The sequence below is a fragment of the Henriciella algicola genome (assembly GCF_003576245.1).
Classification (GTDB): Bacteria; Pseudomonadota; Alphaproteobacteria; order Caulobacterales; family Hyphomonadaceae; genus Henriciella; species Henriciella algicola.
In genome coordinates, this window is record NZ_QWGA01000006.1 from 109700 (window position 1) to 225042 (window position 115343).

At 60.6% G+C, this 115343-nt stretch carries 90 protein-coding genes and 2 tRNA genes (1 of these 92 cut by a window edge); 40 read left to right on the plus strand and 52 right to left on the minus strand.

What is annotated here, in order from left to right:
• Window positions 1-79: 79 nt before the first annotated feature.
• The 14 genes from D1222_RS09015 to D1222_RS09080 form a co-directional block, all read right to left on the minus strand.
• Complete coding sequence (locus D1222_RS09015) at window positions 80-580, minus strand: PAS domain-containing protein (RefSeq protein ID WP_147371844.1); 501 nt, start codon at window positions 578-580, stop codon at window positions 80-82.
• Window positions 581-746: 166 nt separating this feature from the next.
• A complete protein-coding gene (locus D1222_RS09020) occupies window positions 747-1160 on the minus strand; it encodes a MucR family transcriptional regulator (RefSeq protein WP_119453935.1) in 414 nt (137 codons plus the stop codon).
• Window positions 1161-1326: 166 nt separating this feature from the next.
• The gene (locus tag D1222_RS09025; RefSeq protein WP_119453936.1) at window positions 1327-3075 is read right to left on the minus strand and encodes a Na(+)/H(+) antiporter subunit D; all 1749 of its coding nucleotides are present in this window, start codon (window positions 3073-3075) and stop codon (window positions 1327-1329) included.
• Window positions 3072-3455 (minus strand): hypothetical protein, encoded by a 384-nt coding sequence (locus D1222_RS09030; RefSeq protein ID WP_119453937.1) that lies wholly within the window; start codon window positions 3453-3455, stop codon window positions 3072-3074. The genes D1222_RS09025 and D1222_RS09030 overlap by 4 nt, the downstream gene beginning before the upstream one ends.
• Window positions 3452-4933: a proton-conducting transporter transmembrane domain-containing protein gene (locus D1222_RS09035; protein WP_119453938.1), complete on the minus strand. Its 1482-nt coding sequence runs from the start codon at window positions 4931-4933 to the stop codon at window positions 3452-3454. Before D1222_RS09035 ends, D1222_RS09030 begins: the two co-directional genes overlap by 4 nt.
• Window positions 4930-6462, minus strand: coding sequence for a monovalent cation/H+ antiporter subunit D family protein (locus D1222_RS09040; RefSeq protein WP_119454053.1), 1533 nt, complete (start codon window positions 6460-6462; stop codon window positions 4930-4932). Before D1222_RS09040 ends, D1222_RS09035 begins: the two co-directional genes overlap by 4 nt.
• Window positions 6462-7025 carry a cation:proton antiporter subunit C gene (locus tag D1222_RS09045; RefSeq protein ID WP_119453939.1) on the minus strand — a complete coding sequence of 188 codons (564 nt, stop codon included), beginning with the start codon at window positions 7023-7025 and terminating at the stop codon, window positions 6462-6464. Before D1222_RS09045 ends, D1222_RS09040 begins: the two co-directional genes overlap by 1 nt.
• Window positions 7025-7486, minus strand: coding sequence for a Na(+)/H(+) antiporter subunit B (locus tag D1222_RS09050; RefSeq protein ID WP_119453940.1), 462 nt, complete (start codon window positions 7484-7486; stop codon window positions 7025-7027). Before D1222_RS09050 ends, D1222_RS09045 begins: the two co-directional genes overlap by 1 nt.
• Window positions 7486-8082, minus strand: coding sequence for a DUF4040 domain-containing protein (locus D1222_RS09055; RefSeq protein WP_119453941.1), 597 nt, complete (start codon window positions 8080-8082; stop codon window positions 7486-7488). Before D1222_RS09055 ends, D1222_RS09050 begins: the two co-directional genes overlap by 1 nt.
• Entirely contained in the window at window positions 8079-8441 is a 363-nt protein-coding gene (gene mnhG, locus D1222_RS09060) for a monovalent cation/H(+) antiporter subunit G (protein WP_119453942.1), read from the minus strand. The genes D1222_RS09055 and mnhG overlap by 4 nt, the downstream gene beginning before the upstream one ends.
• Entirely contained in the window at window positions 8434-8748 is a 315-nt protein-coding gene (locus D1222_RS09065; RefSeq protein WP_119453943.1) for a monovalent cation/H+ antiporter complex subunit F, read from the minus strand. Before D1222_RS09065 ends, mnhG begins: the two co-directional genes overlap by 8 nt.
• On the minus strand, window positions 8745-9242 hold the full coding sequence (locus D1222_RS09070; RefSeq protein ID WP_119453944.1) for a Na+/H+ antiporter subunit E: 498 nt from the start codon (window positions 9240-9242) through the stop codon (window positions 8745-8747). Before D1222_RS09070 ends, D1222_RS09065 begins: the two co-directional genes overlap by 4 nt.
• Before the next feature lie 85 nt (window positions 9243-9327).
• The gene (locus D1222_RS09075) at window positions 9328-10548 is read right to left on the minus strand and encodes a DUF2336 domain-containing protein (RefSeq protein WP_119454054.1); all 1221 of its coding nucleotides are present in this window, start codon (window positions 10546-10548) and stop codon (window positions 9328-9330) included.
• Window positions 10549-10619: 71 nt separating this feature from the next.
• The gene (locus tag D1222_RS09080; RefSeq protein ID WP_119453945.1) at window positions 10620-11096 is read right to left on the minus strand and encodes a hypothetical protein; all 477 of its coding nucleotides are present in this window, start codon (window positions 11094-11096) and stop codon (window positions 10620-10622) included.
• 183 nt (window positions 11097-11279) lie between these two features.
• Between D1222_RS09080 and D1222_RS09085 the strand changes: the two genes are divergently transcribed.
• Window positions 11280-12707: an MFS transporter gene (locus D1222_RS09085; protein ID WP_119453946.1), complete on the plus strand. Its 1428-nt coding sequence runs from the start codon at window positions 11280-11282 to the stop codon at window positions 12705-12707.
• 119 nt (window positions 12708-12826) lie between these two features.
• On the plus strand, window positions 12827-13621 hold the full coding sequence (locus tag D1222_RS09090; protein WP_147371845.1) for a hypothetical protein: 795 nt from the start codon (window positions 12827-12829) through the stop codon (window positions 13619-13621).
• Between the two features lie 59 nt (window positions 13622-13680).
• On the opposite strand, the gene D1222_RS09095 is transcribed toward D1222_RS09090, so the two are convergent.
• Window positions 13681-14601 (minus strand): crotonase/enoyl-CoA hydratase family protein, encoded by a 921-nt coding sequence (locus tag D1222_RS09095; RefSeq protein WP_119453948.1) that lies wholly within the window; start codon window positions 14599-14601, stop codon window positions 13681-13683.
• Between the two features lie 186 nt (window positions 14602-14787).
• On the opposite strand from D1222_RS09095, the gene D1222_RS09100 reads away from it, so the two are divergent.
• Complete coding sequence (locus D1222_RS09100) at window positions 14788-15507, plus strand: SH3 domain-containing protein (RefSeq protein ID WP_147371846.1); 720 nt, start codon at window positions 14788-14790, stop codon at window positions 15505-15507.
• Window positions 15508-15663: 156 nt separating this feature from the next.
• Window positions 15664-16581 carry a sterol desaturase family protein gene (locus D1222_RS09105; RefSeq protein WP_119453950.1) on the plus strand — a complete coding sequence of 306 codons (918 nt, stop codon included), beginning with the start codon at window positions 15664-15666 and terminating at the stop codon, window positions 16579-16581.
• 35 nt (window positions 16582-16616) lie between these two features.
• Here the strand turns inward: D1222_RS09105 and D1222_RS09110 are convergent, their stop codons facing one another.
• Window positions 16617-16985 carry a hypothetical protein gene (locus D1222_RS09110; protein WP_119453951.1) on the minus strand — a complete coding sequence of 123 codons (369 nt, stop codon included), beginning with the start codon at window positions 16983-16985 and terminating at the stop codon, window positions 16617-16619.
• Between the two features lie 195 nt (window positions 16986-17180).
• Between D1222_RS09110 and D1222_RS09115 the strand changes: the two genes are divergently transcribed.
• The gene (locus tag D1222_RS09115) at window positions 17181-18731 is read left to right on the plus strand and encodes an acyl-CoA synthetase (RefSeq protein ID WP_119453952.1); all 1551 of its coding nucleotides are present in this window, start codon (window positions 17181-17183) and stop codon (window positions 18729-18731) included.
• Between the two features lie 21 nt (window positions 18732-18752).
• Here the strand turns inward: D1222_RS09115 and D1222_RS09120 are convergent, their stop codons facing one another.
• Window positions 18753-19106, minus strand: coding sequence for a DUF4870 family protein (locus D1222_RS09120; RefSeq protein ID WP_119453953.1), 354 nt, complete (start codon window positions 19104-19106; stop codon window positions 18753-18755).
• A 199-nt stretch (window positions 19107-19305) separates the two neighbouring features.
• Here D1222_RS09120 and D1222_RS09125 point away from each other — a divergent pair, with 199 nt between their 5' ends.
• The 4 genes from D1222_RS09125 to D1222_RS09140 all read left to right on the plus strand — a co-directional run bounded on the left by D1222_RS09125 (window position 19306) and on the right by D1222_RS09140 (window position 24851).
• Window positions 19306-19761 (plus strand): MaoC family dehydratase, encoded by a 456-nt coding sequence (locus tag D1222_RS09125; RefSeq protein WP_119453954.1) that lies wholly within the window; start codon window positions 19306-19308, stop codon window positions 19759-19761.
• Between the two features lie 225 nt (window positions 19762-19986).
• Complete coding sequence (locus D1222_RS09130) at window positions 19987-21990, plus strand: hypothetical protein (protein WP_119453955.1); 2004 nt, start codon at window positions 19987-19989, stop codon at window positions 21988-21990.
• A 92-nt stretch (window positions 21991-22082) separates the two neighbouring features.
• The gene (gene msrB, locus D1222_RS09135; RefSeq protein ID WP_119453956.1) at window positions 22083-22505 is read left to right on the plus strand and encodes a peptide-methionine (R)-S-oxide reductase MsrB; all 423 of its coding nucleotides are present in this window, start codon (window positions 22083-22085) and stop codon (window positions 22503-22505) included.
• Between the two features lie 174 nt (window positions 22506-22679).
• Window positions 22680-24851, plus strand: a complete 2172-nt coding sequence (locus tag D1222_RS09140) for a S9 family peptidase (RefSeq protein WP_119453957.1) — start codon at window positions 22680-22682, stop codon at window positions 24849-24851.
• A 185-nt stretch (window positions 24852-25036) separates the two neighbouring features.
• On the opposite strand, the gene D1222_RS09145 is transcribed toward D1222_RS09140, so the two are convergent.
• The 6 genes from D1222_RS09145 to D1222_RS09170 all read right to left on the minus strand — a co-directional run bounded on the left by D1222_RS09145 (window position 25037) and on the right by D1222_RS09170 (window position 34057).
• Window positions 25037-26248, minus strand: a complete 1212-nt coding sequence (locus tag D1222_RS09145) for an OmpA family protein (protein WP_233348631.1) — start codon at window positions 26246-26248, stop codon at window positions 25037-25039.
• Between the two features lie 267 nt (window positions 26249-26515).
• A tRNA-His gene (locus tag D1222_RS09150) sits at window positions 26516-26592 on the minus strand.
• Window positions 26593-26666: 74 nt separating this feature from the next.
• Window positions 26667-28178, minus strand: a complete 1512-nt coding sequence (locus tag D1222_RS09155; protein ID WP_119453959.1) for a flavin-containing monooxygenase — start codon at window positions 28176-28178, stop codon at window positions 26667-26669.
• Between the two features lie 39 nt (window positions 28179-28217).
• Window positions 28218-29648 (minus strand): efflux transporter outer membrane subunit, encoded by a 1431-nt coding sequence (locus tag D1222_RS09160; RefSeq protein WP_119453960.1) that lies wholly within the window; start codon window positions 29646-29648, stop codon window positions 28218-28220.
• A complete protein-coding gene (locus tag D1222_RS09165; RefSeq protein ID WP_119453961.1) occupies window positions 29645-32785 on the minus strand; it encodes an efflux RND transporter permease subunit in 3141 nt (1046 codons plus the stop codon). The genes D1222_RS09160 and D1222_RS09165 overlap by 4 nt, the downstream gene beginning before the upstream one ends.
• 12 nt (window positions 32786-32797) lie before the next feature.
• A complete protein-coding gene (locus D1222_RS09170; RefSeq protein WP_119453962.1) occupies window positions 32798-34057 on the minus strand; it encodes an efflux RND transporter periplasmic adaptor subunit in 1260 nt (419 codons plus the stop codon).
• A gap of 114 nt (window positions 34058-34171) precedes the next feature.
• Between D1222_RS09170 and D1222_RS09175 the strand changes: the two genes are divergently transcribed.
• Both D1222_RS09175 and D1222_RS09180 read left to right on the plus strand, forming a co-directional pair.
• Window positions 34172-34792: a TetR/AcrR family transcriptional regulator gene (locus D1222_RS09175; RefSeq protein WP_147371847.1), complete on the plus strand. Its 621-nt coding sequence runs from the start codon at window positions 34172-34174 to the stop codon at window positions 34790-34792.
• Window positions 34793-34850: 58 nt separating this feature from the next.
• On the plus strand, window positions 34851-35471 hold the full coding sequence (locus D1222_RS09180; protein WP_119453964.1) for an exopolysaccharide biosynthesis protein: 621 nt from the start codon (window positions 34851-34853) through the stop codon (window positions 35469-35471).
• 3 nt (window positions 35472-35474) lie between these two features.
• Here D1222_RS09180 and D1222_RS09185 read toward each other — a convergent pair whose 3' ends face one another.
• Both D1222_RS09185 and D1222_RS09190 read right to left on the minus strand, forming a co-directional pair.
• Window positions 35475-36932, minus strand: a complete 1458-nt coding sequence (locus D1222_RS09185) for a UdgX family uracil-DNA binding protein (RefSeq protein WP_119453965.1) — start codon at window positions 36930-36932, stop codon at window positions 35475-35477.
• Window positions 36932-38173, minus strand: coding sequence for a putative DNA modification/repair radical SAM protein (locus tag D1222_RS09190; protein WP_119454055.1), 1242 nt, complete (start codon window positions 38171-38173; stop codon window positions 36932-36934). Before D1222_RS09190 ends, D1222_RS09185 begins: the two co-directional genes overlap by 1 nt.
• Window positions 38174-38388: 215 nt before the next feature.
• On the opposite strand from D1222_RS09190, the gene D1222_RS09195 reads away from it, so the two are divergent.
• The 10 genes from D1222_RS09195 to D1222_RS09240 all read left to right on the plus strand — a co-directional run bounded on the left by D1222_RS09195 (window position 38389) and on the right by D1222_RS09240 (window position 49950).
• Window positions 38389-38577, plus strand: a complete 189-nt coding sequence (locus D1222_RS09195) for a NepR family anti-sigma factor (protein WP_119453966.1) — start codon at window positions 38389-38391, stop codon at window positions 38575-38577.
• A gap of 122 nt (window positions 38578-38699) precedes the next feature.
• Window positions 38700-39881 (plus strand): N(2)-acetyl-L-2,4-diaminobutanoate deacetylase DoeB2, encoded by a 1182-nt coding sequence (gene doeB2 / locus D1222_RS09200; protein ID WP_233348648.1) that lies wholly within the window; start codon window positions 38700-38702, stop codon window positions 39879-39881.
• Window positions 39882-39911: 30 nt separating this feature from the next.
• On the plus strand, window positions 39912-41135 hold the full coding sequence (locus D1222_RS09205) for an aspartate aminotransferase family protein (protein WP_119453968.1): 1224 nt from the start codon (window positions 39912-39914) through the stop codon (window positions 41133-41135).
• The gene (doeA, locus tag D1222_RS09210; protein ID WP_119453969.1) at window positions 41132-42364 is read left to right on the plus strand and encodes an ectoine hydrolase; all 1233 of its coding nucleotides are present in this window, start codon (window positions 41132-41134) and stop codon (window positions 42362-42364) included. Before D1222_RS09205 ends, doeA begins: the two co-directional genes overlap by 4 nt.
• A 33-nt stretch (window positions 42365-42397) precedes the next feature.
• Entirely contained in the window at window positions 42398-43771 is a 1374-nt protein-coding gene (locus D1222_RS09215) for an NAD-dependent succinate-semialdehyde dehydrogenase (protein ID WP_119453970.1), read from the plus strand.
• A 164-nt stretch (window positions 43772-43935) separates the two neighbouring features.
• On the plus strand, window positions 43936-45384 hold the full coding sequence (locus D1222_RS09220; RefSeq protein WP_119453971.1) for a type II and III secretion system protein family protein: 1449 nt from the start codon (window positions 43936-43938) through the stop codon (window positions 45382-45384).
• Between the two features lie 2 nt (window positions 45385-45386).
• On the plus strand, window positions 45387-46571 hold the full coding sequence (locus tag D1222_RS09225) for an AAA family ATPase (protein WP_119453972.1): 1185 nt from the start codon (window positions 45387-45389) through the stop codon (window positions 46569-46571).
• Entirely contained in the window at window positions 46572-48035 is a 1464-nt protein-coding gene (locus D1222_RS09230) for a CpaF family protein (protein WP_119453973.1), read from the plus strand.
• Window positions 48036-48989 (plus strand): type II secretion system F family protein, encoded by a 954-nt coding sequence (locus D1222_RS09235; RefSeq protein ID WP_119453974.1) that lies wholly within the window; start codon window positions 48036-48038, stop codon window positions 48987-48989.
• Between the two features lie 4 nt (window positions 48990-48993).
• Complete coding sequence (locus tag D1222_RS09240) at window positions 48994-49950, plus strand: type II secretion system F family protein (protein WP_233348635.1); 957 nt, start codon at window positions 48994-48996, stop codon at window positions 49948-49950.
• Between the two features lie 395 nt (window positions 49951-50345).
• On the opposite strand, the gene cpaB is transcribed toward D1222_RS09240, so the two are convergent.
• The 6 genes from cpaB to D1222_RS15755 all read right to left on the minus strand — a co-directional run bounded on the left by cpaB (window position 50346) and on the right by D1222_RS15755 (window position 60616).
• Window positions 50346-51221 carry a Flp pilus assembly protein CpaB gene (gene cpaB, locus D1222_RS09245; RefSeq protein ID WP_119453975.1) on the minus strand — a complete coding sequence of 292 codons (876 nt, stop codon included), beginning with the start codon at window positions 51219-51221 and terminating at the stop codon, window positions 50346-50348.
• A 100-nt stretch (window positions 51222-51321) separates the two neighbouring features.
• Window positions 51322-52227, minus strand: coding sequence for a transglutaminase family protein (locus D1222_RS09250; protein WP_119453976.1), 906 nt, complete (start codon window positions 52225-52227; stop codon window positions 51322-51324).
• A 10-nt stretch (window positions 52228-52237) separates the two neighbouring features.
• The gene (locus D1222_RS09255) at window positions 52238-54643 is read right to left on the minus strand and encodes a circularly permuted type 2 ATP-grasp protein (protein ID WP_119453977.1); all 2406 of its coding nucleotides are present in this window, start codon (window positions 54641-54643) and stop codon (window positions 52238-52240) included.
• 3 nt (window positions 54644-54646) lie between these two features.
• Window positions 54647-58000 carry a transglutaminase family protein gene (locus tag D1222_RS09260; protein WP_119453978.1) on the minus strand — a complete coding sequence of 1118 codons (3354 nt, stop codon included), beginning with the start codon at window positions 57998-58000 and terminating at the stop codon, window positions 54647-54649.
• 136 nt (window positions 58001-58136) lie between these two features.
• Window positions 58137-59309, minus strand: coding sequence for an alanine racemase (locus tag D1222_RS09265; protein ID WP_119453979.1), 1173 nt, complete (start codon window positions 59307-59309; stop codon window positions 58137-58139).
• Window positions 59309-60616 carry a D-arabinono-1,4-lactone oxidase gene (locus tag D1222_RS15755; protein ID WP_182481931.1) on the minus strand — a complete coding sequence of 436 codons (1308 nt, stop codon included), beginning with the start codon at window positions 60614-60616 and terminating at the stop codon, window positions 59309-59311. Before D1222_RS15755 ends, D1222_RS09265 begins: the two co-directional genes overlap by 1 nt.
• Before the next feature lie 160 nt (window positions 60617-60776).
• Between D1222_RS15755 and D1222_RS15760 the strand changes: the two genes are divergently transcribed.
• From D1222_RS15760 to D1222_RS09290, 5 genes are all read left to right on the plus strand, one after another.
• On the plus strand, window positions 60777-61520 hold the full coding sequence (locus tag D1222_RS15760; protein ID WP_182481932.1) for an ImuA family protein: 744 nt from the start codon (window positions 60777-60779) through the stop codon (window positions 61518-61520).
• Window positions 61405-63129, plus strand: a complete 1725-nt coding sequence (locus tag D1222_RS09275; protein WP_233348636.1) for a Y-family DNA polymerase — start codon at window positions 61405-61407, stop codon at window positions 63127-63129. Before D1222_RS15760 ends, D1222_RS09275 begins: the two co-directional genes overlap by 116 nt.
• Window positions 63126-66710 (plus strand): error-prone DNA polymerase, encoded by a 3585-nt coding sequence (locus tag D1222_RS09280; protein ID WP_119453981.1) that lies wholly within the window; start codon window positions 63126-63128, stop codon window positions 66708-66710. The genes D1222_RS09275 and D1222_RS09280 overlap by 4 nt, the downstream gene beginning before the upstream one ends.
• 197 nt (window positions 66711-66907) lie before the next feature.
• Window positions 66908-67981: an efflux RND transporter periplasmic adaptor subunit gene (locus D1222_RS09285; protein ID WP_233348637.1), complete on the plus strand. Its 1074-nt coding sequence runs from the start codon at window positions 66908-66910 to the stop codon at window positions 67979-67981.
• Entirely contained in the window at window positions 67978-71097 is a 3120-nt protein-coding gene (locus D1222_RS09290) for an efflux RND transporter permease subunit (RefSeq protein WP_119453983.1), read from the plus strand. Before D1222_RS09285 ends, D1222_RS09290 begins: the two co-directional genes overlap by 4 nt.
• 1 nt (window position 71098) lies before the next feature.
• On the opposite strand, the gene D1222_RS09295 is transcribed toward D1222_RS09290, so the two are convergent.
• Window positions 71099-72715, minus strand: a complete 1617-nt coding sequence (locus D1222_RS09295) for an alpha-glucosidase family protein (RefSeq protein ID WP_119453984.1) — start codon at window positions 72713-72715, stop codon at window positions 71099-71101.
• 182 nt (window positions 72716-72897) lie between these two features.
• Here D1222_RS09295 and D1222_RS09300 point away from each other — a divergent pair, with 182 nt between their 5' ends.
• The 3 genes from D1222_RS09300 (at window position 72898) to D1222_RS09310 (ending at window position 76460) form a co-directional block, all read left to right on the plus strand.
• Window positions 72898-74232 carry a cytochrome P450 gene (locus tag D1222_RS09300; RefSeq protein ID WP_119453985.1) on the plus strand — a complete coding sequence of 445 codons (1335 nt, stop codon included), beginning with the start codon at window positions 72898-72900 and terminating at the stop codon, window positions 74230-74232.
• A gap of 104 nt (window positions 74233-74336) precedes the next feature.
• Window positions 74337-75566 (plus strand): GGDEF domain-containing protein, encoded by a 1230-nt coding sequence (locus D1222_RS09305; protein WP_119453986.1) that lies wholly within the window; start codon window positions 74337-74339, stop codon window positions 75564-75566.
• 99 nt (window positions 75567-75665) lie between these two features.
• Complete coding sequence (locus D1222_RS09310; RefSeq protein WP_119453987.1) at window positions 75666-76460, plus strand: crotonase/enoyl-CoA hydratase family protein; 795 nt, start codon at window positions 75666-75668, stop codon at window positions 76458-76460.
• Between the two features lie 101 nt (window positions 76461-76561).
• Here the strand turns inward: D1222_RS09310 and D1222_RS09315 are convergent, their stop codons facing one another.
• Window positions 76562-78295 carry a YadA-like family protein gene (locus D1222_RS09315; RefSeq protein ID WP_233348638.1) on the minus strand — a complete coding sequence of 578 codons (1734 nt, stop codon included), beginning with the start codon at window positions 78293-78295 and terminating at the stop codon, window positions 76562-76564.
• 286 nt (window positions 78296-78581) lie between these two features.
• Between D1222_RS09315 and D1222_RS09320 the strand changes: the two genes are divergently transcribed.
• Complete coding sequence (locus D1222_RS09320) at window positions 78582-79163, plus strand: RNA polymerase sigma factor (RefSeq protein WP_119453988.1); 582 nt, start codon at window positions 78582-78584, stop codon at window positions 79161-79163.
• A gap of 20 nt (window positions 79164-79183) precedes the next feature.
• Here D1222_RS09320 and D1222_RS09325 read toward each other — a convergent pair whose 3' ends face one another.
• The 6 genes from D1222_RS09325 to D1222_RS09350 form a co-directional block, all read right to left on the minus strand.
• On the minus strand, window positions 79184-79972 hold the full coding sequence (locus D1222_RS09325) for an anti-sigma factor (RefSeq protein WP_119453989.1): 789 nt from the start codon (window positions 79970-79972) through the stop codon (window positions 79184-79186).
• Window positions 79969-80481: an RNA polymerase sigma factor gene (locus tag D1222_RS09330; RefSeq protein ID WP_119453990.1), complete on the minus strand. Its 513-nt coding sequence runs from the start codon at window positions 80479-80481 to the stop codon at window positions 79969-79971. The genes D1222_RS09325 and D1222_RS09330 overlap by 4 nt, the downstream gene beginning before the upstream one ends.
• A gap of 184 nt (window positions 80482-80665) precedes the next feature.
• The gene (locus tag D1222_RS09335; protein WP_119453991.1) at window positions 80666-82399 is read right to left on the minus strand and encodes a sodium:solute symporter family protein; all 1734 of its coding nucleotides are present in this window, start codon (window positions 82397-82399) and stop codon (window positions 80666-80668) included.
• Window position 82400: 1 nt separating this feature from the next.
• Entirely contained in the window at window positions 82401-82667 is a 267-nt protein-coding gene (locus D1222_RS09340; RefSeq protein WP_119453992.1) for a DUF4212 domain-containing protein, read from the minus strand.
• Between the two features lie 159 nt (window positions 82668-82826).
• On the minus strand, window positions 82827-83159 hold the full coding sequence (locus tag D1222_RS15765) for a hypothetical protein (RefSeq protein WP_182481933.1): 333 nt from the start codon (window positions 83157-83159) through the stop codon (window positions 82827-82829).
• Window positions 83160-83171: 12 nt separating this feature from the next.
• The gene (locus D1222_RS09350) at window positions 83172-84728 is read right to left on the minus strand and encodes a DUF4331 domain-containing protein (RefSeq protein ID WP_119453993.1); all 1557 of its coding nucleotides are present in this window, start codon (window positions 84726-84728) and stop codon (window positions 83172-83174) included.
• 196 nt (window positions 84729-84924) lie between these two features.
• On the opposite strand from D1222_RS09350, the gene D1222_RS09355 reads away from it, so the two are divergent.
• Entirely contained in the window at window positions 84925-85746 is an 822-nt protein-coding gene (locus D1222_RS09355) for a DUF4198 domain-containing protein (RefSeq protein ID WP_182481934.1), read from the plus strand.
• 16 nt (window positions 85747-85762) lie between these two features.
• Here the strand turns inward: D1222_RS09355 and D1222_RS09360 are convergent, their stop codons facing one another.
• Window positions 85763-87358, minus strand: coding sequence for a BCCT family transporter (locus tag D1222_RS09360; RefSeq protein WP_119453994.1), 1596 nt, complete (start codon window positions 87356-87358; stop codon window positions 85763-85765).
• A 341-nt stretch (window positions 87359-87699) separates the two neighbouring features.
• On the opposite strand from D1222_RS09360, the gene D1222_RS09365 reads away from it, so the two are divergent.
• Together D1222_RS09365 and D1222_RS09370 are read left to right on the plus strand one after the other, a co-directional pair.
• Window positions 87700-90279: a TonB-dependent receptor gene (locus D1222_RS09365; protein WP_119453995.1), complete on the plus strand. Its 2580-nt coding sequence runs from the start codon at window positions 87700-87702 to the stop codon at window positions 90277-90279.
• A 77-nt stretch (window positions 90280-90356) separates the two neighbouring features.
• Complete coding sequence (locus D1222_RS09370) at window positions 90357-92348, plus strand: tetratricopeptide repeat-containing sulfotransferase family protein (RefSeq protein WP_233348640.1); 1992 nt, start codon at window positions 90357-90359, stop codon at window positions 92346-92348.
• A gap of 3 nt (window positions 92349-92351) precedes the next feature.
• On the opposite strand, the gene D1222_RS09375 is transcribed toward D1222_RS09370, so the two are convergent.
• Entirely contained in the window at window positions 92352-93569 is a 1218-nt protein-coding gene (locus tag D1222_RS09375; RefSeq protein ID WP_119453997.1) for an alpha/beta fold hydrolase, read from the minus strand.
• Between the two features lie 222 nt (window positions 93570-93791).
• Between D1222_RS09375 and D1222_RS09380 the strand changes: the two genes are divergently transcribed.
• Complete coding sequence (locus tag D1222_RS09380; RefSeq protein ID WP_147371849.1) at window positions 93792-94286, plus strand: hypothetical protein; 495 nt, start codon at window positions 93792-93794, stop codon at window positions 94284-94286.
• Between the two features lie 15 nt (window positions 94287-94301).
• Here D1222_RS09380 and D1222_RS09385 read toward each other — a convergent pair whose 3' ends face one another.
• Together D1222_RS09385 and D1222_RS09390 are read right to left on the minus strand one after the other, a co-directional pair.
• A complete protein-coding gene (locus tag D1222_RS09385; protein WP_233348650.1) occupies window positions 94302-97469 on the minus strand; it encodes an efflux RND transporter permease subunit in 3168 nt (1055 codons plus the stop codon).
• A gap of 5 nt (window positions 97470-97474) precedes the next feature.
• A complete protein-coding gene (locus D1222_RS09390) occupies window positions 97475-98665 on the minus strand; it encodes an efflux RND transporter periplasmic adaptor subunit (RefSeq protein ID WP_119453999.1) in 1191 nt (396 codons plus the stop codon).
• A 98-nt stretch (window positions 98666-98763) separates the two neighbouring features.
• Here D1222_RS09390 and D1222_RS09395 point away from each other — a divergent pair, with 98 nt between their 5' ends.
• Entirely contained in the window at window positions 98764-100194 is a 1431-nt protein-coding gene (locus tag D1222_RS09395) for an efflux transporter outer membrane subunit (RefSeq protein ID WP_182481935.1), read from the plus strand.
• A 71-nt stretch (window positions 100195-100265) separates the two neighbouring features.
• Window positions 100266-101957, plus strand: coding sequence for a class I adenylate-forming enzyme family protein (locus tag D1222_RS09400; RefSeq protein WP_119454001.1), 1692 nt, complete (start codon window positions 100266-100268; stop codon window positions 101955-101957).
• A gap of 38 nt (window positions 101958-101995) precedes the next feature.
• On the opposite strand, the gene D1222_RS09405 is transcribed toward D1222_RS09400, so the two are convergent.
• Window positions 101996-102742 carry a helix-turn-helix transcriptional regulator gene (locus D1222_RS09405; protein ID WP_119454002.1) on the minus strand — a complete coding sequence of 249 codons (747 nt, stop codon included), beginning with the start codon at window positions 102740-102742 and terminating at the stop codon, window positions 101996-101998.
• Between the two features lie 103 nt (window positions 102743-102845).
• Between D1222_RS09405 and D1222_RS09410 the strand changes: the two genes are divergently transcribed.
• Window positions 102846-104048: an acyl-CoA dehydrogenase family protein gene (locus D1222_RS09410; RefSeq protein ID WP_119454003.1), complete on the plus strand. Its 1203-nt coding sequence runs from the start codon at window positions 102846-102848 to the stop codon at window positions 104046-104048.
• A 117-nt stretch (window positions 104049-104165) separates the two neighbouring features.
• Complete coding sequence (locus tag D1222_RS09415; protein ID WP_119454004.1) at window positions 104166-106805, plus strand: TonB-dependent receptor; 2640 nt, start codon at window positions 104166-104168, stop codon at window positions 106803-106805.
• Window positions 106806-106913: 108 nt separating this feature from the next.
• On the opposite strand, the gene D1222_RS09420 is transcribed toward D1222_RS09415, so the two are convergent.
• The 6 genes from D1222_RS09420 to D1222_RS09445 all read right to left on the minus strand — a co-directional run bounded on the left by D1222_RS09420 (window position 106914) and on the right by D1222_RS09445 (window position 113201).
• On the minus strand, window positions 106914-107162 hold the full coding sequence (locus D1222_RS09420) for a hypothetical protein (RefSeq protein ID WP_147371850.1): 249 nt from the start codon (window positions 107160-107162) through the stop codon (window positions 106914-106916).
• A gap of 97 nt (window positions 107163-107259) precedes the next feature.
• The gene (locus tag D1222_RS09425) at window positions 107260-108561 is read right to left on the minus strand and encodes a spinster family MFS transporter (RefSeq protein WP_119454006.1); all 1302 of its coding nucleotides are present in this window, start codon (window positions 108559-108561) and stop codon (window positions 107260-107262) included.
• On the minus strand, window positions 108561-109421 hold the full coding sequence (locus tag D1222_RS09430; RefSeq protein WP_119454007.1) for an alpha/beta fold hydrolase: 861 nt from the start codon (window positions 109419-109421) through the stop codon (window positions 108561-108563). Before D1222_RS09430 ends, D1222_RS09425 begins: the two co-directional genes overlap by 1 nt.
• 79 nt (window positions 109422-109500) lie before the next feature.
• The gene (locus D1222_RS09435) at window positions 109501-111855 is read right to left on the minus strand and encodes a TonB-dependent receptor (RefSeq protein ID WP_119454008.1); all 2355 of its coding nucleotides are present in this window, start codon (window positions 111853-111855) and stop codon (window positions 109501-109503) included.
• A 115-nt stretch (window positions 111856-111970) separates the two neighbouring features.
• A complete protein-coding gene (locus D1222_RS09440; RefSeq protein ID WP_119454009.1) occupies window positions 111971-112984 on the minus strand; it encodes a helix-turn-helix domain-containing protein in 1014 nt (337 codons plus the stop codon).
• Between the two features lie 132 nt (window positions 112985-113116).
• Window positions 113117-113201: transfer RNA gene (locus D1222_RS09445), tRNA-Leu, on the minus strand.
• A 194-nt stretch (window positions 113202-113395) separates the two neighbouring features.
• Here D1222_RS09445 and D1222_RS09450 point away from each other — a divergent pair.
• On the plus strand, window positions 113396-114202 hold the full coding sequence (locus D1222_RS09450; protein WP_119454010.1) for an enoyl-CoA hydratase/isomerase family protein: 807 nt from the start codon (window positions 113396-113398) through the stop codon (window positions 114200-114202).
• Here D1222_RS09450 and D1222_RS09455 read toward each other — a convergent pair.
• The gene (locus D1222_RS09455) at window positions 114199-114627 is read right to left on the minus strand and encodes a DUF6691 family protein (RefSeq protein WP_119454060.1); all 429 of its coding nucleotides are present in this window, start codon (window positions 114625-114627) and stop codon (window positions 114199-114201) included. The genes D1222_RS09450 and D1222_RS09455 overlap by 4 nt on opposite strands.
• A 5-nt stretch (window positions 114628-114632) precedes the next feature.
• A complete protein-coding gene (locus D1222_RS09460; protein ID WP_119454011.1) occupies window positions 114633-115058 on the minus strand; it encodes a YeeE/YedE family protein in 426 nt (141 codons plus the stop codon).
• Window positions 115059-115135: 77 nt separating this feature from the next.
• On the opposite strand from D1222_RS09460, the gene D1222_RS09465 reads away from it, so the two are divergent.
• Window positions 115136-115343, plus strand: partial view of an ArsR/SmtB family transcription factor gene (locus D1222_RS09465; protein WP_119454012.1) — the 5' portion only. It continues 143 nt past the right edge of the window; only the first 208 of its 351 coding nucleotides appear in the window; its start codon is at window positions 115136-115138; its stop codon lies beyond the right edge, outside the window.

Consider the following 115343-nt stretch of genomic DNA (forward strand, 5'->3'; position numbering starts at 1 on the left):
GTCTCGTGCGTCCCACCTTAAGGCGAGCAAGACAGGTGTAGGATATTTTTCCTATATCAGGAAATCAATCTTTTGTGGATCAGGCGGCTACGGCGCGCGGCGCTGAGGGATGAAGAGAGAAAACAGGCCGGGACATACGGGTCTTTTTCCGGCGCAGGACATCATGGCAGAGCACCATCGTTGGCGCGTCGTCGGCGGCTAAATGGCGAAGCGGCAAGCGGAGCCAGGCGTGATGGGTCTCGCCAAGGTCGACGACGCCTTGCTGCGGCTGGCAGCCTTCAAGCAGGGAAAGCCCGCCCATCCGCCAGATGGAGGCGTGTTCCTCGGGCAGGTCATCGATCCGGCAGCCGCGCATGTCGGCGCCAATCAGGTTGCGAAGCTGGGTACCGATCAGGCGGAAGGTTGCGCCGCCCTGCCCGTCAAGCTCGAGGATCGAAATGCAGTGGAGATGAGCGCGCAGCGCGCCCGGGTCTATGTCGGCGCGAAGGGGCGCCGAGCCAACTTCCCTTCTGGAATTCCAGTAATCGACAATCTCGTTCTGAGCATCGATCAGGCTAAAAATATCTGATTGACTCTTCATCGTCAGCCACCCCAAGCGATTCGACAGAATCAGGTGTGTCTGAATTCGATTCGCGCCGCAAGAGTCAATCTAAGAAAAAATTAACCTAGATTGCCAAAGTATTTCATTTCGCAAGCGTAACGATCTTGATTGTCAGTATTCGGGCGGCACACCGAAGATGACCGACCTATTTCTTGCCGGTGCCAAGGCCCATCTTCTTGGCAAGCTGCGAGCGCTTGCGGGCATAGCTTGGCGCGACCATCGGATAGTCGAATGGCAGGCCCCACTTCTCGCGGTACTCGTCCGGGGTCATGTCATACTTGGCGCGCAGGTGGCGCTTCAGCGACTTGAACTTCTTCCCGTCTTCGAGACAGATCAGGTAGTCATCGGTGACGGATTTCTTGACCGGGATAGCAGGCTTCGCCTCAGGCGCCTGGACTTCCTCAGTTGAGAGGTTGGTCAGCGCATCGTGGACGTTGCGAATAAGATTGGCGAGGTCGCTGCTCTGCACAGGATTATTGCTCACATAGGCCGCCACAATCTCAGTGGTCAGCTCAAGCGTGTCCACGCCAGGGGCTTTTTTTTCTGTGCCGGTATCCACGTTTCTCTCCTATACGCTCAAGTCAGATCAATTCATCTGATCAGGCTTGGTTCCAAGTACATCGAAATAAGTACAGCGCATTCCAGTAGAATACACAGCCTGCAAATGCACTGATTTATATCAACATCATTGGAATGAACTTTGGCTGGCTACAGTCTGGCTGCATTCAGCGGATAAAGAACGCGATCAACAGCGCAAGACCAAGCAGCACGGCCGTCCAGATCGCCATGCCATTATAGAGCCCGCCTGACGCCAGCGTCCCACGCGGACTGAAGGCAGCCTCCAGCCGCGAGAAGGTCCGCGCACCAAGACTGCCGAACACGCCGCTCATCGCCGGGCCGACCTTGTTCCAGACAAGGCCCGCCCAGTTCGCAAGGCCATAGCCCGCCTTGCGATAGATGATGTCGGTATCGATGATGATACCGCGCTTTTCTGGCGGATAGGCACCGAGGCGCTGCAGCAGCGCGAAGGCGAAGATCGCCAGCACAAGAAGCTGCATCTGCGTCAGGATATGGTCGCCAGTATAAGGCTCATAGCGGACCGTATACGGGTCGTTGGCGAATGGCAGGATCGAGTAGAGCCAGTTGAAGCCAAAGCCGGGGAAGAAGGCTGGCAGGCCAACAGCGATACAGATGAAGGCAGCAAGGCCCATCGCGACCAGCATGTTGAACGGCGCTTCCTTGGGACGCTTGCCGCTATCATGGCCGAAGAAGGCAAAGTACGGGATCTTGATGCCAGAATGCTCAAGCACACCAGCCGACGCGAACAGAAGCATCAGCCAAGGGATCAGGAAAGCCCCGCCTGCGACCGCGCTCATGGTGAGCGACTTCGACACAAAGCCGGAGAAGAGCGGGAAGGCCGAGATAGATGCCGCGCCGATCAGACAGAAGACCGTCGTCCACGGCATTGTGCGGAACAGGCCGCCAAGCTCGGTCGCCTTGGCCGTACCCGTCCGGTAGAGGACAGCGCCCATGCTCATGAAGAGCAGCGACTTGTACATGATGTGGCAGAAGGCGTGTGCCGCCGCGCCATTAAGCGCCAGCGGCGTACCGACACCGATCGCACAGACCATGAAGCCGAGCTGGTTGTTCAGCGAGAAGGACAGAACCTTGCGGAGGTCATTCTCCACGACGGCGAAGAAGACCGGATAGACGGTCATGATCGCGCCGATCCAGATAAGGCTCTGCTCACCCGCAAAAGTCCGCGCGAGCGCATAGATGGCGAGCTTCGTCGTGAAGGCAGACAGGATGACCGTGCCGACCACGGTTGCCTTTGGATAGGCATCCGCGATCCAGGTGTGGAGGAAGGGGAAGCCTGCCTTGATACCGAAAGCGAGGAAGACCAGCAGCACGCCCGGATTGCCAAGCTCCAGCGCGCGGATGCTCATGTCGCCGGTGTCGAAATAGATCTGCATCGCGCCGAACAACAGCAGCACGCCCGACAGGATGTGCAGGCCGAGATAGCGCATACCCGCCTTGTAGGCGGCCCGCGTGCCTGAGCGGAAAATCAGGAAGACCGACGTAATGGCGGTCAGTTCCCAGAACACGAACAGGCTGATGAAGTCGCCGCAGAAGGCCGCAGCCACAGCCGCGCCCATGTAGGTCAGCCCCATCGTGTCTTCGAACTGGCTGTCCTGATGCAGCGCGTAGACCGCATTGATGAAGGCCGCGATCAGGAAGGCGAGGCCAAAGATGAAGGACAGCGAGTCGACACGGTACAGCACCATGTCAAAGCCCATCATGGACAGGCTTGCGAGGTCAGTTTCACGCGGGGCAGCGAGCAGCAGCGCTGTCGCGATAACTGGCGCGAGCAGCGCCAGGATCTGACGGATGCGCTGGACCGGAATGACAGCGGCCAGCATCCCCGCAAGGATGAGCACCAGGCCCGGATTGATGGTTGCAAGCAGGCCGTTCATGGATGCGGCTCCGTTCCGGCAGGTTCCTGCTCGTCCTCGTAATAGTCTTCAGAGCGGCGCAGCAGGCGGCCGAGTGGCCAGCCAGCCAGCACAACGAGCGCGAAGGCGCCAAAGCCCCAGATGGCGTTGAAGCCTGTCGTGCCGTCGATGCTGAAATATGGATGGCGGAAATGCTCACCCTCAGGCGCCAGCATTTCCAGCACAGGCTCAATGGCGATCAGCAGGATCGAGACGACCAGCAGTCCCCAGAACAGGGCCTTGCCGATCCACGGTTTGGTCGTCCAGCCGAACAGTGCGCGGGCTGCTGGAACCGTCTGGCTCTCATCGGGCGCATGTTCTCCATGATCGCTCAGATGAGGCGGGGTTGCATGATCGCTCATGGCTGGCCTCCAATCGCTGGAAGAAGGAAATCGTAGAGCTCGCCCATGAAGAAGAACAACACGAGCGTACCGATCGCCGTGAAAACAGGCGCAGCAACAGCAAGTGCCGGGGCCCCTTCCGGGCGTTTGTAAGGTGCAGGCTCTGGCGTGCCGCGCGGTGGCATCAGGCCAAGGAAAGCGATCGGCAGCAGGTAGGCGATGTTCAGGAGCGACGAGATGATCAGCACCCAGGCGACATACGCGTCACCGCTTTCAGACGCGCCGAGCATCAGCAGGACCTTCGGCCAGCCCCCTGCAAGCGGCGGCAGACCGATGATCGACAGCGAGCCTATCAGGAAAGCCGTGAACACCCATGGCATACGCCGGCCAAGCCCGCGCATTTCCGAGATCGCCTTCTTGCCGGTCGCGACATAGATCGCACCCGCGCACATGAAGAGCGTCATCTTGCCAAAGGCGTGCGCCGGGATCTGTAGCGCGCCGCCCATCATGCCCGCCTCATTGGCCAGCATCACACCGGCCGTCACATAGGCAAGCTGGCCAACCGTCGAATAGGCAAGCCGTGCCTTGAGGTCGTCCTTGGTGAGAGCGATCAGCGAGGCAACGACGATCGTGAAACACGCCACAAACAGGACGAAGTCGCGCGCAGGCGTGTCCGCCAGAAGGTCTATGCCGAAGACATAGATGCCGACCTTGGCCATGGTGAAGACGCCAGCCTTCACAACTGCCACAGCGTGCAGGAGCGCGGACACCGGCGTCGGCGCAACCATGGCGTTTGGTAGCCAAAAATGGACCGGCATCAGCGCCGCCTTACCGATACCGAAGGCAAAGAGGATGAGAAGCGCACTGGCGATCGCGGGCGTGACACCCTCTACCCCGGCGAGCAGGCCGCCCGGCACAAAGTCCATGCTGCCGGCCAGCGTCGCCGTCCAGATGATGGCGACGAGCAGCAGACCGATGGAAGTCGCGAGCAGCGTCATCAGATAGATGCGGCCACCGCGGAGTGCATTGGCGTCGCCCTTGTGCGCCACCAGCGGGAAGGTCGACAGCGTCAGCACTTCGTAGAACACGAACAGCGTGAAGAGGTTCGAGGCCATGGCAACGCCCATGGCGCCCATCAGCGCGATTGCGAAGCACATATAGAAGCGCGTCTGATGGCGCTCCTTGTTCCCGCGCATGTAGCCGATGGAATAGAAGCTGTTCACGATCCAGAGGCCGCTTGCCACAAGCGCGAACATGGCGCCGAGCGGCTCCAGCTTGAACGCCAGATCAAGGCCAGGAACCACCGTACCAAGGACGAACTCGGCAGGCTCACCGCCCATGACGGTTCCGGTCAGAAGGCAGGCCACTGCAAAGAGCGCAGCTGCACCAACCAGCGTGACGCCTTCGCGCACATCCGGGAAGCGACCGGTAAGGTAGATACCAGCCATGGTAATCAGCGGCAGAATGAGCGCCGCGAGGATCAGGATTTCACCGCTCATGACGCGCCTCCGATAAAGAGCGCCTCAGCCGCATCGGTCGCAAGGCCGTAGACAAAACCGCCATCGATGCCGACCCAGATATTCGCAATGGCGAGAATCCAGAGCGGGACGAGGATGAGAAGCGGCGCTTCACCATGCTCCTTGTGCGGGTTGGTCGGCGCGCGGAAGAAGACGGCCTCCAGGATGCGGCCCATATAGATGACCGCGAGCACGCTGGAGAACACCACGATAAGCGCAGCCCACCACCAGCCGCTTTCGAGCAGCGCGGAGACGAGTGCGAACTTGGACTGGAAGCCTGCCGTAAGCGGCACGCCGATCAGCGACAGACCGGCAATGGCAAAGGCCGTCATCGTCCAAGGGGCGCGGCGACCAAGGCCTGCAAAGTCATGGATGCGCGCGCCCTGATAGGTCAGCACAGCGCCTGCGACAGCCATGAACAATGCGCCCTTCATCAGGGCGTGGTTGATAAGGTGGAACATGCCTGCAGACACACCAGCCGCGGTACCCAGAGAGATACCGAGCAGCATGTAGCCGACCTGCGCTACCGAGGAATAGGCAAGCGTGCGCCGGATATCGGCCTGGAAGATCGCCTGGAAGGAACAGGCGAGCATCGCCGCAATCCCCATCGGCGCAAGGATCAGCGCGAGGCTCATGCCCTCGAAAGCGAAGTCGAGCGAGAAGACGCTGAACAGGAAGCGGACCAGGGCGTAGATCGCAACCTTGGTCGCGGTCGCCGCAAGGAAGGCCGTCACGAAGCTCGGGCTGTAGGAATAGGCGTTCGGCAGCCACTGATGCAGCGGGAACATCGCCGCCTTGAGGCCGAGGCCAACAAGGATGAAGGCAAAGCCGACCTGAACGGCGCGGTTGCCGCCAACATCCTGAAGCTGGACGGCAAGGTCCGCCATGTTGAGCGTACCGGTCGCGGCATAGAGGAAGCCGACGCCAACGACGTAGAAGCTTGCCCCGATCGTCCCCATAAGCAGGTAGTTGATCGCCGCCGGGAGCGCGCGCCGGTCACGGCCAGAGCCGAGCGCGACGAGCACATAGGTCGCGATGGAAGACAGTTCGAGGAACACGAAGAGGTTGAAGGCGTCGCCTGTCGCAGCCACACCAAGCAGGCCCATGAAGCAGACTTGGAAGGCGCCAAAGAACATGGCGCGCTTGCCGTCGGCAATCTCTGCTTTGATCGTCGGCCAGCCAAAGATGCTGGTCAGGAATGCAATCACGCTGACGAGCAGCAGCACCAGCACGTTGAGCGCGTCGATGCGGAATTCGATACCATGCGGAGGCGCCCAGCCGCCCATGGCGTAGGAAATGATCGCGCCGCCCTCAATCGAGCGGACCTGCGCAAGCAAGATCAGCGAGAGCAGCGTACAGAGGCCCGTGACGATGACCGTCATGCCCCATGCGACGCGGCCACCGCCCGGCAGGAATGCCGCGATCGGCCCAGCCAGCATTGGCAGCAGGATGAGCAGCGCGGGTGCGTGCGCTTCAGCGAATGCTGGCGCGATTTGAAGGATCCAGTCCATCATGCCGGGTTAGCCTCATCAGCCTGATCCACGGCGTACTCAGCGCGCGCGACTTCAAGGTCGGTTTCGCGGATCTCATCGCTTTCGATCGTGCCGTATGCTTCCCTGATACGCACGACAATGGCGAGGCCGACGGCAAGCGTCGCGACGCCTACCACGATGGCCGTCAGCATCAGAACGTGTGGAAGCGGGTTGGAATAGACGTGCTCCAGCCCGTGGCTGGCAGCGCCGTGCGCAGCATCTGCCGCCCCGTGCGCAGCGTCCGCGGCGCCATGAGCCGCATCAGATGCACCATGGGCCGCATCGCTTGCCGCGCCATAGGCACCGGCTGCTTCATCATGACCGCCGCCATGACCCTTTGCATCCTTGCCATAGAGGATCGGCGCCGTACCGCCATCAATGCGGCTGAGCGAAATGTAGAAGAGAATGATCGAGGTCTGGAAGATAGACAGACCAACGAGCTTCTTGATCAGGTTTGTGGCGGCAAACAGCGTATAGAGGCCGAGCATCATCAGGCCGATGATTGCCCAGTAGTTGCCGCGCTCCAGAACGAAATCCAGCATTACCAGTCCTCGTCCTTGATCTCGGTGACGCGGCCGGCGAACGCATAGAAGATCGAAAGCATGGAGCCTGCGACCGCGAACAGCACGCCGACCTCAACCGCGATGATGCCATAGTGCTGGCCCATATGGCCGCCCGGCTCTTCATTGAAGAGAACATCATAGTCGAGGAAATTGCCGCCCATGATGAGCGCCCAGACGCCTACCCCGGCAAAGATGATGAAGCCAAGCGCCGCAAGCGATCTTGCAAAGACAGGCGGCACAGCGCGCATAGCCGGCGTGATGCCAAAGATCAGCGCGTAGAGCACGACGGCAACGACGATGATCACGCCGGCCTGGAAACCGCCGCCCGGGCTATAGTCACCATGGAAGTGAACATAGAGCGCGAACAGCGCAATGATCGGGATCAGAGGCTTTGCGACAACGCGCAGGATGACGTGATGGTCTGTACGCGGGCCGGCCATTATTTCTTGTCCTTCTTGCGGTTGAAGGTCGCCGAGAGCGAGCGCTCACCAAAACCAAGCAGGAGGATCACAGCGAGGGCTGCGGTAAACACAACGCCCGTCTCACCCAGCGTATCAAAGCCACGATAGCTCGCGAGAACGGCAGTCACGATGTTCGGGACGGCGATCTCCTGCGGCGTGCGCTCAAGATAGTCGGTGCCAACATAAGTGTTGGCCGGGCTATCCGGGTCGCCAAAGGCTGGCAGGTCGATCGTCGCATAAACGAGCATGGCGCCCGTCGCGATCACGACGAGGATCGGCACGATGCTCCGTGCGAACGGTTCAGGTTTCGCGGTGCGCGCGGTCAGCAACATCGCCCCGAGAAGGAGCGCGGTGGAGATGCCTGCACCAACGGCCGCCTCGGTAAACGCCACATCGACGGCGTCCAGCGCGACGAACCAGGTCGCAGAGATCAGGGAATAGATGCCCGACAGCATGACGATGGCGAACAGGCTGCGCATACGCGCAATCGCCACGCCGATCACAAAGAGCAGGCCGAGCAAAAGGACGTTGATGAGAGCGATGGCGAGATCTGCGCCAGAATAGCCAGCGATCATGCCTCCTCCTCTCTATTGTCTGGGCGCTTCAGGTCGCGGCCAAGAACAGGCTGGAGGCCAGCCGTGTGAGCGGCGTTCGCAAGCGCGTGTGAACCGGTCGGGCTGGTCAGGAAAATGAACAGCCAGATGGCCGCCAGCTTGAACACGACGAGCCAGTTCGGGGCAAGAATCGCCATGCCGAGCAGGCCGAGCGTGACGGCGCTGGTATCAGTGATACTGGCCGCATGCAGGCGGGTGAAGAAATCAGGAAAGCGTAGCACGCCGATAGAGCCGATAAGCGCAAGCAGCGCGCCGATCACGCATAGGATGCCGCCAACCCATGGCTTTATGAGCAGAAGGATGTCGAGAAGCTCAGACATTGTCTCTCCCCTGCACTGTCGGCGCCTTCGGGACGGGCCTGCGGTGCAGCGGCACCTGGAAGGAGCGGTAGCGGAAGAACTTCAGGATCGCGATCGTCGAGACGAAGTTGATGAGCGCATAAAGCACTGCAATATCAAGCCAGTCCGGGCGGCCCAGCACGAAGCCGAGGAAGCCGATGAAGAGTACGATCTTGGTCCCGAGCGAGTTGACGGCCAGCACGCGGTCATAGAGCGTTGGCCCCATCAGCGCGCGAATGAGCGTCAGCCCGATCGCGATGATAATAGCGACGGCAGCGATCTCGGTCATGCAGCCAGCTCCTCCTTACGCTTGCCATCGGCAGCGCGATAGGAACGGTGATCCATCTCGTCAAACGAGGCAGGCGTTGCGGCCTCCTCGAACAGGGCGTGGATCAGAAGTTTGTCGCCTTCGACCTCCACGGTCACCGTGCCCGGCGTCAGCGTGATCGAATTGGCAAAGATGGTCTTGGCGAGATCGCTTTCGCAGCGCGTCTTCACCCGCACAAAGGCCGGATTGATGTTCAGATTGGCGCTGACACACGCCTTGATGACCGGCCAGTTCGCCTTGAAGATCTCAACCAGCAGCCATGCCCAGTAGGACAGGATCGGGATGGTGCGGCCATAAGGAGAGCCTTCCCGGTCAACAGTCTCAAGGCGCGAAGCCAGAACAACGGAGATGAGAATCGAAATGCCGGCAAGAATGAGTAGTAACGGCTTGTAGATCCCCGAAAGGCCAAGCCAAAGTGCGGCGAGCACAAAGATCAGGCCTGCAAAATAACCCACGAGTTAGCCGCTCCCATTTCGCCACAAGACAAGTATGGGTCGCTGTTACTCGCTCGACAGGGGTTTGGCCAGACCCTCTTCCAGTCTATGCACCAAAAACGAGCTGGGCCGTCCGCCGCGACGTTGAGAAACGGGTTTCGCTGGGCGATTCTGTCGCATCTTCTGCAGCATGGCCCGCCCGCGGTGAGTAGGATGATGACAGCGACCAGTTCCAGTAACGCAGCGTTGTCTGCGCCTTGGCGACCGCAAGAAGCTCATAGGTTTCTGACAGATAGGCGAATTGTGGATGCAGCTTGCCGTCATCTAGCTTCAGGGGGCGGCGCAGGGCGTGCCAGAGGCGCGCGAGGTAAGGCCGTTTCAGTCCTGTCGCCTTGCAGAGAACGGCAAGCCCCTCCCCGCCCGTATCGCTGAGGATCTTTGCGATCGTCACCGGTTTGACCCCGGCCAGAAATCCGATTTCCTGGGCAAGTTCTGGATTCAGCCCCTTTTCTGCGGCGACTTCAACCGCGTGTTCAAGGCTGTCATAGGGGCTCTTCTCAATAGCGGCGCGGTTTCTCTGCCGCCGTTCGATCAGCTGCAGCGTCTTTCGCGCAACCGGGTCGGACCAATTCTCCTGCGCCGCGACCGCAAAGACATCCGAGCAAAGATCGACAAGTTCCAGCCGGTCGGCTGCCTGCCTTTGCAGGATGACCCGGCGGGTCGCGCCGTCCGCCCACCAGAACATCGCCATTGCCTGACTCGGGATCAGCTCAAGCCGTTTGATCAACAGCGTTGTCAGACCTTCAACCGTGCGCGAATGCTGGACCAAAAGATCCATGCCGCGCTCTGATATCTCGGCGCCATTATTCTGCAGAAGCGCCTTCAGGACGGCCGGTTCCTCACGCTGGCAGAGCGCTTCGGCGACGCACGGATCGATACGCTTGCGCTGCGCAATCAAAAGTCTGTGATCGAGGGTCGTTTCATCCGCGATCGTGGCGAGGTCGGCCGCGTCAAAGCCCTCATTCACCTCGAGAATCGGTTTGGCGACTTCGAGGTCCGACATGGCGAGGTAGCGCATCAGTCGCCGCGGCGCTTCCTTGTTTACCTGTAGGCGCTGGGCACAGAATCGCCTGTCATCCGGCGCGGCGTGAAACAGCATTTCCAGAAGAATGTCGCCGCCCATAGAGCGGTCCTGCGGCGCAACAGCCGTCGCCGGCAGCGCAACAAAGTCGATAAGGCGGCGCAGGAGAAGCCGCCGAGCGCGCCCGCCCACGGCACCTTCAGACTGGGGCGATTCCCCCTCTGACATCTGTTCCAATGCTGACATTGCGGCCTGTTCGCTCTGCATCAATCGAACGGGCAGATTGCCAGCACCAGGTTAACAGCGCGTTTGACGCGTCAGACCTCGTCCATGTCGGGCTTCTTGCGCAAGGGATGAGAGAAGAAAAGCAGGATCGACGCAGCCAGCATCGCGACCGACAGCATGAAGACGCGGCCAAAGTCCGTCCCGCTTTCAAAAACCGCTGTGGATGCAGGCAGCTCGCGGCCAAGCACGTCCGGCATCATGTGCGCCGTGACAGCCCCCATCATGAGGAGCGCCGAAAGCGCCGCGCCGAAACGCCGGGACCCGGGAATCAACAGAAGGGCGCAGAGCAGAAGCTCGAACACGGCAACGACAACGCGGCCGGTCGGCTCCAGCAGCTCGATGCCCGTCTTGTCGGCCATGGTTTGGAAAAAAACATTATCCCCGGGGCGGTCGAACAGCTTTACAAAGCCTTCGGGCGGATCCGGAAGCGGATGAAGGGTCGCGTTGACGTAGACGAAGATCAGGAACACCGCGAACAGCCAGCTCAAGAGCAGGCGCAAGGCAAACATCACGGTTCCTCCCGGAGGGCGACGACAGGGACAAAGCATAGTCCGCCCAATCTGAACCTCAATGAGAGGTGTGACGTGAGGCGACTTTCGAGCTGCGAATGCAGCCAGTAGGGGAAAAACGCTTTTCTGAGAGGCCGCAGACAGTAAGGTCGCGCCTTCGCCGAGAGGGAGACGGTATCGCGAATGGATGAAGACGAGCGCCAGCTGGAGAACCGCGGCGAAGACCGCACCGGTCAGGTGAAATCGCCGGTCAGCGGTCTCGACAGCGCCACAACCGCCGGCGCTTCGGTTGAGTTTACAGCGCGCAGCCTGTTCACGCGGCGCACGCACCGGCGCGTGAAATCGGAGCTTCCTGCCTATCTGATGATCCAGTGCAGCTGGTTCACGGCTTTCGGCCTTCAGATGGTGCTGTTTCCCTACCTCATCACCAATCGTCTCGGCCTCGATGGCACTGAGCTCGGCCTTGCCAACATGGCCCTGTCCGGCCCGTCGGTCATCTTCCTGCTTCTGGGCGGCGTCATTGCTGAGCGCGCCTCCGGCAAATCGCTTCTCATGCTGCTTCATCTGATGGCGGCCGTTCCGGCAGCGATTCTCGCCTTCGTCCTTGCGACTGGCAACCTCGCCTATGGCTATATGATCATCTATGGGGTCGCGATGGGCACAGTGGGCGCATTCATGATGCCAGCGCGCGATTCCATCATCAACGAAGTGGTCGACCGACGCGCCCGCGTCGGCTCCGATGTCACGCTTCAACAGGGCGTCGCCTTTGCGACCATCGCCCAGTTCGCAGCCCAGATCTGCGGCCTGATTGTGGGCGGGTATGCTGATAAGCTGACCCGGATGCCGGACTGGCTCGGTGGTTTTTCGATCGGCCCGATCCCGAGCTGGGAACTTCTGGCCTTTCAGGCCATCATCGTCGGGCTTGGCGCAGGCTTCGCCCTCTTCCTCGCTCATGGCCGCCGGGTAAAGACCGGCCGGTCTGGTCTCGGCGCCGCGTTTGGCGACATCAAGGAAGGCTTTCAGGTGGTAAGTGCCGACGGCAAGCTGTGGGCGATGACGGTGCTGATGTTCGGGGTTGGCATCTTCGTGATCGGCTCCTTCCTGGTCGTACTCCCGATCATCAACCGGGACATTTATGGTCTCTCCTCAGACGGCATTCGCGACATGTTCGTCACCTTCTGGCTTGGCGCATTCGTGTCATCGGTCACGCTGTCCCTCTTCCGCGCCATCAAGCGACAGGGACGCCTGCTTCTGACGGCGCAGCTCCTCGGCTCCCTCGCCATTCTCATCATGCTGGCGAAGCCGCCGCATTATGTCTTCCTCGGCATCGTCTTCGCCTGGGGCCTCGCAGCCGGTGTCTCCATCGCGATGAGCCGCTCCATCGTTCAGGACGCCGCTCCAAAAAATCATCTCTCGCGCGTTCTTTCGATCTATCAGCTTGGCTTCATGGCCGGGGCGCCGTTCGGTGCCGCCCTCATGGGCTGGCTGATCGACTTCTTCCCCGACCAGCCCCAGCGCGTCGCCGTTGTCCCTGCCCTCGGCATGACGCTCCTCATCGCCTGGATGGTGATCCGCACACCCATCTGGAACATGAAGCACCAGCCTGCCTGAAACCGGGTTGTCGCCGCGAAGGCAGCGACAAAATGGTGCAATGTTTCATTAATTATTATTCTGGGAGCGGCTCATCGTGACATAGACGCGAACATCGGTGGTGTGAGGAGGGCTTCACTGTGCGGGACCGATTCACATCTTCTCAAACGGTGCTTCTTGGCATTGTGCTGGGCATTTCAATCACCTGCCTCATGGGGTCGGTTCTGGGCATCGATGCCCTCAAGACTTTTGGCCGCTCAAACAGCGCGATGGTTCCGACGACGGCTTGCGCGCTGATCTCACTCTGCGCCGCATTCGTGATCTCCACGCGTAGGGACGAACGGCGCCGCGCCCTCGCGCTCACCCTGTTCGCGCTCTTCGTAATGCTTCTGGGCCTGATACTCGGAACGAGGGTCGATGAAGAGAGCGCCCTGGCGAACCAAGCGCCGCCTGCGCGCATGTCGATCGGCACATTTGTCTGTCTTTGTTACGCCGCAAGCGTGATCTGGCTCCGCCTCGGCCGGCGGGCGCATTACCACGCACTGGCCGTCATCCTATGCGGTTCGGGCTTCTTCTCTTCGCTTTACGGCCTTTTCAGCCATACGCTGCCCGCCAACACGTCCCACCTGCTTCCTCTCTTTGGCGCAATGTCAGTGCCGACAGCGATTGTTCTGTCGGTTTTCTTTTTCACTCTGATGAGATCACTTCAGCAGGACGCAGACCTTTATGCAGACTCGTCGGTGACCAACTATCTGGAGCCCTTAGCCCTATCCGCGCCGCTGCTCTTCTCACCTGTCGTATTTGCCTATGCGATGGCGACGTCTGACCCGGTCGGTTTTGGCTCGAGCGCAGATGATGCGCTTACTCTGTGCATTGTCTTAGCGGCATTTGCGTTCATCGCCGCATTTCTCGTGACCCGTCCACGGACCAAGTAAAAAGGCTGCGGCACCTGAAGCACCGCAGCCTTTCGAAGTTCAACGCGTAGGCTGAGCTATCAGCCGCCTTTTTTGGAGATCCATTTGAAGGATGGGTCCTTCCACCATGGGAAGAAGGTCGGCATGTCCTTGGAGACAGAGCCTTCATACTTCGCAGGGCGCTTTTCGAGGAAGCTCATCACGCCTTCCTTGGCGTCTGGCGACTGGCCGCGCTCATAGATGGAGGCCGAATCGACGATGTGGGCATCCATCGGATGCTCTGCACCAAGCATGCGCCACATCATGTGGCGGGTCACGGCGTTCGAAACCGGCGCGGTGTTGTCAGCGATCTCACGGGCCAGTTCCTTGGCGCGGGACATGAGGTCGGCTTGCGGGACAACCTCAGAGACGAGACCGCCAGCAAGGGCTTCGGACGCCGGGAAGACGCGGCCGGTATAGCACCACTCAAGCGCCTTCGAGATACCGACGAGGCGCGGGAGGAACCAGCTGGAGGCGGCTTCCGGATTGATGCCGCGCTTGTTGAAGACAAAGCCGAAGCGCGCATTGTCTGACGCGATACGGATGTCCATCGGCAGCTGCATCGTGACGCCGATGCCCACCGCTGCGCCGTTGATGGCGCCGATGACCGGCTTCAGGCTTTCGAAGATGCGGAGCGTCACACGACCGCCGCCATCGCGCTGGACATCTTCGCGGCTGGTGCGGCCAGCTTCGCCGTCGCCAGAGCGGGCGTCATAGTCGAAGGTCTTCGCGCCCGATGAAAGGTCAGCGCCTGCACAGAAGGCGCGATCGCCCGAACCGGTGACGATGACAGCCTTGATGTCGTCATCCTTGTCGGTCTCATCGAAGGCGGCGATCATTTCCTGCATCATCTTGCCGGTGAAGGCGTTCATCTTGTCAGGGCGGTAGAGGGTGAGCACGGCGATGCCGTCTTCCTTCTCCAGTTTGATCTCTTCGAATTCCTTGATTGTTGTCGCGGCCATATGGCGGTCTCCCTGGTTAGCTTTTGTTTCGCAGGTCACTGAGGAGAGGTTCCCCCGCGTTCGTCAAGCGCGTTTTCGAGGACGCGTCGTCGCAAAACCCGGGGCGCTCCACTTGTGCCGCCAGGATCAATATGCTCTTCAAGAGGGCACAAAACTGTACGTTAACAGAGCAATGGGGGGGCATTGATGACGCGGTTTTTAATCATGTTCATGACACTGGCAGGCCTGTCGGCCACCGGGGCGGCGCAGACAGTCTGGGGGATCGAAGCCTATAGCGATGTCTGCCGGGTCGTTTTTGTGGAAGACGAAAACCGGATCGGACAAGGCACGATCGATCATCTCGATGAAGGCTGCCGGGTGGGACCATTTGAGCGATATGCGGTCGGTAATATGGGCGAGGTGCGTTTCCTTGGTGCGAGCGGTGATATCCTGATGTCGGTCATGCCAGACGGCGCTGGCTATGACGGTTATGTCGGCGATGGCGATCCAGTGACGATGAGCGTCATGAGGAGCGAACCCGCAAGGCGTTACTCTTCGCAGGACAGAGCGCGCCCACCCGCCAGACCGAGCTACGCTGCCGGAGGCGTCGGCAAAGCGACAGCTCCAGAGTGCGTGCGCTACTATGACAGCCGCCAATGTGCGCAGGACCATGACCTCGGCATGCCGGGAAGCCGATTCGACCTTCTGCCCATCGAAACCCGGGCGCGCATGAACAAGCGCTTCATGGCGAACCTCAATTCCTCGGTCGAAGGGCAAATCGAAGCTGGGGTGTGCGTCGAGGTTCGCAACTGCACCGAGCGGATGATCGATGAGGAGATCTGGTGCGAGGTCGATCATGACGGCGACTGGTCGTGGATACTCAAACAGGATGCGCAGTATGTATATGCCGGTGCTGGCTGTGGCTGAGGACTGGGGACGAACTGTCTGAACTGGCCGACGGGACTGATCTGACGCTGCTGAGTGATCTGGACTTCAATGGGAATGCAGGAGAGGTTTTCGGACTGAACCTCATTTTGTGGGTTTTGACCTCGTCGCCGTCTTTGTCGCCTTTAGCATTGAGCCATGCCTGAATTTGCCTCCCCCACTACGATTGCTGCGCCTGCCTTTGTTCTGGCGGTGATCTGGGAATGGTGGGCGGTGAAGACGGGCCGCGCAGGCGGGCGGTATGAGACGAAAGACGCCATCGCCTCCATGTCGATGGGGATCGGCAATCTGGTCGTGAACACGATTACCGGCGCCATCGCCCTCTGGATGATGATGCTGGCCTGGCCCTACCGGATTGTTGAAAACCCGGTCACCTTGTGGAGCTTTCTGATCCTCTTCGTGGCCTATGACCTGGTCTATTACTGGAAGCACCGCCTGGCTCATCGCATGCGCTGGTTCTGGATGGAGCATGTCACGCACCATTCCTCGACCCACTACAATCTGACCACAGCGCTGCGCCAACCTTGGTTCGGGCCATTCACCGGCCTCATCCTGCTTGGCCTGCCGTTAGTGCTGATTGGCTTCCACCCGCTTTTCATCTTCTTCGCGGGCGGGCTGAACCTTCTCTACCAGTTCTGGATCCATACCGAGGCGATCGGAAAGATGCCGCGCTGGTTCGAGGCCGTGATGAACACGCCCTCCCACCACCGGGTCCATCACGCAACCAATCCACGATACCTCGACGCAAATTATGCGGGCGTCTTTATTGTCTGGGACAAGTTGTTCGGCAGCTTTGTCGAAGAGCGCGAAGACGACCGCCCCAATTATGGCATCGTGAAACCGCTGGGCAGCTATAACCCCGTCCGCATTGCCTTCCATGAGTTTGGCGGGCTGATGAGTGACTGTCGGCGCGACGGGCTGCGGCCTGACCGCTGGATACGCCGGGCCTTCAATCCGCCGGGCTGGAGCCCCGATGGCCAGCACAATCGAAGCGAAGACATTCGCGCGGCCTGGGCGGAGGCGCAGCAGGCGCGGCCGCAGACCCAGCAGGACTGACGGCATTTTCAGCTGATTATCGAGAAAGCGCGCAGCTATCCGCTGTCGAAAGCGAATGGTGGCCGCGGCACGGGTTTCAGACCCGCCAAGGCCACGCCAAACATATCTGAAAGCGCAGCCCGAAAGCCGGTTTGGCGCACGTCCGCACCAAGGGCGATCGATCTGGAAAGCCAGGGCTGGCGCGGGACATGATCTTCACCATGCACACAGCCCCCCACATCATCCTCGTAATAGCCAGTGACAAGGAGCCGCCCCTGACGCGACACCGCAAGCGCAACATGCCCGCGCATGTCGCCCGGCAAGTCCGCGCGCCAGCGAAAATAGACGGCGACATCGCGCAGCAAGACCGGCCAGAGCCAGACCGGAAGCAGTCTCAAGGCACGAAGGATGAAGGCGCGGTTCATGGCGATGATTGGATCACGGGCTGGCCGGTGTCGGACGAATTTATTCTGTCCATGAATTCAGTGCGCTGTGCCTGCGGGTTTCCGCTACGTTGGGCATGGACGCATGAGGCCCGCTTGATAGAAACCTCTGCAACGACACGACGCCCGACAGGCATGGCCCGAGGCGCGCCCATACGCACGAGGAGAGGACCCCGCATGCACCCTTTTCATTTCGCCAAGTCCAAGCCGAACCACCCCGCCTATATCATGGGGAATTCCGGCGAGACGGTCACGTTCAAACAGCTGGAAGACCGGTCTAACCAGATCGCCCACCTGTTTCGCGAACACGACATCAATCCGGGCGACACGATTGCCATCTTTGCGGAAAACAGCGCGCGCTATTTCGAGATTGCGTGGGCCGCGCAGCGTTCCGGTCTCTATTATGTCTGCATCTCCTCTCGCCTGACGGCGCCGGAAGTCCAGTACATCGTCGAGGATTCCGGCTCCAAGGTGCTGATTGCGTCGGCGAGCCTCAGCAGTGTTGCGGTCGAAGTGAATGCGATCACCGAGCTGGAAGCCTATTGGTCCATCGACGGAGAGATCGCGACCTATCAGAAGCTCGAGGAGCTTGCCGCCAAGAAGCCGACCACGCCGATCTCTGATGAGATGATGGGGACGGACATGCTCTATTCGTCCGGCACGACAGGGCGGCCGAAGGGCATTCGTCCGGCGCTGGAACTTGGCATGCCGATCGATGAGCCGAGCGTTCTGGTCCAGCTGGCCCAGCTTCTGGCCAAGGCGCAGGGCGACGACATGGTCTATCTCTCGCCTGCCCCGCTTTACCATGCAGCGCCGCTTCGCTGGTGCATGTCCTTCACGCGCATGGGCGCGACGCTGGTCATCATGGAGAAGTTCGACCCGGAAAAGTATCTGCAGCTGGTCGAGAAGTACAAGGTGACCCACACCCAGCTTGTGCCGACCATGTTCGTCAAAATGCTGAAGCTGCCTGAAGAGGTGCGCACCAAATACGACGTATCAAGCCTGCGTGCAGCCATCCATGCGGCAGCCCCCTGCCCTATCCCGGTCAAGGAACAGATGATCGAATGGTGGGGACCTGTTATCGAGGAATATTATGCCGGGTCCGAGGGCAATGGCATGACCTGGATCAATTCAGAGCAATGGCTGCACCATAAGGGCTCTGTCGGCCTGCCTGTCATGGGTGAGCTTCACATCTGCGACGAGGAAGGCAATGAGCTGCCCGTCGGTGAAGCAGGCACCATTTATTATAGCGGCACGACCCCGCCGAATTATCACAACGACCCTGAGAAGACGAAGGGCGCGCTGAACCCCAAGCATGCCGACTGGTCAACGCTGGGTGATGTGGGCCGTGTCGACAAGGACGGCTTCCTCTACCTCACTGACCGCAAGGCCTTCATGATCATTTCCGGCGGCGTGAACATCTATCCGCAGGAAGCCGAGAACGTGCTGATCACGCACCCGAAAGTGGCCGACGTTGCCGTCATCGGCGTGCCAAATGATGAGTTTGGTGAAGAGGTGAAAGCGGTCGTTCAGCCCGCAGAGGGAATCCCGACCGATGAGGCGCTGAAGGAAGAGCTGCTGGAGTTCTGCCGCTCCAAGCTCGCCAAGATCAAATGCCCGAAAACCGTCGATTTCGACCCGGCCCTGCCGCGTCACCCGACGGGCAAGCTCTACAAGCGTCTCGTCCGCGACCGCTATTGGGGCAAGAGCGATTCGACGATCGTCTAGGAAGGCGCAAGCTGGAGTATCCTAGATTCCCCAGCTTGCCGGATCCTCGATCGGCTGGTCAGCCAGAAGCGCCTGCATCCCTTTGACGATGCGGATCACGTACCAGACGATGGCGGCCAGAATGATCAGCACGCCGACGATGATGAGCGTCAGCACGGCGCCCACCACCATGAAGAGCAGCATCTTCCAGAAGATGTTGATCTGGTTCCGATAGTGAGAGCGCACCAGCGGCGAGGCACTATCCTTGCCGACATAGGCCATGATGACGCCGACCAGCGCCGAAACACCGATCAGGAAGCTGCAGAGATAGAGAATATAGACCAGGTTGGCATTGCCCTTCTGGCCCGGATCAACGGTGACGACGGGATCGGACATGGCAGAACCTCAAGCGGTTTGATCTGAAGATAGGGCCAAGCTGTCGCGCCCGCGCCGCGTTGGCAAGGGGCCATGCCGAACGAGGCCCGCCCGGCCATGAAACTGCTTCCCCTTGCGCCAAGGCTTGCGAATGGCGTCCAGTTTTCGCAAAAGTACCGGCCAACACGAATTCCAATATCTGAGGAAGGAAACAGACCAGATGGCTGACCCGAAAAAAGTCCACTATAACGACCTTGAATCCATTGCTGGCCAGGAGGTTGGCGTCTCTGACTGGGTGACGATCGATCAGGACCGCGTGAACAAGTTTGCTGACGCGACCGGCGACCACCAGTGGATCCACGTCGATGTGGAACGCGCCACGAAGGAGATGGGCGGCCCGATCGCGCACGGCTTCCTGACCCTGTCCCTGCTGCCGATGCTGGGTGCGCAAGTTCTTCGCATCGAAGGCACGACGCGAGGCATCAATTATGGCTCTGACAAGGTCCGCTTCACGAACATGGTGCCTGTCGGCTCCAAGGTGCGCCTGCGCCAGAAGTGCCTTGCAGTCGAATCGAAAGCCGGCGGCAAGCAGACCCGTATGGAAGCCACGATTGAAGTTGAAGGCCAGGAGCGCCCGGCGCTCGTCGCTGAGACGCTGACCGTCGTCTACGGCTAGGCCTTGAAAAACAGGTGAAATCACAAGGGGCTGGCGGAATGATCTGCCAGCCCTTTTTTCGTATTCATTGCCGGTTAAGGCACGAGTCTTGCAGACTCTGACGTTGAATTGCTGCACAGTTTTCGTGGCACAGGGTTTCGCATGGGCAAAAAGGAAATTGCCTCGCGGTGCCCGACTGATGTTGAATAGCTTTTCGGCTGCTTCTTTCAAAAAGGGTTCCAAGCCATGCTCGTGAAACCAAAGTCCCTTTTCCTGTCGACCTCGGCGCTCGCCCTGCTCGCCCTGCCCGTCATCGCGCAAGGGTCGATGCCACGATTTGGCAGCATCGATGCAGCCTTTGCCGGAGACGGCGTCTGTAGCGACCCGCGCTTTGAAGGCCCCGGCATGGCCGAGACGCCGTCGGAAGACGCGATCATGAGCGATGCGGGCGACTGCGTCGTTGCGTGGGAAGCCGGTGAGGTGACGCTGATCGAGGTGGCAGAAGCGGAAGCGGCGGATGATGTGGCGGAGGCGGTTGAAGCCGATGCTGCGATTGAGGCGGAAGCGGAAGTCGCGGAAGACTTGGAAGTCGACGCTGCAGAGGTGGACGCGGACGCTGAGGTGGACTTGGACACGGCCACTGACGAGGTCGAGGCGGATGAGACTGAGGCGGAAGCCGAAGTGGACGCAGCAGATGTTGAGGTGGACCTGGACACGGCCGCTGACGACGTCGTGGCCGAAGTAGATTCCGACGCGGTCGAAGCCGAAGACATCGATGCTGAAGGCGCAGAGGCCGAAGCGGGCGACGTTGAAGCAGAACCAGCACCAGAAGCGGAAGATGAAACAGAAACTGTCGAGGTAGATGTTGAGGCTGCGGCAGAAGCTGACGCCGCTTCTGATGAGAGTGATGCTGAGACGGCAGACGACGCCGAGGCCGACGTCGCCGTGGACGATGCGGCCGATGTTGCGCCAGAAGCTGAAGACGCACCCGTGGACGCGGACCCTGTCGACGAAGTGGCGGAGGACGCTGCCGAAGCCGAAACTGTAGAGACCGAGGCTGAAGTTGACGCTGCGGCGGACGAAGGCGCCCCGGCTGAAGACGAAACGGATCTGGACACCGAGGCAGACATTGACGCAGAGGCTGAGGCCGAAGCGGATATGGCGCCCGCTGATGGCGACGTAGAGGTCGCCATGGACGCGACCGAAGAGACAGAGGCTGAGACCGAAATTCCAGCCGAAACAGACGCTGAAGCCGAAGAGGCTGATCTTCCCGTGACGCTGGATGAGGCGGCAACCGAAGACGCTGGCGATGTCGAACCGGTCGAGGCCGATGAGGCAGCCGCCGATGACACCGAAATGGCGGACGATGCTTTAGAAGCTGACGCCGCGCCGGTTGAGCAGGAAGCTGACCTCTCCGAAGCCTCGCCTGCGGAAGATGCGACGGACACCGTGGTTGAAGCTGCCGACGAGGCTGACGCCGTTGAAGCCGAGGCTGAGGCAGAACTGGACGCTGATCTTGTCGAAGACACACCAGTCGAGGCCGAGACTGAGGTCGCGGACGAAGCCGAAGAAACCGCTTCAACTGACGAGGCTGATGTGGCCGCTGACGCAGAGGCTACGCCTGTTGATGAGGTGGTCGAAGAGGATGCGGCCGCGCCTGCAGAGACAGACGCTGAAGCAGCAGTGCCCGACGAAATGCCTGCAGAAGCCGCGATGCCTCTGCCGGTCACCCCGACCGATAGCGGAATCGATTTCGGCGACGACACGAGCGAGTTCGCCCTCGACGGTGAGTGCGATGATGCGCGCTTTACCGGCGAAGGCATGACCTCCACTTCGCTGATCGAGGAAGACATTGGCCGCGACGCGAGCGACTGCCGCGCCGCTTTCGAGGCGGGCCGTCTTGAGCTTCGCGATGCAGCGGTCACGGCTCTCCCGGCAGCGACTGAGACGCCTGTCGTCCCGGCAGCGGAAGAGACTGTGCCTGCCGTCGAAGCAGAGGTTGAGACCGCTGCTGAAGTGGACACCGCCCCGCCTTCAGAGGCTGAAGCCACGGGCGAAAGCATCTCGTTCAACGGGATCAATTTTGGCGACAATTCCAGCCAGTGGGCCAATGATGGCGAGTGTGATGATCCGCGCTTTGAGGGCACAGGCATGACGCAGACGCCGCTTATGGAAGAGGATGCCTATCGCGACGCCAATGACTGCCTCGCCGCCTGGCGCACCGGCGGCCTGCGGATCGCGGACGAATAGCGCCCAGGCTGGGCGACATGTCGCCTAAGGCTGTTTAAAGCCGCTTTTGACCCCATATCTCGACTAGGAGTTATCGAGACAGGAGCTACGACATGCTGCCCCCAAAGCCTGCTGACAATTTCAAGCGCGTCAGCCGTTCCGACAAGGAATGGCGCGAGCTCCTGACGGAAGACCAGTACCGCGTTGGCGTGAAGGACGGCACCGAGCGCGCCTTCTCGCCGGGCAATCACAATGATGAAAAGCGTGACGGCCTGTATCATTGCGTTGGCTGTGACACGCCGCTCTGGTCCTCGGAGCACAAGTTCGACTCCGGGACGGGCTGGCCGAGCTTTTATCAGCCGGTGCGCGAAACGGCCGTCGATACCAAGACTGACTTCAAGCTGATCATGCCGCGCAAGGAGTGCCATTGCGCGACCTGCGGGCTGCATATGGGCCATGTCTTCAAGGATGGACCGCCGCCAACTGGCGAGCGCTGGTGCATCAATGGTGTCGTCTTGAACTTCAAGCCGGCCTGATATCCGAGGCTTCTGGACAGCACAGCTTTAGCCGCTAGGGTTTTGCGTTTCTCGATATGAAACGGAGACCTTTTTCCCATGCGATTGAGCTATCTGCTGGCCAGCGCCGCAAGTGCTGCCCTCCTGACAGGGTGCACGTCTCCTTCCGGACAGACCGAACAGAGCGATAATACAATGACCGAATCTGCAGCTGACACGCAGACCGCAACCGATGCACGCGCCGAGACCCCGCCAATGGCAAAGCGCGTCCCTGTAGAGATCGAACAGGTCGGGCGTACGCGGACCGACAATTATCAATGGATGAAGGACGAGAACTGGCAGCAGGTCATGCGAGACCCGTCAGTTCTGCGCGAAGACATCCGTGAGTATCTCGAGGCCGAAAACGCCTACACGAAAGCCTCGCTGGAAGACCCAACCGAAGCGCTGCGTGAGACGCTGCTGGCGGAAATGCGCGGGCGTATCAAGGAGGATGACAGCTCCGTCCCCTCCAAAGACGGGCCATATGCCTATTATGTGCGCTACCGCGAAGGCGGTGAGTATCCGATCTTTGCGCGCAAGCCTGCCGAACAGGCCTTCGAGGATGATGCACCGGAAACCGTGCTGTTCGACGGCGACAAGGAAGCAGAGGGCAAGTCCTACTTTTCGATCCGCGGGCTGGAGCAGTCGCCTGACCACAAGCTGCTGGCCTCGGCGATCGATACGCAGGGCAGCGAATATTACACGATTGCCGTGCGCAATATCGAAACCGGCGAAGCCGTGGGCGCGCCGATCGAAGGCACCTATGGCAGCTTTGAGTGGGGCGCTGATTCCAACCTGCTCTACTGGGTGGAGCGCGATGACAATGGCCGCCCGACGGCCGTCTTCCAGCGCGATCTCACCACCGGCGAGGACGTCGAGATCTACCGCGAAGAAGACCCTGGCTTCTTTGTCGGAGTGAGCAAGTCCGAGTCGGAAGAGTTCATCTTCATCGAGACCGGCGGCCACACCTCTGGCGAGGTCTGGTTCTTCCCGGCCGATGCGGCGAGCCCGGAGCCAAAACTCGTCGCGCCTCGCAAGGAAGACGAGGAATATGACGTAACGCACTGGAATGGCGCATTTTATATCCTCACCAATGCTGATGGCGCCGTCGACTTCAAGGTCGTCAAAGCGCCGATCGAAAATCCGGGACGCGAGAACTGGCAAGACGTGATCGCGCACCGCCCAGGCACGCTGGTGCTCGGCCTTGATCCTTACAAGGATCATCTTGTGCGGCTGGAGCGGGCAAACGCCCTGCCCCGCATTGTAGTGCGTGAGCGCGAGAGTGGCGACGAGCATACGATCGCGATGGATGAGAGCGCTTATGATCTTGGACTTGGGTCGGGTGAGTATGACTCGACCGTGATGCGGTACGACTATGCCTCACCGGCCAGCCCAAGTCAGGTCTTCGACTATGACATGGCGACGCGCGAGCGCACCTTGCGCAAGACGCGCGAAGTGCCGTCTGGCCACAATGCAGAGGATTACGCGGTCGAGCGCCTCATGGTCCCGGCCTGGGATGGCGAAGAAATTCCTGTCACCATCCTTCGCCGCGCCGACACGCCAGTCGATGGGACCGCGCCGCTGCTGCTCTATGGCTATGGCTCCTACGGGATCACCATTCCGGCGAGCTTCTCGACCTCTCGCCTGTCGCTGGTCGATCGCGGCTTCATCTATGCCATCGCCCATATCCGCGGCTCTCAGGCCAAGGGGTATCAGTGGTATCTGGACGGCAAGCTGGAAAAGAAGACCAATACGTTCAAGGACTATGTCTCTGCCGGGCGTTACCTGGTTGAAAACGGCTATGGCGCGGAAGGCCGCGTTGTCGGTCATGGTGGGTCCGCTGGCGGACTTCTGATGGGCGCAGCCGCAAACATGGATCCGGAGCTATTCGGCGGCATTATCGCGGCGGTGCCATTCGTCGATGTCATCAACACGATGTCGGACGACACCCTGCCCCTGACACCGCCTGAATGGCCCGAATGGGGCAACCCGATCACGGATGCCGAGGCGTATGACACGATCCTGGCCTACAGCCCGTACGACAATGTCGGCGACAAGGATTATCCGGCGATGCTGATCACCGGCGGCCTTTCGGATCCGCGCGTCACCTATTGGGAGCCTTCGAAATGGGCGGCACAGCTTCGCTACGAAGCGCCGAATGCAGGGCCTTACTATCTGCGCATCAACATGGATGCAGGACATGGCGGCTCAACGGGCCGGTTCGAGGGGCTGAAAGAGACAGCCATCGAGTACGCTTTTGCACTCGCCAGCGTCGGACTTGTCGACGGTTACGACATTTCCCGCGACGAGACGTCCGCAAACGAATAGCCCACCGCTAAACCGAAAAAGAAAACGCCGGCCCCTTCGCGGGAGCCGGCGTTTTTTTATGCCTGTTGCGAACGGAGCCGCGCGGTCCCACTGGTCGAGAGCGCAATGCTTTATAGCCGCCAACGAAAATGGCCCGGCATCGCTGCCGGGCCATCATCGATTTCTGAGGTCAGATCAGACCGTTCTTAGCGAACGATGATCGTGACTTCCGAACGACGGTTCAGAGGCTCACGCACACCGTCAGCGGTCTGCTTGGCCAGGTCGTTCTCACCGCGGCCTTCCGTGGCGATCATGCTGGACGGGATGCCACGCTCGTTAAGAGCAGTTGCAACCGCTGCAGCGCGACGCTCGGAGAGACGTGCGTTGTAGGACTGTGCACCGGACGTGTCGGTGTGGCCGACGATCGTCACAGAGTTCGCAGCACACTCTTGGCGGCTACGGATGTTCGCCACAGCCTGGTCGATCACAGCCGAAGCCTGGCTGGTGATGTTCGACTTGTCCCACTCGAAGTAGACCACGAACGCCTGGTTCAGCGTCGAGCACGACGGTGGTGGTGGCGGTGGTGGTGGTGGTGGAGGCGGTGGTGGTGGCGGAGGTGGCGGTGGTGGTGGTGGCGGTGGTGGTGGCGGCGGTGGCGGTGGAGCCGCTGGTGCCGCAAACTGATACCGCAGACCAACCGTCACGGAGTGATCTTCGTATTCGCCGCTGTAAGGAACTGGCTGACCGAGCGGTGCGCGGCCATCGAAGTTCAGGTCATCGACGAAGAAGTACTTGTAGCCGAGGTCAAGCGTGAGCTGCTCGGTGAGGCCGTAGCCGATACCGCCGAGGAGTTGGTACGCCATGCCGGTGTCGTCGTCGTTGAAGCCGTTGGCGTCGAACGTCTGAACGCCGCCTGCGGTGACAACGCCAGCGCGCAGGTTGGTTGCGCGAGCGTCAACCTTTGCGAGACCGATACCAGCACCGAGGTATGGCTGGACAGCGCCTGCTGGGTTGAAGTCGTACAGAGCGTTGAACATCAGGTCATAGACCGCGACGTCGCCGTCACCACCAACAGCATAACCACCATTGGTCAGCGGCGGGAGGTTCAGGATGCTTGCACCGGTGATCGTGGTGGAAGGCTCAAGCTGGCCACCGCGGTAACCGAAGGTCGATTCCAGACGGAAGCCGTTGCCGAAGCCGTAACCCAGACCGATCTGGGCGCCGAGCAGGCCGTCGCCGTCGAGTTCCTGATCGCCACCGAGCGCGAAAGGCGCGTTGGTCGGCGGATCAGAGTCAAGCTCACCGTCGAAGCTGTAGCCCAGATCGGCACGGCCGTACCAGCCGTCCTGAGCGTTAGCGACAGACATTGCAGACGCCAAGGCGGCCGCGGCTGTCGCGCACATAAGAGTTCTTTTCATACTCATCCCCTATTGTGAGCCGTATGGGCACTATTACCCACCGACCGCAGAGACTAAACGGACCATTCCGTGTGCATACTCACCTAGAGCAAGTTCGTTCCGTAGACGAGTGTACAAAGATGGAAAATAGTTGAAACTTCGCGTTTTTTCTAGCAGGCGCGGCGTAAATGCAACATTTTTTCTTGTCTGACAGCTACCTGCCAGAAGTTTGCCAGATTACGGTCACATTTGAGCAACCGAGCGCGAGATTATCGAATCAGGGGGGAATGGTACCGCCTCTCCGGCTTGAACGGAGGACCTCTGGTTCCACAAACCAGCGCTCTAACCAACTGAGCTAAGGCGGCACGTCGGACGCACATACGCTCAAGCGGCCTTGCGTTCAAGCCGCTTTCCCGACTCTGATGCAGTCGCCTCTTTCCTATTCCGCCGCAAGTGGCTGAGGCGCGACCTCCATCGGTGTTTTGAATGCCGCATCCCCCGGTTTTCGATAGCGCAGGATGCCATCGTCGAGCCGTGCGCGGCCGATCTCGAATATATCCTGCACATAGTTCTGGTTGAGCCGCCACGGCGCTTCCTGGCCCTGCTTCGGAAGACGGTGGAGCGCGCGGGTCACATAGCCGGACGAGAAATCGAGCCACGGCGCATCGCCGGGGTGCTGGTCGGCGATCGGGCGCACTTCAACGGCACCGGTCCTGTCCATATGCCGGATGAGACGCGAGACGAACTTGGCAATGAGATCGGCCTTCAGCGTCCATGATGCATTCGTGTAGCCGAAGGTCACGACGAGGTTGGGGATATTGTTGAACATGATCCCGCGATAGCCGTGAAGGCTGGATGGTTCGACGGGTTTGCCATCAACGAACACATCCGCGCCGCCCATGAACTCTAGCTGCAGGCCGGTTGCAGACACGACAATATCTGCGTCGAGCGCCTCGCCTGAGGCAAGCTTGATCCCGCTCTCTGTGAAGGTCTCGATATTGTCGGTGACCACGCTCGCCTCTCCATCCTTTATGGATTTGAAGAGGTCGCCATCGGGCACGAGACAGAGGCGCTGGTCCCACGGGTTATAGCTGGGCGTGAAATGCGTTTCGACATCGAAATCGGCGCCAAGCTCTTCCTGGGCCATGCCGACGATGCGCTCTTTCACTTTCTCAGGGCGCCGACGGGCGAGCCTGAAGAAGAGCATCTGCAGCAGCGTATTCTTCCAGCGGGTCAGACCATAGGCTGTCTTCGCTGGAAGGATTCTGCGCAGGCCAAGGGCGACCTTATCCTCTGCCGGGCGGGAGACGATATAGGTCGGCGAACGCTGCAGCATGGTCACATGCGCGGCCTTTTTCGCCATCTCTGGCACCAGCGTGACGGCAGTCGCGCCAGAGCCGATTACGACGACTTTCTTGTCGCTATAGTCCAGGTCTTCCGGCCAGGCTTGCGGGTGAATGACCTGCCCCTTGAAGGACGCTTCGCCCGGGAAATCCGGTTTGTAGCCGCCCTCATAGGAATAGTAGCCTGCGCACATGTGCAGCATCCGGCAAGTGAGCGTCCGCTCGACGCCCGCCGCCTTGTCCTCAACCTTCAGTGACCAGAGCGCGGCACCAGAATCCCAGCGCGCTTCGCGCACGAGGTGTTCGAATTTTATCCTGCGATCGATGCCGTTCTCGGATGCCGTTTCGCGGACATAGTTCAGGATAGACGGGCCGTCGGCGATGGCCTTTCGCTCTTTCCAAGGTTTGAAGTCGTAGCCCAGCGTATGCATGTCGCTGTCAGAGCGGATGCCGGGATATCGGAAAAGGTCCCACGTCCCGCCAATTGCCTTGCGGCCTTCGAGTATGGCGTAGGTTTTGCCGGGACAGCGTTCCTGAAGATAATAGGCAGCGCCGATGCCGGACAAACCTGCGCCAACGATGAGAACGTCGAAATCAGGATTTGCCATTCTCGGAGAGAACCGCGAATCCGCTCGCCTGTCCAGATATTATGACTCAGGCGTCAGGTTTTCGCCGTCCGCCTCTACCTCATCGCGAGGCCATGCGCCGAGCGCACGGTAGACCGCAATGGAGTTGAGGCTGCGCACCAGATTTGCGCGGATGAGCTGCTGGCGGGCATCGTAATAGAGCTGCTGGGAATCGAGGACCGAGAGATAGTCATCCACGCCGACGCGGAAGCGTTCCTCGGAAAGATCCCGCGTGATTTCAGTGTCTTCCACCAGCCTGATCAGCGCATCGACACGCTGATCGATCGTGCGGCGGACAGCCAGGGCGTCAGCCGTGTCGCGGAAGGCGAACTGGATCGCCTGCTCATAGTTGGCGACGGCAAGCTGTTCCTGTGCGCGGCGAACATCGAGATTGGCCTGGCGCGCGCCTGCATCAAAGATTGGCAGCGAGATGGACGGGCCGAAGGACCAGCCGAGCGTGCCGTCGAAGAGGTCGCCCAGCTCATCGCTGGAATAGCCCACCTGCCCCGTCAGGGAGATGATCGGGAAGAAGGCAGCGCGCGCCGCAGCGATATTGGCATTGGCGGCCATGAGCTGGCGCTCTGCCGACTGCACATCCGGGCGCGACAGGAGGACGAGCGACGACTGGCCAATCGGGATTTCTTCGGCGAGCGGCGTCGGGTCGAGCTTAGCTGCGCCGAGCGTGCCTGCGGGAAGGTCTGTACCAACCGCGAGGCGGAGGGCGTTGAGGTCCTGTTCGACCTGCGCGGAGAATTCAGCTGCCTGAGCGCGTGCAGTCTCCACACTGGCGGAAGCGCGGCGGACATCGAGTTCTGTCGCGATGCCGGCGTTGAAAAGCTCCTGCGTGAGGTTCAGCGATTCCGACTGCACATCGACCGTATCCTCGGCGAGCGCGAGCAGCGCCTTGTCAGCGGCGAGCTGCATCCAGATCTCACCGACCGTGGCAGCGATCGCGATCTTGGCGGCGCGCTCCCCCTCTGCGGAAGCCAGATAGCTCTGCAGGGCGGCCTCATTCAGAGAGGCGACGCGGCCGAAGAGGTCGAGCTCATAGGCGGTGATGCCGATGCTGGCGGCGGCATTGTCGAAATTGCCTGCGCCGCCATTATTGCTGCCAATCGTGCCGCCTTCGGTGAAGCCGCCATTGGCGGTGACGGTCGGCAGGCGCTGGGCGCGAGTAATGCCGAATTGCGCGCGGGCGAGCTGTACATTGGCTGCGGCGATCCGCAGGTCGCGGTTCTCAGCGAGAGACAGGCGAACCAGTTCGCGCAGTTCCTCGGAGATGAAGACGTCCTGCCAGTAGAGCGGCTCTACCCGTTCGCCGTCAGCATCTGTCACCGGCAAGGCGTCCGGGATCGGCGCGGCCGGTTGCTCATAGGGCTGCGAGATCATGGCACAGCCACTGAGCGCAGCGGCCGCCACAGCGCCGAGGATCATACGTTTCGTCGAGATCATGCGACGGCTTCCTTGTTACCAGGTTGGGTCAGAGGCTTCTGGCCGGTGAGCTTGCGGATCATCACGTAGAAGAGCGGCGCAAACAGAAGGCCGAGGATCACCGAGACGACCAGGCCGCCGAGGACGGCCGTACCGATGGCCTGGCGACCAGCTGCACCCGCGCCGGTGCTGAGCGCAAGCGGCAGCACACCGAAGCCGAAGGCGAAACTCGTCATCAGGATCGGGCGAAGGCGCATGCGGACCGCCTGGGACACGGCCTCGAAGAGCTCAACGCCCTGTTGCTCGAGGTTGCGGGCAAACTCGATGATGAGAATGGCGTTCTTCGAGGCGAGGCCGACCGTGGTCAGCAGGGCCACCTGGAAGAAGATGTCATTGTCGAGCCCGCGAAGGTGGGCAGCGAGGACTGCACCCGCCACGCCGAGCGGCGCTGTCAGGAGAACGGCAACCGGGACGGTCCAGCTCTCATAGAGGGCGGCAAGGCAGAGGAACACGAACAGGATCGACATGATGTAGAGAAGCGTCGCCTGGTTCCCGGCTTCGCGCTCCTGCGCACTGATGCCTGTCCATTCCATGTCGAGGCCTTGCGGCAGCTGATCGACGAGCGCTTCCATCTGGTCCATCGCGACACCTGAGCTGACGCCCGGTGCTGGCGAGCCCTGAATGTTCAGCGCAGGCAGGCCGTTATAGCGCTGCAGTTGCGGCGAGCCATAGGTCCAGCCTGTCGTCACAACTTCCTCCAGCGGCGTCATTTCGCTCGAAGTATTGCGAATGTACCAGCCGCCAAGATCATCAGGCTGCATGCGGTTGTCCGCTTCGCCCTGAACATAGACCCGCTTGATGCGGCCACGGTCGAGGAAGTCGTTGACATAGGTGCCGCCGAACGCCGTCGAGAGAAGACCCGTGATGCCGGAGACATCAACGCCGAGGGCCTGCGCCTTCTGATAGTCGATATCGATGTTGAATTGCGGACCGTCTGCCTGGCCGTTTGGGCGCACGCCGGTCAGCTCTGCGCTCTGATTGGCCATGCCGAGAAGCTGGCCCTGCGCCTGAACAAGCGCGTCATGGCCAACACCGCCAGCATCCTGGAGGTACATGTCGAAGCCTGACGAGTTACCAAGCTGCGGGATGGGCGGCGGGACGATCGCGAAGATCTGGGCTTCGGTGCCTTGCGCAAAGTTACCGCTGGCAGCGCCTGCGATTTCCATTGCGGATTCGCCCGGACCGCCGCGCTCAGACCAGTCAACGAGTGCGCCGAAGGCGATGCCGTTATTCTGGCCCTGCCCTGCAAAGCTGAAGCCTGCGAGCGTGAAGAGACCCTTGATGTTCTCGCCCTGCGCGCCGCGATAATACTCGCCGACGGAGTCCATGACCTCGGTGGTGCGCTCAAGGCTGGAACCCGGTGGCAGCTGAACGAGGGTAATGAACTGGCCCTGGTCTTCCTGTGGCAGGAAGGAGGATGGCAGACGGACAAAGCCTGCAGCCATCACAGCCACGATCACCGCGAAGACACCAGCAAAGATCCAGCGGCGGCGAAGGATGCGGTCGACGACCTTTCCATAGCCGTCACGCATCCGGTCAAAGCCATTGTTGAACCAGATTGCCGGCTTCTGGAGCATGCCAGGTGCCTTCTCATGGTTCGGCTTTTTCAGGATGGTCGCACAAAGCGCTGGCGACAGGATCAGGGCGATCAGGAGAGACAGCGCCATTGCCGAGACGATGGTCACCGAGAACTGGCGATAGATGAGACCCGCAGAGCCTGGGAAGAAGGCCATCGGAATGAAGACGGCCGACAGGGTCACGACGATACCAATAAGGGCGCCGGTGATCTGGCTCATCGACTTACGGGTGGCTTCGACCGGGCCGAGCCCCTCTTCTTCCATGACGCGTTCGACGTTCTCAACAACCACAATAGCGTCATCCACGATGAGACCGATGGCGAGCACCATGGCGAACATGGTCAGCGTGTTGATCGAGAAGCCGAGCGTCAGAAGGCCAACCATGACGCCGAGCAGAACCACAGGCACCGCGATCATCGGGATGAAGGAGGCGCGCAGGCTCTGCAGGAAGACGAAGATGACGAGGAAGACGAGGACAACCGCTTCGATCAGCGTCTTCTGGACTTCATGAATGGAGGTTTCGATGAACGGGGTCGTGTCCACCGGGAAGGCATATTCGATGTCTTGCGGGAAGGCCTGCGAGAGGCGTTCGACCTCTGCCTTGACCGCCTCAGCCGTTTCCAGGGCGTTGGCGCCGGTCGCAAGCGAGACACCGAAGCCGGAAGATGGCTGGCCGTTGAATTTCGAATTGAAGGCGTAGTTCTCTGCGCCAAGCTCCACCGTGCCGACATCACCGAGGCGGACCGAGCCACCTTCTGGCGTGGTCCGGATGAGAAGCTCCCGGAATTCTTCCGGCGTGTTCAGAAGCGATTGGAGCGTAACCGTCGCGTTGATTTCCTGACCCGCAACAGATGGCGCGCCGCCAAGGGCACCGGCAGAAACCTGCGTATTTTGTGCGCGGATCGCTGCGATGACATCTGAGGGAACGAGATCAAACTGAACCAGCTTGTCCGGGTCGAGCCAGATCCGCATCGCGTATTGTGAGCCGAATTGCTGCACGCGGCCAACGCCATCAACGCGGCTGATGGAGTCGTACATGTTGGAGCGGACATAGTCGCCGAGGTCAGTCTGGTCGTAAGTGGCGTTTGGCGAATAGAGCGCGGTAATCAGGAGGAAGCCCGTGCTCGCCTTGTCGACGGTCACGCCCTGACGCTGCACAGGCTCTGGCAGGAGCGGCGTTGCGAGCGAGAGCTTGTTCTGGACCTGGACCTGCGCGATGTCCGGGTCGGTCCCCGTCTCGAAGGTCAGCGTGACAGAGGCCTGACCGGATGAGCTGGACGAGGACGAGATGTAATCGAGGCCATCAAGGCCCGTCATCTGCTGTTCGATGACTTGGGTAACAGAGTCCTCTACCGCCTTGGCGGATGCGCCCGGATAGGACGCATTCACGGAAATCGTCGTCGGCGCGATGTCAGGATACTGCGACACCGGCAGGGCCCGCAGCGCCATCGCGCCAGCAATCATGATAACGATCGCGATGACCCAGGCGAAAACCGGGCGATCAATAAAGAAATTTGCCATGATTACTGAGCTTTATTCTGGCTGGGTCGCTGAAGCTGGCGACGAGACCGCCGCCATTTCATCCTGACGCGATGCGATCACTTCGACCGGCGCGCCGTCGCGGACATTCTGGAAACCACTGATGATGACCCGGTCGCCCGGCGACAGACCATCCGTCACGATCCAGTTCGATCCGTTGGCTTCCTGAATAGTGAGCGACTTCTGGACGGCCGTGCCGTCATCGCTTGCCACGAAGACATAGCCGTCGCCTTGCGGTGTGCGTTGCACAGCGCGCTGCGGAATGGCGTACACATTATTGTAGGTGCCCGCCGCAAAGGATGCTTTCAGGAACATGCCCGGCAGGATGAGGCCATCAGGGTTCGGGAATTGCGCGCGTACGATGACCGTACCAGCCTCCTGATCGACGCTGACTTCAGAGAATTCAAGCTGGCCGGAGAGCGGATACTGGTCGCCATTTTCAAACTCGAGCGTGACCGGGACAGCTGCCGACCGACCCGTCGTCGGACCGAGCGTCTCGATCTTGCCTTCAGAGACGTCGCGCTTCCAGCGCAGGACCTGCGCACTCGACGCGGTCATGTCGACATAGATCGGATCAAGCTGCAGGACGCGTGCAAGTGTGGTGGCCTGATTGGCGGTCACGAGTGCGCCTTCGGTCACGGCTGAGCGGCCGATACGACCCGCGATCGGGGAACGCACCTTGGTGCGGGCAAGGTCGATGCGCGAGCGTTGCAGGGCAGCACGCTGAATGCCGACATCGGCCTCGGCCTGTTTCTGCGCCGCGACGGCTTCGTCATAGGATTGCTGGCTGACGGCATTGATGTCGGCAAGACGCTCAAAACGACGGGCCGTTTCGGTTGCGGCTGCAGCGGTTGCCTGTGCACGCGCAAGCGCCGCCTCCGCGCTCTGGACGGCGGCGACATATTCGTCAGCATCGATCTGATAGAGCGCCTGATCCTCTGCGACGACTTCGCCTTCGGTGAAAAGGCGGCTTTCGATCAGACCTGATACCTGTGGCCGGATTTCCGCTTCTGCAAAAGGCGTGGCGCGGCCTGGCAGTGTGCGGACACTGCCGATGGAGGCGGGCTGGACCGGCATGACTTCGACGCGCGTTGCCATTTGCTGCTGAGGCCCAGCGCCTTCAGCTGCCTGTGCTCCAGCGGTCTCGCCGCCATCGCCATTTCCGCAAGCTGCAAGAACGAGCAGCGCGGCACCTGCCGCCGCACCAAATCCCTTACGCAGGAACTGGGAGGAGAACTCTTTAGAATGGGGCATTTGCTTCCTATGCGCCGTCAGGGATCGTTCAAATGTAGCGAAACCTGTTGATTTTAGAATGAACGTTCTATTTGTTGCTGCGATGCACAAAGTCAATGACGGGATGTGAAATAGTTGGAACAAAAACCAATACCGATGACGGGCGCTGAAAAACGGCGTACGGCGAGGATCTCGCAAATCCTTGACGCAGCGGCACTTTGTTTCGTTGAGATGGGCTTTCACCGCGCGGGAATGGCCAAGATCGCCGCCCGCGCAAAAATGAGCCCCGGCCACATCTACCACTATTTCGAGAGCAAGGAGGCGATCATCGCCGCCATTGTCGATCGCGAGTCGGCGAAAGCTGCGGAGCGCTTTGCAGAGCTGGATGCGGTCGATTCAAATGAGCTCGCCAGCGTGATGACCGAGCGCGCCATCCAGTCGATCGAGGAAAAGACAGATATTCTTCAGTCCGCGCTGAACATGGAGATGCTGGCCGAGTGTCAACGCAATCCGGAGATCGCCTGCATCATCCAGCGCCACGACAAGTATATTCGCGACCAGCTCACGCATCTTATCGGCAACAAGATCGGCCTCGATCTGGCGGAAGCGCGGACCGACATGATGATGGTGCAGTTCTCCGGCCTCGCAAACCGCCTGCTGAGAAACCCGGACATGGATCTGTCGAGCATGATCGCGCTGATGCGTCAGACGATGCAGTCCATCCTGACGCCTGACACAATTGGCGACCACGTGTGAACTTTCCGTCAGATCAGGCGCTTATTGAGCACCTATCGACAGAACAAGGACGCACTCAATGACCGCCTCGCGGGACAAACCGCTCGAAAACGTTCTCGAGCGAGCCATCAACGAAATCGATGGCGATACGGTTACATTCGGAGACGTACTCGATCTTTTCGGAGATCGCTCCTTCGGCCCCATCATTGTCCTGCTCGGCCTGTTGGTCGTCGTCCCGCCAATCGGCGCGGTTCCCGGCCTGCCCATGATCGTCGGGCTGGTCATCATCCTGTTCACCATCCAGATCATTTTCGGGGCAGACCGCATCTGGGTGCCCGGCTTCATCGAGAAGCGGTCGATCTCGAAAGAAAAGCTGAAGGCCGCCGACAAGAAGACCAAGCCCTGGCTGAAGCGAATCGATGGACTGATTTCACAGCGCATCACGATGCTGACTGGCCCCTGGTCAGTTTATGCCTCAGCCGTGATTGTGATCTTTCTGGCGCTGCTGATGATCCCGCTGGAACTTGTGCCATTTGCCGTAGCCGCACCCGGTGCAGCCATCACCCTCTATGGGCTCGCCATCATGGCGCGCGATGGGGTGTTGATGCTGATCGGTTATGTGCTTGCCGCGATTACCACAGCGGTCACGATTGCCTTTGTCCCGTGGGAGAAATTCGCTTCCTTCTTTGGCATGGGATAGGCGTCAGGCCGCATCCGACCATAGCAGCGACCGCGCGCGAGCAAGGTCATCGACAAACCGGTCATACTCTTCGGCGGCGCGCTGCCTGTCCGGCAGGCGCAGCAAGTATGACGGGTGAATAGTCGCGATGAGGCGGGTACCATTATCGAGCTGCGTCAGCGCCCCGCGCATATCTTTCAAAGCGACGGCCTTGCCGAAGACGCCGCGCAGCGCAGTCGCCCCCATCGTTACAATGATGTCCGGCGCGACGAATTTGCGCTCAAGATCCAACCAGAAGCGGCAGGTATCGATCTCGCCTGCATTCGGCTTCTGGTGCATGCGGCGTTTGCCGCGCGGGGCGAATTTGAAGTGCTTCACCGCATTCGTGACATAGGCCTTACGGCGCTCAACATTCGCTTCTGTCATCGCCTTGTCGAACAACTGACCGGCGGGACCGACGAAAGGTTTGCCAGCGATGTCTTCCTGATCGCCTGGCTGTTCACCGATGATCATGAGCCGCGCGTCAGGCGGGCCTTCGCCAAATATGGTCTGACTGGCGCATTCATGGATCGGGCAGCGGTCACATTTAGAAGCGGCGCGGCGCGCATCATCCAGTGAGTTGATCTCTATCGCTTCTTCTTCGGCGAAGAAGTTCGACATGCGCGAGGTCCTGATGTTCGCATCGGTGGAGGGCGCTGAGAGGAGCGCGCCGGTACGCTGGGATGACTTGCGGATAAGGTCAGGGATGAGCTCTGCCTCTGGCAAATTCTTCCAGTATTTGGCTGGCATTTCCGACAGCATGGCGTCGACCTTGAGCCGGGCCGGATTGAAAATGGAGGCATAATAGGTACGCCACTGGTCCTCGATCGCGTCTTCTGCCGGCATCTGGGAGCGGTCAGCGCCTGCCGCAAAGGTGAGCTTCTTGCCATCCCAGCTGGCGCAGGCGTCCGGCGTCAGGATGGTCCAGTCCATGCCGGTGAAGCGGCGCATGAAGAAGGGCGCAGTCAGGCCGACAATGCGATTGTCCGGCTCAAACCAGCTCATGAAGACTTCGCGGCCCTCCCGCTCGCCGACTTTCCGGAAGCGGACGAACGCATGCATCTTGTGAACGTCGCGGCGGATCTGCTTGTCGGCGGCTTTGACCCAGCGGGCCGCATCATTGAGCGGGTCGGTAAGCGCGGCGCAGTTGCGCTGCAGGTCCCACAATAGCTGGTAGAGCCAGGCGAAACGGGCGGGATCGCGGTGGCAGATGACCCGCTTGGCCATATCGATGAAGGCTTTAGGAACTTTGACTTCACGCGGCGCAGAACCGGATGGCGTGGCAGGTTCGGGCGCGCTGGCGGCTGCAAAGAGGTCGTCTCCGCCTGCGGCGCTGCCCGACCAGTGAATGTCGGATGGCGGAACGCCCTGCCCCGCAAGCCGGCGGGCCGCATCGCGCCATCCCTCGAAATCAGTTTCGGAAGACAGGCTGATCTGGTGCATCAGAGAAGCTGGAGCTGCTGGGGCTGCGGAACGAACCTGTCGCGCAGGGTGACAAGGTCGAGCGCGCGGGACGGGTGCCAGTCCACGGTTTCGATGAAGTCGCGGCAGATCTTCAGCGACCGGACGATGCGCGCGATGTGATCGAGGCGGAGGTTTGTGTGCCGGCGCGCAGCAAGGATGCGGTTCACAGATTTGGTGCCAAAGCCGGGCACGCGCAGAAGCTCCTCGCGGCTGGCGCGGTTCACATTGACGGGAAAGCGCTCGCGCCGCTCCAGCGCCCAGGCAAGTTTCGGGTCAAGATCGAGGTCGAGCATGCCATCGCCCCGCGCCTCGAAAATCTCATCCTTCTCGAAGCCGTAAAACCGCATCAGCCAGTCGGCCTGGTATAGCCGGTGCTCTCTCATCAGGGGCGGCTTGATGAGCGGCAGGTCGCCAGAGCTGTCCTGTATGGGGCTGAAGGCCGAATAATAGACGCGGCGAAGCTTGTAGCCGGAATAGAGCGAGGCGCTGGTCGTCATGATGTCCTTGTCGGAGGACTGGTCTGCGCCGACGATCATCTGCGTCGATTGCCCGCCGGGAATGAAGCGCGGCGGGCGCGCCTTGCCCCGCTCCTTACGGTCAGGCTGGCGCGACTCGATGCCATGACGGACATTAGCCATCGCCGAGCGGATGACGGCGCCGGACTTCTCTGGCGCATAGGATTTAAGCGAGGCTTCACGCGGCAGTTCGATATTGATGGAGAGGCGGTCAGCATGCAGGCCGGCCTGCTCGATCAGCGCCGGGTCCGCTTCAGGGATGGATTTGAGATGGATGTAGCCGCCGAAATTATGCTCCACCCGAAGCTTGCGGGCGACCTCCACCATCTGCTCCATCGTGTAGTTTGATGAACGGATGATGCCGGAGGAGAGAAACAGGCCTTCGATATAGTTGCGCTTGTAGAAATCGAGCGTGAGCTTGACGATTTCATCAACGCTGAAGCGCGCCCGCTCCACATTGCTGGACACCCGGTTGATGCAATACTTGCAATCGTAGATGCAGAAATTCGTCATCAGGATCTTCAGCAGGGAGATGCAACGCCCGTCAGGTGCATAGGCGTGACAAATGCCCATCCCCTCAGTCGAACCTATCCCATTGGTAGAAAGTGAATTCCGCTTCGCCGACCCGGATGAGGCGCAGGAGGCATCATACTTTGCGGCATCCGCGAGAATGGCCAGGCGGTCGATAAGTGTACGCTTTCCCATGAAGAGAACATAGCAGGAACAGCGCGTCAGTAAAAGCAATTCAGCAGCGTTTTTCCACGTCAAACACAACGAGCAAAAAGCCGATGAACACACCATTGGCGAGTGGTCGGATCGATCAAGGTCAACGTGTTGCTGCTAAATGTTAACTATTCCACAGCTACAAAATCGGAACGCTCGGCACGCCTGTTTGTTTACAGGTTGAGCAACGAGACAGAATGATGACCGACACGCATGAACATAAGAAAGCAAGACTGGTGAGCGCCGAAGAGCGTCACGCCCGCCGTGCATTTCGCAATGCGATGTCGGCTGGCCTCAAGCGCACTTATGATCGCGTTTCCGAGAAATCGGTACCTGATGAGTTTCTGCAGCTCCTTCAAGCAGCTGATCGCAAGGCTAAGGCCTAGCACTGAACAAAATCAGGGCAGAGATTTAAATTCGCCCTTGTGAGCAGTCACCCCATTGCAGTGGTGCCGCCAATGGCTACGGTCACCGTATGTCGAGACAAGGCTTTACCTTGCCCCGAGGGATGCAGGCGGACTGGCCGACACTGGTTGCGGCCTCTACCGATTTTCGTCGCGATCTCCATCGACACCCAGAGCTGCCCTGGCAGGAAATAGATACGTCCGAAGTCATTCGGGCGTCACTTGATGCTATGGGCATTTCCTATCGCGTCTGTGCAAGGACGGGTACCGTGGCGACACTGGCTGCGGATGCACCCGGCAGGCATGTGGGGCTGCGCGCAGATATCGACGCGCTGCCGATCAATGAAGCGACCGGTCTCGATTACAGCTCCTCTCATATTGGTTGCATGCACGCGTGCGGACATGACGGACATGCGGCCGCTCTGATGTCGACCGCTGCCTGGCTGAAACGCCATGAAGCAAGCCTGCCCGGCCCCGTTACCCTGCTGTTCCAGCCTGCCGAAGAAGGCGGGCATGGCGCAAAGAAGATGATCGAAGATGGCGCGCTTGAGGGGCTCGACTGCATCTTCGGCTGGCACAACTGGCCGGCAATTCCGTTCGGCAAAGCGGTTTGCCCCGACGGCGCCGTCATGGCGGGTAATGGGACATTCCGGATCACGCTGCGCGGCGCAGGCGGTCATGCGAGCCAGCCTGAGAATACGCGCGACCCGGTTCTTGCGGCCTCTGCCGTCACCATGGCGCTGCAGCAGATCATTTCACGCCGGATTACACCTCAGAACGCCGCCGTGGTGAGCGTGACCTCGATCGAGGCGCCAAGCGGTGAGACCGTCATTCCGGACAGCGCGAAGATGGCGGGTAGTATCCGCATCGCCAATCCAGCCGACCGCGAACGCATCGACACGATGATCCGCGACATCGCAACCGCGCAGGCCGCAGCATATGGCGTCGAAGCCGAGGTTGAGCTGTTCCCGCGCTATGATGCGACCATCAACCATGCGAGCGAAGCGGGCCTGATGCGGGACGCGATTGCTGGCGACCTCGGTGAGCAGTGGCATTTCGATGAGTTGCCAGTGCCGATCATGGCGTCAGAAGACTTCTCTTATTATCTCAAGGAAATACCGGGTGCCTTCGCTCTGATTGGCGCCGATGACGGCAAGGGCCATCACGAGCCATGCCATTCCCCCCGATACGACTTCAATGACAGGCTGCTGCCGATTGTGACCCGCATTTATGCGCGTCTTGCAGGCGCGCCCCTACCCGACCAAGCCACTTATCTGAACGACTAACCCTAAACACGAATCCGAGGAGAGACCGTCATGGACCTGTTTGAGCGCTGGGAATCGAATGTAAGGGGTTATGCACGGACTTACCCCACCGTGTTCAAGTCCGCTTCCAATGCCCGCCAGACCGATGAGGCTGGCAAATCCTATATCGACTTTTTTGGTGGCGCAGGTGTCCTGAACTTCGGACACAATAATCCGCGCATGAAAGAGGCAATCATCAAATTCATCGAGGCCGATGGCATTCCCCACAGCCTCGACATGATGACGACCACCAAGCGTGACTTCATCAAAGCCTTTACCGAGACGATCCTCGAGCCGCGCGGCTGGGACTATCGGATGCAGTTCACGGGGCCGACCGGTACGAACGCTGTCGAAGCCGCCCTGAAGCTTGCCCGCCGAGCGACCGGCCGCAAGCAGGTCATCGCCTTCACCAATGGCTTTCATGGCATGACGCTCGGCGCGCTCGCAGCAACTGCGAATGCCTATTTCCGCAATGCGGCCGGTGTGCCGCTGAACCATGTCGAGCGCCTGCCATTCGGCCATCCTCTGGAAGGCATGGAAGAAGCTTATGCAGACCCGTCTTCCGGCTATGAGCCGCCAGCGGCCATCCTCGTCGAACCCATTCAGGCCGAAGGCGGCGTCAATGTTGCCGATGCCGAGTGGCTGAAAGCGATCCGCAAATTCGCAAAGGATCGCGGCGCGCTCTTTATCCTGGATGATATTCAGGCCGGGTGCGGGCGCACCGGTTCCTATTTCAGTTTTGACGGCATGGACCTCGACCCGGACATCATCACGCTGGCCAAGGGAATTGGCGGCTTTGGTACGCCGCTCGCCATGAATCTGAACAAGCCGGAATTCGATAAGCACTGGTCCCCCGGTGAGCATACAGGTACGTTCCGCGGACAGGGCATCTCCTTCATCGCGGGCATGGTCGCCATGGACTATTTCAAGGATGACGCCTTCATGGCCGATGTACGCCGCAAGGGCGACATCATGGAAAGCCGCCTGAAGAAGATGGCGCGTCCGGGTATGGAAGTGCGTGGCAAAGGCATGATGCAGGGCCTCGACACCAAGGATGGCGCCTTCGCCAAGAAAGTGGTGGCTGAGTGTTTCAACAAGGGGCTGCTTCTCGGTGGCTGCGGAAGCGAAGGCCGTGTCGCCAAGCTGATCCCGCCGCTGACAATTGATGATGCAGACCTCAATGAAGGCCTCGACATCATGGAGGCGGCCATGGAAGCCGTCCTGGTGCCAGCATGAGGCACCGCGATGATATGACGTTCCCGCCGGAAGAGTATGCTCGCCGGCTGGAAGACCTGCGCGACCGGATGAGAAGCCGCCGCCTTGATGCGGTGGTCATCTCCGACCCAGAAAACATCATGTACCTCACTGATTATCAGACGACGGGGTACTCTTTCTTCCAGGCACTGGTGGTGCCGCTCGATGGCGACTGCTTCATGGTCACGCGGAACATGGAAGAGTCGAACGTCCATGCCCGCACATGGGTCGAGAAAACGCGGCCCTATGCCGATAATGGCGACGCCATCCAGCGCCTGATCGAGGCGCTGCGTGAGGCCGGGCTATATAATTCGACAGTTGGGTATGAGCGTAACTCATACTTCCTGCCTGCCTATCAGCAGGACCGCTTTCACTCAGCCTATACGGGCGGGCGCCTGCTCGACTGTTTCGGCATCGTCGAGGAAGGCCGCGTCTGTAAGTCGAAGCACGAAATCGAGATCATGAAACGGGCGGCCCGGGCGACCGAAGCCGGCATGCAGGCCGGTATCGACATCGCAAAGCCCGGCGTTACCGAGAATGAGATCGGGGCGGCAATCTCTGCTGCCATGTTCGAAGCGGGCGGCGAGCCACCCGCCGTCATGCCTTATGTAACGTCTGGTCCTCGATCCATGATTGGTCACGCGACATGGGAAGGTCGGAAGGTGCAGGAAGGCGAGCATGTCTTCCTCGAGGTTGGCGGCTGTTACAGGCGCTATCACACCGCCATGATGCGCACGGTCGTCATGCAGGATGAGCTGTCGCCATCCATGCGCAGCGCAGAAGAGCAGATGCAGAAAGCGCTGAAGGAACTGCGCCGCTATGTGCAGCCGGGTCTTACGGTTTCGGACGCAGACAAGATCGTGCGCGATATCATTTCAGACGGCTCGCATGGCGGCTCTCTCATCACGCGCTCTGGCTATTCGATCGGGATCGCTTTCCCGCCGAGCTGGGATGAAGGCTATATCCTGTCGCTGATGCAGGGTGACCCGCAGATCCTGAAGGAAGGCATGACCTTCCACATTATCCCATGGGTCTGGGGCGTGGACGGTGACAAAACCGTCGGCATTTCCGACACCTTCTATGTCACTGAGACAGGCTGTGAGAGCTTCTTTTCCCTGCCAGAAGAGTTCACGCTGAAGCCCGGGACCGGGAAGCCGACTGCGCCCGCCGCGAAGAAAGCCAACGGCGAACAGGCCCAGCCTGCGAGCTAGCGCCTGCCACACATCTGAGATCAGGAGAAATCCATGCTGAAAGCCGTCAATCCGGCGACCGGCGAGACCGTTCGTGAAGTTGCGCTCGACAGCGAGGCAGACGTCAACGCCAAGATCAACGCGTCGCTGGCTGCCTTCCATGAATGGAAGACCAAATCCTATGCCGAACGCGCCAAACTGCTGAAAGCCGTCGCGGCCCATATGCGCAAGCATGTCGAAACGCTTGCGCCCATCATGACCGAAGAGATGGGCAAGCCCATCAAGGAAGGGCGCGGCGAAGTCGAGAAGTCTGCCTGGTGCGCAGAGCATTATGCCGACCACGCCGAGGGCTACCTTTCCCGGCAGGTTCTGGAGTCCGATGCGAGCCTGTCCTATGTGCAGCACCTGCCCATCGGCCCCATCCTCGGCATCCTGCCCTGGAATGCGCCTTTCTGGCTGGCTTTCCGGTTTGCGGCCCCTGCCCTGATGGCGGGCAATTCCTGCCTGATGAAGCATGACCCGCATGTGCCGGGCTGCGCTGAAGCGATTGAAACATGCTTCCGTGAGGCCGGTGCGCCTGAAGGCCTGTTCCAGGCGCTTTATCTCGAGACGCCGAGCGTCGAGGCGGTGATCCGCGACGACAGAGTTCGCGGCGTGTCCTTTACCGGGTCTTCGCGCGGCGGGTCTGCGGTGGCGGGGATTGCCGGCTCAGCGATCAAGCCTGCAGTGCTGGAGCTTGGCGGGTCTGATCCGTCCATCGTTCTGGCGGATGCTGACCTCGACAAGGCGACGGACGTGCTGACGCTGTCGCGCATCATCAATGCAGGCCAGTCCTGCATCGCGGCCAAGCGGATCATTGTTGAGGAAAGCGTTTACGACAAGGTCGAAGCGCTGATGAAGGACAAGCTTGCGGCGCTGAAGCTGGGTGATCCGCGAGAGGGCGACACGGATGTGGGCCCAATTGCCCGCCCAGACCTTCGCGATGAGCTGCACCGACAGGTTCAGGAGACGATCGAACAAGGCGCGGACTGTGTCCTTGGCGGCGAGTTGCCAAACGGTGATGGATACTTCTATCCGGTCACACTGCTCTCCAACGTCACCCCGGATATGTGCGCCTTCAATGAGGAGACGTTCGGCCCGGTTGGGGTCCTGGTAAGGGCACGTGACGCCGACCATGCCGTCGAGCTCGCCAATGATACGCGCTACGGCCTTGCGGCGAGCATCTGGACTGAGACGAGCCGCGGCGAAGCGATGGCGAGCTTGCTCGATACCGGTCAGGTCAGCGTCAATGGCATTGTGAAGACGGACCCTCGCCTGCCAAGCGGCGGCACGAAGGCGTCAGGTCTCGGACGTGAGCTTGGACCGCACGGCATCCTCGAATTCGTGAATGCCCAACAGGTCTGGGTCGGCCCTGCAAAGCCTGCCTGATCTGACAGGACGCGGACGAAATCCTGACACGGGCTGATCAGGAAGCGGCAAATTTGTTTCAAGTTTGCCGCGCGCGTTTCAGCCGGACTTCAAGTCTCGCTCTTAAGCTTGCTTACTGAACGCCTGCAAAATGCGGGCACTAGTAAGCAGCAAAGAGGGTCAGAATGACGTCCTCCATCTTGCAGGCCTTTTCGTTTGCCGTCCTGTTCTGCGGGTTTACCGCTGGCGCCGTTGCGGAGCCGATGCCGCGCCAGACTGGCAGCGCTGTCTATCACGCCTCCACCTCACCTGCAGGCCCATCGCAGACCGACCTGACTGTCGTCGTGAACCGGTCTACGCCTATCGCAGTTGGCCGCCCGTTTGCGCGTATCGCTATCTCCCAGCCAGAGATCGCTGACGCTGCGCCGACATCAGACAACCGTCTCTATGTCCGTGGACGCACGATCGGCTCGACCAATATCCTCGTCTATGATGATGATGGCGACCTGATCGAGATTATCGATGTCCGCGTCGAGCATGATCTGGGCGCCATCCAGAGCGACATCGCGGCCCTCTTCCCTGACATCAGCCTCGACCTTCGTACCGTGGCGCAGCGCCTTCATGTGCGTGGGAATGTGCCGGATGATGAGACGGCTGCCGAGATCATGCAGATCGCGGCAAGCTATGCGCCGGATGCGGTGATCGACGCACTGGACGTGAACAGCCCGCAGCAGGTGATGCTTGAAGTACGCTTTGTCGAGGCGTCGCGTGAGGACGTGAAAGAACTTGGCATTGGCGGTGAAGTCAGCCGCGCGGGCGATTTCCTGTTCGCGACCGGCTCTGAGCTTCTCTCCGGCGGCGCGCCGAAATCCATTCTCAGCCTGCTTGGCGCGTCTGGCGGGGTGAATATCGACTTCTTCCTTGAAGCGCTGGAAGAGCGCGGTGTTATCCGCACGCTGGCCGAACCGAATCTCGTCGCCCGCTCTGGTGAGACGGCGAGTTTCCTGGCGGGCGGAGAGTTTCCTGTCCCGGTCGCGGCCGATGAAGATACGATCAGCATCCAGTTCCGCGAGTTCGGCGTGAGCCTCGAATTCACGCCGCGCATCCTGTCGAACAACAAGATGAGCCTCGAAGTCAGCCCGGAAGTGAGCCAGCTCGATCCGCGCAACTCTGTTCGTCTCGCGAGCGTCGAGATCCCGGCGCTGAGCGTTCGCCGCGCAAATACGATCATCGAGCTTGCCGATGGTGAGAGCTTTGCGATTGCTGGCCTGATCCAGAACACGGTGGACACGACCTCTGTGCAGACGCCGTGGCTGGGCGATGTGCCTGTCCTTGGCGCACTGTTCCGCTCGAACCGTTTCCGCGAGAATGAGACAGAGCTGATCATCATCATCACGCCGCGCCTCGTCTTGCCGACGCCAGCTGGCACGCGCATCCCCGATCCGCTGACGAACAATCCGATGCCATCGGAAGCAGAACGCCTGCTGCTGGGTGAGCTGAGCTATGATGATCGGCCGAGCGCCGCGACTGCGGGCACGGGCACGCTTCGTGCGCCCTCCCCTGCTCAGGCCCAGCCTGTGGCCCAGTCCTCACGTCCTGATCTTGGCTACGTGCCGGGAATGGGAGGCGAGTAGGCATGAGCGCCACACCGCTTCAGGTGACGGGGCCAGTGCGCCTTCACGTCTTCGCGCCCGGTGGGCACGAGGCGCTGGTGGCGGCGACCGCAAACCTGCCGACAATCAGTGTCACCAGTCATGACAGCCCCGACGCCGCGCTTGAAGCGGCGGAGGCTGAGCGCGGCGGCGTTCTGGTGCTGGAGAATGCAGGTACGTTCGATCTCGTCGAGCTGCTGATCCGCGTCTCTGAAACCGCACCCAGCCTGCCAGGCATCGTGATTGGTGAGAATATCCCGATCCTTGCGGTGAAGCGGCTGATGTCGCTCCAGCGCTGGGACATGCTGCCGCCGCCGATTTCACCAGTGTCGCTGATCGAGGCGCTGGAGCTTATCTGCAAGCAGGACAGTTCGGGGGCGGATAGCTCGGGCAAGTGCTGGACGGTGACACCTTCGGTTGGCGGCGCCGGCGCGACGCTGGTGGCCGTCGAAATCGCCTATCAGCTCAGCCAGCGCGAGACGCGCAGCAAGGTTTGTCTCATTGATCTCGACTTCTTCGATGGGGCGTGTGCGTCCTATCTGAACTGCCCGGCAAACCTCAATCAGACCGCGCTGACGCAGTCCGCGGACCGCATTGATGAGGCGCTTCTTCAGGCCTTCATCACGCACCACAAGAATGGCATAGATCTTCTAGCCGCGCCGCGCTCTCACCGGCTGTGGAATGCGATCAAACCGGAATCGATCCTCAAGATGCTGGAGGTTGCCTGCGGCCTCTATGATCATGTCATCGTTGACCTGCCGCGTTGGCCCTCGCCCTGGATGGCGTCCGTCGTGACGGGCGCTGACGAAAACATCGTGATGAGCGAGCTGACCGTCCCGGCACTGCATGCTGCGCGCAACCGCGCCGAAGACCTCGAAGACGCCTCCGAAGGCATCGTGCAGCCACGGATTGTTCTGAACCGGATGTCGAAGAAGCTGTTTGGCGGCACCGTTACCGTGTCGCAGGCTGAGGAAGCCATCGGCCGTCCCGTCTTCGCGACCATCTCGTCGGAATGGGAAGCCGCACTTGCCGCCGTGAACTTCGGCCAGGCTGTGAGCGAAGCGAAGCCCGGCAATCGCCTCGCCAAGGATATCAGCCGCCTGATCGACCTTCTCGAAGAAGGCAATGCCCCAGTGGTCCAGTCACCCCCGAGCAGAAAGAAAGCCTAGATGGCACGCTTCTCCCTTCTCTCTCGCAATAACTCCGCCGCCGAAAAGCTCGAGCCTGAAGCACTAGCGCCAGAGGCGAGTGCGGAGGAGGCGACAAAGGATGATGGTCCGCTCTTTGCGGCAGATGATGCCGACGAAGCCGACGATGAGCCGAAAGAAAGTTCAGGCTCTGCCTCGTTCGACCTGCTCGAAGCCAAGCTGCGTGTCCACAACAAGCTGATTGACGAACTCGACCTCTCGGTTCTCGACAAGCTCGACGAAGCGGAAATGAAGAAGCAGGTCGGCCGGCTGGTTTCCGAGATTGTGCGCGATGAGCGCATCCCGATGAACCAGGCCGAAGTGCTGGATTTTGCGGACTCTGTCTATCACGAGATGACCGGCCTCGGCCCCCTTGAGCCGCTTCTAGCTGACCCTACGATTTCGGATATTCTCATCAATGGCGCCAAGCAGGTCTATGTGGAGCGCCGCGGTGAGCTTGAGCTTTCAGAGGCCAAGTTTCGCGACAATGCCCACCTTCGCCGGATCGTCTCGCGCATCGTGTCCGCCGTTGGTCGCCGCGTCGATGAAAGCCAACCGCTGGTCGATGCGCGTCTTCTCGATGGCTCGCGCGTCAACGCGGCTGTCGAGCCGGTCGCGATTGATGGCCCGCTTGTTTCCATACGGAAGTTCTCAAAGAAGCCGCTGACGCTAGAAAAGCTGATCGGCTTTGGCGCGATGCCGAAAGAAGTCGCCGAGTTCCTGTTCAATGCCGTGAAATGCCGTGTGACCTGCATCATTTCCGGCGGTACGGGCTCCGGCAAGACCACGCTGCTCAACGCGCTCTCCAAGGCGATCAGTCACAAGGAACGCCTCATCACGATCGAGGACGCGGCAGAACTTCAGCTGCAGCAGCCGCACGTCGCGCGCATGGAAACGCGCCCACCAAACCTCGAGGGCAAGGGTGAGATCCGCCAGCGCGAGCTGGTGAAGAACGCCCTTCGTATGCGTCCGGACCGGGTGATCCTTGGCGAGGTGCGTTCCGAAGAAGCCTTCGACATGCTGCAGGCCATGAATACGGGCCATGAAGGCTCCATGGCGACGATCCACGCCAACAATCCGCGCGAGGCGATCAGCCGCCTTGAGCAGATGGTGGCAATGGGCGGGCTGCGCATCTCGTCCGAAGCTGTCCGTGGGCAGATCTCGTCGGCGATCGGCATCATCATCCAGGCCCAGCGCCTGTCTGACGGTTCGCGCCGCATCACCCATGTGACGGAAGTGACGGGCATGGAAGGCGACATCATCCAGATGCAGGACATCTTCCTGTTCAACCGCCTTCGCACCGGCGAGGATGGCACCGTGATCGGCGAGTTCCGCGCAACGGGTCTTCGCCCCAAATGCCTCGATGAGATGCAACGGCGCGGCGTGCACCTGCCGATGGAGTATTTCGACCCGTCGAAGCCGCTCCTCGAAGTGCCGGGGAAATAGATGGAGACTTCGGTCGTCATCTATGTGCTGGCCTTCGCTTCAGCCTTTCTCGCCGCCCAGTCGGTCCTCGGTTTTGGACAGGGCGCAGTTGAGAAAACGCGGCTGAACCGGCGCCTGCGTGTGCAGGAAAAGCAGGCGAGCGTCGCTGACCTCATTATTGAACTGCGCCGCCAGCGCGGACAGGACAAGGAAGGCAATGGCCGGCTGGCAGTTCGCTGGTTCAATGATCTCGTGACCCGCTCTGGCCTCGCTTATGATCCCGTCACCTGGTCGATGATCGCGCTCGCTGTCGGCGTGGTTGCAGCAGCTGCCACCTTCTACTTCACCGCCAACCTGATGATAACGCCTGTGGCGGGTGTTCTGGCATCCACGGTCCTGCCGATCTTTTTCCTCAAGATGAAAGCCGCCGCGCGTGATCGCCAGCTTGGCGAGCAACTGCCTGATGCCCTTGAGATTATCGTCCGCAGCCTCGAAGCTGGTCACCCGGTGCCGACGGCCGTCTCACTGGTGGGACGTGAAATGCCGGATCCGATCGGGTCCGAATTCGGCATGGCCGCCGATGAGATTGCCTATGGCTCAAGCCTCGAAGAAGCTGTGAAGAAGCTCGCAGAGCGTACACAACAGCCCGACGTTGAACTCTTCGCCGCCACGGTACGCCTGCAGGCGCGCACCGGGGGTAATCTCGCCAGCCTGCTCAAGGTCAACGCGTCGACCGTCCGTGCACGCCAGAAGATGCGCCTCAAGATCAAGGCGGCCTCATCGGAAGGGCGCGCATCAGCGCTGATCCTGACGTCTGCGCCGTTCATCGTGATGGGGGCGATGCACATGCTGACCCCGCACTTCTATGGCAGCGTCATCAATGAAAAGATCGTCCAGTATGGTCTCGGCGGCTGCCTCGTCTGGATGGCGATTGGCAATCTCGTCATGCGCAAGATGATCAGCTTCAAGGTCTGAGGGAATGATGCCGATCAACTTCCTCCAGACCTCCAATTTCGCGCTCGTCTCTATCCTCACGATTGTGACGCTGTCTGCGCTTGCTGTTCTCGCGGTGAAACTCGCCCGCGGCCTGAAAGCCAAGAAGAAGATGGCCCAGCGTCTGGAGAGCGATGCTGCGCGCCGGACGCGAACCCAAACGCAGTCCGCAAGCCAGAAACGCGACCAGGTCATCGAGAAAATCGGGCGGCGTTTTTCCGACCCGAACTCCGAAGCACTCAGCAAGCTGCGCGCGCGCCTTTTCAAGGCGGGGTATTATTCGAAAGCTGCGCCTTACCTTTTCATTGGCATCCGTTTCATCGCGCTGATTGTGCCGCAACTCCTTCTGCTCGCGACCTGGCCGCTCTATGGCGACAGGCTACCCGGCAACGGGCTGATGCTCGCCTCAGGCGGCCTTGCCGTCATCAGCTTCGTCGCGCCCTCCTTCATACTGGATAAAAAACTTTCGCGCCTTCAGGACCAGTACCGCGAAGGCTTTCCGGATATGATGGACCTGATGGTGGCCTGCGTGGAAGCTGGTCTCAGCCTCGATGGCGCTGTCCAACGTGTGTCCGAAGAATTGGCGCAGCGGTATCCGAACCTTGCTGACCATCTGAAGATCATGAACCTCGAGACGCGCGCCGGGCGGGCGCGCACCGAGGCCTGGAAGAATTTCGCAGACCGCTTGGGCCTCGATGAGGCGCGGGCGCTCGCGACCATGCTGCGCCAGTCTGAAGAACTCGGCACCAGTGTGGGTGAGACGCTGCGCGTCTTTGCGACCGACATGCGCGAGAAGCGGATGCTCTATGCAGAGGAAAAGGCGCTGGCGCTTCCGGCCAAGCTGGTCGTGCCGCTGATCCTGTTCGTGTTTCCGTCGCTGCTTACCGTGCTCATGCTGCCTGCCGTGGTGCGCATGATGGACGTGATGGCGGCAACGTCTTAAGGCCGCGCCGCTTAGGCTGGACGCTCCGCCCTAGCGATCGATACCCAATAATTCCGTTCACTGAGCTACTGGTGTTGCTCCCCTGTCCGCGAAGCACGAGCCGTGACCTGCACCGCCGACGCAATCGGCGCGCGTCCGCCTCCGGCCTTTCTCAAATCCGCACAGGCAAGAGCGCGGACGTGAGGATGAAATCACCTTCACTAATTTAGCGCGCACGCTACTCCACTGCACGGCCTGCGCTGACCGGCAGCGACCAAGAGCACGCTGCCAATTCAGGGAACGGGTGATGAGCGCCGCGCTCATGCGGAAAATCCAGCTTGCCGCGCCCCTCAAGGAGACTCGAAAGCTGGATCTATCTAGAGATGGATTGTGAAGTACGGAAAATCGCCGCCGGATTACTGGCTGGACGGGACCCGGACCATGGATTCCTGATCGCCCATGATGATGGCGACCTGCGTGCCAGACGGCGGACGCGGGGCAGCTGGCTGCGGCGCTGCTGCGACCTGGCGCGGCGCGGGCGCCGGGGAGCGCAGGCGCACGGCTTCTGCCATCTCATAAGCATCGTCCGCACTGCCGCGAAGCGCCAGCGACAGCGTACCGGACTTGCCTGCGACTGAGAGCGTCTGGGCCTGTTCAAGCGTAACGGCGAGCGTCGCCGTGCGGAATGGTGACGGGTCATTTCCAGCGACATCGTCATTGAGGTCCAGCGCCATGACTTCAACATTCTGCAGCAGCACTTCGGCGCTCGCCCCGCCAGCGCGGACCGGTTGGTCGTCAACGAGGGCTGCGCCGTCATTGGCCATGAAGATAATATCCACCATGTCGCCCGGAAGGACGAAGCCTGCGACACCGGCAACGTCATTCATTTGGATCGTATAGGCGCGCATGCCGGGGCGGATCTTCGATGAGAGCGAGGCGCGCATGCCCACCGCAAGCAGCATTTTCTCTGACAGGATTTCGCCGCTGCCGATCTCGATCAGGGTCGGGCGCTCAAGGCCTGTCTCTTGAAGGTCGCCGCGCGTTTCGAAAGCGCCGCGCGGGACATCGGTGACAGGTATTGCTTCTGTCTCAAACCAGGCCGGGTCGAGCGTGACGCCGCGCGGGATGTCGCGCACGGCGACCAGCACATCGCGGGTCTCGATGACCACTGGCTGCACTTCGGTCATTTCAGCCGGTGCGGGGTCCTTGTCGCCGCCGAGCCAGAGGCGCGCACCAAGCACGGCTGCGCCGCCAAACACAAGTGACAGGACGAGCGAGACGATTGGAGACATTTTCACGAGGCGAACCTCCCAGACAGCTATTCACCGCCGAAAATAGCGTGCCGGGGCTTAAACCTTCCGCAAATGCAAACGCGCCATTTCACGGGTCGGCTTAACCATGAATTCCGGCGGGCGCCTCTTCTTCGAGTGGCACCACATCGACGGCCTGCGAGCCAGCCTGCCCAGAGGCCGACTTCAGCACGCCTTTCACGGGAGATACGTCCGAATAGTCGCGGCCATAGGCGATCACGATATGGTTGGTTGCAACCTCGCAGGCATTGGTGGGGTCGTACTCAATCCAGCCGAGCTCTGGCCCGCACCAGGCCCGCACCCAAGCATGCATGGCATCCGCCCCTTCGAGGCGCGGCTTTCCGGGCGGCGGCTCAGTACGGAGGCAACCGCTGACATAGCCTGCAGGAATGCCGATGCTGCGCAGGGCCGCGATCATGATGTGGCTGAAGTCCTGGCAGACACCCTTGCGCGCGGCGAAAGCGTCTTCGTGACGCGTATCGACAGAGGTCGCAGACGGATCGAAGGTCATCTCTTCATGCAAACGCTCGCCCAGCCTGTGCACGACATGGCGGGTGGAGGCATCGAGCGGGACAAGGTCGCGGACATAGTCCTGCAGGACGAGATTCGGCCGAACGCGCGGCGTGGTGCCAAGGAAGTGAAGCGGAGAGTCTGCGGCGAGGCTTTTAATCCCGCCCAGAATATCCGGCATCGTTTCCAGGTTCGCAGATACTGCCTGCGGGGCTGGCTGTTTGTGGCGTTCGACGCGGGCGGTAAGGCTCGCCTCAAAGCGCTGATGGGCCTCTGCGAAGACGACCTCGCTCGTCCAGTTGCCGAAGAAGTCGCGGAAGCCGCTACGCTCGGCTGGCTCAGGCGTAACGGTCAGGGTCTGGCCTGATACTGACTGCACGCCCGGCAGGTCCGGCGGCCAGAGGTGAAGAAGATGGCGGCCGGTTAGCACCATGCCGCCATAGCGGTAGGAAATGCTGAGTTTGAGATCATAGAGCATGGGGGCGCCTTCAGCTCATGAATATGCGGGTGAGATTGTCGGATATCGCCGCGACCTTGTTGCGGAATCCGACGAGGTAATCCGGGTCGATATCCTCTGGCGCGAGCGCCTCGAACGTCTCTCGCAGCGCCGTGCAATCGGCCAGCAATTCCTCGCTGCCGGACGATTTCATCAGGTCTGCCAGCGGGCGCATATGGGTCTCAAGCTCGACCAGGTGGAAGATGAGAGAGCGCGGATTGAGCTCATCGAGGGCTGTGAGTTCGGCAACCGAGGGCGCGCTCGCCTGAAAGCCGTATCTGCGGCGGTGCGAAATAGAGCTGTCGGCATATTCCAGCGCGAGGTCGAGACTGCCGAGCGGGGCGTCTTCGGCGAGGAAGTTAGAGAGCGCCGAGGACAGCGCCATGAGGCGTTCGATAGAGCGACCGAGACTGAGGAAGCGCCATTCGGTGAAGCGGTACATATTGTCCTGAAGGAGGCCTGTGAAAGCGCTGGACTGGCGCAAGAGCACGCCCATCTCGCGCGCTGCGCCATCCCCCGGAGCCACGTTGCGCGACAAGGCATCATCCAGACGGTCACTCAGCTGGTTGATGGCGGCCCAGCCATCCGGCGAGAGGCGATCACGGACGCTTTCGGCGGCGCGCAGGGCCGAGCGGATCGTGCCTTCCAGCGCTGGCGGTATGGAGGATTGCGTATCTAGCCCGATGAAGGATCCATAGCGCGTCAGATGAAGCAGAAGCGGCGCTTGCGGCGAGGTTGCCTCTGCCAGTCGCTCATGGCGCGCGCGGTTGAGGCGGGTGAAGCCTTCCGCGCGCTCCATATAGCGGGCGAGCCAGTAAAGGTTTTCAGCAGCCTTGCTGGGTAGAGCCCCCTGCTTCGCGCGCGGCGCCCTCGCTTGCCCGCTGGCGAGGCGTGTGACCGTATCAACGGGCTTGTCGCTGACGATCCAGACATCGGCGACCGAGCTGCCGGCCTGCATGCTCAGGACGTTCGAGTTTGTTTCCGTGCCGATACGCGCGAACCCACCCGGCATGACACACCAGCCGTCAGCTGTCCGGACCATGAAGACGCGCAGGCTCATCGGGCGCGGCACCAAAGCACCATCGACCCAGGCCGGCGAGGTCGAGAAGGAGACGGTCTCCTGACCGACAAGAAGTTCGCCTTCGGTATCGATCAGGCGTTTGGCAAAATCGATACCCCGCTTTCGAAGCTGGCTGCCAAGGATGGCGGACTCGTCGGGATCGAACATCTGGCGCGTTGAGAGCGCGGGGGCGATCAGCATGTTCTCGAGCCGCGAGAGGACATGCTCGCGCTCAGCGGGCTGGCCGCACCACCAAGTTGCGATATTCGGCATTTCGAGCGGCTTGCCTGCGAGCCTTCTAGAAATGCGCGGCAGGAAAGCCAGCAAGGCGCGAGATTCAAGTATACCTGCGCCAAGCGCGTTTACGACCGAGACATTGCCCCGGCGCACGGCCCCGACAAGGCCTGCCGTACCGATCTGCGATGCCTCATCAAGCTCCAGCGGATCAGCGTAAAGCGTATCCAGCCGGCGCCAGAGAACGTCGACGGGCTGCAGGCCTGAAACCGTCCGCACAAAGACTTTGCCCTGCTGGATAGTGAGGTCCTCACCCTCAACCAAAAGCAGGCCGAGATAGCGTGCGATATAGGATTGCTCGAAATAGGTTTCGCTGAATGGGCCCGGCGTCAGGATCGCGACATGGGCGTCCTGAGAGGTGCGCATATTGAGCAGCGCGGCGCGAAACTCAGAGAAGAAGTTCGAAAGGCGGTGGACCTTGGCGTCGGCATAGTGCTCCGCGAAGATGCGCGACGTCGCCACACGGGTTTCGAGCGCATAGCCTGCGCCAGACGGCGCCTGCGTCCTGTCATTGAGGACCCACCAGGTCCCGTCAGGCCCCCGGCTGATCTCGAAGGCGACGAAGTTGAGGTGATGGCCGCCGCGCGGCTTCACGCCGACCAGCGGGCGGATCCATTCCGAGCTCTGCGCAATCAGCTGGCCCGGTAAGGCCCCATCCGCGACGAGCTGGTTGGGGCCGTAAAGATCAGCCACTACCGCCTCGAGCAGATCAGCACGTTGCTTCAGTGAGCCAGCTATCTGCTCCCATTCCTTCGCGTCGATCAGAACGGGCATATGGCTGAGCGGCCAAGGACGCTCGGTCGCCCTATCCTCTGTATACTGACGCAAAAAGACGCCAGAGTTTCGCAGGTATGCGTCGCCACGCGAAAACATCTGCCGCAGCGTTTGCGGGTCGTGCTCTGACAGGTGCGAGATGAAGCTCTGCCAGACAGGACGGATGCGGCCCTCACTGTCCAGCAGCTCGTCCGGAACACCGGGCACAGGCTTGTAGTGCGCCAGCAGACGGAAGAGTGTTTCTTCTGCTGCCTTCCGGGGCCGTGACATGGATTACACGCCCTGCGACCTGCGCAGGTCGAGGGTCAGCGGAAACTCCGGATGCACCCTTTCGGCCACTGGCATATAGCTCCCCGGCTTGTGCCCCTGCGGCTCAAACCTGGCGAGCCTGCGGGCTTCTGCCTCGTTTGAATTGACGGGGAAAGTCTCATAGTTGCGACCGCCCGGATGGGCGACATGGTAGACGCAGCCGCCAACCGCATGCCCGCTCCAGGTATCGAAGATGTCGAAGGTGAGCGGCGTGTTCACCGGCAAGGTCGGATGAAGCGATTCAGGCGGCGCCCATGCCTTGTAGCGCACGCCTGCGACTTCGCTCGCGCTGCCCGCCGACTGGGTCAGCGGCATGCGCCGGCCATTACAGGTCACGGCAAACCGGCCGGGCGCACCCGACAGCAGCTTAACCTGAAGGCGTTCCGCCGAACTGTCCGTATACCGAACAGTGCCGCCGATCGCCCCCGTTTCGCCGAGGACATGCCACGGCTCGATCGCCTGACGAAGCTCAAGCGTCGTGCCTTCATAAGTGACCTCACCGCAGAACGGGAAGCGGAACTCAAACTGGGCTTCATACCATTCTGATTTGAGATCAAAGCCATGCGCCTTGAGGTCGGCGAGCACTTCCATGAAGTCCTGCCAGACAAATTCGGGCAGCATGAAACGGTCATGCAGGCGCGTACCCCAGCGCACAGGCGTACCTTCAACCGGGTTCTGCCAGAAGCGCGCAATCAGGGCACGGATCAGCAATTGCTGGGCAAGGCTCATGCGCGCATTTGGCGGCATCTCGAATGCCCGGAATTCGACGAGACCCAAACGCCCTGTCGGCCCATCCGGCGAGAAGAGCTTGTCTATACAGATTTCGGTACGGTGCGTATTGCCCGTCACATCGATCAGCGCATTGCGCAGCAGCCGGTCGATCAGCCAGGGCGGTATGTTCCTCTGCCCCGGCGCGGGGATTTGCGAGAGCGCAATCTCAAGCTCATAGAGCGTGTCATTGCGCGCCTCATCGATGCGCGGTGCCTGACTGGTCGGGCCAACGAACAGGCCAGAGAAGAGATAGGAAAGGCTGGGATGCCTCTGCCAGTGCAGGATGAGGCTCTTGAGCAAGTCCGGCCGGCGCAGGAACGGGCTGTCATTCACATTCGCGCCGCCAACGACGACGTGGTTGCCGCCGCCCGTGCCGGTATGACGGCCATCGATCATGAACTTGTCTGTGCCAAGACGGGTCTGGCGCGCCTCTTCGTAGATTGCCTCGGTCGTCGCGACGCACTCTTCCCAATTGTGGGCGGGGTGAATGTTCACCTCGATCACACCCGGATCAGGCGCGACGCGGATGACGTTGAGGCGCTCATCCGATGGCGGGGCGTAGCCTTCGATATGGACAGGCTTGCCGACGGCCTTCGCCGCCTTCTCGGCCGTCGCGACCAGCTCAAGATAATCTTCGAGCGCTTCGGTCGGCGGGATGAAAACACAGAGATGGCCATCGCGCGCCTCGACACTTAGGGCAGTGCGCACGCTTGCGCCCTCCTGCGGTGTCATCTGCTGCTGGCGGACATCCTGCCCCTTTGCCGATTCGGTGCGGCTGGACACATTCTGGCGCGCATCGGCGGGCACGTTGCGCTGCTCGACCGCCTCATCAATCGAGTATTCCGGCAGCGGCCCGCGCGGCTCTGCCGGGTCGGTCACGTGCATGTATGGATAGACGGATGGGGAGAGATGAGGAAGCGACTCCAGTGGCAGCCGATAACCCGCCGCGCTGTCGCCCGGCACGAGGAAAAGCTTGCCGCGCCGGAATGACCATTTCTCACTGCGCCAGCGCGATGTTGCCGCCTTTGCCTGCCAGCGCTGGACCGGCAGGACGAAAGCGACCGGCTCTGTCAGGCCGCGCTCAAACACTTTGGCGATACGCTGGCGCTCTTCAGGGTCTTTCAGCTTGGAGTTTTCGGGCGTGACATTGTCAGGCAGGCGGCCTTCGCGGAGGATCCACTCTGCCGGGTCTTCATAGGCAGGCTGCACCACTTCATCCGGCAGGCCGAGTTCGGCCGCCATCGCTTCGGTCATCTTGCGGGCGTCGTCCGCCGTCGCGCCGGTATCTTCGCCTTCATGGGCGATGAGGTCAGCGTCGCGCCAGACCGGCTTGCGGTCGCCGCGCCAGTAGAGAGAGAAGGTCCAGCGCGGCAGGCTTTCGCCCGGATACCATTTGCCCTGCCCGTAATGCAGCATGCCGCCGGGCGCGAAACGATCGCGCAGCCTGCGGATCAGCTGGTCAGCAAGCGCGCGCTTGGTCGGGCCGACGGCGGCGGTATTCCACTCTGCGCTTTCAAAGTCATCGATGGAGACGAAGGTCGGCTCACCGCCCATGGTGAGGCGCACGTCTTCTTCCTTAAGGACGGCATCGACCTTCTTGCCGAGCGCATCAAGGTCCGACCAGCTCTCATCGGAGAAAGGTTTGGTGATGCGCGGATGTTCGGCCACGCGGTTGATCTTCATATCGAAGTCAAACGTGGTTTCCGTCTCAGGGTCGCCGCTGAAACCGCCAGAGATTGGCGCGGCGTTCTGATAGTGCGGCGTCGCCGCCAGCGGAATGTGGCTTTCACCGGTGAGCAGGCCAGAGGTCGGGTCGAGGCCGACCCAGCCGGCGCCCGGTATATAGGCTTCGACCCAGGCATGCAGATCTGTGAAGTCGTGATCGGTCCCGGCTGGCCCGTCGAGCGCGACAAGGTCAGGCTTCAGCTGGATGAGATAGCCAGAGACGAAGCGCGCGGCAAAGCCGAGCCGGCGCAGCACCTGCACCAGCAGCCATGAAGAGTCCCGGCAGGAGCCAGAGCCCTTGCGGAGGGTTACTTCCGGTGCCTGCACGCCGGGCTCGAGCCGGACGATATAGTCGACGACCTTCTCCACCCGCCGGTTCACATCGACGAGGAAGTCGACCGTGTTCATCGGGTCTTCGGGGATGGTGTCGAGGAAGGCTTTCAGCAGCGGCGTCAGCCTGTCAGGCCGCCTGTAGATTTCTAGGTCCGGCGCATATTCCTCGGAATATTCGAACGGCCAGGTTTCGGCCCGCTCCTCAACGAAGAAATCGAACGGGTTGTAGACTGTCATGTCGGCGACAAGGTCGACTTCGACTTTCAGCTCACGCACCGGCTCCGGGAAGACGAACCGCGCCAGCCAGTTGCCGTACGGGTCCTGCTGGTGGTTCACGAAATGCTTGGAAGGCGAGACTTTCAGGCTGTGGGACACGATCCGGGTGCGCGACTGCGGCGCTGGCCGCAAGCGGATGATCTGTGGCCCCAGCGTGACCGGCCGGTCATACTTGTAATGGGTGAGGTGATAGATGCTGGCGAGAATAGCCATGAAGAAACTGCCTTACTGTATCGCCCCTCTTCTCTAGACCACATGTTGAGGTTTCGCGAACGGGAAAGCGGAAATGCTGTCCCGCAGGCGATTATTGCCCGGGCCGTGGGCAGGAAGGCTGCAAAAAATCGATAGCTCAGGCCGAGGCTTTGAAGACTGGCCAGCGTTCCACGACTTTCCCGTCCTCGACCACCGCAATGTCGCCAAATTGCAGGAAGATCGCCTCTGACTGGGTGGGCCGAAAGAAGACGAAATCGTCAGGTCTGAGCGGTACAGTCGCAGGCGCGGTCAGCATCTGCTGATTGCTTGATCGGCCATACTTCTCATTGACGAGGATGCCTTCAGGCCAGACGGGCTTCGCCATCCAGTTGCCGCCGAATGTGTAGATCGTTTTGGAATGCCCCTCCGGCATCTCCGGCTCACGGCCCTCCAGGAAATCGAAACCGGCGACGTTGATCCCGTCCAGAACCTTGAGTGCGGGAGCGGCGATGAAGCTTGCCGGAAGGTGGTTTTCTAGAAGATCGGTATCGAAGTCCGTCGGCTTGACCAGAACTGAACCGGCAGACACCTCATTCGCCATGCTGGTGTCTGTGTAGAGGCGGTAAGTCGGGCTGCCGGCCGTGTTGAGCGTCAGACCGCGCTCGTCCCGGTCATCGCATCCCGTCAGCGTCTTTGCGGCCTCATAGACTTCGCGGGCATGGGCTTTGGCTTTCTCGCGGAGGCCATGCTTTTCCGGCATCTTGGCGATGTGCGGCTCATACCCCATCAGGCCGGTGAAACGTGCACGATTAGAGGCTTCTAGCTTCTGCCAGCACCGCTTGAGGATTTCATCTGCAGAGAAACCGCCGCGGTGCAGGCCGACATCGATCTCGAACACGATGTCGAGATGGACGGAAAGCTCAGCGGCCAGCGCGAGATACTGATCAAGTCGTTCAGGCGTATCGATCAGCCATTGGACTTTCGCGCCGGGCGGCGCATCGCGGTAGAAAGCGCGGGCTGCGGCGACGGGCAACGGCTTGCCCAGCAGCTGAGTCACATCCGGCATGGCGCGGGCAATCTCAAGCAGCATGTCGAGATTGAAGGTCATCATCCGGTCAGTGCCGGTCCTCTGCCGGATATGTTCAAGCAGAGGCAGGCTGGGTAGCGACTTTGCGACGATGCGATAGGCCATGCCGGGCGGCAGATGGCTTTTGAAGGTCTCGATATTTGCGTCGAGGCGCTTGCGGTCGATGATGAGCGTCGGCTGGGCAATGCCCGCCTCAGCGAGTGCGCTCTGGAGTTCTGCAAAATAATCAGCAGTGAGCGGCATCACGCCTCCGGCTCAAACAGGGTTCGAAGATAAGGCGTCATGAACCGCCCCTTCGGATCCATCCTGCGGCGGACATCGCAGAAGCGCTCGAAGTGCGGATAGAGGTCGCAGAGATCACGGTAGCGAAGGCTGTGCAGCTTGCCCCAGTGAGGCCTGCCACCCGCGCGCCGGAAGATGGGCTCTATGTGCGAGAAGAAGAAGTCATACTCATCTTCGGCGAAGGCATGCACCGCGACAGAGATGCGGCCAGCGCCGCTGAACGGGCTCAACCAGATTTCGTCGCCGGCCGTCTTGCGAACTTCGATGGGGAAGAAGACCTCAGGGCGCTCGCGCTCGATATAGGTGATCACTTCCTGGAGTGCGTCGAGCGCGGTCTCTTCCGGCAGGTGATATTCCATTTCGTTGAAGGGGACGTTGCGTTCACTGGCCAGCAGCTGCCAGCTGTTTCCGATGACATCCTCGCCTTCGAACCGGGCAAACGCGCCGGTGAGATAGTCACGGCGCGAGGGGGCATCGCCCCCGGCATAGTCGCGTGCGCGCTTGAGGCCGAGAACGGCGTCATCATCGTCGCTTTCGGGGCGTGGCGTGACTGGCGCGTCTGTCTCTTCATGCGCAATCGAGATGCCGTAGCCAGAAAACGGGACGTAGAAGAACTCGTAATTCCTGAGCGACTGCCAGCGTGTCCTTGCCGCGGACAGGATCACACCAAGCGGTTCGGCCCAGGTGCGCCGGTGGAGGTTATAGGGCGAAACCAGCTGGATTTCAGCTTCGATGAGGATACCAATTGCGCCGAGCGAAACACGGCAGGCCTCAAAGACGTCGCGGTCTTCTTCGCGCGAAACAGTGATGACATCGCCGCCAGCGGTCAGCAGCCTGAAGGCCAGCGTTTCAGCAGAGAGGCAGGCCAGCTTTTCGCCCGTGCCATGCGTCGCCGTCGAGATCGCCCCGGCGAGCGACTGGGCGTTGATGTCACCAAGATTTCTGAAAGCGAGGCCGTCGGCTTCTAGCGCAGGCGAGAGATCCTTGAGACGCGCGCCGGCATTGACCCAGGCTGTTTTCTTCTCGCTATCTGCGGAATGGACAAGGCCCATCCGGTCGAGCCGGACCAGTGTCCCATCTGTGCAGACGATCGGTGTGAAGGAGTGTCCCGCGCCAACCACGCGCACCGGATCGGGCGCAGTCTTCAGCAAGGCTTGCAGCTGCCCAGCATCGGCAGGCTCGACCACCTCTGCTGGCTGCGCGACCTGATTGCCTGACCAGTTTGTCCAGACAGTCGTGTTTTCGATGTTCTCTTGTGTGTCCGCCATCTGATGTGACGCCTCCCTTTGAGGGAAGAGACCATAGTTTCCGGCAGGCTGGCAACGTCTGGCCTTCCAGACGTGCGTCACGGGCTCGAAATTCACAAGCTCTCTCCCCCATGAAGACGGGTGAGCTTGACTCTTTTGCTCCAGAACAAAATAAGAACATATGGAGTCCAGAGCCCTCGATATTCCCGGCGTCTTCCGGCTTGGTGAGACGCGTAGAAAGCCAGACCAGAGCTTTCCGCTCAACCTTGGCCGTGAGGGCGTGCATGAGATCTGCGAAGCGCGCCATGGCGACATGGCGGCCATGACAGGCTTTGCGCTGGCTGCAGCGCGCCCGCCTGCAGGCGCGGTCTTCTGGGTCCGCCAGTTCGGCCTTGCGCGTGAACATGGCGACCTTCTCCATGCCGGGCTATCCAGCCTCACCCAGTGTCCGGCCGGCCTGCTGTCTGTGCAGACCCGGAAGGCCAGCGACGCCCTCTGGGCCAGCGAGGAAGCCATTTCGTCAGGCGCTGTCGGGCTTGTCATCGCTGAAATCGAGACGCTGGACTTTACCGCCTCTCGCCGCCTGACGCTCGCCGCCAGCCGGCATGGCATTCCGCTTATCCTTCTATTGCCCTGGCGACGGGAGGGGACAAGCGCGGCGACCGCCCGATGGCGGGTCGCTTCGCGGCCATCGGGGCCTAATGCCTTCGATGCCCGCGCTCCGGGCGCCAGCCGCTGGCAGGCCGTCCTGGAGAAGTCCAGGCAAGCCCCGCAAATGGCGGGGCGCGTGTTCAACATCGAGCTCGACCATGAAACGCTATCTCTCCGTGTGGTTTCCGGGCTGGCCGCTCACGCGCCTCCGCCGCGCGCGGCGCCAGCCGACATCGGCCTCAGCCAGGACCCGCCCCGGCGAAAAACCGGCTGAACCGCCCCGTAAACCCTTCGTCCTCGTCGAGGACGGCGGCCATGGCCTGCGCGTTGCGGCGGCCAATGCTTCTGCGCGCGCGCTTGGCATATCCGCTGGGCTTGGCTTTACCGATGCGCGCGCCCGCTGCCCCGACCTCCTGCATGAGGATATCGACCGGGAGGCTGACCGCGCTGCGCTAGAGCGGATTGGTGACTGGATGGTGCGCCTCTCGCCTATCGTTGCCATTGACGGCGATGACGGGCTGATGATCGAGACCACAGGCTGCGACCATCTTCATGGCGGTGAAGAAGCGATGATTGAGACTGTCGCTGCCCTGCTTGAGAGGAATGCCATTCCGCACCGCCTCGGCCTTGCCAGTACGCCGGGGGCGGCAAGCGCCCTCGCGCGCGACTGGCCGGGACACATCCTTGCCGATGGTGAGGAAGCCGCAGGCCTTGCAGAGCTTCCCATCAGTGCGCTGCGCCTGTCGGAAGAGGCTGAGACCCTGCTCAAACGGTTTGGCCTTCGCCGGATCGGCCAGCTTTACGGGATCGACCGCAAGGCGCTGGGACGGCGTTTCCAGTCACGCGCGGCAGGCGATGCGGTCCTCCTGCGGCTCGATCAGGCGCTTGGCCTTCGCCGGGAACCGCTGACGCCGCTGACCGAAGCCCCCTCGCATATCACCCGCCTGCCCTGCCCGGAGCCATTGCTCGCGACCGAAGGCGTCCAGAGCGGGCTCGAACAGCTGGCAGATGAGCTTTGCGCGAAGCTGACCGGGCTTGGGCAGGGCGCGCGCGCCTTTGCCTTTCATGCCTTTCGCGCCGATGGCGAGGTGAGCTCTGTGTCGGTCACACTCGCAAGGCCCGTGCGTACGCCAAAGCATATCCTGCGGCTCTTTTCGGAAAAGCTGGACCAGATCGACCCCGGCTTCGGCATTGATCTTCTGATGCTGGAAGCAAGGCGGACCGGGCCGATGGATATCAGCGCGCCCGCGCTGTCAGGTGACCTTGCCGCCAGCGACACAGACCCTGTGCTCCTTTCGGCCCTCGCAGACAGGATCACCGCCAAGCTCGGTGAAGGCACCGTCAAAGTCACTGAGGCGCATGAAAGCCATTTGCCGGAGCAGGCAGAGCGCAAGGCAGGCTTTGACGGTGAGCTGCCAGGCCCTGCCATCACCCCTGCCGATCACGGGCCAAGGCCGATCCGCCTGATAGACCCGCCAGAGGAGATAAAAGTGCTCGCCGAAGTGCCCGATGGCCCGCCCTTGCGCTTTATCTGGCGGCGTGTGCCGCATGCCGTGACGCGGGCTGACGGGCCAGAACGGCTTGCGCCTGAATGGTGGACATGGACGGCCCCGCCGCCGCCCTCTGCCAGCCCTGAAGGCATTGACCGCAAATGGCTGAAACCAAAGCTCGACCCGCGCGCCGATGCGGCGCTGATTGCAAAGATCCGGGCAGAGCTGGAAGCGGCCGATCCGGGCGAACCTGTCTCCAACCTGCCGCGGGCGCGGGACTATTACCGGATCGAGGATGAAGAAGGCCGCCGGTTCTGGCTGTTCCGGCAAGGCCTCTATGAAGATGGCCGGGGCGGTGCGCCGCTCTGGTTCATGCATGGGCTGTTCGCATGACCGGATATGCCGAACTCGCCGTCACCACGAATTTCTCTTTCCTGCGCGGGGCAAGCCACCCTGAAGAGCTGGTCGCGCAGGCAAAGGGGCTTGGGCTTCACGCTATCGGGGTGGCTGACCGCAACACGCTCGCCGGGGTCGTGCGGGCCCATCTTGCGGCGAAGGATTATGAGATGCGCCTTCTGGTCGGTGCCCGTCTCATAACGACGGATGGGTTCGACCTTATCGCCTATCCGCAGGACAGGGACGCCTATGGCCGTCTTTCCCGGCTACTGTCCGAAGGAAAACTGCGGGCGGAGAAAGGCGACTGCCATATCACGCTGGAAGATGTGATTGCCCACGCTGAGGGTCAGGTCTTCATCGCCATGCCGCCGCCCCGCCCTGATGAGGCTTACAGGCTGCGGCTGGAATGGCTGCGCGCCCAGTGGGGTGACCGGCTCTATCTCGGTGCCCGCTATGGGTTTCAGGGCCAGAACCGCGAGCGGATCGCCCGCCTCGCAGACCTTGGATTCAAGGCTGGCGGGGTGCCGATTGTGGCGGTGAATGATGTTCTCTACCACGCCGCAGAGCGCCGCCCGTTGCAGGATGTCGTGACCTGTATCCGTGAGCATTGCACCGTGGATGACGCGGGCTTCCGGCTGGAAGCAAATGCTGAGCGGCACTTGAAGCCCGCAGAAGAAATGGCACGTCTTTTCAAGGGTTTCGAGCCTGCTCTTCGCAGGACGGTTGAGATTGCAGAGCGGTGCAAGTTCTCTCTGGATGAGCTTGCCTATGAGTATCCCGATGAGCCTGTGCCGCCCGGAAAGACGCCTCAGGAGCATATCGAAACACTGGCCTGGGACGGTGCATCCTGGCGGTATCCTGATGGTGTTCCAGAGGGTGTAAAAAAAGCCATCCGAAAGGAGCTGACCCTGATCGGGGAGCTTAATTACGCGCCCTACTTCCTGACGGTCCATGACATCGTCGCCTGGGCGAGAAAGCAGGGCATTCTCTGTCAGGGTCGCGGCTCTGCGGCCAATTCGGCGGTCTGTTATTGCCTTGGCATTACCAGCGTCGACCCGTCTGTGACGCGCCTTCTCTTTGAGCGCTTCCTGACCAAGGAAAGACGTGAGCCGCCCGATATCGATGTCGATTTCGAGCATGAGCGGCGTGAGGAAGTCATCCAGTATGTCTATCGCCGCTATGGCCGTCACAAGGCGGCGCTGACGGCGACAGTGATCTCTTACCGGCCACGCTCAGCTGTGCGCGAGGTCTGCAAGGCGCTGGGCCTGTCGCAGGATATTGCCTCGGCGCTGGCGGGCACTGTCTGGGGGAGTTTCGGGTCTGATGTGAAGGAAAAGCAGATCCGGCAGGCAGGCCTCGACCCGACCAATCCGGTGATCCGCCGCGCCGTGCAGCTGACCCGCCAGTTGATCGGTTTTCCGCGCCACCTTTCTCAGCATGTCGGCGGCTTTGTCCTGACGCGCGGCCCGCTGGTCGAGACCGTGCCTATCGGCAATGCGGCCATGGATGAGCGCACCTTCATCGAGTGGGACAAGGACGACATCAGCGCGCTCAACATCATGAAAGTGGATGTGCTGGCGCTCGGCATGCTGACCTGTATCCGCAAGGCTTTCGACCTTCTGCGGCTTCACAAGGGGCTCGACTATTCGCTGGCGACCGTCCCGCAGGAGGATGAGGCGACCTATGACATGCTGTGCAAGGGCGACAGTCTGGGCGTCTTCCAGGTTGAGAGCCGGGCGCAGATGAACATGCTGCCGCGTCTTCGCCCGCGTGTCTTCTATGACCTTGTCATCGAGGTCGCGATTGTGCGGCCCGGCCCCATCCAGGGTGATATGGTCCACCCCTATCTGCGCCGCCGCAGCGGACAGGAGACGGTGACCTATCCATCGCCCTCCCCTAGGCATGGCCCGGCCGATGAGCTCGAAACCATCCTGAAGCGGACCAATGGCGTGCCGCTTTTTCAGGAGCAGGCGATGCAGATCGCCATGGACGCGGCAAAGTTTTCTGCCGATGAGGCCAATGGCCTCCGCCGGGCCATGGCGACCTTCAGGAAAGTCGGCACCATCCAGAATTATGAAGAGCTGATGGTCGAGCGCATGGTCGCGCGCGGCTATGAGCGGACCTTTGCCCAGCGCTGTTTCGATCAGGTGAAGGGGTTTGGCGAATATGGCTTCCCCGAAAGCCATGCGGCCTCATTCGCGCTTCTGGTCTATGTCTCGTCCTGGCTGAAATGCCATCATCCGGATGTCTTCTGCGCCGCACTTCTCAACAGCCAGCCCATGGGCTTCTACGCCCCGGCCCAGATTGTCCGCTGCGCGCAGGAACATGGCGTCGAAGTCCTCGAAGCGGATGTGAACCTGTCTGACTGGGATAATACTCTTGAGCCTTCCTCCCGGACAGCGGGCGCCTTGCGGCGCGACGCTGCCGATGAGGCGCGCTCAGGGCTGCTGGACAGCGCCGCACAAGCAAATGCGCAGGCGCAGGGCGCCCGGCCCGAAAGGGCTGGGACAGCGCCCGAGCAAATGAAGATAATCGCTGGTGAGGGGGGTGACCTCCAGCGAGTGGATGAGATTTCTTCTTCTCCCCCGTTCACGGGGGAGGTGGGCCGCGAAGCGGCTCGGAGGGGGGATACTCCAGACGCAGCGTATGCTGCCCGCCCCCTCCGCCCTGCGGGCACCTCCCCCGTCCTTCGACAGGCTCAGGATGAGGGCGGGGGAGGAAAGTCTTTCTTGGCTGTGCGTCTTGGCTTTCGCCAGATTGACGGGCTTCGCGAGGATGAGATGGAAGCCATGATGCAGGTGCGTGGCGGCGGGTTTGAGCGCCCGGAGGATATTCGCAGGCGGTCCGGCATGACCCGGCGCGCCATGGAGCTGCTTGCAGCTGCAGATGCCTTCCGGTCGATGGGGCTGGACCGGCGTGAGGCGCTCTGGGCGTCTCGCGGGGAAGCCGCTGGCAAGACGCTGCCGCTCTTTGCGGCTGCCGATACTGCTGAACAGGGCGGCGAGGCAGCAACACCCCTGCCCCGGATGCCGTCTTCAGAACACGTGCTTCAGGATTACCAGACCACGCGGCTTTCGCTGAAGGCCCACCCCATGTCCTTCCTGCGCGAGCATTATGCCTCCATGCGGACGCTGAGCACACGTGAAGCTTCTGGCCTGCCAAACGGGGCGCGGGTACAGACCGCCGGTATCGTGCTGGTGCGCCAGAGACCCGGCTCTGCCAGCGGCGTCTGCTTCATCACGATCGAGGATGAGACCGGTATCGCCAACCTCGTCGTCTGGCCGAACGTGTTCGAGCGGTTCCGGGCCGTCGTCATGGGCGCGCGGATCATCCTGGTCAAAGGGCGCATCCAGCGAGCCGAAGGGGTCACTCACCTTGTTGCAGAACAGCTGATCGACCGCACTGATGACCTCACCCTGCTGTCAGAAAATACGCTTCGCGATCCGATGAAAGGCGTGCTTTCGAATGCGGACGAGGTGGTCAAACCCATTCCCGAGCGGCGCGGACCCGGACGGCGGCCCGCGCATACCCATCCGCGCAATGTTCGCATTATTCCCAATAGCCGCGATTTCCATTGATATGACTGCAGAATAGGTCGACCGCTGTCTCGCCTTCTGACAAAGTCGGTCTATCTCGCGGTAAGGGTAAAGGTGCGGGGCGTCGCACCGTCGAATTTACCGTGAAAGCAGGTATCTCCGTGGGGTCTGCCAATCCGTGCAGATGCGCGGTCTACTCAGGGTCAGACGTGTTTAATAACTCGATCAGAATTGGCGCTTTGACTGCCGCGCTTTTATTGGGCGCTTGTCAGGGAGAAGAAGCAAGCGAGCCGCCGCAGCAGCGCGCGCCGCAGGCCGTAAAGATCGTCCCCCATGAGGTGAGCTATGCGACCGACACGGTGCGTGTCGAAGCCGTCGGCACCGCAAGGGCGCGCGCGTCTGCCACGATACAGGCTGAAGTGGCCGGCGAAGTCCTCGCTGTGAACTTCACTGCGGGCGACAAGGTCTCGCGCGGTGATGTGCTCATCCGGCTGGAATCTCGCGCCGAGCAACTTGCTGTCGAACAGGCTGAGGTTGCCCGCGCCGATGCCCAGCGCCTGATTGACCGCTATAACCGCGTATCAACACCCGGCGTCATCGCAGGCAATGAGCTGGACCGCGCTGAAGCCGCCTATGACGCGGCTGAAATCCAGCTGAGCATCGCCCGCGACGCGTTGGGTGACCGCACAATCCGCGCGCCGTTTAGCGGCTATGTCGGCCTTACCGACATCGACCCCGGCGCGCGTGTTACGCCAGATACGGTCCTGACCCGCCTCGATGACCGCGACGTTCTATATGTCGACTTCCCGGTGCCGGAGCAGACATTCGGCCGGATTGGCGCAGGGGATGTTTTCGAAGTCGAGCCTTTCTCAAACCCCGACAAGACCTACGAGGCGGAAGTCCTCACCATCGATAGTGCCATCGATACGCAGACGCGGGCCTATACGGTGCGGACCGCCATCGATAATTCCGAAGACCAGCTTCGCCCCGGCATGAGCTTTCGCATCGGGTTTGAACTGCCGGGTCAGCAATACCCGTCGGTGCCAGAAGCCTCCATCGTGTGGGGCGGTGACGGCGCATTCGTCTGGGCCGTGAAGAATGGTGAGACCACCCGCGTGCCCGTGACCATCGTCAACCGGACGGAAGGCATGGTACTTGTACGCGGCGATATCCCGGAGGGCAGCTGGATTGTCGAGGAAGGCGTGCAGAAAGTCCGCCAGGGCACGCCGGTTGAAATGCCAGCCTCGCGTAATGTCCGTCCGGTGGCGACGAACGGCCTCGCTTCTGGCGGTCAGGCGGCCGCCCAACCATGACGCCTCCGGGTCAGGATCTTCCCGGACTTGCCGTACGCCGGCCGATGATGGCCGCTGTGCTCAACCTGCTGATCGTCATCGCAGGGCTTGCCGCCATTCTGGGTGTGGAAGTCCGGGAACTGCCCGATGTAGACCGCCCGATCGTATCGGTGCGCGCGACGCTGCCTGGCGCCGCGCCTGAAACGATTGATGCCGAAGTGACCAGCATTCTTGAAGGGGCGGTTGCGACCGTTTCTGGCGTCAAGGAAATCCAGTCTTCCAGCGAAGAGAACAGCTCTCGCATGCGGATTGAGTTCAATCCGGGTGTGGACCTCGATACGGCAGCATCCGACGTGCGCGAAGCCGTCAGCCGTGTCACCCGTGAACTGCCTGACCGGACCGAAAACCTGTTCGTGACCAAGGCAGATGATCAGGGCCAGTCAGTGCTGACTGTTGCCGTCATCAGCGACGCTTATAGCGAGGAAGAACTTTCAAGGATCGTCGAGAACGACATCATGCCGGAGTTTCTGGCGATCGATGGTGTCGCCACGGTGCAGCAGTTCGGGACGCGCGAACGACAGATGCGGGTGCTTGTCGATCCGCTGCGGCTTAACCGGTTTGGGCTGACGATCGCAGATGTCGCCAACGCGCTGCGTGAAGCACCATTCGATGTGCCGGTCGGCAGCTTCCGGTCAGACAGTCAGGAACTGATTGTGCGCGCGGAAGCGACCGCGGCGACGCCTGATCTGATCAAGGACATCTATATCGAGGGCAATACGAAGATCGGTGACGTCGCCGAGGCAGTGCTCGGCCCGGCGGATGCTGACAATTTTCTGAGGCTGAACGGTGAGCCGATCATCGGGCTTGGCATCATTCGTCAGGCATCTTCGAACACGATCCAGATTTCTGAAGCCGCCAAGGCGAAACTGCGCCAGCTCAATCGCCGCTTCGACGACATCGAGCTTCGTGTGACCTCTGACGAAGCGGTGTTCATTGAGAAGTCCGTCGAGGAAGTTCTGACCAGCCTCGCTATCACAGTGCTTATCGTGGTGATCACGATCTGGGTGTTTCTCGGCTCCATGAAGGCGACGATCATTCCGGCGGTGGCTATTCCGGTTTCATTGATCGGGACAGTCGCGGGCATCTGGTTGCTCGGCTTTTCCATCAATTTGCTGACGCTGCTGGCGCTCGTGCTGGCGACGGGCCTCATCGTTGATGATGCCATCGTGGTGCTCGAAAACATTCAGCGGCGCCAGTCTGAAGGCATCCGCAGGCGGGCTGCAGCGGTGCTTGGTACGCAGCAGGTCTTCTTCGCGGTCATCGCGACAACGGCCGTGCTGATCGCGGTTTTCGTCCCGATTTCATTCCTGCCATCGACGACTGGCAGATTGTTCCGCGAGTTTGGGTTCGTGCTGTCTGTCGCGGTGCTGATTTCCTCGTTCGTGGCGCTCACACTCGCGCCAGCGATCGCGTCGAAGTTCCGCTTCATTCCACGCGACCCAGCCGAGCGGAAAGATAGCTGGCTGGAGAAGCGCGGACGCTCCATTTCCAACGCCTACGGTAGTGCGCTAAGCGCCTGCCTTGGTCATCCGATCATTGTTGGTCTGGTCTGCCTTGGCGCAGCTGGCGCAGCCGGCCTTCTCTACACCTCTGTGCCGCAGGAACTCGTTCCGCCCGAAGACCGCGGTGTCGTCGAAGTATTCGCCACCGGGCCTGACGGCGTGGGGCTTGCCTTCATGGAGCAGGAGGCCGACGAGATTGAACAGATCCTCCAGCCCTATGTCGATGATGGCACGATCGAGTCTCTCTTCACCATTGTTGGACGGTATGACCCGAACCGCGTTGGCGTGACCGCGTGGCTCGCCCCATGGGAGGAGCGCACGCTCAGCCAGGAAGATATTATCTCGCAGCTTCAGGGGCCCATGTCGGCTATTCCGGGGTCGCGCGTCTCCGTCTTTGGCCGCTCCAGCCTGTCCAACAGGGGCGGCGGACGTGGCGGCGGCCTCCAGATCGCACTGACAGGCAATGACTATGGTGACATCTACGCGGTCGCCCGTGAGCTTTCCGCAGCCATTGAAGACAGCGACATCCTGTCCAATCCCGAAATCTCATATCAGCCAACGCAGCCGCAGCTTTCAGTTCAGGTGGATCGCAGACGAGCCGCTGACCTGAATGTGCCATTGGACGAGTTATCCGTGACCTTGCGTGCCATGGTGGACGGAGAGGATCTTGTCGATCTCAATGTGAATGACCAAGCCATCCCGATCATCCTGGAATCGGAAACCGGCACGATCCGTGACCCGGGCGACCTTCAGAACCTGTATGTGCGGTCCAATACGGGCAGCCTTGTACCGATCTCAACGCTCACCACCATCCGCGAGGAAGGCGTTGCGGCTGAACTTGACCGGACGGAACAACGCCGGGCGATCGAAGTCGAGATGGACACGCCGCCCGGATTGCCGCTCGCCGATGCCATTGCAGAGATCGAACGCCTGACGGATGAGCTTTTGCCGCCAGGTTATGGCATGATCCTGCAAGGTGAGGCCGCGACCCTGGAAGAGAGCAATCAGGACCTGTTGCTCACCTATGGCTTCGCTTTTGTCATCGTCTTCCTTGTCCTCGTCGCCCAGTTTGAGAGCGTGACCAGCCCCGTCGTAATCCTGTTAAGTGTGCCGTTCGCTCTGGCTGCGGCCATTTATGCGCTGTTCCTGACGGGCACCTCGCTCAACATCTATTCGCAGATCGGCCTCATTATGTTGATCGGCCTGATGGCGAAGAATGGCATCCTGTTGGTGGAGTTTGCCGACCAGCTGCGAGGCATGGGCCGGAGCGTCCGCGATGCCGTGTTTGAGGCGGCGACCATCCGGCTGCGACCGATTGCGATGACGCTGATCTCAACCGTGCTCGGCGCCGTGCCGCTAATCATATCGAGCGGCGCGGGCGCGGAGGCGCGTAATTCCATCGGTTGGGTCGTGTTTGGCGGGCTTGGTATCGCGGCGCTGTTCACCCTCTTCCTGACGCCGGTCATCTATCTTGGCGTGGCGCAATTCTCCAAAGCGCGCACCGCCGAAACGCGGGCGCTTGAGGATGAGCTTGAAGAGGCGCGCGGCAAGGCCAATGAGCAGCCTGCCGAGTAGGTCAGGACACCTTTGCCCAGAAGCCCGCCCACGGGGCCAGCGCGAGCGGCATCTTGTCCGGCGCGCCTTCGAGATTGCAGGATGCCATCAGCTTTGCGGGCTGGGTGCGAAGTTCATCCGGCATCTCGGCTTGCGAGTCCGACAGGTTGAAAACGCAAAGGATTTCCTCGCCTTCATAACGGCGCATAAAGGCGAGGACAGGTGCCTCGTCGTGAAGGAAATCGATCTCGCCCAAGCGTAGTGCGGGAGTCGCCTTCCGAAGCCTTACGAGCCGCCGCGTGAGGTTGAGGCTGGAGGACGGGTCATTGGCTTGCGTGTCGAGGGCCAGCGCCTGATGGGCCGCGTCGACGGGCAGCCACGGCTTGGCACTTGAGAAGCCTGCATTCGGCTCACCCGACGTCCATGGAAAGGGCGTTCGCGCGCCGTCCCGCCCAAGCGTGCGCGGCCAGTTGGCGATGGCTTCAGGGTCCTGAAGGTCTTCAAAACCGACCTGCCCCTGAGGCAGGCCAAGCTCTTCGCCCTGATAGAGGAAGGCGTTTCCGCGCAGCGACAGAAGCAGGAGAAGGAGCAGGTCTGCAGCAGCCTTGCGGTGCGGCGGGCCTGCCCAGCGTGACACCGCACGCGGTGCATCATGGTTTGAGAACGCCCAGCTCGGCCAGCCTTCGCCAGCCTCACCGCTCCATTGTTCGAGCGAGCGTCGCACGCGCGCCGGGCTGATCGTTTCGGCGTAGAGAAAGTCGAAATTATAGGCCGAATGGAGCCGCCCCTCGCCTTCGGTGAAGGCCTTCATTTCTGGCACGGGATTAGGGCCGACGACCTCAGCGACGGAAAACCGGTCTGGATAAACGTCGAGGCGGGTGCGCACGCGCTCCAGGAAGGCCGGGATTTCCGGCTGGGACATGTTGTAGAGATGGTCCTGCATATCAAAGGGGCGGGTCACCTTTTCCATGGCGAGGCCAGATGGCGGATTGTCCCGTAGCTGGGCGTCATGAATGGCGAAATTAATTGCGTCGAGGCGGAAGCCATCGACACCCCGGTCCAGCCAGAAAGCGGCTGCATCGAGTAGCGCATCCTGAACTGCCCTGTTGCGGACATTGAGGTCTGGCTGGGAGGCGAGGAAGTTGTGCATGAAATATTGCTGGCGGCGTCCATCCCATTCCCATGACGGACCGCCGAAAACGGCCTGCCAGTTATTGGGCGGCGAGCCATCCGGCATCGGGTCCGCCCAGACATACCAGTCAGCCTTGTCGCCCTGCCTGCTTTCGCGGCTCTGCCTGAACCAGTCATGCGCATCGGACGTGTGCGAGTAGACCTGATCAATGATGACTTTGAGACCAAGGCCATGCGCCTTCGCGATCAGGCGGTCAAAGTCTTCCAGCGTGCCGAAGAGCGGGTCCACGCCGCAATAATCAGCGACGTCATAGCCGAAATCCTTCATCGGCGAGGTAAAGAATGGCGAGAGCCAGATCGCATCGACACCGAGCGATGCGACATGGTCGAGCCCGCCTATGATCCCCTCAAGGTCTCCAACGCCGTCGCCATTGCTGTCTGCAAAGCTGCGGGGATAGATCTGGTAGATCGTCGCGCCTTTCCACCAGGGCTGTCTGTCTTCTGTCATGGCAGCGGCGCAAGCCTTTCATTGTGCAATGGGCGATCATTCTCATGTCATGCGAAATCGCCAAAGGTAAAGTCAGGCGAAAATAGTCTCTCAGTTGACGTTGGGTCCGGCCCCGTTGGCGCTTCACGCGCACCGAGAATTCTGAGACCATAAGACAAAGATGAAAATGGGAGGAGAGAGCAATGCTCACCAATGTCAGCGAGACTGCGCAGGAAGAAGCAAGCGTCCATCGTGGCCACAAGTTTGAGCGCGCCTATCCTGTCGCCCCGGCGGCCGACCTCACTGATCTTGATCTCTTCACGAAAGGACAGCCCTTCAGCGCGTTTGCAGAGATGCGCGGAAAGGCGCCTGTCTGCTGGCATGAAGAGACCGAAGGCGCCGGTTTCTGGGCGCTTACCGGGTATCATGACGTCCGGGCGACGGAGCTGAACACCAAGGTCTTCTCATCCCAGAAGGGCGGCATCCTGATGAACTACGGGCACGCTGATGCGCGCCACCCCCTACTCCACCGTGCCTCGCTCGACGCGATGATCTGCCTGGACCAGCCTTACCATTTCCCCCTGCGCCGAGAGCACATGCCCTTTTTCACGCCCGGCTATGTCGCCGAGCTGCGCGAGCGCGTGGATAGCAAGGTAAGCGCCCTCCTCGATGCAATGGAAGCGAAAGCACGCGACACAGGCGGGCCGATCGACATGGTGGAAAACTTTTCTGCCGAACTACCGCTGTTTACACTTTGTGAGATCCTCGGCGTTGCTGAGGCCGACAGGCCAAAGCTGATCAAGTGGATGCACTATCTGGAAGTTTCCGCCGATACGATGCGCAAGGGTGAAGCGATCGATCCGCAATTCTTCGGTGACTTCGTCAACAATGTGCTGGAGATGTTCGAGTACGGCAAACATGTGCTCCATGACCGGCGAAAGAACCCAAAATCCGACCTTCTGTCCGCGATCGCGAATGCAAAGGTTGAGGGTGAACTTCTGTCCGATGAGATGCTGGACGGGTCATGGCTGCTGATCGTATTTGCCGGCAATGACACGACCCGAAACTCCCTCTCCGGCACGATGAAGCTGTTGAGCGAATTTCCAGAGCAGAAACAGGCGCTCATCGACGACCCGTCGAAGATCCCGAACATGGTGCATGAAGCCATCCGGATGGTATCGCCGGTGATCTATATGCGCCGGACAGCCGCCGAAGACGCCGAGATCAATGGCCAGAAAATCGCCGAGGGCGAAAAGGTCGTCATGTACTATGGCGCCGCGAACCGGGACCCATCGGTGTTCGCCGATCCGGACCGGTTTGACGTGACGCGCGCCAACGCCAAGGACCATCTTGCCTTCGGTATGGGGCCGCATGTCTGCCTTGGCCAGCGCGTTGCGAACATGCAGCTGGAATCTGCCTATCGCCAGATCCTCGCCCGCTATCCCGACATTGAATGGACCGGGGATATCGACATCGCGCCGAACAATTTCGTGCACGCTATCTCGCGCCTCGGAATCGACCTTCGGCTTTCGCGGTAGAGATACAAAACCTGTGGGTGTTGAATTTCTTTTTCCTGTTAAGGTTTGGTTTCCCTCAGAAGGATAGAAATTGAAACTTCACTGGGGGTGGGGACAAGAACGGTTTGGATCAGGCCATTGCAATCGGCTTTACAGTGCCGGCCATCGCGACTGCGATGTGCGCGATATTCCTATGCTTCTGGCACTATAATCGTGAAGACCGCGCGGCGCTGGTTTTCGCAGCCGCTTTCGTCATGTGCGCGGTCGGTTTCCTGCTCAACCACTTCGTTCTGGCCAAGGAATCAATTGCGAACGCAATCTTGCACAATGCCTGCTACGCGGCGGGCCTCTATCTGCTGAGTGACGGCATTCACCGGGCATTCGAAAAGCAGACGCCGCGGATTGCGCTTCTCTCGATCGGCGTCTTCAGCGTCATAGCGGCTGGGATCATACAGCTCAGCTTTGTTGGCCTGTCGGTTCGCATTATCACGATCAACTTCGTTCACGGCCTGATGCTGATCATCACCGCCTGGTCGCTTCGTGGCATCTGGAACAGGTCTTGGACGGGTACAGCCGTGCTGGCCGCAATGGCGCTGTGCATCATCAATTTTATCCTCGTTTCGCCCATTACTGTGATGGGCAACACGATCCGCGATGACACTTTTTTCCAGTCGGCCTACTGGCAGATCATCAATCTGATCAGCATTTTCTCTGTTCTATCAATGGGCGGTGCGCTCGTGTCGGTCTGTGTGATGCAACGGCTGGAAGCACTGCGCGATGACGCAGAGAGCGACTTTCTCACGGGCCTGAAGAGCAGACGCGCCTTTGAACAGGCCGCACGCCATTACTGCGAAGCCCGTTCGGGTGACTATGCAGCCAGCGTCATGATCATTGATCTGGACCACTTCAAGCATGTGAACGACGCCTACGGGCATGCGGTCGGCGACATGGTCATTCGCGGCGTCGGTGCCCTTCTGTCCTCAAAGACGAGGATGAGCGACATGGCCGGACGAATGGGGGGCGAAGAATTCTGTCTGGTCCTGCCTGGCACGAGCATGGCCGGCGCAAGGACGCTCGGCGAACGATTGCGGGTCGCCATATCTCAGCTCCCGCTCGAGAACACACCCGAAGAACTAAGGATTACCGCGAGCTTCGGCGTTGCAGAACTCGGCCGTGATATGTTGTTCGAGGACGCCTATCCTATCGCGGACGCTGCTCTTTATGCCGCAAAGTCGCTTGGCCGAAATCGCGTTGAGTGCGCTGAACTTCCGACGGATACGGGCAAGCCGGTCCGCAGGAAAAAGCTGGAAAGCGTACCGGCGTCCGACACGGGCGCACAGCGGCTCGCATCCTGATCCACACAGCCAGAAGCAGGCCGCCCTGACCCGAGGTTAGACCTGTTCAGCGCCCGCCTCCCATGCTCTTTCAGGCGAAAGACAACCGAGGAGGATATTATGTCAGACAAGCCTGAAAGCGTTGGCAACGAAGTCACCTATGAGGTGAAGGATCACGTCGCTGTGGTCACGCTGAACCGCCCCGACAAGCGCAACGCGGTGAACGGCGCCGTTGCTTCCGCGCTGGGCTGGATCTGTGAGGAAACCGAGCGTGATGATGATGTGCGGGCCTGTATCCTGACCTCGTCGCTCGAGTCGACCTTCTGTGCAGGCGCAGACCTTTCTGAAATTTCCAAAGGCAATGCTGGCGCCCTGTCGACGAAAAAGGGTGGCTTTGCAGGCTTCGTGAAGTTCCCCCGAACCAAGCCGTGGATCGCAGCCGTTCGCGGCAATGCGCTCGCCGGTGGCTGCGAGCTGCCGCTCGCCTGCGACATGATCGTGGCGGCCGACGACTCGCGCTTTGGTCTGCCTGAAGTGAAGCGCGGCATCTTTGCCGGTGCTGGCGGCGTGTTCCGCCTGCCACGCGCCCTGCCCCGCAACATCGCGCTCGAGATCGTCGCGACCGGTGACCCGCTTCCAGCCGAGCGCCTGTACCAGCTCGGCCTGGTCAACCGCATGGTGGCTTCCGACAAGGTGCTCGACGAAGCAAAATCGCTGGCAGCCCAGATCGGCGTGAATGCGCCGCTCGCCGTGCGCAAGAGCCTCGAAGTTGCGCGTCAGGCCTATGACGGCACCGAGAGCGACCTCTGGAAAGCGTCCAACGAAGCCTCCGCCATCGTCTTCTCCAGTGAAGACGCAAAGGAAGGCCCTCGCGCCTTCCTCGAAAAGCGCGCACCTGTCTGGAAGGGCAAGTAACGCGGTTGGTTCGCAAGCGGACCTCTAAAACAGAAAAACCCCCGCATCAGGCGATGCGGGGGTTTCTTTTTGGCTAAAGCCCGATCAGGCCGGGCGATGAATTACCAGGCGGCCTGGAAGCCGACACGGGCACCCGTGCCACCGCGGTCCACGCCCTTGGCGACACCGGCATTGAGCTGCCAGGTCGGATTGAGGCGGAAGGCGGCTGCCATGGAAAGCGCGCCTTCATCTTCATAGTGACCATAGCCACCGCTGAGCGCGAACTGCTTGCCTTCCGGGACGAATGGCGTGTCCAGCGCGATTGCCGCTGCGATACCGCCGCGATTGTCGCGGATGTCGTCGCTATTGCGGCCAATGAGGCGAGTGTTCGCCGAGATGAGGCCGGAATTCTGCGCGAGCCCGGATGACAGGCTGTAGTCAGCGGCAAGATTGCCATTCCGGTCAGTGGTCACGACGCCAATTTCGCCCGACTGGGCAGCGGTGCTGGCCGCGGAGTTGAGACCCGAGAAATTGTAGGTCGCGTCAGAGCCACCAATCGCGATCTGGTTATCGGCAAGCGCGGTTGCGCCATTGCCGATCGCGATGGAGTTGGCGCCGACGGCTGACGTCTGGTTGCCGAGCGCAACTGAGCCCGCGCCGCTGGCATTGGCGGCTTCGCCAACTGCGGTGGAGCGAACGCCGGATGCCGTGGCGAGGTGACCAAAGGCGTGTGCGCGTTCAGCCGTTGCGGCCGAGCGCCAGCCATATGCGGTGGCCGCCGTCGCATTGGCGACGGACTCGCCGCCGACAGCCGTCGAGGAAGTGCCGCTTGCAATGGCTTCGGTACCCATGGCGACCGCGTCCTGACCGGATGCGACGGCAAGATTGCCCTGTGCGATGCTTTCGAGGCCGGAAGCATTCGCCGCTTCACCGACCGCCAGCGAGCGAACACCGGATGCATTTGCGAGGTGACCGAAGGCCTGCGCGCGCTCTGCAGTCGCTTCTGAACGCCAGCCATATGCGCTGGCACCAGGGCCCATCGCCACGGCCTGACCGCCGACGGAGGTGGTGGACGGACCGCTTGCCACAGTGGCGCGGCCAGTTGCGCCATCACGGTTACCGCCAATGGCGATCGCATCACCGCCATTCGCTTCGGCCGTGTTGCCGATGGCGATTGCATTCGTGTCGGTCGCGGAGGACTGGTTGCCGAGGGCTATGGATTGCTGACCTGATGCGGTCGCTGCTTCACCGACTGCGGTGGACCTTACGCCGGATGCATTTGCGAGGTGACCGAAAGCCTGTGCCCGCTCTGCCGTGGCCTGGGACTGCCAGCCGACAGCGGTCGTGCCGGCTTCGGTTGCATCGCTTTCGCCGCCAAGCGCCGTCGAGGACGTTCCCGAAGCATTTGCTTCTGTGCCCACAGCGACGCCATCAGTTCCGGACGCGTTTGCGAGGTTACCTGCCGCAAAGCTTTCAAGCCCACTTGCCGTGGCTGCCTCACCAATGGCTGTCGAGCGGACGCCGGAAGCTGTCGCGAGATGGCCGATGGCGTGTGCGCGTTCTGCGGTGGCCGATGACTGCCAGCCGAATGCCGTTGCCGCCGTGCCCGTTGCGTTGGACTCTCCGCCGACAGCGGTGGTCGAGGTGCCATCAGCATTGGCTTCGGTTCCAACAGCGAGCGCGTCTTCGCCATCCGCGTCAGCATCCACGCCGCATTCGAGCGAGGTCGCGTCAACGGCGCCCGCATTACAGTCTGGCGTGGCATCTGCCGAAGCCGTTGAAATTGGCAGAACTGCCCAGCTTGCGCCTGCAAGCGTGAGTGCACTGACGGTCTTTTTAAGATTGGAGAGTCGCATAGGTGCCTTCCCGGTTTCCTCTTTGGACCGGCATGGTCGAGGAAACATGCCGGCTTCAGGCGCGCGCCTGACGCGTCAGCTACGACCGCGAGAGATGGCGGGGTGCACGATTCAAAGAAAAGTTGAATTTTTTTCGCCGATTTCATTCCCACTGCGCTCCCAGTGGTGACGAGCGTTTCCGATACCTCCTGCAGATCGCGAAGAATGTGCTTCACCCGAAAGTGATCACGCGGAGCTTTACTTTCGCCCGTGCGACCTAGTTCACTATTCAGTGTGAGGGGCCTCTATGAGCAAACCAGAGTTCGCAAAGCTCAATCTGGAACTGAAAGCTGCCCTGGCGGCCTGCGCCAACGGTGACGCAAAAGCCTTCAAGGAAGTCTACCGGCTGACGGCCCCCAAATTCTTCGCCATCCTGAAAAGCCAGCTGAAGGACACTGAAGCCGCGAAGGATGTGCTTCAGGAGGCCTATGTCTCCATCTGGAAGAATGCGCACCGGTTTGATGCTGACAAGGGCAACGCCTTTACCTGGATGCTGGTGATCATGCGCAATCGCGGGCTGGACCGGCTGCGGTCAGAAGCGCGCGCACCTGTGACTGAAGAGATCGCGGAAACTGTACCGGATGGCGCCGCCCGCCCAGAACAGCAGGCACGCACGCAGCACCTCGGCGCGATACTGGAACGGCATCTCGCTAAGCTACCCGAGCAGGTCTCGCTCTCGATCTCGCTGAATGTGGTTCAGGGCATGACCTGCCGTGAAATCGGCCACATTCTGGAAGTGTCACCCAATACGGTGAAAGCCTGGGTCCGGCGCGGCCTCAAGAAGCTGCGCGCGGACATGCCTGTCGATAGCGTCAGCGCGGTACTCTAGCTTCTGACTCTTTTCGGAAATCAGATCGGGCTGACCGCGCCGGTGAATACGACCGGTCCGGTTGGCCCTGCCTCTGGCGAGCCACCTTCCGGCTCCACACTGATTGCAAGCGTATCAGATCCGGCAGCAAGCTCTGTCGCGATAGACAGGTTGATGACGCCATCCTCTGACAGCTCCGTCAGCAGGCCGAGCGATTGCGGCGCATCGAGCCCCTCGCGCAGAAGCCAAAGTTGCCAGACGCCATCGGCCGGCGGCTGGACGTTGGTCAGGCGGCCGGTGATCTGATTGCTGTCCTTGTCATAGAGAAGTACAACGACAGTCGGGGCTTCCTCGCCAGCGGTCATCAGGGTCAGCAACTCTTCCTGAACGGTGGCGACTTCTACAGGAGCAGGCTCCGGTGTTTCAGTGTCCGGAATGGAGTGAACTGCCAGTGAACCAACCGCGAGGATCAGCGACGCGGCGGTCGCATATTGCCAGGGCCGCTCTGGATGGCGGCGGGCTTTGGAGCTGCGGCGCCGCCTGACACGCTGTGGCGCTTCAGGCATGGGCGTTGGTGCTGCGGCACTCGGTGCAGGCTCCGCACCGGTGATCTGAACCATGATGTCGTCGAGCACACCCTCCGGCGGCTCAGCATCGTCGCTGAGGGTGCTCAGGGGCGACAGGAATTCCTCCATCTCCGCCACCAGGGTCCGGAAGCTCTGGTCCTCAGCGTAAAGACGCTTGAACTCTGCGAGCTCGCCCGCATCAGCATGTCCGAGAATGACGGCGCTTGCGAGTTCCTGGCGCTTGTTCGGGGTCCTGTCGCTCATTCTGCGCCCCCCGATTTGCGACGTGCGATTTCAGCGAGACGCGCACGGACGTCTGCTACCGGCACACCTGTCCTGCTGGCGATCTGTTCGATGCTCTCGAAATGCAGATACGCTGCGGTCAGCATGTCGCGGTCGGCCTCGCTTAATTCTTCCAGGGCGGACATATCCATGTGAGGCGCCCCATCAGAGGGCGCGTTTGGCACATGATGTAAGAGTTCGCCATCGCTTGTATCACTGAAACGAATATCGACCGCTATTTGGTGCGCAATTGCAGCAATAAAATGCATGTAATCGCACCCGCTCGCAGGTATCGATGCATGATTTTTCCATAAGCGCAGATAAGTACCGGTCAGTGCGTGCTGTGCAAGCTCTGGCGATTTCAGGAGCGCAGCGAGCTTTCCGTAGATCTTCGGAGAAGTCAGCGCGAACACCTGCTTCATTGCTTCGGCATGGCCTTGGCCGAGCGCACGCATGGCGTCATTCAACTGTTCGCGTGCCCCAGAATTCATCGACCCACCGGTTTCATGGCGCCTCACTCGCTATCAGCAAGTCTAGCGCCAGTTACGTTAACCTATGGAAGCGTCGCGGAACAGATTTTGTTCCGCGTTTTATTTCGAAGATCGCAAATACTTCTTAGCCTGACGCTTCGCTTTTATTCAGTTTATTACGCACGCAAAGCGCAACTTGGTCTAGCTAGGATCCCGGCACGCGTATTTTTTCAACAAGTTCTAGAATTTCTCGTGGCGGAGGCTTTGTCGCCAGCGTGGTGATCACGCCGACACCTGCGGCCAGCCACATGAAGACGAACCCGATTCCCTCAGGCGAGACGCCGAAGAGCCAATGTGCTGGATCGGTATCAACAAATTTGAACCAGTAGATATAGCCAAAGGTCGTTATGAGGCCTGTCAGCATGGATGCGATGGCCCCCTCCTTGTTCATCCGCTTCCAGAAGATGCCAAGGAAGATGACCGGAAACAGAGAGGCCGCAGCGAGGCCAAAGGCGAAAGCGACGACCTGAGCGACGAAACCCAAACTGTTGGAGAAGATGCCAAGAAGCCCGGCCGCAAAAACAGCCCCCGCTGCCGCGCCGCGGGCAACACGAAGCTCCGTCTTGTCGTCCATGGATTTGAACAGGGTCCGCCGGCAAAGATCGTGGCTAACGGCAGAACTGATCACCATGAGCAGGCCGGCAGCGGTGGACAGGGCCGCAGCAAGACCACCCGCCACCACAAGGCCGATCACCCAACCCGGCAGATTGGCAATCTGCGGATTGGCGAGAACGAAGATGTCATTGTTCGGGCTGACCTCATTCTCAAGGCCGTCCGGGGCGTTTGGCCCGCGATACTGCATGACGCCATCGCCGTTCTTGTCTTCGAAGGCGACGAGCCCTGTCGGCTCCCAATCCTTGTACCATTGAGGCACCGGCTTGCCGCCTTCGGCCTCAATCTCGGCGGAGCGGCCGTCATAGTCTTCGTCGTCAGCGATATACGTCGCTTCGTTCACGGTATCGATGAAGTTGATCCGCGCGAACGCCCCGACCGCCGGCGCGGTGGTGTAGAGGATGGCGATGAAGATCAGCGCCCAGCCCGCCGATACACGGGCCGCATCGGCGCTTTTCACGGTGAAGAAGCGGATGATGACGTGCGGCAGGCCCGCCGTGCCGAACATCAGCGCAGCGGTGATGCAGAACACGTCGATCATCGACTTGTTGGTTTCTGTGTATTCCAGAAAGCCAAGATCGGTGACGACCGTGTTGAGCTTTGCGAGCATGGAGATGCCCTCGCCTTTCGCTTCGCCAATGAAGCCAAGCTGCGGCACAGGATTTCCGGTGATGATCAGCGACATGAAGATCGCAGGTACTGTGAAGGCAAAGATCAGCACGCAATATTGCGCGACCTGCGTGTACGTCACGCCCTTCATCCCGCCGAGCACGGCGTAGAAGAAAACAATGACCATGCCGATGATGATGCCCCACTCAAACGGCACGCCGAGGAAGCCGGAGAAGGCAACGCCAACGCCTTTCATCTGTCCCGCAATATAGGTGAAGGACACGAACAGCGCGCAGACGACCGCGATCACGCGAGCCGTCGTGGAATAATACCGGTCGCCGACAAAGTCTGGCACGGTGAACTTGCCGAACTCCCGCAGGAAGGGCGCAAGCAGAAGCGCGAGCAGGACATAGCCGCCCGTCCACCCCATCAGATAGACAGACCCGCCATAGCCCATGAATGCGATAAGCCCGGCCATGGAAAGGAAGCTTGCCGCCGACATCCAGTCAGCCGCCGTCGCCATGCCATTTACAGTCGGGTGAACATCATGGCCCGCGACGTAGAAATCATCGGTCGACCCGGCCCGGGCCCAGATGGCGATGCCGATATAGAGCGCGAAGGTCGTGACAACGAAAAAGAGTGTCCAGGGATCCAGCATATCAGCCCCTCACCCCATGCTTCTTCTCTATCCGGCGCATTGCCCAGCAATAGACGAAGATCAGGACAACAAAGACGTAGATCGAGCCCTGCTGGGCAAACCAGAAGCCAAGCGGCGCGCCGCCGACGGCCCATTGGTCAAGGAAATCGCGAAGCAGGATGCCTGCGCCGAATGAAACGGCGAACCATATGACCAACAGGCCGATGGTCAGCCTGATCGTCGCCTGCCAGTAGGCGCGGCCTTCGTCTGCGCTCGTATTGTCCTGCACGGCGCCCTCCCTCTTTTATTTTGTGTGAGCCTGCCGTCTTAGGCGCTGCTTTGCAATCATTATGGACGAAGCTTCCGCGAGGTTCATTGCATTGGCGCCAAATGAAAACGGCGAGGCCGAAGCCTCGCCGTCTCCTTTCCGGTCAACCAGCCAAACGTTCTAATTGTTAGGAACGTCGAGGGGGTCGCTGGTCCGATCGATCGGTGTGATCGTGATCGTGTCCGGATCAATTGGCGCGCCAAAGCGAGCCGTACTGAAGGCCGCCCCGAAGCCTGCTCCGAAGCTCGACGCCGGATCGACCTGCCCTGCAGGTGGTGGCGGCGGCGGAGGCGGAGGCGGAGGCGGTGGCGGCGGAGGCGGTGGAGGTGGTGCTGGGGGAGGCACTGTCGGGCCGCCACCTCCATTGTCGCCCCCACCGCAGGCACTGATCCCCATGGCGGCAACGCCCGCGAGGAGTGCAAGCTTCAGATAGGAGTGTCTGTGAGTTTTCATGATCGCGCCTCCCTAGTTGTTCGGTGAGCCGGCGATCGGCGTGTTGAGGTATGGGAACTGGTTCTGCAGTTCGAGCGCGGTGATAGGCGCACCATCGGTGAATGCAGCGGTCCCGACATTCGCATCTTCAGGGTCGCAGAAGCCAAGATCCGTCGACGCACCGCCAATCGTCACCGGGTGGCAAAGCCGGCCCATGGCCACGCGCAGTGCGATGTCGACAGTGTCATCGCCTGGCCTCCGGCCATTCGGGAAGCCAGCAAGGTCGTCAGCCAGCACACCGAGATTGTTTTGCGAGCTGCGCGGCGTTGCCGGAATGCCCATATTGAGGCGCATCATTTCTGACGGCGTCACGCCGGCTGGTTGATTGAGACCTTCAATCCCAGTCAGGAACGCCGCGACAAGATCCTGGCGTGGCAGGTTCGTTGGCGCAATCGTCTCAAAATCCGTTCCGAGCGTACCGTTCACGGCGTCGCGGAAGAGAATGTCGAGCAGGACCGGTAGCGTCGGATTGGTGACATAGTCGGCCAGCGCTGAGTCCTGCGTCGGCTCTGCTGCGTTGAACAGATCCTTGTCCGGCAGGCCGATGACGACTTCGTTCACGAGCGGCGCAGACAGACGCGACTGCTGGACGAAGGCGCCGCCGTAGAGCGATGTCTGCTTGTATGTCGGTGACGGATCTTCGATCTCTGCCTGAGGCAGGCTGGCTGTGGTCCAGCCGCCGATAATGCCATCGCCATCTTCATCGAGACAGCTGATCGGCACTTCAAGCGCGAGCGACGTTACGTTCGCCTTGCCGACGAGGTCGTCATTTGCGCGGTCCTGGGTGATGCCGCCTGGGAAGCCATTGCCATCGCCGTTCCCTGCGCCGCTATCACCATCAATCGGCACGAGGTTCACGAGATCGAACACTTCGCCGAGATTGACGGCGAAAGCTTCAGCCCGTTGGCCAGCGAACACCCGTCCAGTACCGCAGCCCGGAATATCGACCGTGGAAATGAAGCTGTTTGCGTAACCGGCGTAGTCGGGCAGCGTCTTGTTGCCGATATTGTCGACCGGCTTTGTGAACCTGCCAAGCTCGGTGCGGGTGCCCTCGCGCCGGTCGCCCGTGACCAGCGACAGCCTATAGGTTTCGAGTTCGCCGAGCGCGCCCTGATTGCCTGCACCAATCTGCCCGGCCTGACGAAGCGGTATGGCGAGCTGCTTGTCGCCGACTGGCACGGTGATGCCGGTGCCATCGCGCAGCGTGTTCTCAAAATCGAACTGGAAAGTCAGGTCCTCAACGGCATCACCATCGACGTCCACGTGAATCTCGTAGATCGCGTCAGGGTCCATCGTGAAATAGTTCGGCCCGCCATATGGCGCCTGCAGCGGCTGATAGTTGGCAATGAAGGTCACATAATCCGACCGGCCATTCTCATAGCTGCGGAACATGTAGAAGTCGGTGCCGTCTACTTTCGGCTGCTCGGTGATGCCTGGCGCTTCACGGTGGCTCGACGCCAGTGCTGGCGCGAGCAACGCGCCTGCCGTGGCGACAGCCAACGCGGCCATAGAGACATGGGTCAGTTTCATTTTGGCGTTCCCTCTCGAAGAAAATTGTCTGGCGCCTTTTCGTGTCAGACGCGGTGACAGTTACGAGCTGGAAAGGTTTGGGGGTGCGTCAGCGCAAAAAACTTTTCAACGGCGCCATTTGGATCAGAATTATGGGTGGCTGCACCCGTTCCACCTTGCTGGCCGTAACTGTCTCGAATTCTGGAGGAGACCGATCATGAGACGCATGATTTCACTGTCGCTTTTTGCTGCCGCTGTGACGGCGGGCGCCGCTAACGCTCATGATTTCTGGGTCCAACCAGAGACGTTTGTGCCTGAAGAGTCCGTAGAATTACGCTTAAGCTTTTTTGTCGGGCACGGTTCGGACAAGTCAGACTGGCCGGTCCGCCCACATCGGATTGTAGGGTTTCAGAGCTTTGGTTCGGACGGCCTCCAAAATCAGGTGCGCGGCGCCGAAAGCCTGACGGGAGAGCTATCAGTGATGCTCGAGAACGTCGGCCAGCATCTCATTCTGGTCGAGACAACGAACAGCTTCAGCGAACTCGTAGCAGGCGAATTCAATGACTATGCCGAGGAAGAAGGCATTCGCCCAATCATACTCGACCGCGCGGCCAACCGTACAGAAGACCGGCCCGGCAAGGAGCTTTACTCTCGCCGTGGCAAGGCGCTGGTACAAGTCGGGTGCCCGGAGATGTCTGACGTCTGGAGTAAAGAGCTCGGGCTAACGCTCGAAGTCATTCCAGGCGCAGATCCGGTCGAGTGGGACGAAGGCGACGCGATGCTGATCAAGGTGCACTATCACGGCGCCCCTGTGTCAGGCGCGACGCTTCACATCACGGATCTGGATGATGAAACGGTTCACTTCAGCGCTGAGACGGACGCCGAGGGTAAGGTCGATATTTCAGCTTCGCTGACGGAAGGGCGCTGGCTTGTTCACACTGTCTGGGCTGAGGCCGCGGCAGGCCTGCTGGAAGATGCTGACTATCAGACAATCTTCTCCAGCCTGACCTTCGACACGCAAAGCCCCTGCCCCAGCTAAGGGGCAGGTCGTCTGACTAGGCGTCGATCTCTTTCAGATCCTTCATCACCTTGTGCTCATGGCGCATGCCGAGGAAGAGGCTGATACAACTTGCGAGCAGGATGGATGTGAATGGCAGCGCGGCCGTGATCGTACCAGCCTGCAGGGAGTTCAGCGTATCGCGCCCGCCGCCATAGAGCAGCATCGATGCGGTCACACCCAGCATACACGCCCAGAAGACGCGCTGTGGCACGGGAGAGTCCGTCTTGCCGCCGGATGTAATGCTGTCGATCACGAGCGCGCCAGAGTCTGCCGACGTCACGATAAAGACGACGAGCAGGAAGATCGCGGCGCAGGATGTGATGATCGAGAATGGCAGGCTATCCAGCATGTGGAAGAGCGTCAGCGCGGCGGTGGTCATCCCATCGCCGAGCTCGCCCTGCCCGGCTTCGTACTGCTGGATCGCGGTTTCCCCGAAAGTCGTGAACCAGAGAACACAGATTGCGACAGGCGCCAGAAGAACGACAGAGAAATACTCCCTGACGGTGCGGCCTTTCGAGATACGGGCGATAAACATGCCGACGAATGGCGACCAGGAAATCCACCAAGCCCAGTAGAAGATGGTCCAGTCATGGAACCAGGCGGTATCTTCGCGCCCAAACCAATTGGTCAGGCCGGGCGTATCCTTCAGATAAGCGAGAAAGTTTTCTCCAAGTCCGCTCACGATGGCGAGCGTCGGCCCAGCAATGAGTACGAACAGCATCAGGATGACCGCGATGGTCATGTTGATGTCCGAGAGCAGCTTCACGCCGCCATCAAGCCCGCGCAGAACCGAAATCACGGCGAGGCCTGTAATCGCTGCAATCAGAAGCGTCTGAAGACCGACGCTGACCTGCATGCCAGTCAGGAAACCGATGCCGCTGCTGGCTTGCGCGGCGCCAATACCGATAGTGGTCGCAAGGCCGAAGACGGTGGAGATAACGGCGAAGGTGTCGATGACATGTCCCCAGAAGCCCCAGACCCGATCACCGAGGATGGGATAGAAAGCTGACCGGATGGTGAGGGGCAAACCCTTATTGTAGGCGAAGAAACCAAGCGCCAGACCGACGACAGCATACACGCCCCATGGGGCAACACCCCAGTGAAATAGAGTGGCGCTAAAGGCCAGCTTCCGCGCTTCTTGGGTATCGGCCTCCACATTCAGCGGCGTGCCGAACCAGTCCGAGTAATAGGCCAGCGGCTCTGCGGACCCATAGAACATGAAGCCAATGCCCACACCGGCGGCGAACAGCATGGCGATCCAGGAGGGTATGTTGAATTCAGGTTTTGCGTCCGGCCCGCCAAGGCGAATTTTGCCGAGTGGCGAAAAAGCCAATGCGAGGCAGAACAAAAGGATAAGCGGCGGCGTCAGGGCAAAAAGCCAGTCGAAAGTTTCGAGCGTCCAGGTTCTCGAGGCTTGCAGGGCAAATCCGCTGGCTTCCGGGAACACGAGCGATGCGATAGCGAAGACGAGGACCAGACCGGCGCTGAGGAAGAAAACTGGATTGTGAATGTCCAGACCGAACCATTCGACGTTGTCCTGCCCGACCTCGTAATCTGTCGTATACTCAGCATCACCGTCCGGTTCGCTCATATTCAACTTCTCCATCGCGGTGATTGCCGCTGATTGTTTGTGAATCGAATGATCAGTCCAGCGCTGATCTTAACACTCTCAAATAACTTTCAAGGTTTGAACAAAGTTGCAGACATGTTGCAATGCTGCAACCATAGCAAAACACATTGAAAACAATATATTTTTCTACTCTTTGTGACGCATCGCAGCATCAACCGTGTCGAAAGTTTGACTATTTTATTTTATTTGCCGAACTATCGCCTTATGTGAGGTCGGTGCCCGGGCGCGATCTGATTTCTGACCGAAATCCGCGAGGGGGCCTTTCGCATGTGTACACGCGACCACGAATAGATGGGGTAATCATGAATAAGCTTTTCGGCGGAGCATCCCTGCTCGCCATCGGCACTATTGTAGCTGCCACTCCGGCAATGGCGCAGTCTCAGGAACCGGCTGCCCAGAACAACAGACGCCTGACAACCGTAACCGTCACCGCGACCAAACGTTCCGAAAGCGCACAGGACATTCCTGTGACGGTGAACGCGCTTGGCGAGCAGGAGCTCGACCAGCTCGGCGTCAAGAACTTTAGCGACTATCTGGTCCAGCTGCCAGGCGTGACCGCTGGTGGTTCCGGTCCAGGCCAGAACACGATCTACATTCGCGGCCTCGCCTCCACGACACCGAACCTGACGGTTGCTGGTGTTGCAGGTCTGGCACCGAACGTTTCTTTCTATCTCGACGAACAGCCGCTGGCGCAGCCAGGCCGTAACCTCGATGTCTACGCAGCCGACCTTGAGCGCGTGGAGGTCCTGTCAGGCCCGCAAGGCACACTGTTTGGCGCGAGCTCGCAGGCAGGTACCGTCCGCCTCATCACCAACAAGCCGTCGCTTGCTGGCTTTGACGCAGGCTTCAAGGCATCGACCGCATTCACCGACGGCGGTGAGATGAGCAACAGCGTCGAAGCGATGATCAACCTGCCGGTGACCGACAAGCTCGCTGTTCGCGGCGTTGTCTATACCGACACCCAAGGCGGCTATATCGACAATGTCGGCGGCACGCTTTCGACCCGCGAATCCGCGCGCTTCCGTGCGGAGGGAACCGTCCGCGCCAATGGCGTTCCGGTGAATGCTGACCGCGCTGGCTTCCAGGCAGGTTCTGACCTTTCCGGCGTCACCTTCATTGATGCCAACAACGGCACGATTGCCGAGAATGACATCAACGACGTCACCTATCAGGGCTTCCGCCTGAGCGGCTACTACGAGTTCAATCAGGATTGGGACCTGCTGCTTCAGCATTCCCAGCAAGGCATCGAAGCCGACGGCGTCTTCTTCGCTGACCCAGAACTCGACGATTATGACATCGTCCGCTTCACGCCTGAGGAAATCGAAGACGACTTCCATTCCACGGCGTGGACGCTTCAGGGCCGTCTCGGCATGCTCGAGACGATCTACACGGGCGCCTATACCGAGCGGACCACCGACCAGGTTGTCGACTATTCCGACTATCTCTTCGTCGGCCAGTATCTGCCGTATTACATCTGTGACTATGACGTGACTTATCCGACGGGCGCTACGCCTGCGGGCACGTGCTACGCGCCGAACCTTTCGGTTCGCTCGCACTCGGAAACGAAGGTCCAGACGCACGAGCTGCGCTTCAATACGCCGGACGAGTATCGCTGGCGCGCAACCTTCGGTGCGTTCTATAGCGACCTTGAACTCGCTGAGCGCAACGACTTCGTCTATCCGGGCTCCACGCAGGTGGTTTACACCGATGGCTCTGTCGGCTTCGCGCCGAACTTCCCGCTGACCAACGGCGCTGCGACTCCGGGTGATGTCGGCAATGAAAGCCAGGGCTATTTCAGCCAGCCAGGCCCGTTCCCGGCAGGCGTAATTTTCCGCAACGACGTGCTTCGCACGGATGAGCAGATTGGCCTCTTTGGTGAGACGACCTTTGACCTCACCGACACGTTCGCTATCACGCTCGGCGCACGTTACTACGACGTCGAAGTAGATCTTGAAGGTTCGGCCAACTCGTCCTTCTTCAACCTGTTTGCTGATACCGACCAGCAGGTCTTTGGCACGAACATCTCGCAGCTTTACGGCCCGAACGGCCCTGCGGATGCTCCGGACAAGGCGGCGACTGACGGCGTGATCCTGAAGGCAACCGGTGAGTGGACGCCAACCGAGGATACGCTCTTCTACGCGACGTATTCCGAAGGCTACCGCGCTGGTCTTCTCAACCGTCCAGGCGGCGCAGCAGGCCCGAACAATTACACCGTGCCATATGCCGTCGATACGGACGAAGTTCAGAACTATGAGATCGGCTGGAAAACCGAGCTGTTCGACAATTCGCTTCGCTTCAATGGCGCAGCCTTCTTCGTCGACATTGAAGGTCTCCAGACGACCATCTTCGATCCGTCCATCGTCAACCTCTTCTTCTCCGATAATGCGGCGAATGCAGAGCTGAAGGGCATCGAGGGTGACTTCACCTGGCTTCCGGCAAGCATTGACGGCCTGACCGTTGCTGGCGCGTTCTCGCTCCTGGATTCGGAAATCACCGAAGTGCTCGTCCCAACCAATGACGTGGTCGTTGGCTCTGAGCTGGCTTTCGCGCCGTCCTATCAGGGCAATCTGCGCGTTCGCTATGAGTGGGATCTCGAACAGGAGATTGCCGGTCAGCGCGTGCGGGCTCACATCATGCCGCAAATGGTCTTCTCCGACGACTCCGTCACAGACGTCGTCGAAATCAACAAGATGGACCTCGATGGTTATGTGACCTTCGGCGCGACGGCAGGCATCACGGGTGACAATTGGGGCGCGGAGCTCTTCGCCACCAACCTCACCAATGAGTATGCCGAGCTTAGCGGCAGCTTCATCTTCGACCGTGAGCGGGTCACCCCGATCCGTCCACGCACGATCGGCATCCGTCTGAAGTACGACTACTAATCTTCGACGAAGCCAAACTTGCTTCTATCGCAGCGTCCCGGTTATTCGGGACGCTGCACTTGTATTGAATGGATGAAATGACTGAAGCCGCAACGACGAACGATCAGCTGAAACAGGTTCGCGCCTTGATGCAGCGCGGCGAGTTCAAGGCAGCTTCCGAAGCGTTAGACCTCATCCTCAAGGACACACCGGACCATCAGGACGCCATCTATATGGCTGCCGCCTGCGCCCGGTATCTGGGTGCGACGGACACAGCTTTCCGCCATCTTGATCATCTCAAGCGTCTGTCACCTGACTTTGGCCGAGCTTTTCAGGAAGAAGGCCATCTACACCGCAAGATTGGCCACGGCGATGCGGCACTGACCGCCTATCAGCGCGCCGTACGCTACAATCCGGCGCTAGTCGCCAGCTGGACGGCGCAGGCTGAAATCCTCTCCGCATCGGGGCGCGCTGCAGACGCTGCTCATGCCCGCGCGCAGGCCGACCGGCTGAAGCGACTGCCCCCGGAACTGCTGGCGGTCACGAACTATGTGCATGAAGGCCGCCTCATCCACGCAGAGCGGATTGCCCGCGCCTTCCTTCAGAAGAATCCGCGCCACATTGAAGGCATGCGCCTTCTCGCCGATATCGGGACGCGGCTTGGCGTGCATGAGGACGCAGACTTCCTTCTGGAAACAGCGATCGAGCTCAACCCGGACAATCCGCAGCTGCGCATCGACCATGTTCAGGTCCTGCGCAAACGCCAGAAATACGAAGCGGCCCTCGCGCAGGCAGAGGCGCTTCTCAAGCACGACCCGGAAAGCCCGGTCTTCAAATCTATCTACGCCATCGAGGCCATGCAGGCGGGCAATTATGACGAGGCGCTGGGTATCTTTGACGAAGTGCTCAACGTTCTTCCCGACGATCTTGCAACGCTGACCTCACAGGGACACGCGCTGAAGACGGCGGGTCGTACTGAGGAGGCAATCGCATCCTACCGCCGGGCCGTTGAGGTGACCCCGTTGCACGGCGATGCCTGGTACGCCCTTGCCAATCTGAAGACCTACAAGTTCAGCGCCGCCGATATCGACGTGATGCGAGGGGCGCTCTCCGACCCGAATTTGCACTTCATGGGCCGCGTCCACCTCGCCTTTGCGCTCGGCAAGGCACTGGAAGACGCGAATTCCTATGATGAGGCCTTCGAGGCCTATAGCAGCGGCAATGTGCTGAAGAAGGGCCAGATCCGCTACACGACCGAGCAGATGCGCGCCGAGGCCGACGGGCAGATCGAGCACTGTACGCGCGACCTGTTCGAGAAACGCGCCGGCGTTGGCCATGACGACCCTGCCCCTATCTTTATTGTCGGCCTTCCCCGCGCAGGCTCTACGCTGATTGAGCAGATCCTCGCCTCGCACAGTCAGGTCGATGGCACGCTGGAATTGCCCAACATTCTGTCTTTGGCGCACCGGCTTCGTGGACGTAAACAAATTTCAGACCGTGAGCGGTATCCACGCATCCTGCATGAGCTGCCGGATGACGAACTGGCAGCGCTGGGCCAGGACTATATCGCCAATACGGCGATCCATCGCCGCGGCGCGCCCTTCTTTACCGACAAGATGCCCAATAACTTCAGGCATATTGGTCTGATCAGCCTGATCCTGCCAAATGCGAAAATCATCGACGCGCGCCGCGAGCCGATGGCCTGCTGCTTCTCAGGCTTCAAACAGCTCTTCGCCGAGGGTCAAGAGTTCAGCTATAGCCTGGACGATATCGGCAATTACTACAGCATCTATATCGAGATGATGGCCCATTGGGACCGGGTGCTTCCGGGCAAGGTGCTGCGCGTCCAGCATGAGGATGTCGTTGACGATCTGGAAGGTCAGGTCCGGCGTATCCTAGACCATTGCGGTCTGCCCTTCGAGCAGGCCTGCGTCGACTTCCACAAGACGGAGCGCGCCGTTCGCACAGCAAGTTCGGAACAGGTCCGCCAGCCGATCAGCCGATCCGGTGTTGACCAGTGGCGCAACTTTGAAGTGCATCTCGGCCCGCTGAAAGACGCGCTTGGCCCTGCCCTCACGGACTATCGCTAGACCTCAGGCAAAATGCAGCCGGCGGTACTTGCCCTTGAAATAAAGGAGCGGGTCGCGGCGCGGTTCATACTTTGCGCGCTCCACCTTGCCGATGAGGATCACATGGTCCCCGCCATCATGCAGGTCGAACTTGATACATTCGAAATTGGCGAGAGCGCCTGAAATGAGCGGCGAGCCGTACTGACCTTCCTGCCATGGCGTCTGCGAGAACCTGTCCTCGCCCGGCATCGCGAATGTGTTGGAGACAGGCTGCTGACCGATGTGCAGGACGTTGACGGCAAAGCGCTGAGAAGCTTCGAGCGCAGCGAGGCTGGACGAGCTTTTGGCGATGCAGACCAGCAGGAGCGGAGGGTCGAGCGAGACCGACGTGAAAGAGTTCGCCGTGAGACCGACAGGCTCACCTTCTGCCGACATGGTGGTGACGACCGTCACCCCGGTCGCAAAGCAGCCGAGCGCGTCGCGCAGTGTGCGGGCGTCCGATCCCTGCTTGTAGTCAGGCATCACGCGCGGCACGCGGCGTTCAAGAAAATCGAGCAAGACAGCGCTGAAGGCATCGGAGCGGTCGAACACGGCGAGGTGGCCGGCATCTTCGATCTCTGCGAACTCTGCGGTGGCGACCTTCTCGACGAAGCGGTTTGCGGCGTCGCGGTTGCCAAAGCTGCTGAGGGCGCCGCGGACGAAAAGGACCGGCACCTTCAGGCCGGAGGCGGCGAGCGAAATACGCTCGCTCGACTTTTCGACATCGATCACGTCACCGAAGACCGGATCGACATTTTCTGTCTGAGCAGGGGCAGAACGGATAGAGGCCGCGAGTGCACCAGCGGTGCGAAGGTCAATCTCTGGCGGAGCATCTGCGAGAACGAGGCCCGATGCGAGGTGGCCGCCGTCCTCCCCGATTGCCGTCAGCGCGATCCAGCCGCCAAGCCCTGCCCCGACAACTACGGGACGCGACGCAAGCTGCGCGAGCACGGCGCGCAAATCCTCGACGCAGGCGTCAAATTCATAGCGCGCATCTTCGGAGCGGGCACTGCGGCCATGGCCGCGAAGATCGAGGCTGATGACATGGCGGCCCGCCTTCACCAGTGCATCGGCCGTCTCCTGCCAGACGTGACGGGTCTGCCCGCCGCCATGCAGCAGGAGGACGGACGGGTCTTCATCTGAGCCGCGCATGTCCGCACTGAGGAGAAGACCGCCGAAGCCTTTGAATTCGCGTTCTGCCATCAATCCTGCCCGTTGCCTCTCGAGACCTTGCTCACTGCCTCATTTAGGGCGCTTTACCAATCCGCGAAGGGGAGAAACATTGGCAGAAACAGTCGATTGCTTCATCGCCAGCGGTTTAACTTATTCGCGTAATCGGCGACATGGATCGACGAGCCGGGCAAGTTTGGTTACTAACTCATGAAGGGCTGCGCATGAGACGCCGTTACTGGAAAGGATATCAGGATGAGCGATCAAACAGGATCACGCAGATCCCGGCCAAAGATGGGGACCTTTAGACGGATTGAGACGATCACGCCGCTGCTCGTTTTCCCGCTGATTGCCTATGTCATCATAGCTGTCATTGCTGGCGGGCAACATATGGATGAAACGCCGGCCATTGCGGGCAATCTCAACGCGACGCTGTTCTCTGTGCCGATGGTGTCGGGTGTCAGCTGGAAGATGCGGTTGGGGGACATCTTGCTGCTAGTCTCTCTAGTACTTCTGTCCATCGAGATCATGAAGGCGACAAGCTCGCGCTCCAGCGCCATGGTCAATCATATGGCGTCGATGGCGGTACTGCTGACCTGCATCGTCTGCTTCATCCTATTCGCTAATTTCGCGACAGCGACCTTTTTCCTCTTCACCTGTATCGCGCTCATCGACGTGATGGTGGGTGTGATTGTGAGCATCGTGTCCGCACGCCGCGACTTCGGCGTTGGCGACGGCTTCGGCAGCTAAGTCTCAGACTTCAGATCATGATGCGGGCGCAGCGTTTTCGCTGCGCCCTTTTTCATTGTCAGTGCGCATGTCAGGCACACCGAATATCCGCAGATGGATCGTCAGGAGGGCTGGCAGCATAAAGACGAGCAGGAAGGTCCCGATCAGAATGCCGAAACCGAGCGAGATAGCTGTCGGGATCAGGAATTGGGCCTGGATGCTTGTCTCGAGAATGATTGGCGTCACGCCAAGGAACGTCGTGAGCGTGGTCAGCAGGATCGCCCTGAAACGGTCCAGCATGGCCGACACGACAGCCTCCACAGGCTCTTCGCCATTCTCAAGCCGCTCATTGAGGAAGTCAGTCACCATCAGCGACGCGTTGATGATCACGCCCGAGAGGCCGATGATGCCGAAGAAGGACAGGAGCGTCAGGTCCGCGCCGAGCAGGCCATGTCCGATCAGTGCGCCCACATAGCCGAACGGGATCGCGCCCATGATGACGAGCGGCTGGCTGTACGAGCGGAAGTTGAGCGCCAGCAGGCTGTAGATCACGATCAGTGCCAGCATGAAGTTCCGCGCGAGCACAGGCTGGGCTTCGGCCTGGTCTTCCTGATCGCCGGAGACCTGCATGGTCAGGTTCTCGTATTCCTGCTGCAGTTGCGGCAGGGCCTGCTCGAACATGTAGGCGGAGACCGTGTCGGCGGTGGTCACATCTTCGTCGACGAAGGCATTTAGCGAGTAGATCCGCCGCCCGTTCACGCGGTTGATAGCCGCCGGTGCTGGCGCGATGGTGAGGTCGGCGAGCGCATCCATCGGGATATAACCTTCCCCGACCTTCACACGCAGGCGTTTCAGGGTTTCCAGAGACGCGCGCTCACCCTCTGGCAGACGGACGCGCACCGGTATTTCCTCTCGGTCGCGCTGGATGCGGACGGCCTCTGCGCCGAAGAAGGCGGCTCGAACTTCTCTCGCAAGATCATTCTGGGTCAGGCCATAATTACGCGCGAGCGGTTTCAGCTGGATCTGGACTTCCTCAGTGGTGCGAAAACGGTCGTCGCGAACATCATAGACGCCGGGGCGGCTTTCGAGCGCGCGTCGAAGCTCCAGCACGGCCTCGCGTGTCTCCTCGTCCGTGCGTGCAGATATCTGGAGCTGGATCGGCGCGCCGGGGCTCACCAGGTCAGAGGTGAAGGTGAGCTTTTCAGCGCCCGGAATGCGGCCAACCTGCTCACGCCAGGCGCGCTCAAAATCGCGCGCACCGAAGTCGCGGCTGCTGGATTCCTGAAGCTGCGCGACCACAAAAGCGCGGTTGCCTGAGATGGCGCCAGCGCCGCCGCCCGTCGCATTGGCCTCATTGCCGCCGAGCGGCTCTGCGATTTGCCAGAGAACGCCGACCAATCCGTCTTCTACCGCTGTTACATCCGCGATCGCTGCGGAGGCTGCCTCCTCGATTTGAAGGGCAAAGCGCCTCGTCTGTTCTTCGGAGCTGCCCTCAGCCAGTTCAAGCTCAGCGGTGACGTAGTCGCCTTCGACCGCCGGGAAGAAGATGAATTTGACATAGCCACTCGCGGTCAGCGCCTGTGTGGCGAAGAGGATGCCGAAGCCCATCATGAGCACCATGGCCGGGCGAAGGACGACGAACTGCATCGCCTTCTTCAGCGGGCCAGCAGAAAATTTGCGGAGCGCGCCGGCAACGCGGTCTCGCACCGGGTCTGCAAAGCGGCGGGGCGAATACCGTCCCGGCGGATCATCGCTGAGATGAGAGAGGTGGCGCGGCAGCACGAAAAGGCTTTCGACCAGCGACAGGAAGAGGAGCACGATCACGACGGCTGAGACCTGCCCCAGGAATTGTCCGAACAGACCAGGCACGAGCAGGATAGGAACGAAGGCCGTCATGGTGGTTGAGACCGAGAAGAGCACTGGCCGCGCCACCCGCGTTACACCGAGACGCGCAGCTTCCATCTGGCCTGCCCCGGCGCGCCAGTTGGCGTGGATATTCTCCCCCACCACGATGGCGTCATCGACGATGATACCGATGGCCAGGATGAAGCCGAACAGCGAGAGCTGGTTGATGGTGATGCCGAAGATGAGCATCGGGAAGAAAGCGCCGACAAAGCTGACACCCACCCCCAGCGCGACCCAGAAAGCGATCCTGATGTCGAGGAAGAGCAGGAGCAGCAGCGTCACCAGCACCAGGCCCAGCACGGCGTTGCGGACCAGCAGGTCGATGCGCGAGCGAAGGTTTACCGCCTCGTCGCGCCAGAGCACGTAGTCGACGTTACCAGGCAAGGCGGCATCAATCTCGGTCTCGAGATAGCTGCGCACGATCCGGGCATTATCGAGCGTCTTTTCGCGGCCCACACGGAAAACCGAAACGGTTACCGCAGGCTCACCTGCATAATTGGCTTCCACAGGATCATCGGAGAGCCCGTCATGAATGACGGCGATATCTGCCAGATAGATTGGCGCGCCGTTGCGCCCGGCCCCAACCACGATGTTCTCGAACTCAGCGCCGGTACGCCGCTCTCCTACTGCGCGCACGCGCAATAGTTGGCGGTCATTCTCTATTTCGCCGGCGGACAGGTCGACGCTCTGCTGGGAAATGACCTGCGCAATCGATGTCAGGCTCAAATCGCGGGCGCGAAGCTCTTCTTCGGAAATCGCGATTTCGATCAGATAATCTGCGACGCCGCCGATCTCGACCAGGGAGAGACCATCCTTGGCAGCCAGCTCGCGCCGGACGCGATCAGCGGCCTGTTTCAGGGTCTGCCGATCAACATCACCATGCAGGATGATCTGCGAGACGAGTTCGTCTGGCTCGACTTCGGTAATTTGCGGCGCTTCAGCGGCTTGTGGGAAAACAGTGATGCGGCCAATTTCGTTCTTCACCTCGTCCAGCATCTCGGAGAGGTCTTCGCTTTCGGGGATATCGACGACGACATTGCCGACGCCCGAAGCAGCGAGGCTGGTGATCTTGTCGATGCCCTCAAGGCCTTCAAGGCGCTCTTCAATGGGGCGAACAATCGATGTCTCAACGTCCTCCGGCGTGGCGCCCGGATAAGGCACGGTAACGGAGATGTTGTAGGTTTCGATTGGCGGGAAAACGCGCACATTCAGCGCTGACAGGGACGCGACCCCGGATATTACGAGGAACACCATCAGGAGGTTTGCCGCCACCCTGTTGGCGAGGACGCCCTCAATCATCCGGATCAAGACTGGGTCTCCTGAAGATGCACACGCATGCCGTCGATTTCTTCCGCCAGCACTGTCAGCATCAGCCTGTCACCAGTTGAGAGTTTAGGCGCGCGGATCAGAACGCCGTCTTCATCACGGTCCACTGTTTCCACATCGACGCGGCGAATCTGCTCATCCGTGCCGACCACCCAGACGAAGGTGTCCTGACGAACCGCACCATCTGGCACCAACCACATCGGCATTTCGGACCGCCCCTCAATCAGCAGGTCCATGTAGTCGCCCGCGAAGATATCCCCCTCGTTCTCTGGAGCGAAGGCGTCGGGAAATACGGCGATCACCGTCGCCGTACGCGACTGCTGATCAATTTCCGGAGAAAATTCAGCAAGATATCCATCGATATCTGTTGCGCCGAGTGAACTTGAATTCGGTACGGCCCTGACGGGGAGGCGTGCGTCCCCGCGCGCGGCCAATGCACTGCGAACAGCCCTCACATCCTTGGCAGGTAGGCCGGCCTGTATCTCTCCCTCCCCCGCGCTGATGAGCCGGGCGAGCGGCTGGCCGGGTGAAACAAACCTCCCTGGCGCGACCGTTTCAGATACGACTATGGCGTCAAATGGCGATACGATCGCGGTTTTCTGAAGGTCACGACGGGCGATGACGAGTTGCGATCTCGCCTGCCTGACGCCGGCTTCGGCATCCTCATAGGCGGCGATCGCCTGTTCGGCCGCTTTCTCAGGTGAGGCGCCAATATCTGCCAAATTGATCTGCCGGTCGCGTTCGGCTTCGGCCTGGTTGAGGCGGGCCTCTGCCGTCGCCAGCTGCGCCTGCGCGCGCTCTACATTGGCGCGGAGATTGCCGTCATCGATCTGAAGGATGGTCTCACCCCGGGCGATCCGTCCGCCCGCTTGAAGGTCTGGATTAACGTCAGTCACCTTGCCGGATACTTCACCAACAAGATCCAGCCTCTCGCGGGGCTGAATGCGGCCCGGTGCGCGCACCATGAATGTCAACCCCGCCTGTCTCGGACGTACGGTTTCGACGTAAGGAATACTGTCCTCCTGCGCGACGGCGTCCTCTGCCGGGGCATTGGCTGCGCCCGCCAACGTCATGATCACAATACCGAGAACGAGCACACCAAGCCCGGCGACGATCCAGATCCAGCTTGGCTTTTTTCTGGATTCCGGCGATCGGTATTCATCAGACATGGCGATTTTGATCTCGTTGAGGCATTAGGTCTCTTGTTCGACTGGATATAGATCGACAGGGTACGGGCAAGATGTCAGCCAGCCGCAGGACGTTGAATATGAAAAACCTGCTTCGGATTTCGGCGGTTGCCGCTTGCGCATTATTCCTCTCCGCATGCCTGACCGTTGGCCCCGAATATGAACCACCAGAGACAGAAGTCTATCAGGATAGTTGGGTCGCCGGAGATTTAGCCGTACTTGCGCCCGGTCAGTTGCCGCGATCAGACTGGTGGACCGCATTCGACGACGAGCTGCTGACAGCGCTGATCAGCGACGCAAAAGCGCGCAACCCCAGCATTGATGAAGCCGCCGCGAATGTCGCGGGTGCGCAGGCCGCCCTCGGCGCCGCGCGGTCCGCGGGCCTGCCTATGGGCGCGCTTAACGCGTCGGTGGTGCGCCAGAAACAGTCGGCCGCAAGTCTTGGAGCGAATGTCCCGTTCGAGTTCGGGGCCCAGACGCTTTACTCAACGGGCGCTGAACTCAGCTGGCAGGCAGACCTGTTCGGGCGCACTGCGAATGGCATCGCGCAGGCAGAAGCCGCGCTCGGCGGGCGCGAAGCTGTCGCCGCCGATGCCGCACGGGCCATCATCGCTGAAACGGCGCGCACCTATCTAACACTTCGCGAACTCGATGCCCGCATTTCGGTGAATGAAGAGAATGTAGAGCGCCAGGAGGATGTACTTGGCCTGACCATTCGCCTGCGTGAAGCGGGCGAGGTGGCTGATATCGATGTCGAGCGCCAAACCAATCTGGTGCAGACAACCAAGGCCGCGATCAGCGCGCTGAAAGCGGCGCGCGCGCAGACCGTTACGGGTCTAGCCCGCCTAACAGGTCATACTCTGCCTGATTTTTATGAGGCTTACCCGGCACTTCAGCCGGGCGGGTCCGTGGAACTCGAGCCGGTCGAGGCTTTTGGGCCTGTAGAAATTGGCGAACCGAAGGAGCTACTGCGACGCCGGCCCGATATCCGCGCCGCCGAACGCCAGCTGGCCGCCGCAACCTACAGGGTCGGCATTGAGACAGCTGACCTCTATCCAAGTCTGACGCTATCGGGACAGGCCAATTTCCAGTCCGGCGATGTTGGTGAACTCTTCAGTGCCGATGCGCTAGGGTATAATTTCGGCCCGCGGCTTAGCTGGGGCATTTTCAACCTGCCGCTGACCCGCGCCCAGATCGAGCAGGCCGAAGCAGACGTTGAGGCCGCGCGCGCAAACTTTGAGGCCGCAGTCCTCGACGCGCTGACCGAAACGGAGGCCGCCCTCCTCGCTTACAATTATGCGGTTGAAGAAACCGCCTTCCGCTCTGGCGCGCTCACGGCTGCGACACGGGCCCGCGACCTGATCGAAATCCGCTACCGCGAGGGCGCCGAAAGCCTGCTCAGCCTCATAGACGCTCAACGGCAGACCCTGTCGGCGGAAGATGGGGAAATTCAGGCCCGCTACGAAGCGCTCCGCCGGCGCGTCGGCATATACGCCGCCTTTGGAGGCTGACGCCGCGTCCGGTGTTTTCGTAGGGCCAACTCAGTGTAAGAGTGGCCCAAACATAAAACACAGGGCGGAACATGTACTACGCGGAACTCAAACGGGCCAAAAGCGAACTCACCGGCCCAGGCGGCGACTTTGAAATCGTCGAACAGGAAATTCTTGGCAACCGGATCCGGGCCTGGAAGACTGCTCCGCCAAGCGTGCGTGAAGTCTGGCTCTCGACGCTTGAATTCGCTGACCGCGACTATCTGGTCTATCACGACGAAAAGCTGACCTATGGCGAGACGCATGCGCTCTCCAACTCGGTCGCAAACTGGCTGTTCAAGCAGGGCGTGAAGCCCGGCGACCGCGTCGCGATCTCCATGCGCAATTTCCCTGAATGGATGATTATCTACTGGGCCTGCTGCGCGGTCGGCATCACCGTTGTGGGCATGAACGCCTGGTGGACCGCTGAGGAGATGGCTTACGCACTCAAGGACTCCGACCCGGCTGTCCTTTTCCTCGATGAGGAACGCCTCGCCCGCGTGCGCCAGAAGCCGGACATGGTACAGGGCGCCAAACTCGTCGGTGTCCGCCTTGATGAGGTCCCTGAGGACGTTATCGACTGGAAAGACGTCATTGCGACGGGCGGCGACCTTCCTGATGTCACCGTCGACCCGAACAGCGACGCCTGCATCTTCTACACCTCCGGCACCACCGGCTTTCCGAAGGGCGCACAGCTGACCCATCGCGGCTGCGTTTCGAACCTCTATAATATGCTCTATGCCCGCGCCTCGTCAGCGCTGGCGGTGATGTATGCGACAGGTGAGGTGCCGCCTGATCCACCGCCTGTGCCGGTGACGCTGATCAATACGCCCCTCTTCCACGTGACGGCCAATAATTGCGCCGCCTATGCGGTGACTGCCGCAGGCGGCAAGATGGTGCTGATGTACAAATGGGAAGCGGGCGAAGCGCTCCGCCTCATAGAGAAGCATCGTATCATGACGGTGAGCGGCGTGCCGGTCATGGCGCGCGAGCTGATCAATCATCCCGATTTCGACAAGACTGATACATCCAGCCTCCTCGCGCTTGGCGGCGGCGGGGCGCAGGTCCCGCCGGACCTCGTGCTGGCTATTGAGAAAAAGGTCGCAACGGCCCGCCCGAACACCGGATACGGTATGACGGAAACCTGCGGGATCATCACCTCCATCGCTGCCGACTTCTATGTGGACAAGCCAGATAGCGCAGGCCCGGCCATGCCGAGCTATGAAGCCAAATGCGTCGACCCTGATGGCAATGAAGTCCCGACCGGTGAGCGCGGTGAGCTCTGGGTGCGCGGGTCCTCGGTCATCAAGGGGTATATCAACCGACCTGAGGCGACGGCGGAGACCATCACGGATGGTGGATGGCTGCACACAGGTGACATCGCCAAGATGGATGAGGATGGCTTCATCTATATCGTGGACCGCAAGAAGGACATGGTCCTGCGCGGCGGTGAGAACATCTATTGCGCCGAGGTCGAAGCGGCCCTCTACCGCCACGATGACGTCGCCGAATGCTCTGTCTTTGGCATCCCGGATGAGCGGCTTGGCGAAGAAGTCGGCGCGGCCATCGTCGCAAAGCCCGGCAGGAACGTCACCGAAGACGCGATCCGCGAGCACTGCGCCGCAATCATGGCGAAGCACAAGGTGCCTCGTTACATCTGGATCCTTGATGAGCCCCTGCCCCGTAATGCCAGCGGCAAGTTCCTCAAGCGTGAGCTACGCGACAGGCTGAGCGCGAATATCTAGACCTGCGGGATGACGCCGAGCCGAAAGGTCCGGCGGGCCTATTCGTGACCGATATAGCCCAGGGTCGAGGCGCGCTGGATGGCGCGCGCCTTGCCAGCGACGCCAAGCTTGGTTGCGCTATTGGTGATGTGAAATCGCACCGTTGGCACCGAAATGTCCATGATGGTGGCGATCTCTGCATCGGTCTTGCCGGCAGCCGCCCATTTCAGGCACTGGATTTCACGGCGCGTGAGATAGACCGCAGGCCCCTGCGGCCCGAGATCGCGCGCATCGTGATAGGTGGCAACGAACCGCAGGGCGAGCGCATGCAGATGATCGGCCTCTGCCGAGAAAACATCGGCGAGATCTAGCGCTTCCTCAGATGCCCAGACGACGGCACCGATAACACCGCCCGGCAGATGGACAGGCGAAACGATTGCAGCGCCAATGTGAGCTGAGGAATATTGCTCAGCATCAGTTGCAGCAACGAGAGCATCGTTTCGCCGCCAGCTTCTGACCTGCCCATTGGAGTAATAGAAAGGCTCCGCGCATGTGCGCGTTGCATGCACCAGTGTGGAGCGCAGGGCGAACATCCGGTCTTTCCAGTATTCCAGCTTTGGATCGATCCAGCGAAACAGGGTCTCGGCATAGGCGCGCCCGTCGCCATCGCACATGGGCTGCGGGCTGCTAATATCAGCGCTCACGGCGACATAGGGCAGACCTATCCGACGGCCGCTTTCCGCGACCTCGGATGCAAGCGCAACCAAGTCATTTTCGAGTAGCTGGGAGGACAATTTATCGGGCATGTTCTGACCTATTATTACTATTAGCTTGTCCCCGCACGGGCTATTCTGCAAGCATGTCGCAGAGATAAGTCGACACCGATAATCAAAGAAAAGGGCGTAAGGGATGAAGCTGGCACTGGAAAAGAAGCACGAACTGTTTCGCGAAGAAGTCCGCACCTTCCTTGCCGAGAAGCTTCCGCCTGAACTCGCACAGGCGGGCCGTCTGACCACCAGCTCTTTCAGCGAACCGCAGCACAACCTGCCCTGGCTGAAAATCCTCAACGAAAAAGGATGGGCAGCGCCTCATTGGCCGAAAGAGTATGGCGGCCCCGGCTGGGATGAGATGCAGAAATACATTTTCTCATCTGAATGCGCGAAGGCTGGCACGCCGCCGCTTTCGCCTATGGGCCTGCAGATGGTCGGCCCATGCATCATGGGCTATGGCACGGAAGAGCAGAAAGCCTATTACCTGCCACGCATTCTGAAGGGTGAGGATTATTGGTGTCAGGGCTATTCAGAGCCGGGCTCTGGCTCTGACCTTGCCAGCCTCCAGATGCGTGCAGTTTCAGACGGCGACGACTACATCCTGAACGGCTCGAAAATCTGGACGACGCAGGCCCATCACGCCAACAAGATGTTCTGCCTCGTTCGCACATCGACTGAAGGAAAGCCGCAGCAGGGCATCACTTTCCTTCTGCTGGACATGAACACACCCGGCATTCGCGTTGAGCCCATCATCACCATGGCTGGCGAGCATGAAGTGAACCAGGTTTTCTTCGACGATGTGCGCGTGCCGAAATCAGGTCGTCTCGGCGAAGAGAATGATGGGTGGACTGTCGCAAAGTACCTGCTCGAGTTTGAGCGCGGCGGCGGCTCATCAGCTGGCATCGAGGCGGCCCTCGAACGCGTCCGCATCATGGCTCATGCCGAAGCTGGTTCGGACGGGAAGCCGCTTGCAAGCGATCCGGCTTTCAAGCGCCGCTTTTCTGATACCAAGATCGCTCTGGAAGCGATCACGGTAACCGAGCAGCGCGTGGCATCCGCCCTCGCAGGCGGCAAGAATCCGGGCGCCGCGTCGTCGATGCTCAAAACGGCGCGGACCGAGATGATGCAACGGATCGATACGCTCGGCATCGAGGCAGCGGGACTCTACGGCAATGTCGAGCAGATGGCCGCGCGCCAGCCGGGGTCGAATGTGGAACCTATTGGCCCTGAGCATAGCCTGACGGCCATGCCACGCTACCTCAACAACCGCGCTGCTTCTATCTATGGCGGCTCAAACGAGGTTCAGCGGAACGTCATGGCCAAGCTGCTACTCGGCCTCTGAGACCCAATAAACATAGAGACCTGTCATTTCCGATAGCTTGTGCCGAGGCGCAGGTTTGAAGACTCTTGCCTAGCAAAATAATGGCCGGAAAAAAAATCCGGATCCAGGGAGGAAAATTTGATCAAACAAGTAACTTTACGCCACACCCTCATCTCGAGCACAGCCATTGCGCTCGCGGCGGGACTGTCACCGGCCTTTGCTCAGGAAACGGCAAACGACGAAACCGTCGCCACGACGCAGCAGCCTGCACCAGAGGAATCGCAACGCCGGCTCACCTCGATCCAGGTGACGGCACAGCGCCGCGAAGAATCGGTCCTCGACGTTCCGATGTCGATCCAGGCGTTTGGTGAAGACCAGATCGAAGACCTCCGCGTTGACAGCGTTGATGACCTGCAATCGGTTATCCCGAGCTTCTCGGTGTCGCAGTCCTATCAGGGCGTGCCGACCTACACGCTGCGTGGCATCGGCTTTAACACGATCAACGTGTCGGCGACCTCCACGGTCGGTACCTATGTTGACGAAGTCGCCTACCCGTTCCCGTTCATGAACTCCGGCCCTGTGTTCGATGTGAACCGCGTCGAAGTCCTGAAGGGGCCACAAGGCACCCTCTTCGGCCGCAACACGACGGCTGGTCTTATCAACGTCGTCACCAACAAGCCTTCCGATGAATTTGAAGCCTTCGCTGTGGCCGATGTCGGTAATTACGAAACCTTCAACTATGAGGGCATGATCAACCTGCCGATCGCTGACACGCTCCAGTTCCGCCTGGCTGCCCGTCAGGAAACGAGCGATGAAGGTTGGCAGCGCTCCGACACGCGCCCGAACGAAGAGCGCGGCAAGATCGACAAGCTCGGCTTCCGTGCAGCCCTTGCCTGGCAGCCGACCAGCAATCTCGACGTCGACCTGTCCTGGAATGGCTGGACCAACAAGTCTGACACCATTGGCGGTCAGGCAATCGGCCTCACGCCAGCAACCAACCCGTTCAGCCCATTCGCTGGCGGTGGCGCAGGCGCAAACGCGGCCGGTGTCGTCGACTATGTGATCAACAACAACCCGACTTCTGCCGAGCAGGCAGACTGGGCCCCGCTTGGCGCACGCGCTGGCAGCGAGTTCGGTATCGCAGGTTTCAGCGGACCGCTTGAAGAAGACTCCACCTTCAATGCCTACAAGCTCGGCATCGACTGGAGCCTCGACAACGGCATGCGTATCGTGTCGCTGACGGGCTATAACGAGCTGGAACGTGAAGCGCTTCTGGATTGGTCCGGCGCACCTGCCGCCATCCTGCTGCAGGACATCGACGCTGAAATCGAGTCGTTCAGCCAGGAAATCCGCCTTGAGGGCTCCAACGGTATCGCAGACTGGATGGTCGGCGCTTACTACTCCAAGGATGAGATCACCGACTCCAACCAGACGCTGCTGCGTGACAATGCGAACAGCAACTTCATCAGCGCTGTCGCAACCGGTCTTGCCTACGACACCGAGAACACGCTGCGCCTTCTCAACCCGGCCCTGATCCAGCTGCAGCAGGCAAACCCTGCGGCCTACGCCGCGGCAATCGCCCAGCAGACAGCGTTCATCAATTCGCTGAATGTCGATCCTGAAACCGGCCTGCCTTACTCGCCGGCTGAGATCCTCGGCTCGTTCCAGAAGTATCAGGACATCGGCCAGTTTGAGTCGACCAGCGCCAGTATCTTCGCGAACGCCAACTGGCGCCTCACCCCTGAATGGGAACTGATCACCGGTATCCGCTATACCGAGGATGAGCAGGACTATATTGGCTGTTCGGCCGACATTGACGGTTCGATGCAGCCAAACGTGAACATCTTCAACCGCTTCTTCTTTGTCGGTTTCTATCCGGATGTGAACGTGCCGCCAGCGCCGCTGCTAGAGAATGGCTGTAACACCTACAGCAACATCCAGAACACGTTCGGCCCGGTCGACTCGAATGTGAAGGAAGACAATGTTTCCTGGCGCGTCGTGGCGAACTACACGCCAGAGCGTTTCGAAGACCTCCTGCTCTTCGCGTCGGTCTCAAAGGGCTACAAGTCGGCTGCAACGCCTGTGAACGCTGCTTCCAAGGCAGAGCAGAACTTCCCGGCCACGCAGGAAAGCCTTCTTGCCTATGAAGTTGGCATGAAGGCTGGTCTTCTCGACGGCCGCATGCAGGCGAACGCTGCCCTGTTCTACTATGACTACACTGACAAGCAGGGCGCACAGTTCTTCCCGGATCCGATCTACACGGCGCTCTCGCAGCTCCAGAACGCTCCGGAAGCTGAAGCCTACGGTCTTGACGCTGAGATCACCTGGCTGCTGACGGACAATCTGACGGCAATCGGCGGCCTCACGCTGCTCAACACCGAGTATGGTAGCTTCGACACCTTCGATTTCGCTGGCCGCCCGACCAATGTTCAGGGCGACCCGTTCCTCTACAGCCCGGAAACGGCAGCAAGCCTGACCTTCCTCTATGATCGTCCGCTGAATGACAGCCTTGGCTTCTCGGCTGCACTTAACGGCCGCTGGCAAAGCGACTCCACGGCAGGCGATCCGGACAATGAGCTGTACGACATCGACTCCTACGGCCTGCTCAACGGCTCGATCGCCCTCTACTCGATCAATGATGGCTGGGAAGTCTCGCTCTGGGGCAAAAACCTCACTGACGAGTATTACTGGCAGCAGATCACCTCGAACGCGAACGTGATCATGCGCTTTGCCGGTAAGCCGCGGACCTATGGCGCCAGTCTCTCTTACCGGTTCTAAGCCGGAAGAGGACCACCTCGTGACAAATGAGAAGTGCCGACCCAAACGGGTCGGCACTTTTTTGTTGTCGGTTGGAATGACACGTTGAAGGCGCACCGCCTTCAGCGCTTAGTGCTTGGTTTTCTCGGTAATTTCGTCAGCGCGTACACGCACCGTCATGCTGGCGCGGATCGAGTCGCTCATTTCGGACGCGGCTTCCTCAATCGCGTCTGCCTCACAGGCGTTCGCCAGCAGCACGAGCGCTTCGCTCAACAGCATCATGGACGTTGCACGCTCTCGTTCCGAGCTTGGCAGATCGACCCGATGGTCCTCAATGTTAAGCAGGACGGTATCCCCATCCAGAATACTCAGTTTCATAAAATCCCCCAGTGTCCCCGCGATTACGCTAATCAGCACGATCAGAGGTTGTCCAGCCCTCTTCGCCTGTAGCGCGAACAGGTTCGTGTGCGGAGGGTCAGGCGTCGATACTTGCCTTCATGGCGCGCGCTGCATCATCGCGGTAGTAGCGCGCCGCCAAGACCAGGCAGACGATACTGGCTGCATTGAAACCCAGAATGACCTTCAGCGCATCTGCAAGTGGGCTCGCATGACCGGCCGCCGCGAAATAATCGCTGATTGTGCCCGCGATGAGCGGTCCCCCGCCGATGCCAATAAGGGTCAGGCAGAACAGGGTGAAGGCGGCGCCGACCGAGCGCATCCTGACCCGAACCAGCTCCTGCGTCGCTGTATAGGCGATGGAAGCGTAGATTAGACCAACAAAACTCGGAACGATGTTCCAGACATAGGCCATCTCAACCGTCCGCGCGCTTAGGAACATCCAGGCAAATGGCAGCGCTATGGCGCTGGTCGCGGCAATGATCCACGGGCGCCAACGCAAATCCCTGGTTGAGAGCCGATCACAGGTCGCGCCAAGGATCATGGCCCCTGCCCCGCCGACGCCGCCGATGAGAAGCCCGAGCGGCAAGGAAACATCCTGTGGCTGCAGATCAAATGTGCGTTGCAGATAGCTTGAGGTGAAGGCGACGAAGGCGTTGGCCGAAATACAGATGAGAAGACAGCCAAGCAGGATGAGCATGTAGCTCCGCTGGCTCAGCATGAACTTCATGGTCTCGCCAAAGCCCGGCGCGTCCTCAGTCGGCTGGCTCGCGTCAGAGAAACCGCGCACCGGCTCCTTCACGGTGAAACGGACCAGCAGGGCGAGGACAAGCCCCGGAATACCGGCAGCGAAGAAAGCCGCACGCCATCCGAAATGTGCGTAGACATAGGCGCCGAGGATGTAGCCGATCATGATCCCGAAGCCGATGCCGCAGGTATAGACGCCAAGCGCAAAGGCCCGCTGCTGGGGCGGATAGAGGTCTGCGATCATGCTGGTCGCGGGCGGCGTGCCACCGGACTCGCCAATGCCCACGCCCATGCGAGCAAGGAAGAGATGCCAGAAGTTCTGCGCGAAGCCCGACAGCGCCGTCATGCCGGACCAGATGGTGAGCGCGAGCGCGATGATATTGCGCCGGTTTCCCCGGTCCGCCCACATGGCGACCGGAATACCCAGCGTGGCGTACAGCGCGGCGAAGGCGAGCCCCGTCAGCCAGCCAATCTGCCCGTCGGAGAAGCCGAACTCTGCCTTGATCGGTTCAATGACGGTGATGAGAATCTGCCGGTCGACATGGTTGAACGTGTAGACAAGGGTCAGGACAGCAAGCACCCAGGCGCGCCCGGGGACTGATCTGGTGCTCGGGGCGGCTGCTTGCTGGCTCATCACTTGGTCTCCAGTCGCTGAAGGAATGTCGAAATGGCGCGGATGGCGGCGGGCTCATTAAGCAGAGGTGCGTGGCCACGATCCGGAATGGTTACCAGCTCACTGTCTGGATGCCGGCGCGCCATCCGTTTAGCGGTCGATGTCGTCAGGATGTCAGACATCTCGCCGCGCAGGATCAGAAGCGGGATGGATTTCAGTGACCCAAACAAACGCCACATCGCAAATCTGGTCATCAGCCCCGCCTTCGCCTCACCGAGGGAGCGCGTGATTTCGGGGTCGTAGTCTGCGCGCACAGAGCCGTCTAGCTCCTCACGCCATGTCCGCTTTGCAAATGCCATCCAGTCATCATCGCCAAAGCCCGGAAAGGCGTCGGCCTGCGCGGCTTTCACCTTCCCGGCCGCTGCTTGCCATGTCGGGGCCGGCTTGGGGTTCTTCGAATAGACAGCAATACGCGCAAGGCCTGCCGGGTTCACCACGGGGCCGACATCGTTAAGGACCATGCCGCTGATCCGCTCTGGCGCAACCTTTGCCATGATCATGGCCATGAGGCCGCCCATGGAGGTTCCGATCAACGCCATGCGGGAGAGCCGAAGCTGGTCAGCGAGCGCGAACATATCCTGCGCATAGATTTGCGGCGAATAGGTTTCAGGCTTGCTCGACCAGTCCGACTGGCCGCGCCCGCGAACATCGACCGCGATAAAACGGTATTGAGGCCCAAGCCGCTCAATCATCGGCTCGAAGTCCTTATGGTTGCGCGTCAGCCCGTGCATACAGAGCACGCTGAGCGGAGCATCTTCCGGACCATAGGATTTCGCAAACAGGTCGAGACCGTCGGCGGACGTGTAGTGAATATCGCTCAAAGCAGGCCCCTGCCGTAAAAATCAGGGTGCGGCCGGCACGAACTGGCGCCCGCCGCACCCCTTGGGAGGAGAGATCTGACTAGAACCGGTAGTCGATACCGGCGGTCACCGTGCGCGGATCGCCGTAGAAGGCTGTCAGCGTGCCTTCGAGACCGAGCGTTGGCGTGAACGTCCCGTTCGGGTTCACCGTCACGAAGTTATAGCCCGCGACGATGTACTCTTCGTCGGTGAGGTTCTTGCCGGTCAGGCTGAAGCCCCAGCGGCCGTCCTCGGTTTCCCAGCGAATGCTGGCATCCCACAGTGTGAACGCTTCCTGGTCGAGGAACGGGTTCGGCACTTCGAACTGGCTGGACTCACCGCGATAGGAAAGCTGCGTGTTGAGAAGCAGATTGCCCCCAGCGAATGGCGTGTCATAGGAAATCCGGCCGTTTGCAGTCCATTCTGGCGTATTCTGGATCACGCGCTGGTCGGAGACATCATTGCCGAATGCATCGATGAACTCGTCATACTGTGCATCCAGATAGCCGACAGACCAGCCTAGGTTCAGGAGGTCGCCTGCACGGGCCATGTCCTCGGCAAGCGTTGCCGTGCCTTCGAACTCGACGCCCCAAATCGTGGCGGCGCCAGCATTCGTGGTCACACCCGAGAAGGAGTCGTTGACGCCGTCGCCATCGGTATCGACACCGATGGAGCCCGGCACCTGCACGTCCTTATAGTCGGAGTAGAAACCGGCCAGGCTGTAATTGACGCGGCCGCCAAGCTGGCTTGCCTTGTAACCGACCTCGTAGGAATCGACCTCTTCCGGATCGAACTGCATGAAGGTGTAAATCTCGTCCGAAGAAACCACCCCGTCCTGATTGAGGTCCGGTGCTGCCGTCGTCTGGCCGCGCGGGTCGAAGGAGCCACCTTTGAAGCCCTGCGAGTAGGTCGCGTACAGGTTGGATTCTGGCGTAATCGCATAGCTAAGCGATACGCGCGGGCTGAAATCATCGAAGGTCGCTTCACCTTCAAAGTTCGACGTGGTCGCGATTGGAATGCCAGCACCACCGAAGAACTCAGAGAACCCACCGATATATGTACGACGTTGCACAATCGAGGAACGCGTATCTTCGGTGTAGCGACCACCGAGCGAGAGCGACCAGCGATCTGTCAGATCATAGGTGAAGTCACCAAAGATCGACCAGGTCTCCGTGCCTACATCACCGAAAGTCTGCGCATTCAGACCCGGCAGGCTCAGCAGATCACCCGTCGTCGCCAACAGGACGTCAAACACGGTCGAGGCGTTCGCATCGAGATAGTAGACGCCGATAAGGCCGTTCAGGCGGTCGCCTGAATAGAGGAACTGAAGCTCTTCGGAGAACTGATCGTTCTCATAGATCGCCGGGACGTCGACATCGGCTTCTGGCAGCGAGTCGAAGTCGATCGGCGAGGTACTTTCATCCTCGCGGTAAGCCAGGATATTCTTGATCGTCCAGTTGTCGTTGAGTTCCCATTCTGCAATGAGCGACCCACCATAGGCCTCGACGCGCTGGTCAACTGCGTTCAGGCCAGCGCGCGTGTCATACACGTCGCCAAGCACCGGATAGGTGAAAGGCGGGAACTGGTCCGGGATCAGACGGTGGCCCTGACGGGCGTTGGACTTGTCCAGCGAATAGTCCGCGGCAGCGCGAACCTGGAAGTTGTCCGCAAGGTCGAGCTCGGCTGAAACACGCGCACCGAAGAGCTCCTTGTTATAGTTCTCTTCGCCGGTGATCCGGTTTTCACCGAAGCCGTCGCGGTTGAAGCTCGCAACAGCTGCGCCGACACGGAAAGTGTCCGTCACTGGCAGCGATGTGGTCAGGACGCCATCAAGCTGGCTGTAGCTACCGACTTTGACATTGGCTTCAAAGGTCGGCTCATCCGAAAGACCGCGCGTGACATATTTGATCGCGCCGCCAATCGTGTTGCGACCATAGAGCGTGCCTTGTGGGCCACGCAGGACTTCGACGCGCTCAACGTCATAGACATCAAGCACAGCGCCCTGCGGACGGTTGAGGTAGACGTCATCGACATAGATGCCGACGCCAGCCTCAAAGCCTGCGACTGGGTCCTGCTGGCCAACGCCGCGGATAAAGGCCGAGAGCGTGGTGTTCGTGCCGCGGGACACTTCCAGCGTCACGTTCGGCGAGATTTTCGCGACTTCTGTCAGGTCAGCCACGCCGAGGTCTGCCAGAAGCTCGCCATCGAAAGCTGAAACGGACAGCGGAACGTCGACAAGGCTCTGCTCACGGCGCTGGGCGGTGACAGTCACCGTGTTGAAGCGGCGCTGGTCCTGAGCCTCTTCGGCTGTATCGCCAGCGACAGTATCGTTCTGGGCACTAGCAGCCATGCCGGCAGTCAAAGCAATGACCGAGACGAGCGCCAGGCGAGCGGAATGCGGGGTACAAAGTTTCATGATATCCTCCCTTCATGCATCTTCGCGCATTGCAGGCAGGTGTCTCATCTTGCCGGTTCGCCGCCATGACACTTATCGTCAAGGCCAGTGAACACTTTCGCTCAAGCAGATAGGTTCAGGACTGGAAATCCTGCGCGAACGCGGCGGGCGTTTTCCCCTTCCAGCGCTTGAAGGCGCGGTTGAAAGCGCGGATGTCGGAATAGTCCAGTGCCTCGGTCGCCTGTGCCACGGAAGCACCGCGTTTCAGCATGCCTTCCGCGCGCAGGAGGCGCGTCTCAAGCAGGAGATCGCGGAATTGCACGCCCTCTTCTGACAGGCGCCGGCGCAGTGTTGCGACGCTGATATCCAGCTTTCGCGCCACGTCTGACTGGCGCGAAAGGCCATCCTCCAAGAGGTCGCGGGTGCGCGCCGCAATGCTGCGCTCTCCGTCAATCGCATCACGCGTATCGAGGTGGCTGATGACGCGTGAGAACAGCCCGTCCGTACTCATATCGACGGCTTCGCGGATCTGGAGCGGTGCGCAGGCAAGGTCGAAATCGTAGATGAGCTCATAGGCTGGCGCGCCATATTCGAGCGGGACCGACCAGAATGCGTTTTGCGGCCGACGCGTCTCGCCGCGCCGCCGCTTGAGCTTGATCCGCCGCAGCGCTGCACTCGCCGCCCCTTCGGTCAGACTATCGAGCAGGCAGTGGATCTTGATCGTCAGGCAGTCGCCGACCAGCTCAACGAAGTCGGTATTCTCACGTGAGCGATACGGAAAATGGCTGTCATCAATGATCAGCGCCAGCCTGCTGTCGCCGAACCTGACCGAGTTATAGGTATCGCCATGCATCATGTTCATATGCTCGGCGAGGATCTCGATCGTCGCCATCAGCGAGGTGGCATTCTGCATTTGAGCGATGAGAAACTGACCCGTCTTGAAGGTCAGCTTCCGGCTGGAGATGACAGCCGTGAGGTCGTCAGACGCGAGCGCCAGCGATCTCTGGATGCGGAAATAGTCAGCGATCTCGATCCTGGCGTCGCCGCCCTCGTCTGAGCGCTGTATGAAAGGCGCAAGATCGACGCCATGCTCAACCGCTGCATCAACGAGCGGCTGGATATCCCCGATCTCTACAAATGCTCTGGACATCGGCCTGCGTATACTCTGACGAAACTGTACAGCGATCCGCGAAAGCGGGTCTCACGAAAGTATACCACAATTCACGCCGGGCCTATGCCCCTGCGTAAGCAGCTGAATTATCATGGAAAACAAACCCGAAAATGGTGCCCAGGAGAGGACTCGAACCTCCACGGATTGCTCCACACGGACCTGAACCGTGCGCGTCTACCAGTTCCGCCACCTGGGCACTTTCGGAAGGCGGGTTGATAGGACTGCTGCGCGCTGAGGTCAACGCGAAATTCCAGTGAGATGGGCAGCAAACGGCAACTTATTTCTGCGGGCAAAACAGCGCTTGACCCTCCCATGCGTCAGCCCGCTAGCGCTGGGAGATGAACGCCGCCGCAAGAGCAGGCGTCTGATACACCGCAGGGAGAGACCACCATGTCAGAGACAGACACCGCCGCCAGCGTCCTTTATGAGGTCAAGGATCATATCGCGACCATCACCCTGAACCGGCCAGAGCGGCGCAATGCGCTCAATTTCGATGCCTATGACCGGCTGGAGCGCGCGCTGCGCCGATCCGTGACTGACGCCGATGTTCGCTGCGTGATCGTGACCGGGGCTGACCCCGCTTTCTGTTCTGGCGATGATGTCCGCGAGATCATGGCCGCGCCGAAGCCCAAGGACGCGGCACCAAAGTCCCCAACCGTCCGCCACCAGCCGACCCCTGCCGCGATGGCTGCGCTGGAATGCGACAAGCCTCTGATTGCGGCCATCAATGGCGCCGCCATCGGCTGGGGCATGGAACTTGCGCTCTATGCCGATATCCGCATCGCCTCAGACAAGGCGAAGTTCTCCGAAATGTTCATCAAGCGCGGGCTCGTTTGCGATGTGGGTGGCTTTTACCGCCTGCCCTCGATTGTCGGGCCAGCCAAGGCCGCCGAGCTACTCTTTACCGGCGACGTCATCGACGCGCAGGAGGCAGAGCGCATCGGCCTCGTCACCCGCACTGTTCCGCATGAGCAGCTGATGGATGAGGCAAGAGCGCTCGCCGCGCGTATTGCAGAGAACCCGCCGCTCGCGCTTCGCTACATGAAGGAAGGCATCCGCAAGGGGACCTATGGCGACCCGCGCGAGCTAGGCGGCTGGGCAATTGAGACTATTCGCGCGCTGATGCAGACCGAGGACCACAAGGAAGGCGTGGCGAGCTTTCTGGAGAAACGCCCGCCTGCCTTCAAAGGCCGCTAGGCTGGTTTTGCGGCGCGCCGGTCGAACACCTCGAACGCCAGCATGCCTGCCGCCATCGCCGCAAGGAAACCGAGCGCTGGAACGCCGCCAATCGTGAGCGCTGCGATCGCTGGCCCGGGGCAGAGACCGACAAGGCCCCAACCGATGCCGAACAGGACAGCGCCTGTCGCGAGCTTCGCGTCGACCTTGCGGTTGCCCGGCACCTGGAAGCTCTCTGCCAGAACGGGACGCGGGCGCAGCCAGACGAAGCGATAGCCAATCGCCGTCACGATGAGCGCGGCGCCCATCACGAAGGCGAGCGACGGGTCCCAATTCCCGAAGAGGTCGAGGAAGGCGATTACTTTTGCCGGGTTGACCATTTGCGAGATAACCAGCCCGAGACCAAAGGTGAGGCCTGCCAGAAGGGCCATGAGATTACGTGCCATATGCATCAGGCTCCAATCGGGGGTTTGAGAAGCGCGACGGTCGCCATACCGGCGGCCATGAACAGCACGACCGACACCATGGACCGCGGCGACAGGCGCGACAGGCCGCAGACGCCATGTCCGCTCGTGCAACCCGAACCGAGCCGCGTGCCAAAGCCGACCAGCAAGCCGCCAGCAATGATAAGCGGCCAGCCTGCCTCTAAATCAAACGCAGGCTTCTCAGCTGCCGCCAACCAGTAGACGAGCGGCGCCGCCACCAACCCCAACACAAAGAAGACGCGCCAGCTACGGTCACCCTTGGCCGCGAAGACTGTGCCGGAGAACAGGCCGCTGATCCCCGCGATCCGTCCGTGAAACGCCATGAGCAGGACGGCAGAGAGGCCAATTAAGGCTCCGCCGATGCTGGCGCTGATAGGTGTGAAATCTTCCACTTTCGACTTCCCAAACTAACAATTTACGCTTATGTAAAATGTAAAGTGACTTTGCGCAAGATGTATCGGACCTCGCTATGATCAAGGATGTGAAAAACATGGAGCCGCTCGCCCGCGAGGCGACGACGCTTCTGAAGTCCCTGTCGCATCCGGACCGGCTCATGGTCTGCTGCCAGCTTCGCGGCGGCGAGATGAGTGTTGGCGAACTCGAGATACAGCTCGAAATTCCCCAGCCCCGGCTCTCGCGGGAACTCGCCAAGCTGCGCGAGGAAGACATCATCTCAG

Coding starts and splice junctions, on each gene's coding strand:
- D1222_RS09190 (WP_119454055.1), bottom strand. CDS start 38,173: ATGGGAAAGCGTACACTTATCGACCGCCTGGCCATTCTCGCGGATGCC.
- D1222_RS15755 (WP_182481931.1), bottom strand. CDS start 60,616: ATGGCGGACACACAAGAGAACATCGAAAACACGACTGTCTGGACAAAC.
- D1222_RS09165 (WP_119453961.1), bottom strand. CDS start 32,785: ATGGCAAATTTCTTTATTGATCGCCCGGTTTTCGCCTGGGTCATCGCG.
- D1222_RS09120 (WP_119453953.1), bottom strand. CDS start 19,106: ATGTCCGATCCCGTCGTCACCGTTGATCCGGGCCAGAAGGGCAATGCC.
- D1222_RS09280 (WP_119453981.1), top strand. CDS start 63,126: ATGACCGGATATGCCGAACTCGCCGTCACCACGAATTTCTCTTTCCTG.
- D1222_RS09405 (WP_119454002.1), bottom strand. CDS start 102,742: ATGCCCGATAAATTGTCCTCCCAGCTACTCGAAAATGACTTGGTTGCG.
- D1222_RS09185 (WP_119453965.1), bottom strand. CDS start 36,932: ATGCACCAGATCAGCCTGTCTTCCGAAACTGATTTCGAGGGATGGCGC.
- D1222_RS09320 (WP_119453988.1), top strand. CDS start 78,582: ATGAGCAAACCAGAGTTCGCAAAGCTCAATCTGGAACTGAAAGCTGCC.
- D1222_RS15760 (WP_182481932.1), top strand. CDS start 60,777: ATGGAGTCCAGAGCCCTCGATATTCCCGGCGTCTTCCGGCTTGGTGAG.
- D1222_RS09075 (WP_119454054.1), bottom strand. CDS start 10,548: ATGTCAGCATTGGAACAGATGTCAGAGGGGGAATCGCCCCAGTCTGAA.
- D1222_RS09325 (WP_119453989.1), bottom strand. CDS start 79,972: ATGAGCGACAGGACCCCGAACAAGCGCCAGGAACTCGCAAGCGCCGTC.
- D1222_RS09040 (WP_119454053.1), bottom strand. CDS start 6,462: ATGGACTGGATCCTTCAAATCGCGCCAGCATTCGCTGAAGCGCACGCA.
- D1222_RS09160 (WP_119453960.1), bottom strand. CDS start 29,648: ATGATCTCGACGAAACGTATGATCCTCGGCGCTGTGGCGGCCGCTGCG.
- doeA (WP_119453969.1), top strand. CDS start 41,132: ATGAGGCACCGCGATGATATGACGTTCCCGCCGGAAGAGTATGCTCGC.
- D1222_RS09055 (WP_119453941.1), bottom strand. CDS start 8,082: ATGATCGCTGGCTATTCTGGCGCAGATCTCGCCATCGCTCTCATCAAC.
- D1222_RS09385 (WP_233348650.1), bottom strand. CDS start 97,469: ATGATTGAGGGCGTCCTCGCCAACAGGGTGGCGGCAAACCTCCTGATG.
- D1222_RS09105 (WP_119453950.1), top strand. CDS start 15,664: ATGCCTGAATTTGCCTCCCCCACTACGATTGCTGCGCCTGCCTTTGTT.
- D1222_RS09050 (WP_119453940.1), bottom strand. CDS start 7,486: ATGGCCGGCCCGCGTACAGACCATCACGTCATCCTGCGCGTTGTCGCA.
- D1222_RS09435 (WP_119454008.1), bottom strand. CDS start 111,855: ATGAAACTTTGTACCCCGCATTCCGCTCGCCTGGCGCTCGTCTCGGTC.
- D1222_RS09080 (WP_119453945.1), bottom strand. CDS start 11,096: ATGTTTGCCTTGCGCCTGCTCTTGAGCTGGCTGTTCGCGGTGTTCCTG.
- D1222_RS15765 (WP_182481933.1), bottom strand. CDS start 83,159: ATGAAAACTCACAGACACTCCTATCTGAAGCTTGCACTCCTCGCGGGC.
- D1222_RS09420 (WP_147371850.1), bottom strand. CDS start 107,162: ATGAAACTGAGTATTCTGGATGGGGATACCGTCCTGCTTAACATTGAG.
- D1222_RS09065 (WP_119453943.1), bottom strand. CDS start 8,748: ATGACCGAGATCGCTGCCGTCGCTATTATCATCGCGATCGGGCTGACG.
- D1222_RS09425 (WP_119454006.1), bottom strand. CDS start 108,561: ATGAGCCAGCAAGCAGCCGCCCCGAGCACCAGATCAGTCCCCGGGCGC.
- D1222_RS09375 (WP_119453997.1), bottom strand. CDS start 93,569: ATGGCAGAACGCGAATTCAAAGGCTTCGGCGGTCTTCTCCTCAGTGCG.
- D1222_RS09330 (WP_119453990.1), bottom strand. CDS start 80,481: ATGAATTCTGGGGCACGCGAACAGTTGAATGACGCCATGCGTGCGCTC.
- D1222_RS09205 (WP_119453968.1), top strand. CDS start 39,912: ATGGACCTGTTTGAGCGCTGGGAATCGAATGTAAGGGGTTATGCACGG.
- D1222_RS09390 (WP_119453999.1), bottom strand. CDS start 98,665: ATGTCTGATGAATACCGATCGCCGGAATCCAGAAAAAAGCCAAGCTGG.
- D1222_RS09455 (WP_119454060.1), bottom strand. CDS start 114,627: ATGGCACGTAATCTCATGGCCCTTCTGGCAGGCCTCACCTTTGGTCTC.
- doeB2 (WP_233348648.1), top strand. CDS start 38,700: ATGCAGGCGGACTGGCCGACACTGGTTGCGGCCTCTACCGATTTTCGT.
- D1222_RS09110 (WP_119453951.1), bottom strand. CDS start 16,985: ATGAACCGCGCCTTCATCCTTCGTGCCTTGAGACTGCTTCCGGTCTGG.
- D1222_RS09450 (WP_119454010.1), top strand. CDS start 113,396: ATGTCAGAGACAGACACCGCCGCCAGCGTCCTTTATGAGGTCAAGGAT.
- D1222_RS09350 (WP_119453993.1), bottom strand. CDS start 84,728: ATGAAACTGACCCATGTCTCTATGGCCGCGTTGGCTGTCGCCACGGCA.
- D1222_RS09395 (WP_182481935.1), top strand. CDS start 98,764: ATGAAAAACCTGCTTCGGATTTCGGCGGTTGCCGCTTGCGCATTATTC.
- D1222_RS09180 (WP_119453964.1), top strand. CDS start 34,851: ATGACCGCCTCGCGGGACAAACCGCTCGAAAACGTTCTCGAGCGAGCC.
- D1222_RS09440 (WP_119454009.1), bottom strand. CDS start 112,984: ATGTCCAGAGCATTTGTAGAGATCGGGGATATCCAGCCGCTCGTTGAT.
- D1222_RS09015 (WP_147371844.1), bottom strand. CDS start 580: ATGAAGAGTCAATCAGATATTTTTAGCCTGATCGATGCTCAGAACGAG.
- D1222_RS09100 (WP_147371846.1), top strand. CDS start 14,788: ATGACGCGGTTTTTAATCATGTTCATGACACTGGCAGGCCTGTCGGCC.
- D1222_RS09335 (WP_119453991.1), bottom strand. CDS start 82,399: ATGCTGGATCCCTGGACACTCTTTTTCGTTGTCACGACCTTCGCGCTC.
- D1222_RS09255 (WP_119453977.1), bottom strand. CDS start 54,643: ATGTCACGGCCCCGGAAGGCAGCAGAAGAAACACTCTTCCGTCTGCTG.
- D1222_RS09400 (WP_119454001.1), top strand. CDS start 100,266: ATGTACTACGCGGAACTCAAACGGGCCAAAAGCGAACTCACCGGCCCA.
- D1222_RS09360 (WP_119453994.1), bottom strand. CDS start 87,358: ATGAGCGAACCGGACGGTGATGCTGAGTATACGACAGATTACGAGGTC.
- D1222_RS09355 (WP_182481934.1), top strand. CDS start 84,925: ATGAGACGCATGATTTCACTGTCGCTTTTTGCTGCCGCTGTGACGGCG.
- D1222_RS09410 (WP_119454003.1), top strand. CDS start 102,846: ATGAAGCTGGCACTGGAAAAGAAGCACGAACTGTTTCGCGAAGAAGTC.
- D1222_RS09170 (WP_119453962.1), bottom strand. CDS start 34,057: ATGCCCCATTCTAAAGAGTTCTCCTCCCAGTTCCTGCGTAAGGGATTT.
- D1222_RS09215 (WP_119453970.1), top strand. CDS start 42,398: ATGCTGAAAGCCGTCAATCCGGCGACCGGCGAGACCGTTCGTGAAGTT.
- D1222_RS09310 (WP_119453987.1), top strand. CDS start 75,666: ATGTCAGACAAGCCTGAAAGCGTTGGCAACGAAGTCACCTATGAGGTG.
- D1222_RS09380 (WP_147371849.1), top strand. CDS start 93,792: ATGAGCGATCAAACAGGATCACGCAGATCCCGGCCAAAGATGGGGACC.
- D1222_RS09365 (WP_119453995.1), top strand. CDS start 87,700: ATGAATAAGCTTTTCGGCGGAGCATCCCTGCTCGCCATCGGCACTATT.
- D1222_RS09030 (WP_119453937.1), bottom strand. CDS start 3,455: ATGAGCGATCATGCAACCCCGCCTCATCTGAGCGATCATGGAGAACAT.
- D1222_RS09025 (WP_119453936.1), bottom strand. CDS start 3,075: ATGAACGGCCTGCTTGCAACCATCAATCCGGGCCTGGTGCTCATCCTT.
- D1222_RS09220 (WP_119453971.1), top strand. CDS start 43,936: ATGACGTCCTCCATCTTGCAGGCCTTTTCGTTTGCCGTCCTGTTCTGC.
- cpaB (WP_119453975.1), bottom strand. CDS start 51,221: ATGTCTCCAATCGTCTCGCTCGTCCTGTCACTTGTGTTTGGCGGCGCA.
- D1222_RS09295 (WP_119453984.1), bottom strand. CDS start 72,715: ATGACAGAAGACAGACAGCCCTGGTGGAAAGGCGCGACGATCTACCAG.
- D1222_RS09265 (WP_119453979.1), bottom strand. CDS start 59,309: ATGCCGCTCACTGCTGATTATTTTGCAGAACTCCAGAGCGCACTCGCT.
- D1222_RS09230 (WP_119453973.1), top strand. CDS start 46,572: ATGGCACGCTTCTCCCTTCTCTCTCGCAATAACTCCGCCGCCGAAAAG.
- D1222_RS09085 (WP_119453946.1), top strand. CDS start 11,280: ATGGATGAAGACGAGCGCCAGCTGGAGAACCGCGGCGAAGACCGCACC.
- mnhG (WP_119453942.1), bottom strand. CDS start 8,441: ATGTCTGAGCTTCTCGACATCCTTCTGCTCATAAAGCCATGGGTTGGC.
- D1222_RS09225 (WP_119453972.1), top strand. CDS start 45,387: ATGAGCGCCACACCGCTTCAGGTGACGGGGCCAGTGCGCCTTCACGTC.
- D1222_RS09290 (WP_119453983.1), top strand. CDS start 67,978: ATGACGCCTCCGGGTCAGGATCTTCCCGGACTTGCCGTACGCCGGCCG.
- D1222_RS09250 (WP_119453976.1), bottom strand. CDS start 52,227: ATGCTCTATGATCTCAAACTCAGCATTTCCTACCGCTATGGCGGCATG.
- D1222_RS09370 (WP_233348640.1), top strand. CDS start 90,357: ATGACTGAAGCCGCAACGACGAACGATCAGCTGAAACAGGTTCGCGCC.
- D1222_RS09035 (WP_119453938.1), bottom strand. CDS start 4,933: ATGAGCGGTGAAATCCTGATCCTCGCGGCGCTCATTCTGCCGCTGATT.
- D1222_RS09145 (WP_233348631.1), bottom strand. CDS start 26,248: ATGAAAAGAACTCTTATGTGCGCGACAGCCGCGGCCGCCTTGGCGTCT.
- D1222_RS09300 (WP_119453985.1), top strand. CDS start 72,898: ATGCTCACCAATGTCAGCGAGACTGCGCAGGAAGAAGCAAGCGTCCAT.
- D1222_RS09155 (WP_119453959.1), bottom strand. CDS start 28,178: ATGGCAAATCCTGATTTCGACGTTCTCATCGTTGGCGCAGGTTTGTCC.
- D1222_RS09115 (WP_119453952.1), top strand. CDS start 17,181: ATGCACCCTTTTCATTTCGCCAAGTCCAAGCCGAACCACCCCGCCTAT.
- D1222_RS09045 (WP_119453939.1), bottom strand. CDS start 7,025: ATGCTGGATTTCGTTCTGGAGCGCGGCAACTACTGGGCAATCATCGGC.
- D1222_RS09095 (WP_119453948.1), bottom strand. CDS start 14,601: ATGGCCGCGACAACAATCAAGGAATTCGAAGAGATCAAACTGGAGAAG.
- D1222_RS09195 (WP_119453966.1), top strand. CDS start 38,389: ATGATGACCGACACGCATGAACATAAGAAAGCAAGACTGGTGAGCGCC.
- D1222_RS09130 (WP_119453955.1), top strand. CDS start 19,987: ATGCTCGTGAAACCAAAGTCCCTTTTCCTGTCGACCTCGGCGCTCGCC.
- D1222_RS09275 (WP_233348636.1), top strand. CDS start 61,405: ATGAAACGCTATCTCTCCGTGTGGTTTCCGGGCTGGCCGCTCACGCGC.
- D1222_RS09140 (WP_119453957.1), top strand. CDS start 22,680: ATGACCGAATCTGCAGCTGACACGCAGACCGCAACCGATGCACGCGCC.
- D1222_RS09125 (WP_119453954.1), top strand. CDS start 19,306: ATGGCTGACCCGAAAAAAGTCCACTATAACGACCTTGAATCCATTGCT.
- D1222_RS09240 (WP_233348635.1), top strand. CDS start 48,994: ATGATGCCGATCAACTTCCTCCAGACCTCCAATTTCGCGCTCGTCTCT.
- D1222_RS09260 (WP_119453978.1), bottom strand. CDS start 58,000: ATGGCTATTCTCGCCAGCATCTATCACCTCACCCATTACAAGTATGAC.
- D1222_RS09235 (WP_119453974.1), top strand. CDS start 48,036: ATGGAGACTTCGGTCGTCATCTATGTGCTGGCCTTCGCTTCAGCCTTT.
- msrB (WP_119453956.1), top strand. CDS start 22,083: ATGCTGCCCCCAAAGCCTGCTGACAATTTCAAGCGCGTCAGCCGTTCC.
- D1222_RS09315 (WP_233348638.1), bottom strand. CDS start 78,295: ATGCGACTCTCCAATCTTAAAAAGACCGTCAGTGCACTCACGCTTGCA.